A 112,579-nucleotide genomic window follows, 5' to 3' on the forward strand; every position below is an offset into this window, starting at 1 on the left:
CAAGAGATCACCGTTGAACAGCGCTATTGGTGGCGTATCGCCCTGGAACGTCGGCTGCGGCAAAGCGGAGGCGACGCCTTCCAGCGCTTCTTCTCTGAAGTGATGCGCCTGCGGCATGGCGAAGACTTCGTTCAGGTTCGTCCATTCGGCAAGCGGGGCGACAAAGGCTGCGATGGCTACCTTCGCTCGACGGGTCAGCTGTTCCAGTGCTTCGGCGCCTTGAACGGCCAAACGAATCAAGTCGCGAAGCTGGTCCGCAAGATCAACGATGACTTCATTGCCGCCATGACCAAGGTTCCGGATCTCTTGAGGGAGTGGCACTTCGTCCACAACCTGATTGATGGCATGCCCATCGAGGCGGTGGTCAAGTTGAAGGAGATCGAGCGCGCGCATCCTGCGCTCAAATTCGGCTTCTTCGGGCTTGAATCCTTCGCCGAGGCCGTCTTCGCGCTCGGTCTGGATGGCTTGGCCACATTGCTTGGGCCCGCAGCTTCGCGGGAGGACGTTGAGAGCATCGATGTCACGGTGCTGCGATCGCTGATCCGCGATCTTGAAATGGCCGCGGAGGCCATCGACTTCCGCCCTCTCGACCTTCGTCCGGCGCCGATGGACAAGCTCAACTACAACCACCTTCCCAATCATTGGAAGATGCTGATCACCGGAGGATGGATGAACACTTCGCTGCTCATCGAGCGTTTCGCGCAGCCTGACCCGCCCTTGCTCGGAGACCGCATCGCGAAGCTATTCAGTGCCAAGTACGAGTACTTCAAAGCGCAGGGCCTTGCCCCTGGAGCCATCATGGCCGCGCTCTTTGATTTCGTGACCGGCATCGGCCACGTTCCGCCGCAACAGCAGGTCGCGGCCCAAGCGCTGCTGGCTTACTGTTTCGAGAACTGCCATATCTTCGAGCGCGAGCCAGACGGAGTCGCCCCATGATCCTTCCCACCAAATCCCTGAGGCCTGAAATGGCCCTGTTGGCGATCGGCGCGGACATCCTTGGTCAGTTGCATCACGCCATGCCCGTGTCCGAGGTCTGGAACCGAGTCCTCGCGGCCGACAAAGAGCGCACCCCCTCTCGGATTCAGTCGTTCGACTGGTTCGTCTCTGCCTTGACCCTGCTGTATGCAATCTCGGCGATCAGCTACAGCGACGGATTGATTCGCCGAGGAGCATAGAAATGAGCATGGAACCGCAAATGCCTGTTGATGCCAATGATGCGATGGCCGCCGCATGCTCGCCGGCTGCGCTGGGACACGCCACGCAGCGGGCCGCCGATCTGAAGGCCCGCTTCCAGACGGCTGTGCACCGATCGGTCGCCCTGAGGGATCGTCTCGCCCGGCTGCAAGCGGCGATGGTGTCCGATCGACCTCCGCAGCGCACCGATCTCCAACAGCTCTATTCAGCCGCTGGCGTCGAATTGCCCGGGGTCGCGCTACGCCGCTTCGAGGACGTCGAGGTCTTCTACGACTCCGTGGTGGCCAACCGGCGTGCGCATCTGGCGACCGAGCTCCGGCTGCTCATGGCAGAGGCGGAGGAAGTGGAGCACCAGGCGGTCGAAGCGGATCAGGCCCGGCGCGAAATTCTCAAGATGCTGGATGCCAACTGACGAAGCAACGCCTCGCCCGGCTCATGCCTCGCCCCCGCTCAACAGCGGGTCGATGCGCTTCTCATGCTGCCCAGGTCGGGTCGATGTCCGTGTCTGTGCGCAGCACCGTGCCGAGGATGTGCGGCTTGAGGCGGCGAGGCATCAGTGCGCTGCCTGCCGTTCGGCCTCGAGCCGCCTGAGCACCTCACGGATGGCGGCGCCTTCGCTGATCTGCGGATTGGAGTAGCCATCCTTCTTTCCGGCCTCCTTCTCGCGGACCTCGATCAGCTGGCGAGCCTTCGCATGCGCTTCGGAGAAGGACCTGCTGTCCTTGAGCGCGTCGACGTACATCGCCTGCCCGAAGAAGGTCAGCGGCGAGCGGGATCCGCAGCCGAAGGAGGTGTGATCCGCGTCGGCCGCCGTCATCACCAGCGTGCCATCGCCAGCCAGCGGCGCGATCCAGCTTCCCGAATAGCAGGCCGAGACCGAGATCACGCGCCAGCGGATGCCCGCCTCGTCGAGCCACTGCTTGATCAGCGCCGGCGTCACCGGATCGATCTTCAGCGGCCAGGACATCGTCGCCAGGCTCGCGTCCTTGCCGCCATGCGAGGTCAGATGAAGGAACAGCACGTCCTTCTCGCGATCCATCAGCGACGCCATCCGGTCGATGGTCCGTCGCAGGTTCGCCTGGGTGGCCCAGGGCAGCGTCTTCGAGGTCTTCTTGTTCAGCACGAGCTGGACCGTGCGGCCACCAGCGCCGAAGCGCTCGGCCATGGTCCGCGCGACGACCTCGCTCTCGTTCATGAAGACGTCCTCGCTCTCGTACGGCGCGTAGGTGACCGCGTACACGTTGACCCGGTCCGGCTGCGACGCCGGCAGCGACTTCAGCGCGTCGTCGATCACGCGGGGCTGGATCGCGAGGACGGTCTCGTCCACGACGAGGCCGGGGCCGGCATCGTCATCGGCCGCGCTGTCCTCATCCGCGCCGTCCTTTGATGCCGCCGCGGTGCGGTCCGGCCACCACACGATCATGGGCTGCGCCCAATCGGCGATCGCCAACGAGATCAGCGCCACCAGCACAGCGCCAGCGCGGACCCGCCATGCACCCGTGATCCGCCACAGCAGACGCAGGCTGCTCAGTCCACCCCAGACCGCCGGCAGCAGCCATGTCGCCCACCGCAGCGCAAGTGGCCATGCCATCGGATCGCCGAAGGCGAAGCGCAGCGCCAGGAAGGCCACGCCATCGATCACCGTGAGCGCGAAAGTGGCCGCGATCTGGAGGGTCACCAGCGTGCCGACGTCGGAAGCTTGCGCCTCGCCCGGCGCCGACCGGACCACGATCCAGGACATCCAGATCGACAGCAGCGACGCGAGCCAGCCGTTCAGCAGTCCGGTCCAATAGAACGTAGCCGGTCCGACGATGGCGATCCGCTGCAACGCGACTCCGTAGAGCACCGCCAGCATCGTCATCATGGCGGCCGCGAACGGCGTGCCGTTCAAGCCCTCCCATCGCGGCGCCCGGAACGCCAGCACCCGCGCGCCTTCGCGCGGCCAGTTTTTCGCAGCCATCGATCACCTTCCCTCAGCCCGCGCTCAAGCGCGGGTCGTTATCGGAAGCGAATCGTAGCGGCGCGTCAATGACACGCCGATGCGGGACCGCCGCGCGGTTGCAACCGCGCGTTGCGCGCGGGCTATCTCCGCGATCCGGCCGCCGCCAGCAAGGACCCCGCCGCGACCATCGCCGCGCCGATCCAGAACACGCCGGGCAGCGGCGCGCTCAGCAGCACGGACGCGAACAGCGCCGACAGCAGTGGCGTCGCGTTGGCCGCCAGGCCGAGCAGATGGATGTTCCCGCGCAGCACGCCGATGTTCCACAGCGTGTAGGCCAGCGTCACCGCCGCGCTCGCCAGCACGACCTGGATGACGACATGCGCGGACCAGGTCATCGGCGGCCGGTCGCCGTCGAGCGCATGGCAGATCCAGAACGCCGCGGCGCTCAAGGCCATGAAGAACCAGAGGCCGTTCCTGCCTTGGGCCATGAACTTCGTGCAGGTGCTGTACAGGGCCCACACGATCGCACCGATGAAGGCGAGGCCATAGGACAGCGGATTCGCCGCGGCGTTGTGGAAGAAGCGGCTCAGCGACAGGCCTTCCGGCGGTGACGACGCCGTCACCACGCCGGCCAGCGCCAGCGCCAGGCCACCGAGCATCAACGCGTTGAGCCGCGTGCGGCCGGCGACGGCGGAGCACAGCACCGTGAGGCTGGGCCACAGGTAGTTCACCATGCCGACCTCGATCGCCTCGTGCCGCGTGCGCGCCAGTCCGAGCGCGAGGACGAAGCACAGCTCGTAGGCGACGAACAGCGTGGCACCGATCCACAGGTAGCGGCGCGGCAGCTCGCGCAAGGAAGTACGCGTGGGCAGCAGGAGCAGCGCCGCGGCGGTGAACAGCACCGCCGGCGCGCCGGTCCGGCCGAGGAACTCGATCGTGCTGCGGTTGACGCCGACGGAGGTGCTCCAGAACAGGATGGCGATCAGGCCCAGCGCGGTGGCGGCCTTGGAGACTTCAGACTTCGACATCCAGTGGATCAACCTTCGCAAATCTTCCCGGCGGCATGCCCACCTGCCGCGTGAACGCCACCCCGAACGGACCGACCGCGCTGTAGCCGACGCGCTCGGCGATCTCCGCGATCGACAGCTCGCGCTGCCGCAGCCATTGTTTCGCGAGCGCCATGCGCCAGGCGAGCAGATATGCCATCGGCGCGACGCCGACCGCACGGCTGAAACGCTCGAAGAACGCGGAACGCGACATCGCCGCCTCCTTCGCGAGCTCGGCCACCGTCCAGGGATGCGCCGGTGAACCGTGCATGCGGCGCAGCGCCAGCGCCAGCTTCGGGTCAGTCAGCCCCTGCACCAGGCCCGGCGTCGCGGCGGTGCTCGAGGTCGCACGGAAAGCTTCGATCAGCAGCACCTCCAGCAGGCGGGACATCACGATGTCGCGCGCGGGCCGGGCCGCGCGGGATTCATCGCCGACAAGCTGCACCAGCGTCGACAGGCGGCTCTCGCCGCGCACGTGCACCCACTGCGGCAACAGCGAGACCAGCAGCGCCGCGTCCGGCGAGCCGAGCACGCAGTTGCCCACGAGCATGCGGACGTCCACCGCGCCCGCCGGATCACCGACTCGCGCGCCGCCGGGGATCGCCGCGATCGGCGTGGTCACGCGCTCGCCCTCGCGCGGCGGCTGTCGGTCGAGGCTGGACGTCGCAAAGCCGCGAGCGGCGGGGATCAACGCGAAGTCACCCGCGCGCAGCGTCATCGTCTCGCCCTGCGCCGGGCCGTCGACGGTCAGATGGCAGGCGCCTTCGAGCACGGCGAAGTAGAACGGCCGGCCGGTTTCGCTGCGCCGCACGGCCCAGGGCGCCGATGCGACGACAAGCTTGGAGAACGGCGCTTGTGGCCGCAGCAGGGCAACCACTTCGGCCAACGGGTCGACCATCTGGACGATCTCGACAAAGGAATGGACTTCGCAGTGTAGTCAGTCCTGTCCTTGCTCCCTATCGTCTGGGCATCGTCAATCCGAAGGAGTTCCTCGATGCCCATGACTTCCACGCCTCAGACCGTTCTGATCACCGGCTGCTCTTCCGGCTTCGGCCTGGAGACAGCGCGCTTCTTCCTCGATCAGGGATGGCGCGTCGTGGCAACGATGCGCGCGCCGCGCCAGGACCTGCTGCCGGGTTCGGATCGTCTGCGCGTGCTGCCGCTCGACGTGACCGATGGCGAGAGCATCCGTCGCTGCGTCGAGACTGCCGGCCCGATCGGCGCGCTCGTCAACAACGCAGGCGTTGGCCTGCTCGCGCCGCTGGAAGGCGTCGACATGGAGAGCGCCCGCGCGCTTTACGACACGAACGTGCTGGGCACCATCGCGATGACGCAGGCGGTGCTGCCGCAGTTCCGGGAGCGGCACGCGGGCGTGGTGGTGAACGTCACGTCGAGCGTGACCCTGAAGCCGCTGCCGCTGCTGTCCGTCTACACGGGCAGCAAGGCCGCGGTGAATGCGTTCACCGAATCGCTCGCGTTGGAGCTGGCACCGTTCGATGTCCGCGTGCGGCTCGTGCTGCCGGGCCGGTCGCCCAGCACGAGCTTCGGTGAGAACGCGCGCAAGCTGATGCCCGTCGACGTGCCCGAACCCTACAGGGCGTTCCGCGATCGGGTCTTCGCCGCGGTGCGCGATGCGTCGACACCGGTCACGCACGCGCGGGACGTGGCCGAGGCCGTCTGGCGCGCGGTGACGGATCCGCAAGCGCCGATGCGGATTCCGGCGGGAGCCGACGCCGTGGCGCTCGCCGCGTGAGCGGCATCACCTGCTCGGCTGATAGACCCTCACATACTCGACCTCGTACCCGATCGGAAAGATCCCGTCGTCGATCTCCCCACCGAGGTCCCCGCCGATCGCGAGGTTGAGGATCAGGAACTGCGGCTTGTCGAACGGCCATTGCGCCGTTCCCTGCGCCAGGTTCGGATACGCCGCGTGCACCTGGCCATCGATGCCGAATCGGATCTCCTTCGGCGTCCACAGCATCTGGTAGTTGTGGAACGCGTCGCACGCCGTCGCGAGCTTGCGCCCCTGCCCGACCCCATGTCCGCCATGGCCTGAGCTCGTGTGCACCGTGCTGAAGACCCAGTCCGGCTTGCGTCCCATGTGCTCCAGGATGTCGAGCTCGCCCGCCGCCGGCCAGTCCCCCTGGCTGCCGAGCATCCAGATCGCCGGCCAGGTGCCCTTGCCGCAGGGCAGCTTCGCGCGGATCTCGAAGTAGCCGTAGGTCCACTCCGCCTTGCCCTTCGTGATCAGCCGTGTCGACGTGTACTGCTGGCCGCCCCAATCCGGCCGCGAGGACAGCGCCTCCTTCCTCGCCGTGATCACGAGCCGGCCGTCCTTCACCGCCGCGTTCTCCGCGCGCGGCCCGGCGTAGTACTGCTTCTCGCGGTTGTGCCAGCCCTGCTTGTTCATGCCGGTGTCGTAGCTCCACCGGCCCTCGTCGGGCAGCCCGGCCTGGTCGAATTCATCCGACCACACCAGCGAGTAACCCGACGGCACGCCGATCGGGCCGGACGCCGCCCCGCCCTTCCCCGTCGCCGTCTGCGCGATCGCGCCGCCACCGTCGATCGTGAGCGCCGCCAACAGCGGCACGGCAGCCAGGTGCCGTGTCAATCGTTGCTTCATGAAGTCCCTTCCCATGCCTCACCGCTTCGCGCGGCGCTCCAGCAGCTGCGCGGCGTCGGCAAGCGCCGCCTTGATCGTCTTCTGCCCGCGCAGCACCTTGTCGAGCTCGGTCTGCACGACCTCCTCCGCGAACTTGTTCTGCTTGTGGACCGGCAAGGCCGTGATCTTCAGCGCGTCGTCGCGCCAGAGCAGACGCGCCCGCTGTCCGCCGAGGAAGTCCACTGGCTCGCTGAAGAACGGGTCCTCGTGCACGTCCCTCAAGGCGGGGAAGGCGTCGTAGCTCTTGAACGCCTGCAGCTGCCGTTTCGGATCCAGCGTCATCAGCTGGATGAAGCGCCACGCCAGCGCCTTGCGCGACGGCGAGGACTTGCGCGCGATCGCGTAGAAGGTCCCGCCATACGGCACATGCGCGCCGCCCGGCAGCGACGACGCGCGCCACAAGCCCTTGGTCTCCGGCGCGATGAACGCGTTGAGCTGTCCGACCAGCCAGGCCCCCGACAGCTCCGTCGCCAGGCGCCCCTGCTTGAAGCCGGCGCCCCAGTCGTTGGACCACGCCGGCACCTTTGCGTCCAGCCCCTTCTGCCGCGCGCGCAGCGCGACCTCGAAGGCGCGCTCGAAGCGCGGCGAATCCACCAGCACCCGCGAATCGCCGTCGAAGTAGATGCCCTCGCCGGGCCGCAGGCCATCGGCGATCAGGATGTCCTTGATCTCCTGCACGTTGGCGATCAGGTACGCGCCCGTGCCCGCCTTGATGCGCTCGCCCGCGGTGACGTAGCCGTCCCAGCTGCGCGTGAGCTCTTGCGCCGCGACGCCCGCGCGCTCGAGGACGTCCTTGCGATACAGCATCGTGCCGGGCCCGATATCGGCCGGCACGGCGACCACCGCGCCATTGCGCGCGATCGCCTGGTCATAGGCATAGGGCACCAGCCGCGGGCGGAACGCCTCGATCCCGAAGGGCGCCTGCCGCAGGTCCTCGAGCCCGCCGCCCTGCGCGAAGCGGCCGACGAAGCTCGACTCCAGCGCCATCACGTCCGGCAGGCCGACCGCCGTCGACAGCGCCGTCGTCATCGCCGTGTGGTGGTCGCTGTACTGCCGCATCAGGATGCGCAGCTCCACGTCCGGATGCATCACCTGCCAGGCCGGGATCGCCGCCTTGGCGATCTCGTCCATCAGCGGGAACGCCGCGATGGTCAGCACCTCGCGCGGGCCCGCCAGCGCCGGCACGACCAGCGTGCCCGACCACGCCGGCGCGGTCAGCGCCGCGAGCATCGCCCGCCGGCTCGGTCCCGTTCGCGCAACTCGCGGATCGTCCTTCGCGCCTTTCGCGCCGTTCGCGCTCGACTCGGACATCCGGCTCTCAGCGCGGCAGCACGTAGGTGGCGATGCTGCGCGGCGGCAGCGACACGACGCCCGCCACCCCGTCGATGCGCAGCGTGAAGCGATGTGCCCGGTCGCTGCGGTTCATCACGACCGTGGCGACGCTGCCGTCCTCGTTCACCGCCGCCGTGCACTCGAGGTCCTGGCTGCTGGCCGAGCACAGCACCCGCCGCGCCCCGGGCTTGATGAAGCGGCTGAAGTGGCCGAGGTAGTCGTACGAGCTCTGCGGCATCAGCCGGTTGTGCTCGCGGTCCGCGAGCATCGGCGCGCTGCACAGGTTGCCGACGTGGTTCGGCCCGCCGGTCTCGTCGAGCAGCAGGTTCCAGTCGATCCAGCCCACCGTCCAGCGGTTGAGGTCGTTGATGATGCTGCGCGCGTAGCGCTCGCCGGTGAGCCACGAGCCGATGTGCGGCCCGCCCTCCTGGCAGCCCTCGGTGAACAGCAGCTGCTTGTCCGGGTAGGCGTCGTGCAGCAGGCCGACGTGGTCGAAATGGTCCTCGACATACCAGTGGAAGCCGCAGCCCCACACGTACTTCGATGCCTCGGGATCCGAGTACACGACATCCGCGCGCTGCACCATCTGGTCGCGGTTGTGATCCCAGACGACGATGCGGATGCGCTGCAGGCCCGCCGCATGCAGCGCGGGGCCGAGGTGGTCGCGGACGAAGTCGCGCTCCTCCTCCGCGCTGTAGACGCAGGAGTCCCAGCGCTGTACCGCGTCCGGCTCGTTCTGCACCGACACGCCCCAGATGGGCACGCCTTCGGCCTCGTAGGCCTGGATGAAGCGCACGAAGCACTGCGCCCATGCCTTCGCGTACCGAGGCAGCAGCTTGCCGCCGTTGTTCATCTCGCCGTTGGACTTCATCCAGGCCGGCGGGCTCCACGGCGAGACCAGCAGCTTCATCGGCCCCGGCGCGACCTTCATCGCCGCCTGGATCATCGGCAGCAGCGCGCGGCGGTCGCGATCGATGTTGAAGTGCTCGAGCGCCTCGTCGCCGGGCACTTCGGCATGCGCGTAGTTGCCGAGCGAGAAGTCGCAGCTGTTCATGTGCACGCGGTTGAACGTGTAGCCGTGGCCGGCGTTGACGTCGAAGTAGGCATGCAGCAGCGCGTTGGCCTCGGCCGGCGGGAGCTTCTGCCACGTGGTCGCGGCCGCCTCGGTGAACGCGCCGCCGAAGCCCTCGATCCGCTGGAAGCGCTTGGCGCTGTTGACCACCACCTTGGACATGCCCGCCACCGCGGCATCGGCCATCAGCCGGGCCACCGGCTGCAACGCCAGCTCGGGCTGCGCCGCCAGGCGGGTGGCGTCGGCCAGGCTCGCGCCCTTCGCGGACAGCGTCCATTGCAGCGGCACGGACGCGCCGGCCGAAGTTGTCTCCGTCATGGGAATGCCTCTCGTGCTTGTCGAATCAGCGCGCTTGAAAGCGCTTTCAATCGGCGAGCATAGAGGCAGTTGGCAAGGCGGTCAAATCCCTCGGCCGTGCCACAGCACCATCAGCCGCTGCAGTCCGCAGAACAGCCCCAGCAGGGCGCCGATGACGATGCGCGTCCACCAGGAACTCAAGCTGCCGTCGAACAGGATCAGCGTCTGGATCAGGCCGAGCATCAGCACGCCGGTGAGCGCGCCCAGCACATGGCCCGTGCCGCCGCTGAGCAGCGCGCCGCCGATCACGACGGCGGCGATCGCGTCCAGCTCCAGTCCCTGCGCATGCAGGCCGTAGCCGGACAGCGTGTAGACGCCGAAGAGCACGCCGCCGAGCGCCGCGCACAGGCCGCTGAGCGCGTAGACGCCGATGCGCGTCGCGGCCACCGGCAGGCCCATCAGCCGCGCCGAGCCCTCCTGCCCGCCGATCGCGAACACGGCGCGGCCGAAGGGCGTCGCGCGCGACACGGCCACCGCCAGCGCGAGCACCACCAGCGCGCAGACGGCGCCGGGCGTGATCTCGCCGAACGGGCCCAGCGGCCAGCGCGCCTGCGACCAGGCGGTGAGCGCCGGATCGGCGATCGGGATCGAATCCAGGCTCAGCAGGTAGCACAGACCGCGCGCGAGGAACAGGCCCGCCAGCGTCACGATGAAGGGCGGGATCGCGAAGACATGGATCACCGCGCCCATCAACCCGCCGAAGGCCGCGCCGCCGAGCAGCAGCAGCGGCACCAGCAGCGCGGGAGGCAACCGCGCGCGCTCGACGCCGAGTGCGAGCAGCATCGTCGTCAGCGCGACGACCGAGCCCACCGACAGGTCGATGCCGCCGGACAGGATCACGAAGCTCATGCCCACCGCGACCACCAGCAGGAAGGCGTTGTCGATCAGCAGGTTCAGCAGCACCTGGCTGCCCAGCAGACCGGGATAGGCCGCCGCGCCGCCCAGCGTCGCCACGACCAGCAGCGCGACCGAGGCCCAGCTCGGCAGGTCGCGCGCATGCACGAGAGCGCGCGCGTTCATGCCGAGGCTCCGTGGCGGCGGTCGCCCGCGGATCGCCGTGTCCGAGGGCCACGGCGCTCGCGCCAGTCGCGCCACACCGGCGCCTGGCTGATCGACACGGCGAAGACCACGGCCGCCTTGACCACCAGCGTCACCTCGGGCGCGATGCCCAGCGCGTAGATGCTGGTGGTCAGCGTCTGGATGATCAGCGCGCCCAGCAGGCTGCCGCGCAGGCTGAAACGCCCGCCCAGCAGCGAGCTGCCGCCCAGCGCGACCGCCAGGATCGCGTCGAGTTCCAGCAGCAGGCCGGCGTTGTTGGCGTCGGCGCTCTTGATGTTGGCGCTGATCATCAGGCCCGCCAGGCCGGCGCACAGCGCGCAGGCGATGTACAGCGCCAGCAGCAGTCCGGCGGCCTGCACGCCGGCCAGGCGGGCGGCGGCCGGGTTGGCGCCGCTGGCCTGCACGAACAGGCCCAGCGCGGTCCGGTGCTTCAGCAGCCCGAACAGCGCCGCCACGCCCAGTGCCAGCCAGGGCGCGAACGGCAGGCCGAGCAGGAAGCCGCCGCCGAGGAAGAAATAGGGCGCGTGATAGATCGTGATGATCTGGCCGTCGGTGATGAGCTGTGCGATGCCGCGGCCGGCCACCATGAGGATCAGCGTCGCGATGATCGGCTGGATGCCGCCCGCGACCACCAGCAGGCCGTTGAACAGGCCGCAGAGGGCGGCGGCGCCGAGCGCGCCCAGGAGGGCCGCCGTCATCGGCATCGCCGCGCCGTCGCGCGTGACCAGCGACGCCGCGACCGCCGCCGCGATCGCCACGACGGCGCCGACCGAGATGTCGATCCCACGCACGGCGATGACCAGCGTCATGCCCATCGAGACCACCATCAGCGGCGCCGCGCGATTCAGGATGTCGATCAGCGGCCCGTAGGCATGGCCGTCCTGCCAGCGCAGGCTCAGGAACTGCGGGTTCAGCACCGCGTTCAGCGCCCACAGCGCGAGCAGCACGCAGGCCGCGTGGCGCGCGCCGGCGTGGTGATCGGCACGATGTCGGGCGGCGCTCATGCGGAGTGCTCCGCGCCGGCCATCACGCGCAGCAGCCGTTCCTCGGTCAGGCCGCGCGCGTCGAACTCAGCGACCTGGCGGCGCTCGCGCAGCACGGTCACCCGGTGGCTGGCGCGCAGCATTTCGGGCAGTTCGGAGGAAATGAAGATCAGGGCCATGCCCTGCCGGCACAGCGTCAGCACGTCGTTCATCAGGTCCTGCTTGGCGGCGATGTCGATGCCGCGCGTGGGTTCGTCGAGGATCAGCAAGCGCGGCGCCGTCGCGAGCCAGCGCGCGAGGATGGCCTTCTGCTGGTTGCCGCCGGAGAGCAGCCCGATGGGCGTCTCGACGTCGGCGGTCTTGATGCCGAGCTGGGTGATGAAGCGCTGGGCCAGCTCGCGCTGGGCGGCGGCGGACAGCGTGCGGAAGATGCCGCGGCGGGCCTGGAGCGCGAGGAGGATGTTCTCGCGCACGGAGAGCTCGGCGACGATGCCGTCGACCTTGCGCTCCTCGGGGCAGAAGGCGATGCCGGCGCGAACGGCGTCGCGCGGGCTGCGCAGGCGCAGCGGGCGGCCATCGACGCGGATTTCGCCGGCATCGGCGCGATCGGCGCCGAAGAGCAGACGCGCGGTTTCGGTCCGGCCGGCGCCGAGCAGTCCGGCGAGGCCCAGTACTTCGCCGGCGGACACTTGGAGGGTGATGTCCTCGACCGCGCCGCGGCGGCCCAGCCCCAGGGCGGCGAGGATCGACGGCCGCTGGCCCTCGCCCGCAGGCGGGCTTTGGGGCGAGAAGAGTGCTGCACCGCCATCGCCGCTGGCCCTCTCCCCCGCCCTCTCCCGCAAGCGGGCGAGGGGGTCAGACGATCGGGCGCCGCCCGTATTACCCCCTCGCCCCAGCGGGGAGAGGGAGGGGAGAGGGGGCTCGTGCCACAGCGCTGCTGCCCTTCGAAGCACCCCCTCTCCCCTGCCCTCTCCCCCCTCGCGGGGGGCGAGGGAGTTGGTAAGCAGCAGCGTTTGCGGGAGAGGGTGGGGGTGAGGGCCAGCGGCGGTGGAAGTACTCAACGCCCGCCCCAGCATCAGCGTGACGAGTTCCATCCTTGGCAGCTCCGCCGCCAGCCGCTCGCCGACGAACTCCCCATTGCGCAGCACCGTGAACCGATCCGCCACCGCGTACGCCTGATCGAGGAAGTGCGTCACCATCAACACGGCAACCCCTTCCTCGCGCAGTTGCCTGATCTTCCCGAGCAACCTCACCGTCTCCGCCTCATCGAGCGATGACGTCGGCTCATCAAGCACCAGCACCCGCGCCCGCTGATGCAGCGCCCGCGCGATCGCGATCATCTGCTGCACCGCCACCGGATGGTCGCCAAGCGGCCGCCGCACATCGGCCTCGATGCCCAGCCGCGCCAACGCCGCGCCTGCCTCCTCTCGCACCCGCCGCCAATCGATCGCCACCCCTCCCCAGCGCTTCGGAAACCGTCCCGCCAGCACGTTCTCCGCGACCGACAGGTTCGGACACAGCTGCACCTCCTGATGCACGACCGCGATCCCCGCCCGCTGCGCCTCCAGCGGCGATCGCGCCACAAACGCCGCGCCGTCGAGCACGATCTCCCCCGCGTCCCGGTCCTGCACGCCCGTGAGGACCTTGATCAGCGTGGACTTCCCCGCGCCGTTCTGCCCCATCAGCACCTGCACCTCGCCGGCGCGCAGCGTCAGCGCCGCGTCCACCAGCGCCGGCACGCCGCGAAAGGCCTTGGCGACGCCGCGCGCCTGCAGCACCGGCGTCATCAGTACTTCCGCTTGGGCAGTTCCCTGGCCGCGACCTCGGCCGGGAACACGCCCTCCTCGGTCACGATGCGGCGCGGCACGGTCTTGCCCGCCTTCAGGTCCTTCACCGTCTGCATCAGCTGCGGCCCCAGCAGCGGGCTGCACTCGACCGTCACGTTGAGCTTGCCCGCGACCATCGCCTGGAACGCGCCCTTCACGCCGTCGATCGAGATGATCAGGATGTCCTGGGCCGGCTTCAGCCCGGCCTCCTCGATCGCCTGGATCGCGCCGATCGCCATGTCGTCGTTATGCGCGTACAGCACGTCGATGTCGCGGCCCTCGGCCTTCAGGAAGGCCTCCATGACCTCCTTGCCCTTGGCCCGGCTGAAGTCCCCTGTCTGCGAGCGCACGATCTTCAACCGCGGGTCGGTCCTGATGCCCTGCTCGAAGCCCTTCTTGCGATCCAGCGCCGGCGCCGCGCCCACCGTGCCCTGCAGCTCGACGATGCGGATGTCCTGGTCCGCCGGCCGGTCCTTCACGCGATCCACCAGCCAGCGCGCCGCGCGCCGGCCTTCCTCGACGAAGTCCGAGCCCATGAAGGTGACCCACAGGCTCTGGTCCGTCTCCTGCACCGTGCGGTCGGTCAGGATCACCGGGATGCCGGCCGCCCTGGCTTCTCTCAGCACCGTGCCCCAGCCCGTCTCCACGACCGGCGACAACGCGATCACGTCGACCTTCTGCGCGATGAAGGCGCGCAGCGCCTTGATCTGGTTCTCCTGCTTCTGCTGCGCGTCGGCGAACTTCAGCTCGATGCCGGCCTCCTTGGCCGCCGACTTGATCGACGCCGAGTTGGCGGTGCGCCATTCCGACTCCGCGCCGATCTGGGAGAAGCCCAGGACCAGCTTCTTCTCCGCGGCCAGCGCGCCAGGCATGGCGTCCCGGCCGCCGAGCGCCGCGATCGCGGCAGTCGACAAGGCACCGAGGACGAGACGGCGGCGCGAAGCCGGACGAGCGTGACGCATGGGAACTCCTTCGTGGTCAATGCGCGGGGATGGCGGGCGGGAGGCCGCTGGCCCTCACCCCTGCCCTCTCCCGCAAGCGGGAGAGGGAGTTGAAGAGAGAGCACGAGCGCGCTCAACCGGCCCGGCAGGCGCAGTGGGCCCGCCCGCGCCGTTGGTGCGGCGGGGCGGCCGAAGTGGTCCTCAGTCCTTCGCGTTGGAACTCAGCGGCGGCGCTTGTCGTCCGACGGAATCAGCTTGCGTTCAGGCAAGCGGCCGCTTCACGCGAGCACCCCGGCGCCGTCGGAGGCGGCGCAGACATGCACCTCGGCGGCCCGGCCATCGGGCGAGCGGTAACCGCGTTCAACCGCGGCGCGGATCTCGCCGACCATCGCGCGCGGCGCGAGCGCGATGACGCAGCCGCCGAAGCCGCCGCCTGTCATGCGCGCCCCGCCGTGGTCGCCGATCACCTCCTGCATCAGCGCGGCCAGCGCGTCGATGGCGGGCACCGTGATCTCGAAGTCATCGCGCATCGACCAGTGCGACTCGCGCATCAGGTGGCCGATCGCGGCGAGATCGCCGCGGCCCAGCGCGTCGGCCAGGCCGGCGCAGCGGCGGCTGTCCGAGATGATGTGGCGCGCGCGCCGGCGCACCACCAGGTCCAGCGTGCCGCCCAGGCGCGACCACAGCGCGTCGTTGACGTCGCGCAGCGCCTTCACGCCGAGCCCGCGCGCGGCCGCCTCGCATTGCTGGCGGCGCAGGTTGTACTCGCTGTCGACCAGGCCGCGCTGGATCTTGGAATCGACGACCAGCACGGCCAGGTCCGCCGGCATCGGGATCGCGCGCACCGCCAGCGAGCGGCAGTCCATGAGCAGCGCATGGTCCTTGACGCCGAGCGAGGACGACAGCTGGTCCAGCACGCCGCAGCGGCAGCCGGCGTAGACGTTCTCGGCGCGCTGGCCCGCGAGCGCCATCGCGGCCGGCGCCAGCGTCCAGCCGTTGAGCGCCGACAGCGCCTGGCCGACCGCCATCTCCAGCGAGGCGGACGAGCTCAATCCCGCGCCCTGCGGCACGTTGCCGGCGATCGCCAGCGTCGCGCCGCCGACGGCATGGCCCTGCTCGCGCAGCACGGCGACCATGCCCTGCACGTAGCGCAGCCATTGCGGGCTGGAGGCCACGTCGGCGGCCTCGCCGATGCGGAAGCGGCCCAGCGCGCCGCCGCCCGCGCCGGCCCCATCCGGCAGGTCGCAGGCCAGCACCTCCACCACGTCGTCCTCGCGCGCCGCCGCGGCGACGACCGTGTCGCGGTCGATCGCGCAAGGCATCGCGAAGCCCTCGTTGTAATCGGTGTGCTCGCCGATGAGGTTCACGCGCGCGGGCGCGCGGCTCATGCGCTCGGCGGCGCGGCCGAAGGCACGCCGGAATCCCTCCGCCGCGCGATCGCGCGGCGGGGTCGAGGACATCTGGCTCATGCGCCCTCCGATGCGGCGGCGCGGCGCGCCTGCCGGTAATGCACGGTGTCGCTGACCTCGCGCAGCCGCTGCGCGGCGGTCTCGGGCGTGAGGTCGCGCTGCGCCTCGCCGAGCATCTCGAAACCGACCATGAACTTGCGCACCGTCGCCGAGCGCAGCAGCGGCGGATAGAAGTGCGCGTGCAGCTGCCAGTGGGCATGGGCCGCGTCGTCCGGACGGCCGGCGCCATGCGGCGCGCCATGCCAGCCCATCGAGTACGGGAACGAGCACTGGAACAGGTTGTCGTAGCGCGTCGTCAGCCGGCGCACGGCCTCGGCGAGGTCGTCGGCCTGCGCCGGCGTCATCGCATCCAGGCGCAGCGTGTGCGCCTTGGGCAGCAGCAGCGTCTCGAAGGGCCAGGCGGCCCAGTACGGCACGACGGCCACCCAGTGCGCGGTCTCGACGACGAGGCGCTCCTTCGCCGCCAGCTCGTCGCGGACATAGCGCACCAGCAGCGGCTCGCCGTGGCGGGCGAGGTAGTCGCGCTGATGGACGTCGGCCCGCAGCGCCTCGTCCGGCAACTGGTCCAGGCCCCAGACCTGCCCATGCGGGTGGGGATTGGAGCAGCCCATCGCCGCGCCCTTGTTCTCGAACACCTGCACCCAGCGGTGACGCGCGCCCATGTCCGCGGATTGTTCGATCCAGGCCGTCACCACGGCGCGCAATTCGGGCAGCGTGAGTTCCGGCAGCGTGCGCGCATGGTCCGGCGAGAAGCACAGCACGCGGCATTCGCCGGCCACCGGCAGCGACTGCATCAAGTCGGCGCCGTCGACATCCGGCAAGGCGATGCGATCCTCGTCGCCCTGCGCCGGCTGCAGCGCCGCGAAGTCGTTCGTGAAGACGAAGGGGCCGGTGTAGTCCGGGTTGCGCTGGCCGTTCGCGCGGGTGTTCCCGGCGCAGAGATAGCAATCCGGGTCATGGGCCGGCAGCGGCGCGTCGTCGAGCGCCTCCTGCGCGCCCTGCCAGGGGCGCTGGGTGCGATGCGGGGAGACCAGCACATGGCCGCCGGTCAGCGGGTTGCGGCGGCGGTGGACGCGGCCGGGACGGTCGGCGCGTTCGCCTCGTCCGTCGTGGGATGCGGAGTTCATGCCGGGCATTATCGCGAATTCAATTGTTAGTAATGATCGGACCTTCCCCCATGACCTCGGAGGACGGAGATGCTCCGCATAAACTCGCGAATCTTTTCGGGGGAACGCGCGATGGTGGAGGTCTCGGGCAGCCGGATCCTGATGGTGGAGGGCGATGCGGCGCTCGCGGTGGCGAAGGCGCTGGCCTCGGACACGCGGCAGGCCCTGCTGGGCCTGCTGACGCACCAGGTGCTGAACGTGTCGGAGCTGGCGTCGGCGATGAACCTGCCGCATTCCACGGTCAGCTTCAACATCAACCAGCTGCAGGCGGTGGGACTGGTGTCGGTGGAGGTCGAGCCCGGCACGCGCGGCCAGCAGAAGCTCTGCTCCAAGCGCTACGACGAGGTCCGGCTGCGGCTGCCCGGCGCGGCGATCGAGTCGCAGCCCAACGTCATCTCCATCAGCATGCCGATCGGCAGCTACCGCCACGTCGAGGCCAAGCCCACCTGCGGCCTGGTCAGCGAGACCAAGATCATCGGCATGCTGGACGACTCGCGCTCCTTCTTCGAGCCGGAACACGTCTACGCGCAGTTGCTGTGGTTCGGCGGCTCGGGCTACGTCGACTATGCCTTCCCGAACAACCTGCCTTATGGCGCGGTGCCCAGCCATCTGGAACTGTCGATGGAGATCTGCTCCGAGGCGCCGCAGTTCAACGAGGACTGGCCGTCGGACATCACGCTGTGGATCAACGACCAGGAGATCGGCACCTGGACCAGCCCTGGCGACTACGGCGGCAAGCCGTCGCTGCTGATGCCGAGCTGGTGGCAGGTGGACCGCACGACCCATGGGCTGCTCAAGCAATGGAGCGTGGGGGAGACGGGCTCGATGATCGACGGCGTCGCGCTGGGCGCGGTGAAGATCGCCGACCTGGACCTGCCACAGACCAACCACATCAAGGTCAGGCTGGGCGTCAAGGACGACGCGCGCAATCGAGGCGGCCTCAACCTGTTCGGCCGCAAGTTCGGCAACTACCCGCAGGACATCGTGATGCGGATCGCGTTCGACTTCCCTCGCGGCCATGGCCCGGATGCGCTGGACAACAGCAAGACGGCATCGGCCTGCGCGGCGCGCCGGCCGCCGCGCGAGGTCCGCTGAGGCGTCCAGGCGCAGAGGCGTCGCGGCCGGAACCCTGGCCTAGACCGCGATCGCGTCGAACGGAGTCGCCGGCTTGGTCTCCGGCCACAGCGCCAGTCCGCCGGCCAGGCTGAAGGCCTGTCCATGGCCGAGGCGGCGCAGCGCCCGCGCCGCCTGCGCGCTGCGGTTGCCGCTGCGGCAGAAGAAGACCACCGGCGTGCCGGCCGGCAGTGCTCTCCAGCGTGGCAGCGCATTGACCAGCGTCGACAGCGGCACCGACTCCGGCGCCAGCTCCTCGGTCGGGCTCAGTCTCGCCTCGTAGGCCTCGCGGACGTCCACCAGCACCGGCTTCGGGCCCACGCCGTCGCACAGCAGCGCCTGCAGGCCGGCGACGTCGAGCTCGACGCGCTCCGCTGCCCGCGCGCAGTCCACGCGCGCGCCGCAGGCCATGGTTTGGTATTCGGTGGGCGCGAGGTCGCGCTCCAGCGCGGCCTTCTCCATCGCGAAGGCCTCGACGCTGAGCCGGCCCTTGAGCACGCCCTCCAGCAGCGGCTGCGCGCCGCACTCCACGCCCAGCGTCGTCGCGAAGCGGTCGTCGTAATCGTGGCCCGGCAGCAGCAGGCCGTCGGCGCCGACATGGCGCTCCAGCGTCTTCAGCGACGCGCCAAAGGCGCTCGGCGCGCTCTGCGCGAAATCGCTGCGGCCCAGCGCGCCCGGCATCACCGTATCGCCGACGAACGCCGCGACCAGCGCGTCGCCGGTGTGCAGCAGGTAGGCGGTCGAATCCTCGGTGTGGCCCGGCAGCGCGAGCCGTGTCAGCCGGTGGCCGCCGAGCACGATGGCCTCGGCCCCCGTCGGCCAGCCCAGCCCATCGACGCGATCCGCCGTCGCTGCGCCATCGAGCAGGCCCAGCATCGCGTCGCGCAGCGCCTGCGCCGACGAGGCGTGATCGCCGTGGCTGTGCGTATCCAGGATCGCCGCCAGCGTCAGCCCGCGACATCGCATCCATTGCGCCAGCGTGCCGGTGAGCTCCGGCAGCGGATCGACCACCACGCAGCGTTGGCTGCCGGCATCGGCGACGACGTAGCAGCAGGCGCCATCGACGACGAAGCGCGTCACCCGCTCCGGCGCCTGGGGCGTCTCGCCGGACGCCGGCACCTGGCAGGTCGCGCGCAGCGACGCGCCGCAGGCGCGCAGGCGGCGGCAGGCTTCGTCGATGGTGGCCTGGGCATCGGCGGCACCGAAGGACAGCCGCACCGCCGAGGCCGCTCTGGCCGCCGGCACGCCCATCGCCTGCAGCACATAGCTCGGCTGCGCCTTGGATGCGCCGCAGGCGGAGCCGCCGCTGACGCGCAGGCCGGCGGCGTCGAACAGGTCGAGCAGCAGCTTCGCGCTCAGTCCCGGCACCGACACGTTGAGCGTCGTCGGCAGGCTGATGTCGAAGGGAGCGTTGAAGACGACGCCGGGGAAGGCCTCAGTGAGCGCATCGGCCAGGCGCTGGCGGCGGTCCAGCAGTTCGCCCAGCGAGGCGAAGGTGCCGCCCTGTTCGAGCGCGTCCAGCACCGCGCCCAGCGCGGCGATGCCGGCCATGTTCTCGGTGCCGGAGCGCAGCGCGCCTTCCTGTCCGCCGCCGGCCAGCAGCGGGGTGAAGGGCGCGCCGTCGCGCACGTAGAGCATGCCGACGCCCTTTGGCGCGTAGAGCTTGTGACCGGAGAACGGCGCGTAATCGATCGCCCGCTCGCCGAGCAGCAACGGCAGCTTGCCCAGCGCCTGCACGCCGTCGACCAGCCACAGGGCGCCGGTGCCGCGCAGCGCGTCGGCGATGCTGTCGAGGTCGCTGATCACGCCGGTCTCGTTGTTGGCGGCCATCGTGCAGACCAGGCCCGCCGTGCTCGCCTGCGCGCGCAGCCAGCGCAGGTCGTGGCGGCCGTCGAGACCGACGGGGATGGCGGCGATCTCCAGGTCCAGGCCCAGCAGCGCGTTCCAGTGCTTGAGGGCCTCGGGAACGGCCTTGTGCTCGGTGGCGCCGTACAGCAGGCGCGGCGGGATGGCCTCGCCCGCCTCGCGGCGCTGGCGCAGCGCCGTCAGCGCGGACAGGACGGCGGTCTGGATGCCCTCGGTGGCGCCGCTGGTGAAGAGCAGCCGGCCGCTGGGCGCGCCCAGCACGCGGCGCGCGGTGGCGCGCACCTCATCGAGCCGGGCGCGCGCCTTGAGGCCGCTGCCGTGGATGCTGCTCGGATTCCCGAAGGCCTGCGCCATCACGGACAGCGCGGCGTCGCGGGCCTGCGGCAGGACAGGGGTGGTGGCGTTGGCGTCGAGATAGATTTCCATGGCCAGCGATTGTCGGAACCCACCCGTGGAATCCGCATGCAAAATCCGCCTTTGCATAGCCGATTTCGGCAATTGGATACCAAGGACTGATGAAATGGCGAAACTGGATTCCATCGACCGGAAGATCCTGGCGGCCTTGCAGCAGGACGCCTCGATCCAGGTCAGCGACCTGGCCGCCGAGGTGGGGCTGTCGACGACGCCCTGCTGGCGCCGGGTGCAGCGCCTCAAGGAAGCCGGGGTCATCACGCGCAACGTGATGCTGGTGGATCCGCGGAAGGTGAATGTGGGCGTGACGGTGTTCGTGTCGGTGCGGACCAGCATGCATTCGCAGGGCTGGTTCGAGCAGTTCCGGGCGGCGGTCGAGGCGATTCCCGAGGTCGTCGAGTTCTACCGGATGAGCGGCGACGTGGATTACCTGCTGCGCGTGGTGGTGCCCGACATCGCGGCCTACGACCAGGTCTACAAGCGGCTCATCGCGGGGACGCAGCTGTCGGACGTCAGCTCCAGCTTCGCGATGGAGGAGCTGAAGTTCACGACGGCGCTGCCGCTGTCCTACATCGACTGAGCGCCTGTGGGGCCGTCGCGACGACGGCCGTCGATTCCTTCGTTTTCTCCCTGCCGCCGTGAATGCAAGCATGAGCGGGAACTAGCAAACGCTGCTCAGTTCATCGGGCCGGCGGCCTGACTCCCATTCAGGATCCGGGATCCTCCACCCGGATCGATCGACGCGCAGGTGCCATTCATTGGTGCCATTCCGGCTCGGTACGGCAAGCCGGGTTGCACGACGCGCGCCGGAAAGTCCATCCCGCTTCGCCCTTGCTGGCGACAACCCGAGCGCTGCGCAGACTGGCTGCATACCCGTCGGGTATCGCGCAGTCGGACTGGGCGCGTCGCACACCAGACCGTGTTGATCTGAAAGAGAGACTTTTCATGTCGATGCAAGAACTGACCCTGGAAGAAATGGACTTGGTCTACGGCGGCAAGGGCTCCGTGGGGAAGATGGCGAATGGATGCACCACCACCGGGCAGGCGGCGTATGGCGCCGCGGCCCAAGGCTACGGCTTGCTTGCCGCCACCGCCGGCTGCATGGTCGGCGCTTCGCTGGGCTATGCGGGCGTCGGCAGCGCCGGCCTGACCGTCGCTGGGCTCGCCATTGGTGCTGGATTCGGCGCCTATGGCGGCTCGTCCAACAACCCGACGGCGGCCAACTATGAGAACTCGTTCGATCGGCTGGACTCTGCACGCCGCATGAGCGCCACGTGATCGCTGGACGTTGAGCTCACCCCGCCGGCGGGCCAGCCATTGGCCGGGCCGCCGGCATCCCCTCTCCGCATTTGAAATTCCCATGAAGCCACAGTTGAATACCTTGCGCTTGTCCGCCTGGCTGCTCCTGCTCATCTGCCCGCTGCAGTTCGCGTGGGCCCAGCCCGTCTGGGAACTCCGTTTGGGCGATCGCACCGTGTCGCTGATCGGTGCGTTGCCGGTGGGCGGCCCCGACGAGGTCCTTTCGCCCGCCGCTCAACGCGCGACGGCGGGTGCCGACGTGCTGTTGCTGGAACTCATCTCCAACGCCGTCATCGCACGGACCGAGCCGACGTACCGGCCCACGTCGACGAACGCCCCTCTCCCAGCCTCCCCGGTGCAACCCGAACTGCTCGAGGACTGCGCGACGCGCGAACCCGATGTCACGCTCGGGCGAGAGTCCTGGGACATCCACCTTCAACGCACGGTGTGCGCGCAGGCGGCCGCGAGTGCGCTCGGTCAGTCCCTCGGCAAGGGCACCGAGGCCCTGGTCCTCACGCACTTCGGCGCGCCCGGGCGTCGGCCGATCTTCGGCTTGGCGTCCTATGTCGAGTGGCTCGACTCCCTGCAACGAGTGCCGCCGGCCGACATGGCGAGCGACTATCGACGAGACATGCCCACCGTGGCGGGCATCGACAAGCTCTTGCGAGCCCATCGGCTCGCAGCCCGACAACCCGATGACGAGGCGCTCTCAGCCCTCCTGCATGACGAGCAGTACGGCCCCGAAGCCACGCCGTCGATCACGAAGGCCACCGTCGAGGAATGGAACGACCTCCTCTTCAACCGCCTCGAGGCCCGCCTGCGGCAGACCCCGGGCTGGCAGCGGCAGATCACCGTCGTTCTCTCGCCAGATCACATCCTCGGGCCGACTGGCTTGCTGGCACGGTTCGCCGCTCAAGGGCACCCGCATCGTCGCCTCGCCGACTGATCACCATCTCAACCAGCGCCGCCCGGCGATCGCGCCCAGCGCTGCCGTCAGCCCCATGCCCAGCACGTACCAGATCGCGACGAAGGGGGCGGCCATCTCGGGGCAGTGCAGCGAGTAGACGCAAGCCCCCACAGCGCCCGCGAGCCAGCCCGCCGCCGCACCCGTCAACGCGGGCCGCGTCGGCGCCAGGCCCCGCAGCGCCCACAGCAAGGCCACGCCGATCGGCAGCGCGGTCGCCGTGACGTTGAACACGCAGGTGCGCCAGGTCGCGCCCAGCACCAGCGGCGCGCGCGCCGCCGGCTCCGCCATCCACAACACCGCCGCCGCCCAGATCCACAGCAGCGACACCGGCAGCCACACGCCCAGCCACCAGCCGCCCATGCGCACGCCCGGATGCCCGAGCCGGAACACCACGATCAGCCCCGTCGCCGCGACCGTCAGCGGCATTGCCACCTTCTGCCAGAACGCCGCCGTGCCCATCACCGCCGCCAGGTCGGCGCGGATCCCGTAGGCGCCCTGCACCCACGCCAGCGCGAGCGCCACGCCGACCATCAGCGCGAGCGCGAAGCGCCGTTCGCCGGCGTGCGCCGGCACCGGGCCGGCCTCGCGGGCCAGCAGGCCGATCAGCTCGTCCGTCTTCATGTCATGTCCTTCCATAGCCGCGCCAGCACCTTGAGCCCGCGGTGCACGCCCACCTTCACCGCCGACTCGCTCATGCCGGTCAACCGCGCCGTCTCCTGCACCGACAGCCCTTCCAGCTTCGTGTGCAGGATCGGCAGCCGCTGATTCGTCGGCAACTGCTCCAGCATCCGGCCCAGATCCCTCCGCGCCTCGCCCGCCTCGTGATCGGCGCTCGCGAAGACCGCCAGGTCGTCGTCCAGCGGATCGTTCAAGGCGTCGTGGCGCTCACGCCGGCGCCACAGGTCGACGAGCTTGTAGCGCGCCACCGCATGCACCCACGCCGTCAGCGGCTCGCCGCGCCGGTAACTCTGGCGCTGCGTGTGCACCGCCATCAGCGTCTCCTGCACCAGGTCCTCGACCTCGTCCGGCAGCTGCTGCAGCCGGCGGCGGAAGTACCCGCGCAGCAGGGCTCCCAGGCGTTGCAGGAAGCGGTGGTAGGCCGCCGCATCCCCGTCCAGCCCGGCGACGAAAAGGTCGTGCAGCTCATGCTCGGTCGCGATCACGGGATCTATTCGTGTCATGGGGTCGGAAGGTTACAGCGGCCCTTCAAAAAATATTTGATGTGTTTTCTCGTGCCGCTGTAACCCCGGGCGGATCCGCCGCGAACTAGCTTCCGGATCGCACCAGGAATCGCCTGGAACGTCCCTGGCATCACGCCATTCATTCAACCGCACAAGGAGTGCCCCATGAAGACGACCACCCTGAGCCTCGCCCTCGTCACGCTAACCGCCCTGTCCGCCTCCGCGATGGCGCAGGACACCAAGCCCGCCGCGCCGGAGAAGGAGCGCTGCTTCGGCGTCGCGATGGCCGGCAAGAACGACTGCGCCGCCGGCCCCGGCACGACCTGCGCCGGCACCGCGAAGGCGGACTATCAGGCCAACGCCTGGAAGTACGTGCCGGCCGGCACCTGCACCGCGATCAAGACGCCCAAGGGCATGGGCTCGCTGGCGCCGGTGAAGTCCTGACCGGATCCGCGCCATGACACACGCGCTGGGTGCGGGCCTGGGCTTCAAGCCGGACTTCGCGGAGGACGCGCTCGGCGCGCGCCAGGCGGGTCTCTGGTTTGAAGTCCATCCCGAGAACTACCTCGTCGCGGGCGGCCCGCGCCTGGCGCTGCTCGAGGCCCTGCGCGCGGCGCATCCGCTGTCGCTGCATGGCGTCTCGGCGTCGCTGGGCGGGCCCGGCCCGCTGGACGCCGAACACCTGCGGCGCTTCGCCGCGCTGGCGGACCGGTTGCAGCCGGCGCTGGTCTCGGAGCACCTGGCCTGGAGCCGCTTCGGCGGCGCCTACGCGCCGGACCTGCTGCCGGTGCCACGATCGACCGAGGCGCTGCACCGCGTCGCCGCCAACATCGACCGCCTGCAGGACGCGCTGCGCCGGCGGGTGGCCATCGAGAACCCCTCCCACTACCTGCGCCTCGCGCATGACTGGGACGAGGTCGACTTCCTGCATGAGCTGGTCCGCCGCACCGGCTGCGGCCTGCTCGTGGACGTGAACAACGTCGCCGTGTCCGCGGCCAATGTCGGCGTCGACGCGGCGGCATGGGTGGATGCGCTCGACGGCGCGGCGGTGATGGAGATCCACATCGCCGGCCATCGTGCCGATGCCGACCCGGCCAGCGGCCTGCTGATCGACAGCCATGACGCGCCCGTCGCCGCATCGGTATGGGCCCTGCTCGAGCGCCTGGCCGCGCGCATCGGCCCGAAGCCGACGCTGCTCGAGCGCGACGGCGACCTGCCGCCTTTCAGTGAGTTGCTCGCGGAACGCGAGCGCGCCCAGGGCGTGTTCGAGGCGGCACGCCTCGCGCAGGAGGTGCCGGCATGACGCTCGCCGAATTCCAGGAGAACTTCTGGCGCGACTTGTGGGCGCCCGCTGGCGCCGACAGACCGGCCGCCGGCTTCTCCGTGTACCGCAACACCGTGCTCAAGGGCTGCGCCGACGCGCTGAGATCGCTGTATCCGGCAGTTCATCGACTGACGGGCGACGCCTGGATGGAAGCCGCCGTGCTCGACTTCGTCCGCGCCGATCCGCCGGCCGGCGGCGACCTCCAGCACTACGGCGAGCGCTTTCCCGCCTTCCTCGACCAATCGCTCCCCGACGGCGAACTGCCCTGGCTGAGCGCCGTCGCCCGCCTGGACCGGCTCTGGAGCGACAGCCATGTCGCGGCGGATGCGCCGGTGCTCGGCGTGACGGCGCTGACGCGGCTCGACGCGGACCGGCTCGCCCGTGCCCGGCTCGCGCCTCATCCCGCGGCGCGCTGGCACTGGAGCCCGGATTGGCCGGTCTTCAGCCTGTGGCAAGCCGCCCGCGCCGCCGCCGCCGATCCCAATCCGCCGCACTGGAATGGACAGGGCGCGCTACTCAGCCGGCCTGAAGACGCGGTCCTCGCGCTCGAGATCGACGCCGCCGATTGCGCGCTGCTCGACGCTTGCGCCGCCGGCCAGCCGCTGGGGAGCGCGCTGGACGGCGTCCTGGCCCGGTTCCCCGCCTTCGACCCCGGCGCGTCGCTGGGTCGATTGCTCCAGCACGGCGCTTTCGCCAACCTCACCGAGACCACGCCATGAACACGACTTCCTCCACCGTCCCGGCCGCCGCGCCGGCCTCCCGCTCCCTGGGCGCGCTGCTCGCCGCCGCGCGGGAGCGGCTCGAGCGATGGATCTCCTTCGACCTGATCGCCCTGGCCTGCCGTTTCAGCATCGCGGGCGTGTTCTGGCTCTCCGGCCGGACCAAGGTGGAGGGCCTTTTCACCCTGACCGACACCACCTTCCTGCTGTTCCGCGAGGATTACGCCCTGCCGCTGATCCCGCCCGGGATCGCCGCCTACCTCGCCACCGGCGCGGAGCATCTGCTGCCGATCCTGCTCGTACTGGGCCTGGGCACGCGGCTGGCGGCGCTCGGCGTGCTGGGGATGACGGCGGTGATCCAGACCTTCGTCTACCCGGCGGCCTGGCCCACCCACCTCAGCTGGGCCGCGCCGATGCTGTTGCTGCTGGGCCGCGGCCCCGGCCGGTGGTCGCTGGACCATGTCATCGGATGGGGTTCCACGCGCCGCCCTTGAAACGTCAAGACCCGTCCATATAATCCTTGCTGCTAGCACTCGCGATCGTCGAGTGCTAACAAGCCCCGAGCCGCGAGACCCGGGGCTTACTTCTTGTGATGGGCTGGCCGGGGCGATGAGCGCCCGGCGGGCCCAGGAATCAAGTCTGAACAGTCAAGGAGATCTGATGAAACTGCGTCCTCTGCACGATCGCGTGATCGTTAAGCGCCTGGAAAACGAAACCAAGACGGCCTCCGGCATCGTCATTCCCGACAACGCCGCCGAGAAGCCCGACCAGGGCGAGGTGCTGGCCGTCGGCCCGGGCAAGCGCAATGACAAGGGCGAGTTCATCGCCCTGAACGTCGCCGTCGGCGACCGCGTGCTGTTCGGCAAGTACAGCGGCCAGACCGTCAAGGTCGACGGCGAAGAACTGCTCGTCATGCGCGAGGAAGATCTGTTTGCGGTCGTCGCCAAGTAATCGGCGCGACGCACAGACCTGAATTCATACAGATAGCGATTTCGGAGAAATACACATGGCAGCAAAAGACGTGGTCTTCGGCGGCGAAGCCCGTGCCCGCATGGTCGAAGGCGTGAACATCCTGGCCAACGCGGTCAAGGTCACGCTGGGTCCCAAGGGCCGCAACGTGGTGCTGGAGCGCTCGTTCGGCGCCCCCACCGTCACCAAGGACGGTGTCTCGGTCGCCAAGGAGATCGAGCTCAAGGACAAGCTGCAGAACATGGGCGCCCAGATGGTCAAGGAAGTCGCTTCCAAGACCTCGGACAACGCCGGTGACGGCACCACCACCGCCACCGTGCTGGCCCAGGCCATCGTGCGCGAAGGCATGAAGTACGTGGCCGCCGGCATGAACCCGATGGACCTGAAGCGCGGCATCGACAAGGCCGTCACCGCCCTGGTCGAGCAGCTGAAGAAGGCCTCCAAGGCCACCACGACGTCCAAGGAAATCGCCCAGGTCGGCACGATCTCGGCCAACTCCGACGACTCGATCGGCCAGATCATCGCCGAGGCGATGGACAAGGTCGGCAAGGAAGGCGTCATCACCGTCGAGGACGGCAAGTCGCTGAACAACGAGCTGGACGTCGTCGAAGGCATGCAGTTCGACCGCGGCTACCTGTCGCCGTACTTCATCAACAACCCGGAGAAGCAGTCGGCGATCCTGGACAACCCGTTCGTCCTGCTCTACGACAAGAAGATCTCCAACATCCGCGACCTGCTGCCGACGCTGGAAGCCGTCGCCAAGGCCGGCCGTCCGCTGCTGATCATCGCGGAAGAAGTCGACGGCGAAGCGCTGGCGACCCTGGTGGTCAACACCATCCGCGGCATCCTGAAGGTCGTGGCCGTGAAGGCGCCGGGCTTCGGCGACCGCCGCAAGGCCATGCTGGAAGACATCGCCATCCTGACCGGCGGCAAGGTGATCGCCGAGGAAGTGGGCCTGTCGCTCGAGAAGGTCACGCTGGCTGACCTGGGCCAGGCCAAGCGCGTCGAAGTGGGCAAGGAAAACACCACCATCATCGACGGCAACGGCGCCGGCGGCGACATCGAATCGCGCGTCAAGCAGATCCGCGCCCAGATCGAGGAAGCCACCAGCGACTACGACCGCGAGAAGCTGCAGGAACGCGTGGCCAAGCTGGCCGGCGGCGTCGCCGTCATCAAGGTCGGTGCCGCCACCGAAGTCGAGATGAAGGAGAAGAAGGCCCGTGTCGAAGACGCGCTGCACGCCACCCGTGCCGCCGTCGAGGAAGGCATCGTGGCCGGTGGCGGTGTCGCGCTGCTGCGCGCCCGTCAGGCTGCTGGCGAGATCAAGGGCGACAACGCCGACCAGGACGCCGGCGTCAAGCTGATCCTGAAGGCCATCGAAGCCCCGCTGCGCGAGATCGTCTACAACGCCGGCGAGGAAAGCTCGGTCGTCGTCAACAACGTGCTGGCCGGCAAGGGCAACCACGGCTACAACGCCGCCAACGGCACCTACGGCGACATGATCGAGATGGGCATCCTGGACCCGACCAAGGTGACCCGCACCGCGCTGCAGAACGCCGCGTCCGTGGCCTCGCTGATGCTGACGACCGAGTGCATGGTCGCCGAAGCGCCGAAGGACGAGTCCGCGGCTCCGGCCATGCCTGGCGGCATGGGCGGCATGGGCATGGACATGTGATGTCCGCCTGAGCCGGACGGTCGGCGCCTCGCGCCGCCCGTCACCGCTCTCGAAAGGGGTCGCTTCGGCGACCCCTTTTTTCTTTTGGACGGCGAAGCGGATGAAGCCCATCCTGTTGCGCCTGGATACGCTTCGGGCGCCGGGCTTGCCGCGCCGCATGCCGCGGTTCGCCCAGAATCGCCTGACACCGCTGGCCACAACGGCGGGTCACCATCGGGCTTTCCCCAGCTCGCACGGCCCCACGGGCCTGGGGGATGTCACATGAATCGGGGGCGACCATAATGCGCTGACAACTTGTCACAAAAGATGGCCCAAGCATCTTCGCCCTCCCTCCAGACGCTCGTCGACGAGACCCTCTCGCACGTGCCAGGGCTTGCCCATGCGGTCTACAACGGCTTGCAGGACGAGCTCAAGAGCCGGCTCGAGCACCATCAGCTGCTCGCCGGCTGGTCCAAGCGGCGCGCGCATTTCGCGTCCGACTTCGAGGCCTCGCTGACCCGGCTGCTCACGCTGGCCCGCGAGGGCGGCGATCCGCTGCAGAAGGACCGGCAGAAGACCCAGGCGCGCGGCGGGCCGTTCGACGACCTCGCGCTGAGCCTGGTCGACGAGGGGCAGGCGCTCAAGGATGTGGCGCTGGCGCATGTGATCTCGGCGATCGAGGACCAGTCCAAGGCCGAGCTGCATCAGCTGGGCAATTTCTTCGCGGCGCTGCGCGGCATCGCCCGGCCGCTGAAGAACGACAACCCGCTGCGCGCGGCGCTGTTCGCGCAGGCGCTGGCGCGCGCGATCGAGGGCGTGGACCTCGACGCCGAGCGGCGCTACGCGCTGATGCGTCTGGCGGCGCACCCGCTCGCGACCAAGCTGCAACCGATCTACGCCCGGCTCTGCCAGGGTCTGCGCCAGGCGCATCTGGCCGGCATGCTGACGAGCCACGGCGCCGCGCTGAAGGAATCGGACCTGCGCCTGCGCCAGTTCAAGAGCGTGACCGAGGCGCCGAGCACGCAGAACGCGACGCTCGACCAGGTCGCGATGAAGCTGGACCTGATGAACACGCGCAATGCCGAACTCGCGCCGGCCGTCGCGCGCCCGGTCAACGGCGCTGCACCCGCGCCCGGCCCGGCGCCGAGACTGGGACCGGGTGTCGGCGCCCCGGGGACCGACCTGCTTTCGCGCCTGTACGACCAGATCCTGGCCGACGACAGCCTGCAGCCGCCGCTGAAGGTGCTGATGGGCCGGCTGCAGGTGGCGATCGTGCGGCTGTCCCGCGCGGACGCCACGCTGCTGCGCCGGCAGGATCACCCGACCTGGCAGCTGCTGAACCGCATCGCGGCCCATGGCGCCGGCTTCCAGCGCGCGGACGACAGCGAGCTGAAGGCCTTCCTCCAGTTCCTGGAACGCGTGATCCAGCCGCTGCTGGACAGCGCGCATCCGTCGGCCTTGCAGTTCCAGCAGGCGCTGAGCGAGGTCGACGCCCACATCCGGGCGCAGGCCGAGGCCCGCGGCCAGCGCAGCGCGCTGGCGCTGGAACGGCTGGACCGCGAACAGCGCCGCCAGGAATGGCAGCGCATGCTGCGCGACCAGCTGCAGCACCAGCTCGACGACGCCCATGCCGGCAAGCTGATGCGCCGCTTCCTGCTCGGCCCCTGGGTCGAGGTCATCGCGCAGGCGATGGTGCAGCATGGCCGCGACGCGGTCGAGGCGCAGACCTACATCGAACTCGTCGACGCGCTGCTGAACAGCGTCTCGCCGCAGCCCGACGAGGCCGCGCGCCAGCGGCTGCGCGGCCAGCTGCCGGACCTGATCCGCGCGCTGGAACAGGGCATGGATGCGATCGCGCTGCCGCAAATGCAGCGCCAGGCCTTCCTGGACGAACTGATGCGCCAGCACGGCCGCGTGCTGCGTGGGCTGCCGGCGGTCGAGCACGCGGCGCCGGCCGCGCCCGCGCCGCGCCGCCCGGCGCAGACGCCCGAGGAACTGCTGCAGCAGCTGCTCGATGAGCGCGAGTCGCAGCTCCCCTCTCGCTGGGCCTTCGAACGCGTCGACCGCGGCCAGTTGCCGACAGTGCCGGTCGCGCTCTACAGCGAGGAGCATTCGCCGCATGCGCGCGCCGCGCTGCAGGACTGGATCGCCGGCGTGCACATCGGCGGCTGGTATCACCTGTTCCTGCAGAGCGAATGGATCACCGCGCAGGTGGCGTGGATCAGCGACAGCCGGCAGATGTTCCTGTTCATCGGACAGGTGTCCGACGAGCGCCATTCGCTGACGCGCGGCGCGCTGGAACAGCTGGTCGCCAACGGCCTGATCACGCAGCTCGAGAACGAGCCGCTGCTGCAGCGCGCGATCGGCACGCTGATGCAGGACCTGGACCGCGCGCCGGGTCACTGACGGACAGGCGCGGACGCGGGACCGGCGGGCCGGTTCAGGTCACAATGCGCCCGCCTCGCGCCGTCGCCGCGGGGCCGTCCCCTGCCCGATGCCTGCCGTGTCCCGAGATTCCCGCGCCCTTCCCCCTTCCTCCGGCCTGTCGACCGGCCCGCGCCGCGTGCGTGGTCCTCGCGGTCTTCGTGGCCTGATGCTGATCGCCACGATCGCCGCCTCGGCCGCCTCGTCCCCATGGGCCGCCCCGGCCGGATCCGGGCAGACGGTGCCGCCCAATCCCCCCGCCGGCCAGCAGGCGCCGACGCCCGCGGCCGACCAGGCCCAGCGGCCCCGCCTCGGACTGGTGCTGTCCGGCGGCGGCGCGCGCGGGCTGGCGCATGTCGGCGTGCTGAAGGTGCTCGAGCGCGAGCACATCCCGGTCGACATCATCACCGGCACCTCGATGGGCGCGATCATCGGCGGGCTCTACGCCAGCGGCATGTCCGCCGACGACCTCGACCGGGAGCTGACGAAGATCGCCTGGGACCGGCTGTTCGCCAGCCGCGTCGACCGGCAGGACCTCTCGCAGCGCCGCAAGGAGGAGGACTTCGAGTTCTCCGCCACGATCGAGTTCGGGCTGCGCGACGGCGAGATCCGCGTGCCCACCGGCACGCTGTCCAGCCGCGGCCTGGAGGCGCTGCTGCGGCGCCTGACGCTGCCGGTGCGCAACGTGCGCCAGTTCGACCGGCTGCCGACGCCGTTCCGGGCCGTCGCCACCGACATGGAGAACGGCCACGAGCGCATCCTCGCCGAGGGTGACCTCGCGCTGGCGCTGCGCTCCAGCATGAGCGTGCCGGGCGTGTTCGCGCCGGTCGAGTGGGAGGACCGCATCCTGGGCGACGGCGGCCTCGTGAACAACCTACCGGTGGACGTCGCGCGCGAGATGGGCGCGACGCGGCTGATCGCGATCAACGTCGGCACGCCGGTGGGCGGGCGCGAGACGCTGAACTCGCTGATCGGGCTGACGGCCCAGATGATCAACATCCTCACCGAGCAGAACGTGCAGCGCTCGATCGCCAGCATGAGCGCCGGCGAGGACCTGCTGATCACGCCGCAACTGGGCGCGCTCAGCTCGGGCGACTTCGACAAGGTGCAGGCCTTCATCCGCGCCGGCGAGGAGGCCGCCGAGCGCGCGCTGCCGCAGTTGCGCGCGTATGCCGTCGACGACCGGACCTACGCCGACTGGCAGATCGCGCGCACCGGCCTGAAGCCGCCGGCGGTGATGCTCGCGGCGGTGAAGCTGGAAGGCTCCGACAACACCAATCCCGAGCGCTTCCGCAGCCAGCTGGAGTCCAAGCCCGGCCAGGCCTTCAACAACGAGAACGCCGAGCGCGACATGCGCTTCCTCTCTTCCAGCGGCGACTACAACCGCGTCGATTACCACGTCGAGCAGCGCGCCGAGGGCGAGACGCTGGTCTTCAACATGGAGGACAAACCTTGGGGGCCGAACTACTTCCGGGTCGGGATGGACCTGTCGACCGACTCGGGCGGCGACAGCTTCTTCAACCTGCGGGTGAGCCACAACCGCCACTGGCTGACCGACAAGGGCACCGAGTGGCGCAACCAGGTCACGATCGGCGAGACGCCGCGGCTGTACACCGAGCTCTACCACCCGCTGGGGATCAGGCTGGGCATCTCCGATGACTGGTTCGCCAGCGTCTGGGCCGAGGCCAACCAGCGCAAGCAGATCGTCTATGGGAACAACGACCCGGACGACGCCAACCTCGGCCAGGCGCGGCTGGTGCGGCGCGATGCGTCGATCGGCCTGGACATCGGCCAGCCCTGGGGCCGGCTCGGCGAGGTGCGGCTGGGCGTGATCAGCCAGATCCGGCACGCGCGGCCCGACCTGATCACCGCCATCACGCCGGAGATGGGCAAGCTGCGCTGGACCAGCTATGAGCGGGGCTTCCGCTTCCGCACCGTCGTCGACCAGCTGGACTACGCGAACTTCCCGCAGCACGGCTACCGCTTCAACGTCGACGCGGAGGGCGGCCGGCAGGACAACCGCAACCTCAACAGCGGCCGCTTCCTGCGCCTGAAGATGGACGGGAACGTGGTGCGCAGCTTCGGCGGCCACACCTTCAGCCTGTACGCGCGCGGCGTCGCGTCGCAGCAGCCGGACGAGACCGGCCTGGGCGGCGACACGCTGGGCGGCTTCCACCAGCTGTCGGGCTACAACCCGAACCAGCTCAGCGGCAACTCGCTGCTGTTCACGCGGGCGACCTACTACCGGCGGCTGAACGACTCGCCGCTGTTCTCGCGCGGGTTCTTCGTCGGCGGCACGCTGGAGGCGGGCAACACCTGGCTCTCGCGCCACGACATCAGCCTCAAGGACATGCGCTACGCGAGCAGCCTGTTCCTGGGCTCGGACACGGGGCTGGGGCCGCTGTACGTGGGCGTGGGCTACGCGCCGCGCGGCGGCACCGCCTTCTACGTGTTCATCGGCCGCCCGTGACCTGAAGCGCGCCGGTCACTGGCCGGCGGGGCCGCCGTCTTCCTGGGCGCCGGCCGCGTCGAGGCCTCCGCCATCGTCGCCATCCTCGTCATCCTCGCGGTAAGGGTCGCGCGGCGGGCGATGCGCCCAGTCGTAGATCACCTCGGCGACGTCCTCCAGCCCCTGCTTGCTGAGCGCCGAGAACAGCGTGATCGCGATGTCCGAGTCCTCGGTCGCGAGCACGGCCAGGTCCTTCTGGACCTGCGCCACGATCGCGGCGCCTTCCTTGCGGTTGAGCTTGTCGGCCTTGGTCAGCACGACCAGCAGGCTGACCTCGCCGGCCGTCACGCGGTCGGAGACGAACTCCAGCAGCTGCTTGTCGAGGTCGGTCAGGCCCAGGCGCGAGTCCACCATCAGCACGACGCCGGACAGCGATTCGCGCTCGCTGAGGTAGTCGGCCATGACGCGCTGCCAGCGCAGCTTGGCGTCGCGCGCGACCGCCGCGTAGCCGTAGCCGGGCAGGTCCGCGAACAGCGCGTCCGGCGCGTCGCGCGGGCCGACGGCGAACAGGTTGATGTGCTGCGTGCGGCCCGGCGTCTTGGACGCGAAGGCCAGGCGCTTCTGCTGGGCCAGCGTGTTCACGGCGGTGGACTTGCCGGCGTTGGAGCGGCCGACGAAGGCGATCTCCGGCAGCTGGCGCGGCGCCAGGTCTTGCGCCAGCGCCTCGCCTTCGCCCGGGATCGCGGAGCCGGCATCGCCTTCGGGCGCGCCGACATCGGCATCGTCGAAGGGCTCGTCGTCGAGTTCGGCGGCCGCCTCGGCGGCTTCGCGCGCGGCGCGCGCGTCAGCGGGCAGCACGCCGTTGACCGGCAGGTGGCGGAGCTGGCTCGCGGTTGTCAGGAAGCGGGCGGTGTGGGTCCAGGCCAACGCGCGTTTGGCAGGGCTCAGCGGCTCGCTGCTGACGGGTCTGGCGGCGGGGGCCAGGCCTTGCTCGCGGGCCTTCGCGTCGGCCTTGGCCTTGGCGTTGGCCTTCGCGCGCATGCCGGTCTTGCCGGGCCCGTGCTTCTTTCTTGGTGCTCCCGGACGACCCGTGCCTCGGCCTGCGGGTTTCCCTGGGGCCGCCGAAGCGGGTTTCTTGTTGGAATCGGTCATCGCGCTGCGGGGCTCAAAAGAGGTGCCATTGTAAGATCCCGCGCTTGCGCTCACCCGACCCTCAACATTCATGAAGACTGCCGCTTTCTTGTTGTCGAGCATGGTTCTGATGTCCGGCGCCGCCATCGCCGCCGAACCGCAAGCAGCCGCCAAGCCGGATCTGACCAAGGGTCAGGCCATCAGCTCCCAGGTCTGCGCCGCCTGCCACACCGCCGACGGCTCCCGCGGCAGCCCCGCCAATCCCATCATCGCCGGCCAGCACGCCGACTACCTCGCCAAGCAGCTGCACGAGTTCAAGTCGGGCAAGCGCAAGAACGCGGTGATGTCCGGCATGGCCGCGCCGCTGTCGGACGACGACATCCGCAACGTCGCCGCGTTCTACGCCAGCAAGGGCAGCAAGCCCGGCTTCGCGAAGAACAAGGAGCTGATCACGCTGGGCGAGAAGATCTACCGCGGCGGCATCGCCGACAAGCAGGTGCCCGCCTGCGCCGGCTGTCACAGCCCGAACGGCGCCGGCATCCCGGCGCAGTACCCGCGCCTGGGCGGCCAGCACAGCGACTACACCGAGGCCCAGCTGACCGCGTTCCGCGCCGGCGGCCGTCCGAACAGCCCGCAGATGCTGGCAATCGCCGCCAAGATGAGCGATCGCGAGATCAAGGCGGTGTCGGATTACATCGCCGGACTGCGCTGAGGTCCATTGACGGTTGACGGCCTTCGCCCGGTTCGGCACGCCGGGCGACGAGAATGCCGCCCATGACCGAGAAGTCCCCCGACCGTCCCCTCCGGCCCGCGGCCCCCGCGATGGCCCGCGTCGCGCTCGACGACGCGCTCGAGCTGCTGGCGTCGATGCGCTTCGCGATCGCGCTGCTGACGGTGATCTGCATCGCCTCCGTGATCGGCACGGTGGTGCAGCAGCAGCAGCCGATGACGAACTACGTCAACCAGTTCGGGCCGTTCTGGTCGGAGCTGTTCGGCAGGCTCGATCTCTACACGGTCTACAGCGCCTGGTGGTTCCTGCTGATGCTGGGTTTCCTGGTGGTGTCGACCAGCCTGTGCATCGCGCGGCACACGCCCAAGATCCTGCGCGACCTGAAGACCTACAAGGAGACGATGCGCGAGCAGTCGCTCCAGGCCTTCCGGCACAAGGCGCTGGGCTACCTGCACATGAATCCGGAAGCGGCGCTGGCGCAGGTCAACGCCTGGCTGGCGGCCGAGGGCTGGAAGGCGCGCGCGCAGGTGCGCACCGGCGGCGTGATGATCGGCGCGCGCAAGGGCGCGGCGCACAAGATCGGCTACCTGGCGGCGCATTCGGCGATCGTGCTGATCTGCCTGGGCGGGCTGCTGGACGGCAACCTGATCGTGCGCGCGATCATGTGGGCGCAGGGCAAGCAGATCTACCAGGGCGCCGACCTGAACCAGATGACGGCGGTCAACCGGCTGGGCACGTCCAACCCGAGCTTCCGCGCCAACCTGTTCGTGCCCGAGGGCAGCCGCTCGTCGACGGCGCTGCTGTCCATGCCCAGCGGCGTGGTGGTGCAGGACCTGCCCTTCGATGTCGAGCTGAAGAAGTTCATCGTCGAGTACTACGCGACCGGCATGCCCAAGCTGTTCGCCAGCGACATCGTGCTGCACGACAAGCGCGACGGCACGTCGACCCAGGCGACGGTCAAGGTCAACGAGCCGGTCACCTTCCGCGGCGTGACGCTGTACCAGAGCAGCTTCGAGGACGGCGGCTCGCTGCTGAAGCTGAACCTGCGCTCGCTGCAGGCGGCGCATGACACGCCGATGGAGGGCCGCGTCGGCGCCAGCGCGACGCTGAGCGCCGATGGCGAGTCCTACGGGCTGGAGTTCACCGGGCTGCGGGTGATCAACGTCGAGAACTTCGCCAGCGACGGGAAGGACGGCAAGGGGACCGACGTGCGCAAGGTCGACCTGGTCGGTCGGCTGGAACAGCACCTGGGCTCGGGCGCGAACACCAGCGACAAGAAGACGCTGCGCAACGTGGGCCCGTCGTTCAGCTACAAGCTGCGCGACGCCAGCGGCCAGGCGCGCGAGTACAACAACTACATGCTGCCGCTGGAGCTGGACGGCCACCGGGTGTTCCTGCTGGGCGTGCGCGACACGCTGGCGGACAGCTTCCGCTACCTGCGCGTGCCGGTGGACAGCAAGGACAGCATCGAGGGCTGGCTGGCGCTGCGGCGCGTGCTGGCCGATCCGGCGCAGCGGCTGATGGCGGCCAAGCATTACGCGCTGGCGGCCAGCCCGCAGGACAAGCCGGGGATGCAGGCGCAGCTCGAGGCCACGGCGCTGCGGACGCTGACGCTGTTCGCCGGCGCCGAGGGCCTGAAGGCGGGCGCGCCCGCGCAGGGCGCGGCGGTGGGCGGCCTGCCGGCGCTGTCGCAGTTCATCGAGCGCGAGGTGCCGGAGGCCGAACGCGCGCGCGTGTCGGAGGTGCTGCTGCGCATCCTGAACGGCAGCCTGTTCGAGCTGCACAAGCAGGCCGAGGAACAGCTGGGCCGGCCCAGACCGGAGCCGGGCGAGGCGGCGCAGGCGTTCATGACGCAGGCGGTGCTGTCGCTGTCGGACGCGATGTTCTATCCGGCGCCGATCGTGGCGCAGCTGGACGATTTCAAGCAGGTGCAGGCGAGCGTGTTCCAGGTGACGCGCGCCCCTGGGCAGACGCTGGTCTATCTGGGCGCCGTGTTGCTGATCGTCGGCGTGTTTGCGATGCTCTACGTCAAGGAGCGGCGGCTGTGGCTGTGGCTGGAAGGAGCGCCGGGGCGCGCCGAACAGACGCGGGTGCGCATGGCGCTGTCCAGCAACCGCGACACTCCGGACCTGCCCGTCGAATTTGAAGCGCTCAAGCAGCGGCTGCTGCATGAGGAGGCCTGACATGACCAGCACATCCTCCACCGCGGACGCGTCCGCCCTGCCCTCGCCGCTGCCAGGCGCCGCCCAGACGCCGCCGGCGCGCTCGCTGGTGATCGGCAGGCGCGGCTACTTCCAGGGGCGCAACGCGTTCGACTGGATCTTCGCGGCGCTGGTGCTGATGGGCGCGGGCTTCGCGTTCAGCCGGTATCACGCGTCGATGGACGTGTATGAGAAGGGCATCCTGGCGGGCGCGGCGCCGGCGCTGATCGCGCTGGGCTGGTTCTGGCGGCCGCTGCGGCCGCTGTGTCTGATCGTCGGGGCGGCGAGCCTGATGGCGATCCAGCTCTACCTGCGCCAGACGGACGATTTCGGCGCCGATCTGGCGGCGGGCGAGAAGCTCTTCCTGCTGAAGTACCTGCTGTCGAGCCAGAGCGCGATCCTGTGGATGAGCGTGCTGGTGTGGATGAGCACGCTGTTCTATTGGCTGGGCTTCTTCCAGAAGGAGGCGGGGCACAGCGCGGCGGAGGCGATCGGTTCGCGTCTGGCGTGGGGCGCGGTGGGCATGGCGCTGATCGGCACGATGGTGCGCTGGTTCGAGAGCCACCAGATCGCGCCCGACATCGGTCACATCCCGGTGAGCAACCTCTACGAGGTGTTCGTGCTGTTCACGTGGCTGACGACGCTGATGTACCTGTACTACGAACAGCGTTTCGCGACGCGGGCGCTGGGCGCGTACGTGATGCTGGTGGTGAGTTCGGCGGTGGGTTTCCTGCTCTGGTACACGGTGGCGCGGGACGCGCACGAGATCCAGCCGCTGGTGCCGGCGCTGCAGAGCTGGTGGATGAAGATCCACGTGCCGGCGAATTTCATTGGCTACGGCAGTTTCGCGATGGCGGCGATGGTGGCGCTGGCGACGCTGCTGAAGACGGCGACGCCGCGGTCGCTGGTGATCGGCTTGATCGGCGTGCCGGCGGGGCTGGTGGCGGTGCTGCTGGCGTTCCGTTTCGGCGCGGGGCTGTCGCCTGAGTTGCAGGCGGGGCTGGATGGCTGGGCGGGGAAGATGGCCGGCGTGGCGGTGTTCCTGGCGGCGAGCGTGGCCTTGCGGGGCCCGCTGACGGCGCGGCTGCCGGCGCTGACGACGCTGGACGACCTGACCTACAAGGCGATCGCGCTGGGCTTCGCGTTCTTCACGATCGCGACCATCCTGGGCGCGTTCTGGGCGGCGGAAGCCTGGGGCGGGTACTGGAGCTGGGACCCGAAGGAGACCTGGGCGCTGATCGTGTGGCTGAACTACGCGGCCTGGCTGCACATGCGGCTGATGAAGGGCCTGCGCGGCGTGGTCTCGGCGTGGTGGGCGCTGATCGGGCTGCTGGTGACGACGTTCGCGTTCCTCGGGGTGAATATGTTCCTGTCGGGGTTGCACTCGTACGGGACCTTGTGAGCGCTTGACCTGATTCGGTGAGACTGGCACGCCTCCTCCGGTCAAGGGGGGACGGCCGGGGGCTTAAGCGCCTCTTCATGTCAACGCACGGCCACAGGCGTAAGGTTCGCTCCTCGCTCCCCCGAAGGTCCGCCATGCATTTCCACAAGCCCCGCGACGGTCAGCGCATCCCGTCCTCCGAGATCACCTCGCGCCCCGTCTACGACGCCCGCCGCGACTGGCTGAAGACGGCTGGCGCGCTCGGTCTCACCGGCCTGGGTTTGAGCAGCGCCGCCCAGGCCCAGACCGCCGGACCCGGCAAGCTCGCCAAGCTCCCCGGCGGCAAGAGTTCCGTGGCCGGCGCCAACGTGATGGAAAAGCTGACGGCCTACAAGGACGTCACCTCGTACAACAACTTCTACGAGTTCGGCACCGACAAGTCCGACCCCGCCGAGAACGCCCACACCCTCAAGCCGCGCCCCTGGTCCGTCGTCATCGAGGGCGAATGCGCCAAGCCCGGCCGCTTCAGCCTGGACGACCTGCTCAAGGTCGCGCCGATGGAGGAGCGCATCTACCGCCTGCGCTGCGTCGAAGGCTGGTCGATGGTGATCCCGTGGGTGGGGTACTCGCTGGCGGAACTGCTCAAGAAGGCTGAGCCCACCAGCAAGGCCAAGTACGTCGAGTTCACGACGCTCGCCGACAAGGCGCAGATGCCCGGCGTGCGCTCGGGCGTGCTGGACTGGCCCTATGTCGAGGGCCTGCGCATCGACGAGGCCATGCACCCGCTCACGCTGATGGCCTTCGGCCTGTACGGCGAGGTGCTGCCCAACCAGAACGGCGCGCCGCTGCGCCTGGTCGTGCCCTGGAAGTACGGCTTCAAGTCGGCCAAGTCCATCGTCAAGATCCGCTTCGTCGAGAAGCAGCCCGTCAGCAGCTGGACCAAGGCCGCGCAGCAGGAGTACGGCTTCTATTCCAACGTCAACCCGCAGGTCGACCACCCGCGCTGGAGCCAGGCCACCGAGCGCCGCATCGGCGAGGACGGACTCTTCGCCAAGCGCCGCCAGACCCTGATGTTCAACGGCTACGAAGCGCAGGTCGGCCAGCTGTACGCCGGCATGGACCTGAAGAAGAACTACTGATCGCGACGAGCATCCCCCGATGAGCGCCACGCCCGCCTCGCCGTCCTCTCCCGCCGCGCCGCCCATCGCCGCGCGGCGCGCGCCCGCCAGGCGCCATCCGCTGCTGCATCCCGCGGCGAAGGCCGTGCTGTTCGTGCTGTGCCTGCTGCCGCTGAGCTGGTATGTCTTCGGCGCCTTCGCCGACCGGCTTGGCGCGAACCCGGCGGAGACGCTGATCCGCGGCCTGGGCGACTGGACGCTGCGATTCCTGTGGATCACGCTGGCCGTCACGCCGCTGCGCACCTGGACGAACCTGCCGGCGCTGGCGCGCTTCCGGCGCATGCTGGGGCTGTTCACGTTCTTCTACGCGAGCCTGCACCTGCTCGCCTACGGCTGGCTCGACAAGAGCCTGGATCTGCACGACATCCTGCGCGACATCGCCAAGCGCCCCTTCGTCCTGATGGGCTTCACCGCCTGGCTGCTGCTGGTGCCGCTGGCGGCGACCTCGTTCAACCGCGCGATCAAGGCGCTCGGCGCGCCGCGCTGGCAGCTGCTGCACAAGCTGGTCTACGCGATCGCCGTGATCGGGCTGATGCACTTCATCTGGATGCGGGCCGGGAAGAACAACTTCGCCGAGCCGGCGGTCTACGCGGCGATCCTGGCCGTGCTGCTGGGATGGCGGGTGTGGAAGCGGGTGAAGCGCTGACCTCCGCCATGGGCGGGCGCCGCCGCTATGCTCGCCCTCCATGCTGAGCCTGCATCCCGTGTCCGATCGCGATCTCGAGGACCTGCGCCGCTTCGAGTTCGACAACCGCGCCTTCTTTGAATCGCGCATCAACGCGCGGCCCGCCTCGTTCTACGAGGAAGGCGGCATCGAAGCGTCGATCGCCGCCGCGCAGCGCGAGGCCGCCGCCGACACCGGCCATCAGTTCCTGATGCGCGATTCCGCCGGCAGGCTGGTCGGCCGCATCAACCTGATCCAGGTCAAGCGCAAGCACTACCACTCGTGCGAACTGGGCTACCGGATCGCCGAGTCCGAGAACGGCAAGGGCTACGCGAAGACCGCCGTGAAGCGGATGCTCGACATGGCCTTCCGCGAGTTCGGCCTGCTCCGCGTCGAGGCCAAGGCCCACGCCGGCAATACGGGCTCGATCAAGGTCCTGGCGCGCAACGGCTTCAGCCAGTTTGGCCGATCCACGCGCAGCTTCGAGATCAACGGCCAATGGCTGGACATGCTGCACTTCGAGTGCCACGCGCCTTGACGCACGCAAGCTCGAGTTCCACCCGCTGCTGGACGAGTGCTTCTGAGCGGCGCCGGGCCGTGACGCCCGTCACCCGGACGGACCTGTCCAGGCCCGCGCCAAGGCCCCGGATCCGCGCTCCAGGCGCCCATCCGGGATAATCCGCGGTTTGCTGCGGCCCTCCCGGCCGCCTGCCGCCGCGCCTGCCCATGTCCCAGACCTCGCCCGACCGACTGCCCGCCAGCCTGCCCGCGCTCGTCGATGCCGCCATCGTCGGTGGCGGGCCGGCCGGCTGCAGCGCCGCCAGCTGGCTGACGCAGTTGGGCCTGAGCGTCGCGCTGATCGAGCGCGCCCCGCGCCTGTGCGACAGCCTGCGCCCCCTCGAGTACCGGCAGGACTGGCTGCTCGGCGCGCCCGGCGAGTCGCTCGCCGACCTGGGCGAGCGCTACGCGGCCCACATCGCCGCGCAGCCCGGCGTGCACACGCTGACCGGCCAGACGGTCCATCACCTCGACTGGCAGGCCGAACAGGGCTGGACGCTCTACTTCGACGGCGGCCCGGCCTTCGCCGTCAACGCGCCCGATGCCGCCGACGCGCCCCAGGCGCGCGACGCGGCCGGCCTGCGCCCGCTGCGCGCCCGCGCGCTGCTGCTCGCCACCGGCCTCACGCCGCGCCACCCCTTCCCGCTCTATCCCGACCAGGACCGCCATGGCCGCGTGCTGGACGCGATCGAGCTCACCGCGCTGCGCGACCAGTTGCCGCCCGGCAAGGTGCTGCTGCTCGGCGGCGGCGACAACGCGATCGAGAACGCGCTCCACCTGGCCGGCCGCGGCCATGCCGTGACGCTCTGGTCCCGTTCCGAATGGCGCGCCCAGACCCACCTGGTCCAGCAGCTCGACGGCGCCCCCGGCCTGCGGCGCCGGCCCGCGCAGGCGCTGCCCACCGCCATCGCCGCCGACGCGGCCGGCGTGAACGTCAGTTCCAAGGCCTACGGCGAGGAGCGCTTCGACCATGTCGCCGTGCTGCTCGGCTACGAGCCCGAGGCCTCCGCCTGGCTGAAGGTCGCCGACGCGCTGCAGCGCGCCGGCGTCACCGCGCCGTCGCAGCCCTTCCGCGACGAGCCGCGCTTCGGCGTGCTGGGCCTGTTCGTGGCCGGCGACGCCAGCGGCCGCCAGCATCCCTGCGTGCAGACCGCGCTGGGCGACGGCGTCGTCGCCGCCAAGCAGATCGAGGCCTTCCTGCGCCCGCTGCGCGAATCACAGCCGCCGCCCGCGCTGCGCCGCAACAACCGCCAGGTCATCCACATCAACGGGCTGCGCTTCGGCGCCAACCTCGGCGTGCTCGACTTCGAGCGCGAAGGCCCGCAGCCCATCCAGGTCGACGCCGAAGTGAACCTCGGCGCCCAGACCATCGTCTCGCGCGATGCCGACATCGGCCATGTGCTGGACTACCGCCGCGTGCGCACCATCATCATCGACGAGTGCACCGCCGAACACACCGACCTGCTCGAGGCCCTGCTGGGCAAGCTCTGCGTCCGGCTGATGAAGCTGGCCGGCGTCGTGGGCGTGCGCATCAAGGTGACCAAGCTCGAAATCTTCCCCGACTGCCAAGTCGCGATCTCCGCCGAATGCGGCACCTGGTAGCCCCACCCCCTACGCGCTGACGCGCGCCCCCTCAAGGGGGCGGGCCTGGCGGCCCGGCAGAGCCGGTTCCGCGGGCCCCGCTTGACGAATACATTGAGGACAGAACATGACCGACTCGACCACCACCATTGAAGGCCTCGACCTGGCCGCCGCGGACGCCGCGGCCAAGAAGCACGCGCACGAGATGAACAAGCTCTCCAAGCGCCTGCATCGCCAGGTCGGCCAGGCGATCGCCGACTTCAACATGATCGAGGACGGCGACAAGGTCATGGTCTGCGTCTCCGGCGGCAAGGACAGCTACTCGCTGCTGGACATCCTGATCAACCTGCGCGACCGCGCGCCGATCAAGTTCAGCATCGTGGCCGTCAACCTCGACCAGAAGCAGCCCGGCTTCCCCGAGGACGTGCTGCCCGCCTACCTGAAGTCGCGCGGCGTGGACTTCCACATCGAGGAGCAGGACACCTATTCCATCGTCAAGCGCCTGGTGCCGGAGGGCAAGACGACCTGCTCGCTGTGCTCGCGGCTGCGCCGCGGCATCCTGTACCGGGTGGCGGGGGAACTCGGCGCGACCAAGATCGCGCTGGGCCACCACCGCGACGACATCGTCACCACGCTGATGCTGAACATGTTCTTCGGCAGCCGCATGAAGGGCATGCCGCCCAAGCTGGTCAGCGACGACGGGAAGAACGTCGTGATCCGGCCGCTGGCGTATGTGAAGGAATCGGACCTGGAGCGCTGGGCCGAGCACCGCGAGTTCCCGATCATTCCGTGCAACCTGTGCGGCAGCCAGCCCAACCTGCAGCGCGCGACCGTCAAGGCGATGCTGCAGGACTGGGACCGCCGCTTCCCCGGTCGAGTCGACAACATGTTCACCGCGATGGGGAACATCGTGACCTCGCACATGATGGATCGGGAGCTGTTCCCGTTCCAGACGATCAAGGCCACCGGCGCGCCGGTCGCCAACGGGGACATCGCGTTCGATGAGGACGAGCAGTGCGGCACGGCCGCGCCGGCCACGGGCGTCGTCAAGCTGGTCCGGCCGGGGCAGGTCCCGGCTCCGGTGGATGACGCGGGCGAGGCCTACTCGGCAGCGGACGACTGACCGCCGCGCCGCGCCGCGGTCGTCTTCCCCCTCGCCCCAGCGGGGAGAGGGAGGGGAGAGGGGGCTCGTGCCACAGCGCTGCTGCCCTTCGAAGCACCCCCTCTCCCCTGCCCTCTCCCCCCTCGCGGGGGGCGAGGGAGTTCATGCCGTCAGCGGCGGAAGCAAGCCGGCTCGCGCCCGCCTTCGCGCTTCCATACGAAGAGATACCCCGCGTTGACCGCGCCGTCACGCGGCTTCCACACACGGGTCAACCGGTCGGGGCCACAATCGTTGCACTGTCACGCCGCGCAACGGCGTCCCCCGGGCGCGGCGCCCGCCCCGGGCGACGGCCCCAAGCGGCTTCCGACCTGGAGGACCCCATGTTCACCCTGAATCGTCGAATGGCCCTGTTGAGCCTGGGCGCGGCGGCCGCGATGTCGCTGACGGCCTGCGCCGCCCTGAATACCGTCTCCGCCGACGCGCAGACCTTCGGCAGCTGGCCCGCCGGCCGCCAGCCCGGCAGCTACACCTTCGAGCGCCTGCCCTCCCAGCAGCGCAACGAAGCCAGCCAGGCCGCGCTCGAGGATGCCGCCCGCGGCGCGCTGACCAAGGCCGGCTTCAGCGAGGCCGCCGACCCGAAGCAGGCCGACGTCGTCGTCTCCCTGGGCGCGCGCGTCAGCCGCTCCGGCCCCGCCCCCTGGGACGACCCGCTGTGGTGGCGCTGGAACGGCAGCTACTGGGGCTGGCGCTACGGCCCCGCCTGGCGCCCCTACTACAGCCGCTGGGGCTACGCCTACCCGATGGATCCGATGATGGAGCGCCGCTATGACCGCGAGGTCGCCATGCTGCTGCGCGACCGCAAGTCCAACGAGCCGCTCTACGAGGCGCGCGCCTCCAACGACGGCCTGACCGAAGGCGGCAAGGAGCTCTTCGGCGCGCTGTTCGAGGCCTCGATGGCGGACTTCCCGCAGACCCGCCCCGAGCCGCATCGCGTCAGCATCACGCTGACCCCGGCGAAGTAGCCGCACGGCGCTCACCCGCGCCCACAAGCAGCGACAACCGGTCACCGCGGCGCCCTCCAGCGCGTCGCGGGCGGCCCCGATAATCGCGGTTTCTCCACGGGAACCGCGATTCTTCTTATGTCGCTGAACATCGTCGTCATGGCCGCGGGCAAAGGCACCCGCATGAAGTCCAGCCTGCCCAAGGTGCTGCACAAGCTGGCCGGCCGCGCGCTGCTGCGGCATGTGCTGGGCAACACCGCCGCGCTGGACGCCGATGCCCGCATCGTCATCACCGGCCATGGCGCGGAGCAGGTCGAGGCCGCCGTCGGCGGCGACGGCGTGCGCTTCGTGCGCCAGGAGCCGCAGCTGGGCACCGGCCACGCGATCCAGCAGACCGTGCCCGCGCTGACGGCCGGCGGCACCACGCTGATCCTCAGCGGCGACACCCCGCTGATCAGCACCGCCACGACCCGCGCGCTGGTCCAGGCCTGCGGCGGCGAGCGTCTCGTGCTGCTGACCATCGAGTACGCGGACCCGACCGGCTACGGCCGCATCGTCCGCGACGGCGATCAGGTCAAGGCCATCGTCGAGCACAAGGACGCCAGCGACGAGCAGCGCCGCATCCGCGAGTGCTACACCGGCATCATGGCCGCCCCCACCGAGGCGCTGAAGCGCTGGGTCGGCCAGCTCGACAACAACAATGCCCAGGGCGAGTACTACCTGACCGACATCGTCGCAATGGCGGTCGCGGAGGGCGTCGCCGTCACCGGCGTGAAGACGGCCGACGAGACCGAGGTGCTGGGCGTCAACAGCCCGTCGCAGCTGGCGCAGCTGGAGCGCCGCTTCCAGCTCGCGCAGGCCGAGGCGCTGATGACCGCCGGCGTGCGCCTGGCCGATCCGTCCCGCTTCGACCTGCGCGGCACGCTGCACTGCGGCAAGGACGTCGAGATCGACGTCAACTGCGTCTTCGAAGGCGAGGTGACACTCGGCGACGGCGTGCGCATCGGCGCCCACTGCGTCATCCGCAACGCGGTCATCGGCGCCAACGCGCGCATCCATGAGTTCACCCACATCGATGGCGAAAGCGCCGGCGCCAGCGTCGGCGAGGGCGCGCTGGTCGGCCCGTTCGCGCGGCTGCGCCCGGGCGCGCAACTGGGCGCGGAAGTCCACGTCGGCAACTTCGTCGAGGTGAAGAATTCGACGCTGGCCAAGGGCGCCAAGGCCAACCACCTGGCCTACCTCGGCGACGCCACCGTCGGCGAGCGCGTCAACTACGGCGCCGGCAGCATCACCGCCAACTACGACGGCGCCAACAAGTTCCGCACGACCATCGGCGCCGACGTGCACGTGGGCTCGAACTGCGTGCTGGTCGCGCCGGTGACGCTGGGCGACGGCGCCACCATCGGCGGCGGTTCGACCATCACCAAGGACGTCGCTCCCGGCCAGTTGGCTGTGGCGCGAGGCCGACAAACCGTGATTTCCGGCTGGACCCGCCCCAAGAAGGTGAAGTGATTCACCCAGATCGGTGGGAAACGCCGTAAGCTCCGGCCCATTCGTGTCACGAATCGTGACAAGTTCAACGAAGACCGCACCGGGGTCACCGAACCGGCCGATGTTCCCCCCGACCCGTGGGAGGCGCATTTGCCGCGGGATCCCTAGCATCCGTCCCGTTGATCGGATGACCCGCTGTTCTCCAGCTGAACCCCTATGGCGCACACCAAGACCGCTGCTCCGCTGCCGACCCAGGACGACGACCTGATCGCCGGGCCGCCGTCGTCCGCCACGCTGGACGCGCTCACGGATCGCTCGGACGATCCGGCCGCCCAGGCGGCCCGGGCCGAGGCGCTGGAGCAGCTGGCCCTGTCGCACGCGATGTGCGATCAGGCCGCCGACGCCTGTTTCTACCTGTGCCGCAGCCTCGGCCTGGCGCGCCAGCAGCAGACGCCCGACGCGGCGCCCGATCTGGAACTGCTGTTCCAACTGCTGGGTGCGCTGGCGGATCTGCCGAGCGAAGTCTCCGCGCTGCCGCTGCCCGAGGGTGAGGCCGATGGCCTGGGAGTCGCCGAGCTCTGCCATCAACTGGGCGCCGCCCGCGAACTGACCACCGCCGCCTGGAACGAGGCCGCCGAGCAGGATCTCGCGCTGGCCCCATGCCCCGCGGCGCCAGCCCGGGCGCTGCACTGAGCCTGAGCCCAGGCCCGAGCGCTAACGCTGGCGCTCGTGACCGGCGATGAGCCGGCTCACCCGCGAGACCGACAACCCCAACTCCCGCGCGAGTTCGGTCATCGATTGACCGCCCTCGGTGTGCGCGCGGTAGAGCGCCTCCTCGCGGCTGCCGCTGGCCTTGAGCCAGTCGCCCCAGCGCCGGGGACGCGGCGAGCGGGCGGGACGCTCGCTCTGGCGGACGGTGCGTTGCACGAAGGCCGCGTCGCCCAGGAAGATCTGCTGGCGGAGCTGGCCCCAGATGTCGAGATCGGGTTCCGACTCGACGATCGCCTGATAGCGCTGCGCCGCCTTGCGGCGATCCGCCGCGTTCTGCGGCATGCGGCCGAGCACGTTCGTCCACAGGCCTTCCACTTCCAGCCAGGACGGCGCCGGCACCAGCCCGGCGTGCGCCTGCAGACTGCTCCAGCGCCAGGCCGTCGGAGACGGCGCCAGGCCGGAGCGCCGCCCGATCAGGTCGACGTAGCGGCAGGCGTCCAGCAGCAGGTGCTCGCGGTCCACCAGCACCGCCTTGAAGCGGCCCTGGAACACATGACCGATCTGCCCGTGACGCCGGTTGTGCGCCTGCGTGTAGACGCCATTCAGATGGCGCATCAGGCGGGAGAGGTTGGCCTGCCGGGTGAACAGCAGCAACTCGTAATGCTCGCGGCCCAGGCCGTAGGCCAGCACCTGCGCGTCGAAGCGCTCCGCGGCCTGCTGGATCAGCGCCAGCATCACCTGGCGATCCTCGTCGTCGGCAAACACCGACGCGTCGCCGCGCGTCGCGACGTGATAGACGGCGCCGGGGAATTCGATGCGAAGCGGCCTGGCCATGCCCAGTAATTAGGCGATGGCCGCCCAAAAGACAAGCGCCCGCAGCCGCTTTCGGCGACGGGCGCAAGACTTGACCCCTGATCGCGGGGGAGGCTGCGGGGGCCGGGAACGCGGCGATAGCGGCAGCGCTATCGGGGGTCAGTCCTCAACAGCAAAACCTGGAACCTCGCGCCCCGGGAATCCGTGCCTACGCATGGATTCGCCAGGTCGCGACGCCGGCATCAGCTCTTGCCGAGCGAGGCCAGCACCTGCATCACGGCGTCCTCGCCCATGCTGCGCGCGTCCGCCAGTTCACCGCCCTTGGTGGTGCCCAGCACCTGGCCGTCGGTGCCCAGCACGGCGACGGTCGGAATGCCCTTCTTCAGCGTGACGCCCATCTGGTTGGCGACGTCGACGTTCTTGTCGAAGCGGCCGACATTGACCTTCACCGTCACGAAGCGCTTGTCGACGGCGCTGCCCAGGTGGCCCTGGCCGAAACCGCGGTTCAGCGCCAGGCAGTCCTTGCACCAGTTGGCGCCGTAGACCACCAGCACCTGCTTGCCTTCCTTGGCGGCGCGGGCGACGGCGTTGTTGATGTCGGCGCGGGCATCGGCCTGCTCGTCGTACGGGCCGGTCCCGGGCGCGGCGTCGGCGGCGTGGGCGGAGGTCATGGACACCGCGGCGAGCGCGGCGGCGAGCAGGAGGGAGGCGGTGCGGCGTTTCATGAGGCGAAAGTGTGCCACCGGGCGCCAATCCCTGCCGGGAAGGAGGGTCGGCTTCGGGTACAAAGGCGGGCTCCGCACAAATCATCACCTTCAGGGAACGGACTCTCTCGCCATGGCCTCCAGCCTGCTCGCACTGCTCGACGACATCACCACCGTCCTGGACGACGTGGCCCTGCTCTCCAAGCTGGCCGCCAAGAAGACCACCGGGGTGCTCGGCGACGACCTGGCGCTGAACGCGCAGCAGGTCACCGGCGTCAGCGCCGACCGCGAACTGCCGGTCGTGTGGGGCGTGTTCAAGGGCTCGATGGTCAACAAGGCCATCCTGGTGCCGGCCGCGCTGGCGATCAGCGCCTGGGCGCCGTGGCTGGTCACGCCGCTGCTGATGGTGGGCGGCGCCTACCTCTGCTTCGAGGGCGTCGAGAAACTCGCCCACCAGTGGCTGCATGGGCCCGAGGACGACGCCCACGAGGCCGCGCTGTCCGAGGCGCTGAAGGACCCCTCGGTGGACCTGGCCGCGCTGGAGCGCGACAAGGTCAAGGGCGCGATCCGGACCGACTTCATCCTCTCCGCCGAGATCATCGCGATCACGCTGGGCACCGTCGCGGACGCGCCGTTCACGACGCGGCTGCTGGTGCTGTCGGGCATCGCGGTGCTGATGACGATCGGCGTGTACGGCCTGGTCGCCGGCATCGTGAAGCTGGACGACGCCGGCCTGTGGCTCAGCCGCAAGGCCGCGGCCTGGCAGCAGTCGCTGGGCCGCGGCCTGCTGTGGCTGGCGCCCTGGCTGATGAAGGCGCTCTCGGTGGCGGGCACGGCGGCGATGTTCCTGGTGGGCGGCGGCATCCTGACGCATGGCGCGCCCTTCCTGCATCACGCCATCGAGCACGCCGTGCAGGCGCTGGGCGTGAGCGGCCTGGCCGCGACGCTGGTCCAGCTGCTGGGCGACGCGGTCGTCGGCATCCTGGCGGGCGCCGTCGTCGTGGCGGTGGTGACCGGTATCCAGCGCCTGCGTCATCGCCGAGAATGACGCCCCATGAAGACGCATCACATCGAAGTCCAGAAGTTCAAGGCCGCCTCCAATTCGAGCACCAGCGGCCTGATGACCTTCAAGGTGGACGCCCTCGTCAAGGAACGCGAGCCGGTCGACGGCATCGAGCCCAGCACGCTGCTCGTGATGACCGAGGCCAACGCCCGCGTGCTGATGGCGCTGCTCAAGACGCAGCTGTCCGAGATGGACACCCGCAAGCCCAAGAGCCGCCACGGCCGGCACGGCTGAGCGGGCTGACGCCGCTCCCCCGCCGCCGCTCTCCCGACCCCCGCCCCCATTCCCAGGACCCGACATGGACTTCCCGCAGTACCAGCCCGACAAGGCGCAATACACCCCGCTGACCGACGACGAGCTGTCGGACCTGGACGACTTCCTGTCCGAGCTCGACAACGACGCCGCGATGAACATCGAGGCGATCGACGGCTACCTCAGCGCCCAGCTGCTGAGCCCGGTTCCGCTGAGCGGCAAGCCCGGCGCCGAGTGGATGAGCCCGGTGTGGGGCGGGGGCGACCCGTTCACCAGCGGCAAGCAGCGCAAGAAGATCGCGCTGCTGCTGCTGCGCCACGTGCACAGCCTGTCGGTGCAGTGGACGTCCAAGCAGGATGAGTGGGAACCGATCTTCAGCGTCGCCGAGGACGGCGAGCAGCAGCTGGTCGATGCCGAGGACTGGTGCACCGGCTTCATGATCGGCGTGGACCAGGATGGCGAGGCGTGGTCGCCGCTGTTCGAGCATGTGAAGACCGCGGCGGCGCTGGCGCCGATCGCGCTGCTGGGCGGCGACGAGAGCCAGCTCAGCGCCGAGGACCAGGAGAAGCTGACCGACCTGCACTGGCGCGACGCGCTCAGCCGCGAGGTGCCGGAAGGCGTCCTGACGCTGTGGACGCTGCGCCAGCAGGCCGACCCAGCCCCCCTCTGAACGCTCGCGCCCTTCCGATGAAACGCAAGTTCCCGCTGGCGGCCCTGGCCGCCGCCACGCTGCTGGCGCTGGCCGGCTGCGGCACCAACGTCGTCAACCCGGTCACCGGCCGCGCCGAGCGCAGCGCGATGAGCCTGCAGCAGGAGGTCGAGGCCGGCCGCCAGGCGCATCAGGACGTGCTCAAGGAGTACGCCGTCGTCGACGATCCGAAGCTGCAGGCCTACGTCACGGCGCTGGGCAGCAAGCTGGCGGCGCAGTCGCACCGGGCCGAGCTCGAATGGCATTTCACGGTGCTGGACAGCCCGGAGGTGAACGCCTTCGCGCTGCCGGGCGGCTATGTCTACGTCACGCGCGGCATCCTGGCGTACATGGAAAGCGAGGCCGACCTGGCCGGCGTGATGGGCCACGAGATCGGCCACGTCACCGCCCGGCACGGCGCGCAGCGCGCGACGCGCCAGCAGACCGCCGGCCTGGGCGTGCTGGCGGCGACGGTGCTGGGCGCGGTGCTGGAATCGCGCGGCGTCAGCGGCGCGACGGACATCGCGGGCCAGGTCTCGCAGAACGCCGCGGCGGGCTACATCGCGTCGTACAGCCGCGAGCAGGAATTGCAGGCCGACCAGCTCGGCGCCGAATACCTGGCGCGCAACCGCTACGACCCCAAGCACATGGTGGACGTGATCCAGGTGCTGAAGGACCAGGAGCAGTTCGCCGCCGACCAGGCGCGCGCGCAGGGCCGTCAGGCGCCCAGCGGCAACAACTGGCTGGCCTCGCACCCGAGCAACGAGCAGCGGCTGCAGCGCATCCGCGACGAGGCGGCGCAGCTCACCGGCGGGCAGCCGGTCGACGAAAACCGCGCGGCCTTCCTGCAGGCGATCGACGGGATGGGCTTCGGCGACAGTCCGGCGCAAGGGCTGGTGCGCGGACAGCAGTTCGTGCATCCGGGCCTGGACTTCGCGCTGACGGCGCCGGCGGGCTGGGCGATCCAGAACGGCAATGACGCGGTGACGGTCATGAGCCCGCAGCGCGACGCCGCGCTGATCCTGCAGCAGATGCCGGCCAAGGCGGGCAACTCGCACGACGAGATCCTGCGCAACCTGGGCGCCGAGCAGGGCCGCACCGACGCGAGGACGATCAACGGGCTGAAGGCGACCCACTTCGCCGGCGTGCGGCGCAACGCGCAGGGTCAGCGCGGCAACGCCGAGCTGACGCTGGTGACGAGCTCGAAAGGGGCGGTCTACGCGCTGGTCTACGCCGCGAAGGACGGCCAGGCGCTGCAGGCGCGGCGCGAGAGCCTGTCGCAGGCGGAGGGCAGCTTCCGCGCGCTGAACGCGGACGATCGCAAGCTGGCCCGGCCGTGGAAGATCGCGCTGCGGCCTTATCCGGCCGGCGGCTTCGCCGAGATGGCGAAAGGCTCGGTGCTCAGCGAGGGGCAGCTGAAGCTGCTCAACGGCCGCTACGGCGGCGAGACACCGCCCAAGACCGGCGAACGCGTGAAGACGGTGGTCGCGGCGCCCTGATCACGCCAGGAGCGGCGGCGAGGCGGCATCGGCCGCGCCCGTTGCTCAGGCCACTTCCGCCAGGTGTGGCGCGCCGTCCATCACGGCGGGTTCGCCGCGCCGCACGGGCACGAAGCGCCCGCCTTCCAGCCGGAGGACCCGGTCCGCGATGGCGATCGTCTGCGGCCGGTGCGCGATCATGATCCGCGTGATGTCCAGGCCCATCAGGGCCTGGGCGATCGCGCCCTCGTTCTCCAGGTCCAGGTGGCTCGTGGCCTCGTCCAGGAACAGGATCCGGGGGCGCTTGTACAGCGCCCGCGCCAGCAGGATCCGCTGCTTCTGGCCGCCGGACAGCGCTGTGCCCATGTCCCCGACCAGCGTGTGATAGCCCATCGGCATCGCGCGCACCTCGTCGTCGATGCGGGCCACGCGGGCGCAGGCCATCGCGAAATCGACGTCCGGCTTCGCGTCGTGGAAGCAGATGTTGTCCAGCAGGGTGCCGGCGAACAGGTGGTCGTCCTGCAGCACGGTCGCCACGAGCTCGCGATAGCCTTGGACCGACAGCCGGTCCAGCGGCCGCCCTCCGACCAGGACCGTGCCGCTCGCGGGCTTGAGCAGCCCCAGCATCAGCTTCAGGCAGGTGGTCTTGCCGGCGCCCGAGGCCCCGGTCAGCGCCACGCATTCGCCGGGCGCCACCCGCAGCGAGGCCTGCGACAGCACCGGCGCCTCGTCGCTGCCATAGCGGAAGGTCACCCGGTCCAGGGCGACCGAGGTGTCGGCCGGCGGCTCGGATTCGAACGGCCGCGTCTCCTCGGGCGTCGCCAGCACGATGTCGGCCAGGCGCTCCGTCTGCACGGCCGTGAGCTTCCATTCGGCCACGCGGTCGATCAGCAGATTGGCGCGCGAGGTGAACTGCTCGGCGAAGGAGATGAAGGCCAGCAGCATGCCCAGCGACATGCGGTGGCTCAAGACAAGGCTCGCGCCCAGCCACAGCAGGCCGACCCGCTCGGCCGTCTGCAGCGCGGACCAGCCCGACCCGAACCAGAGATTGAGCCGCAGCATCTTCACGTGCGCGTTGGTCGCCGCCATCCACAGCCGCAGCCAGGCGGTGCGGCGCTCGTTCTCGCGGTTGAAGAGCTTGATCGTGCGCACGCCGCGGATGGTCTCGAAGAAGTGGGACTGCTCCTTGGCCTGCTTCGCGTAGTAGCTGGCGGACCACAGCCGCATCGAGGCATAGCGGCTCCACCGGACCAGGACGTACAGCAGCGCCGTGCCCACCGGCACCAGCGCCAGCGCCGGGGAATACAGCAGCATCATGGCCAGGCTGCCGCACACCATCACCAGGTCCAGGGCCAGTTCCACGGCGGTGCGGGTCACGGTGTCGGCGAGCGGCGCCACCGCGCCGAAGCGGGACACGACGTCGCCCAGGTGCCGGCGTTCGAAGAAGGCGACCGGCAGCCGCAGCAGCCGCGTCATGACCTGCCCCATCCACTGCGCCGTGAACGAGGTGGTGACGTACAGGCCCATCCACGACCGCATCGCCCCGATCGCCACCGAGATCAGCCCGACCGTCAGCGCCGACAGCGCCAGCACGTTCAGCAGGCTCGCGTCTCCGGCGAGGATGGCCTCGTCGGTGATCCACTGCGTGAGCACCGGCGTGAGCAGCGCGAAGGCCTCCAGCACCAGCGCCAGCAGGAACAGCTGCAGCAGCGACCGCGCCACGCCGCGCGTCTTCCCCACGAGCTGGGCCAGCGCGACCGGCGGCGCCGGCGGCTTGCGCCCGAATTCCAGGCCCGGGCTGAGTTCCATCGCCACGCCGGTGAAGTGCGGCGACGCCTGGGCCAGCGTGAGCGTCACGGCGCCGGCGGCCGGGTCGTGCAGGTGCAGCACCTCGCCGCGGACCTCGCGCAGCACGACGAAGTGCTGCAGATCCCAGTGCAGCACGGCCGGCGTCTGCAGCGCCGCCAGCTCGTGCATCTCGAGCCGCAGCGCGCGCGGGACCATGCCGGTCGCCTCGGCGATGCAGGCCAGCGTCTCCAGCGTCGTGCCCTTGAGCGAGGCGGGGAAGCGCATCCGCAGTTCCGCGAGGCTGACGTGATGCCCGTGGGCCGACAGCACCATCGCCATGCAGGCCAGTCCGCACTCCGAGGCTTCGGCCTGGAGCACCACCGGCAGCCGCGGGCCGCCGCCGAAACCGAGCAGGGTCATGTCCATGTCAGATCCCGAAATGTCCGTTCTCGCGCAGCGGCTCGAAGACCCACTCGTACAGCCGGCGCTCGTCCAGCGCGACGGTGGCGCTGACCTGCATGCCGGGCCGCAGCGGCGCGGCGCGGCCATAGGCCGGGATCGCCTGCGCCGCCAGCTGCGCGGTCACGGTGTAGGAAGGTTCCTGAGACTGCTGCGCCTCGGGCATCAGCACCGCGAGGTGGGAGGCAGACGACAGCTCGCTCGCCGCCACCGGCGTGCGGGACACATGCTTCACCTGCCCGTCCAGCAGGCCGAACTTCTGGAAGGGGAAGGCGTCCACCTTCATGTGGACGGGCTCGCCCCCATTGAGGAAGCCGATGGTGCGGCTGGGCGCATAGAGCTTGGCCACCAGGGGCTGGCCACGCGGCGTGAGCGTGGCGGCCGGCGTGGAAGGGCCCACGGTCTGCCCCGGCGACAGTTCCAGTGAACTCACAACGCCATCGAAGGGCGCCGCGATCGACCAGCGGTGCGAGCCCTGCTGCTGGCGGAGTTCGCTCTGGGCGGTTTCCAGCGCCCGCTCCAATTGCGCCAGCGTGACCTGCTGCCGCGCGGGCATCGCGGCGATGTCGCGCTGCAGGCGTCCGATCTCCGCCAGGGTGGACTGCAGGTCGTGCTGCGCCGACTGCAGCCGCACCCGCTGATCGAGCAGCTCCGCGCGCTTGTTGTCGAGCATCTGCGCCGACGCATAGCCCTGCGCCTGCAAGCCGTGGTACCGATCGACCTCGGTCTGCGCGCTCTGGATGCGCTGCGCCAGGCCCTCGAGCTGGTCGCGCTGGATCTGCGCCAGCCCGCGCTGCTCGTTCAGGCTCTTGGCGGCGTTGTCGAGCTCGTCGCGATGCGACTGACGCGTCGCCGCGAGTTCCGCCTCCAGCGATGCCACCTTCGCCGCGGCCGACCGGTCGAGCCGCTCCTCCACGGCCCCGCCGTCACGGCCCAGGTGCTCGGTGCTGAAGACCAGCAGCACGTCGCCGCGGCGCACCTCGGTGCCCACCGGCGCCAGCACCTCGGCCAGCACGCCGTTCTGCGGCGCGTAGATCTTCGCGACGCCGGACTCGGGCTCCAGCACGCCTTGCAGCTCCACGTGGCGCGTGTACTTGATCAGCGTCATCGCCGCCACGAGCAGCGCCAGCAGCACGCCGGCCAAGGCCGCGAACGCGGTGTGCGACGGCGGCCGCGCGAGCAGGATGCCGCCGGGCTGCAGGTCGCCGGAAGGCAGCACCTCGCGTCTGAAGAATGAGTTCACGTCGGAGTCCGGGCTGGGCAGGCGGCCACGAACGGCGCGCCCGGCGGAAGGCGGAAAAGGAAGAGCGCCCGTGGGCGCCCTTCCTCAGCGGGGCATCAGTCCTGCGATTCTTCGTAGATCGGCTTGTCGCCGCCACCGCCGCCGCCACCGCCGCCGCCGGCATCCCCGCCGCCGCCAGCGTCGCCACCGCCGCTGTCACCGCCACCGGTGTCACCGCCACCGGTGTCGCCCGTGTCGCCGGTATCGCCAGCGCCACCGCTGCTGCCGGTGTCGCCGCTGCTGCCGTCACCGGTGTCTTCGACGGTGCCGTTCTCGGCGATCTGCACGTCGCCCTTGTCGACGTCGCTGGCGTCCGCGTTCTTCTGGTCGATGATCTTTCCATCCTTGTCGATGGTGGTGATCTTGCAGGAGGTGACGGTGGTGCCGAATCCGCCGTTCAGGTCGATCAGCTTCTTGCCCTGGAGCCCCAGGCTCAGGGAGACGGAGACCCCGGTGCAGGTCACGATCGCGATGGCCCCATTGCCGAGGTCGAACTTGTCCACCTGCACGCCATCCTTGATGGTGCTGGAGATGGGCTTCTGCACCGGTTCCGAGCCTCCCGCGCCGGAGACATGTCGGAACAGGGCACGATCAAGAACTTCCATTGTTTTCCTCACCTTGGTTTGCTTGAAGGGGCCGGCATCGCCGGCCGGGAGTCGTGGCATGCACGACATCGGCGGCTCAGGGCACGGGCGTGACCGCCACTCCCCTGCGCCGCAGATCCTGGAGCAGCCCGTCACAGCGGCGGGTGATGCCCTCGTAGGGGAAGAGATGCGCGGCCCCCAGGGCTTCGAAATGCGTCTTCCCGTCGTCGAGTTCGAGCAGGCGCGGCAGCCAGCGCTCATTTCTTGGACAGACGAACATGTCCATGAACGGATTCGGATCGGTATGCCCGTCCACGAACACCCGGCGGGCAGCGTCTTCGATCTGCCCCGCCGCATCGGCCGCCGTCGCCTGCGCGGGCGGATGCTCGGGATTGAAGTTCTCGATATGCCATTTCAGGATGTTGGCCCGCGCATTGCTGCCGCAATAGGCGGCCCATAAATCATCCCGCCCATCCACCGAACGAATATCGATATTCGGCCGGCGTTGCATGAGGGTCTTGACAACGGGCGTTGGCAAAAGGTCCGTCTGCGCTTGGGCGGGCACGCCCTTCAGAAATTGATATTGCAGCCGCAGCATCAGCAGGAGACCGAATTCGGAGACGTCCCGTACATACAAGGCGGCGTTGCTCTGGAGGATTTCCTCGCTGGGCGGGCCGCTCGGCAGATCGGCAAGCACGGTCCTGAAGTACGGCACCGCCCCGCGGCGAAGAACCTCCCGCGCCTGATCCACCACCTCGGCATCCTTCCCGGTCAAAGGGGTTGGACACTCCGGCATGTCGTTGACGAAGGTCCTCTCGCCACCTTCGATATGGAGCACCTCCGACTTGTCGAACGCGGGCAGCACCGTTCGATCGAAATAGCCGTCCTGTTCCAAACGGCTGCCAACATGCGAGATACCGAGAATGAAGACGGTGGTCCCGGGGTGCGGGGTAATTTTCCAGAGCCGGACCGGCTCTTCGTCTGAGGCAAATGCGCCATTTGATGCCACCAGCATCAGCAATATGCCAAGCAGTAGAAACCCTGCCCTCGCCTGCTTCGAAATCTCCGCGCCCAACCATCGCATCGAATATCTCCGGCCGCCCCGTTGATTCATTGAGATTGATTCTTTCCGACGAAAAAGGCGTTGCCAATACCCCTCGATGGGGGAATCTGGAAACGAATCGAAGCACAATTATCAAGATATCGTTGAGGCGATATGAATATTCCGTCAATCAGCCGAAAAAAAAGCCCGCGGGCTTTTCAGCCGCGGGCCTTTGATGGGGAGGTGCCTTACTTCTGCTGCGCCGGTCCGAGGTGCCTCAACCAGAACGCCTCGTACTTGCGATGCCAGCCCGCGGGCTTCACCGCGCCGCCGAGCGCGTGCTCGCCGTCCGGATCCAGGAACAGCTCGACCAGCCCTTCCTTGCCCGACTCCAACAGCGCCCGATACACGTTGACCGTGTCCTGGTACAGCACGTTCGGGTCCTGCATGCCGTGCACCAGCAGCAGCGGCTTCTTCAGCTGCTTGGCGAGCGGCAGCAGCGAGTACTTGCGCAGCACCGGCCGGGTCCGGTCCACCTTGCCGATGGTCCTGCCGCTGTACCAGCTGTTGTAGTTCTCCCATTCCGTCGGGCCCGCGCCAGCGATGCCCGCCGCGAACAGATCGGGCCTCGTGTACATCGTGTACTGGGTCTGGAAGCCACCGAAGCTCCAGCCGTTCAGTCCGATGCGCTGGCCGTCGACGCCCAGGTTGGCTTTCATGTAGTCGACCAGGTCCTCGAGGTCCTCCGTCTGCGGCGCGCCCGGCTTCTCCCAGTTGGCATCGGCGAACTTCTCGCCGTAGTTGGAATGCCCGCGCGGATCCACCGTCACCGTGACGTAGCCATGCTTGGCCGCCATGTACATCGCGAAGACATAGCCGGTGGGCTGGAAGCTGTCGGTCTCGACCGAGTGGCGGTCGTTCAGCGGCCCGCCATAGGTGTAGACGACGGCAGCGCGCCGGTCGCTCGGCGCCCAGCCCAGCGGCTTGAACACGTAGGCCGGAATCATGTCGCCATGACGGTTGCGGAAGCTGAAGCGCTCCGGGCGCAGCACGTCGACCTTGGCCCAGGCCGGGTCATGGCTTTGCGTCAGCAGCCTGCCGGGCTCTGCGCCCGAGGCGGCGGCCTGGCCCTTCAGCAGCTTCAGCTCGGGACGCTCGGCCCAGTTGCCGGCCACCGCCGCGGCCCATTGGCCGCCCCGCGCCACCGCCGCGTTGCGGTGATAGTCCGGCGAGCGGCCCAGCGCCGTCATGCGGCCGTCCTTGAGCTCGACGCGCCAGACATTCATCGCCGCCAGGTCGTCCTTGTTGGCCACGACGAACATCGTCTTCGCATCCGGCGTGAAGCCCAGCACCTGGAAGGCCTCGAACTCGCCCTTGACCAGCGGCGTCACCGAACGGCCGGCGCCCGCGGCCAGGCTCATCGCATAGGGCTGGCGCCAGCCGTTGTCGGCCAGGATCAGCACCAGCTGCTTCGAGTCCGGCGTGAACGACGGCGTCATCACGTTGACCAGCTCGTGATGGATGGGCGCGCGGCGCTCGAGCACCATCTCCGGCTTCGCCTCGCCGGGCTTGCCGAGGTAGACGCGCAGCAGGTCCTTCTCGCGCTCGAAGGTGGTGAAGGCGTAGCGGCTGCCGTCGCGCGCCCACACGACCGGCGAGATCTCGAACCACGCGTCGCCGCCCGGGTGCGTGAACACCGGCTCGGGCTGGCGCTCCGGCGCGGCGCCGGCGGCCGGCACCTGGCGGATGTAGATCGCCATCGCGGGCAGGCCGCGCTTGTCGTCGGAGACCTCGCGGTCGACCTTCTTCGCGGTGGCGAAGCGGTCGCTGTAATTCATGATCTCGACCTGCCGGCCCGGCTTGGGCTGCGGCTTGCCGTCCGCGTTCACCAGCGGCGCATTCGCGACCAGCGCCATCCAGCGGCCGTCCTCGCTCACCACGGTCTGGGCAATGCGGAACTTGCGGTCCTCGTCGTCCGGGTTGAACAGCTCGCGGTTGATCACCTCGATGCCGGCCGTGGACAGGCGCACGCGCAGCACGCGGGTCTCGTCCTGCACGATCAGCGACTGGTCGTCCGGCGCGTAGGCGACCGGCTTGAGCGTGCGGCCGGTCGACAGCAGCGGCTCGGCGCGATCGGCGCCCGCCTTCCAGCGCAGCAGCTGGCCGCGATAGGCCAGGACCAGTTCATCGCCCTTGGACGCCCACACGAACTGCGAAACGCCGGGATACAGGTCCTCGGGCTTGAGCTTCTCGCGCTCGCGCTTCTTCTTCAGCTCGTCGCGCAACTCCCAGAGCGCCATTTCCTTGGGATCCTTGGCCGGTTTCTTCGCCTCCGGCGCGGACGCGCCCGGAGCCGGCGCCGAGGCAGCGGCCGGCGCCTCGCCCCAGGCGGCCTTCTCGGCCGCCTTGCGGGCGTCCTCGCGGGCCTTGCGCTCGGCCAGCTCCACCTTCAGGTCGGCGATCGCCTGGCGCTCCCATTGATCCAGATCCACCGGCTCGCCGCGCAGGTAGGCGGCCTGCGCCTCTTCGCGGGCCTGGCGCTCGGCCAGTTCGTCGCGCTTCTGCTTGAGCTTGCGGGCGTAGCGGTCCAGGTTCTCCGGCGTTTCCACCACGGCCATCAGTGCCGGCGACGTCACGCGGACCGTCCTGCCGGTCTGGGTGTCATGGACGTAGAGGTCGCTGCCGGGCTCGCCGAACGGGTTCCAGAGGTAAGCGACGTAACGGCCGCTCGCGCTGAACTTCAGGTCCTTGGCGGACTCGCCGCGATAGGACTCGGCACGGAACAGCTGTTCCAGGGTCAGCGGCCGGTTGGCCACCGCGACGGGGGCCGCCGCCGTCGTCTGCGCCAGCGAGGGCTCGCCGGCGCCCAGCCCCGTCGCCAGGGTCGCCAGCGCCAGGGAAGTCAGGATCCATTGCTTCAAATCATTGCTCCACGCCCCGCAGGTCGGCGGGGACGCGGAATTCTAGGAACGCGGTCAACAACTGCTTACCGCTGCGCTGTGCACCGGATCCGTCAAGCGCGCGTTAACTGTCCATACTTTCCCTAGGCAGGCTGTTTCCGGACGCGCCGCCCATGACCTCCGACAGGGGGTCGGATCGCGAACCGGACCGCCGGCACCGAAGAGAGGCACTCGATGAAGCATCTGATCCACCGCATCCTGGGCGCCCTGGCGCTGACAGCCGGCGCGCTGACCGCGCCAGCGGCCTTCGCCGGCGACGTGGGCGTGTCCATCAGCGTCGGCCAGCCGGGCTTCTATGGCCGGATCGACGTCGGCAACACGCGTCCGGACGTGATCTATGCGCAGCCGATGGTCATCGAGCGGGTCTACGACCCCGCGCCGCCGCTCTATCTGCGCGTGCCGCCCGACCATTACCGTTACTGGGCCCGTCACTGCGGCTACTACCGCGCCTGCGGCCGGCCGGTGTACTTCGTCCGCGAGGACTGGTATTCGCGGACCTACGCGCCGGCGTACTACGGCCGCCCGCACGTGCATCCGATGCCGGTGTACGCGCCGCCGCCACCGCGCTGGGATCCGCCGCGCCGCGACCACTGGGATGGCCGCTGGGACGGCCGCCGCGACTGGGACGGCCGGCGCTGGGAAGAGCGCCGCGACGACCACCGGGGCTGGGATCGCGGCGGCGACCGTGGCGGCTGGGACCGGGGCGATCGTGGTGACCGCGGAGATCGCGGCGACCGTGGCGACCGCGGCCATGGGCATGGTCATCACCGCGACTGAGCCAGCCGGGGCTCGCGTATAGTCGGCGGCTTGCACGCCAGCATGGCGTGATTCACAGCGCCGACGTATGTTCGCCAAAGTCATCGCCGCTCTCGGTCTGTTGGTCTGCGTCTGCCTCGCGATCGACATGGCCTTGCCGCTACGACATCGGATGGCGTGGCGGTCCTGGTTCAAGCGGACGGGCGCCCTGTCCGGCGGCATCGGCCTGAAGGGCCGCTTCAACTCCCGCGATCGACGCCGCGCGGCGCATGACGCGGCGCTCGATGCGATCGCCCGCGCGAAGCATCGCTCGGGCACCTGGGACGGCAACGTCTATCACGGCGACGACTTCGAGCAACGGCAGCGGCGCAAGCCGCATTGAGCCGGACAGCGCGGGATCGACCGGGAGATGCCGCGATGGCTGTCCTCGATCACCTGATCCTGAAGGTCAACGACCTGGCGGCGAGCGTCGCGTTCTACACCGGCATCCTCGGCTTCACGAACGAAGGCCCGTCGGGTCCGTTCACGGTGATCCGCGTCGCGCCCGATTGCCAGCTCCAACTGGCGCCCTGGGGCACACCGGGGATGGAGCATTACGCGTTCTCGGTGTCTCCCGAGGAGTTCGATCGCATCTTCGAGCGGGTGAAGGCGGCGGGGCTCGGCCATGGGCCGAGCTTCCACGCCGTCGGCACGAACACCGGCCCCGGCGAGGAAATCGGCGCGCGAGGCGCCGCGCCGACGCTGTACTTCAACGACCCGAACAGGCATCTGATCGAGATCAGAGCGTATCCGGTGGTGTGACTCACCAGCCGCGGCGTTCCGCTCGCTCAATCGCATCTTGAACGATCGCCTCGTACGCAGGCATTCCCGGCTTCAGCCTCGAATCCGAGGGCGCGTCCAGGAGCCTTCGTTTTGGGTTCCTCTCCGGCCAGATCAGCACCGCCCCGGAGGGGGCTTTCGGATGAGGGCACGGGCGGCAAGTGTCTGCCTTCCCGTCCCTCGGGAAGAGTTGAACGACCATCGCATTCCTCTCAGCCATTGCGTGCTCCCGACGTGGGCGCCTGCGCGATTCGCACTTCCCGGAACACCTTTCGAAAATGCTGCATTGCGGCTTCCTCAAACTCGATGTAGTTGTCCATGTACTCGGGCAGCACTTTCCTCGATGACTCGAGTCGTAGCGCTATCAGACGGCCCGATCCCTCGTCCTTCCTCGTCGCTGACTTGAAGACAACGGCATAGAGGCGGGGAGCTACGCCTGAGAAATGCTGAAACCGGATCCTGGGCCCACTCCGCTGCATGCCTGCGGGCGAGCCTGCGTTCAGCTCGAACTCGATCGAGTCGCGATGAAGGTCTTGCGCCAAGCTCTTGTCGTAGGGCTCAATGTAGACCACTCGGTGAATGCCAGCAGCAACGATGTGGCGCGCGCAGCTGTGACAGGGGAAAGTCGTAGAGAACAAGGTTGCGCCCATCAATCCTTTCACGCCGTTCCGCGCGATGGCGAGGATCGCTTCCATCTCCGCGTGCACCGCACGCGAAAACTCGGTCAGGCTCCCGACGCGAGTTTCCCTATAGACAGCTTCCAGCGCACGACGCCGTACTTCCTGAGGCAAACGGATCTGCATTTCGGCGAGAGATGCATCCAGCACTTCGCCGATGCGCGCTTGCAATTTTCGTTTGTGCAGGTCATTGAAGCACTGCCTTCCCGGCAGATGCACGCATCGCTGATCTCCGACGCAGCCCGAGGAATAGAGACCGCCCATTGCCGTCGGAACATCGTTGCAACCAGTGGCCATGACATCCCCATGAGCATTCACGATGGCTGCGCCAACCTGCCGTGACAAACAAGCAGAACGAAGACTGGCCGCGTGCGCGGCATACATGCCGGCTTCGTCAGCGCTCGGAGACAGTGTCCTGTCGCCATGCACCAGGCGGATGAAGCGATCCACCATCAAGCCAGCACCTGCTTCGGCTTCGTTGCAAACGAACATGTCCGCAAGATGGAGTGTCTTGTCCAGGCGCTGCCCAGCGGAAGAGTCTTCATGCCGATCGATGTCGATGAGCCGCTCCGCTTCGCTCCGCGACAGCCCCAGAGAGATCAAGTGACGCAAGCGTTGCTCATGCGGTCGCGTGACCCCTATCAGATAGAAGAGATTCCGGTAGAGCGCTCGAAGGAGTTCGACCTCCTCCGGACGCTTCAGTTGGTCAAGTAGATAGGCCACACGCCTGGGCACGGCGGTGGCGCCGGACGCCAAGGTCTGCTCGCGCTCCTGGCGGCGGACAAAGATGCTCTGCACCCCGAACTCCGCAAGGATATGAAGATCGCCCGTGCTCTGACGAAGCTGCCTGGCGACGTATTGAAGGAGCGTGTGCCGCTCGAGATAGTCCGAGTTGCCGCACGGGACCGCAAGGTCATTGCTGCCGGTCCTCGAATGGGCCAGTTCAACGAGGCAATCGCTGAGTTTCACTAACTCGACCCCATAGCCGAGCTGAAGAAGAGAACGCCGCGTCGCTTCAATCACCTCGTCGATGCCGCACCCAACCGGCCCCGCGAACGCGATGACGATTTCCTCCGACTGCCTCGATGTCAACCGCTCGAGCAAGGTCTTCGACGTCGAACGACCTTCGTTGCCGGCCGGACACTCGTTCTCGAACGCCGGCCTCGCCTGCTGTGCCTGTCCCATCCGCCACCCCCGCATGCCTGCTGCGAAAGACGGCCAGTTTGCGACCGCGCGCGCCATCGCGGAACGCGTTGCCGGAAGAACCTTGACCAATGGAGAAAAGGGCCGGAAGCCGCGTTGCCACGCAGCCACCAGCCCCTCTTAGGTGGGAACGTGTCAGCCCCGCGCCAGCACCGGCTCCAAGGCCCGCCCCGTGTGCGTCCCCTGCTCCACCAGCGTCTCCGGCCGGCCCTGCGCGACCACGCGCCCGCCCGCCGAGCCGCCTTCCGGTCCGAGGTCCAGCACCCAGTCCGCCTCGGCGATCACATCCAGGTCGTGCTCGATCACGACCACGCTGTGCCCGCCATCCACCAGCCGGTGCAGCACGCGGATCAGCTTCTCCACGTCCGCCATGTGCAGGCCCACCGTCGGCTCGTCCAGCACGTACAGCGTGTGCGGCGCCTTCTGCCCGCGACGCGTGACGTCGTCGCGCACCTTGACCAGCTCCGACACCAGCTTGATCCGCTGCGCCTCGCCCCCCGACAGCGTCGGGCTCGGCTGCCCCAGCGTCAGATAGCCCAGCCCCACGTCCTGCAGCAGCTTCAGCGGATGCGCGATCGACGTCATCGCGGCGAAGAATTCCACCGCCTCGTCGACCTCCATCTGCAGCACCTCGCCAATGCTCTTGCCACGCCAGCTCACCGCCAGCGTCTCCGGATTGAAGCGCTGACCATGGCACTGGTCGCACAGCACCTTCACATCCGGCAGGAAGCTCATCGCGATCGTGCGCATGCCCTGGCCCTCGCAGGCCGGGCAGCGGCCCTCGCCGGTGTTGAAGCTGAAGCGGCCCGGCGCGTAGCCGCGCGCCTTGGCCTCCAGCGTCTCGGCGAACAGCTTGCGGATCGCGTCCCAGAAGCCGATGTAGGTCGCGGGGCAACTGCGCGGCGTCTTGCCGATCGGCGTCTGGTCGACCTCGAGCACCCGGTCCACCTGCTGATGGCCCTCGATCGCGTCGCAGCCGATCCACTTCGGCGGCGCGCGGCGCAGCGGCACCGCCGCCGCCATGTTGGCCAGCAGCACGTCGCGCGCCAGCGTCGACTTGCCCGAGCCCGACACCCCGGTGATGCCCACCAGCCGGTGCAGCGGCACGTCCACCGTCACGCCGCGCAGGTTGTGCAGCGTCGCGCCCAGCACCGTCAGCTTCGGCGCGTCCGCCGCCATCGCCCGCCGCGGCTGCAGCGGATGCACCAGCGGCCTGGAGAGGAAGCGGCCCGTCAGCGATTCCGGGTTCCTGGCGATCTCCGCCGCCGTGCCCTCCGCGATCACGCGGCCGCCGCGCTTGCCCGCGCTCGGACCGATGTCGATGATGTGGTCGGCGCGCCGGATCGTGTCCTCGTCGTGCTCGACGACGACCAGCGTGTTGCCCTTGTCTCCGAGTGTCGAGAGCGCCTTCAGCAGGATCTGGTTGTCGCGCGGATGCAGGCCGATCGTCGGCTCGTCCAGCACGTAGCACACGCCCTGCAGGTTGCTGCCGAGCTGCGCCGCCAGGCGGATGCGCTGCGCCTCGCCGCCCGAGAGCGTCGGCGCCGCGCGGTCCAGCGTCAGGTAGCCCAGCCCGACCTCTTCGAGGAACTCCAGCCGGCCCTTGATCTCGCTGACGACGTCGCGCGCGATCTCCGCGTCGCGGCCGGTCAGCATCAGGCCGGCGACCCACTCGCGCGCCTCGGTCACGCTCCATGAGGCCACCGCCGCGATGGTCTCGTGCTCGAAGGTCACCGCGCGCGCCACCGGGTTCAGGCGCGAGCCGTGGCAATCGGGACACGGCGCATCGCTCAGGTCCTCGATCTCCGCCTCCTCGGCGGGGAAGCTCTGCTCACGGCCGCGGTTGTCCTTGTCCTGCTGGCTGTCGTCCAGCGCCTTGCGCTGCTCGCGCGTCAGCGCCAGACCCGTGCCGACGCAGGTCGTGCACCAGCCGTGCTTGGAGTTGTAGCTGAACAGCCGCGGATCGAGCTCCGGATAGCTGGTCCCGCATTGCGGGCAGGCGCGCTTGGTCGAGAACACCCGCAGCTCGCCGACGCCGCGCGTGGGCTTGGCGTTGCGCAGCGCGTCGTCCAGGCCGTCCAGCGGCGACAGCACGTGCACCACGCCCTTGCCGTGATCGAGCGCCTTGGCCAGCAGCTCGCGCAGCGCGGCCTCGCTCTCCGGCGCCACCACCATGTCGCCCACCGGCAGCTCGATGCTGTGCTCCTTGAAGCGGTCCAGCCGCGGCCAGGGGCTGGTGGGCAGGAACTCGCCATCCACGCGCAGGTGCGTGTGGCCGCGCTGCTTGGCCCACTTCGCGAGGTCGGTGTAGACGCCCTTGCGGTTGACCACCAGCGGCGCCAGCAGGCCGATGTGCCGGCCCTTGTAGTCGCGCAGCAGCTGCGCGGCGATGGCCTCGACGCTTTGCGGCTTCACCGGCGTGCCATCGTTGGCGCAGTGCTGCACGCCCAGCTTCACGTACAGCAGGCGCAGGAAGTGCCAGACCTCGGTCGTCGTCGCGACCGTGCTCTTGCGGCCGCCGCGCGACAGCCGCTGCTCGATCGCCACCGTCGGCGGAATGCCCCACACCGCGTCGACCTCGGGCCGGCCCGCCGGCTGCACGATCGAGCGCGCATACGCGTTCAGCGATTCGAGATAGCGGCGCTGGCCCTCGTTGAACAGGATGTCGAAGGCCAGCGTGCTCTTGCCCGAGCCCGACACGCCGGTCACCACGTTGAACTTGCCGCGCGGGATGCTGACGTCGACCGACTTGAGGTTGTGCTCGCGCGCGTTGACGATGCGGATCGCCTCGTCGGCCTTGCGGCGCTGGCGCACCAGCGTCTGCAGCGGACGGCCTTCCGCGACCTTCACCGGCGCGCGGTCCATCTCCAGCGCGTACTCGCGCAGCGCCTGCGCGGTGTGCGAGGTCGGATGCTCCTTGAGCTGCTCCGGCGTGCCCGTGGCGACGATCAGTCCGCCGTCCTCGCCGCCCTCGGGACCGAGGTCGATGACCCAGTCCGACGCGCGGATCACGTCCAGGTTGTGCTCGATCAGGATCAGCGAGTGCCCCGCCGCCAGCAGCTTGCGCATCGCGCGCATCAGCTTGGCGATGTCATCGAAGTGCAGGCCGGTGGTCGGCTCGTCGAACAGGAACAGCGTGCCCTTGGTCGCCGTCGCCTGGCGCGGCTTGGAGGCCGCCTCGGCCAGGTAGCCGGCGAGCTTCAGGCGCTGCGCCTCGCCGCCCGACAGCGTCGGCACCGGCTGACCCAGCGTCAGGTAGTCCAGGCCCACGTCCGACAGCGGCTGCAGCTTGTTGAGCACCTCGCGGTCGGCGCTGAAGACGCCGAGCGCCTCGGCCACCGTCAGGTCCAGCACGTCGGACACGCTCAACTGGCGGCCGGCGCGCTCGAGCTTGACCTCGAGGATCTCGGCGCGGAAGCGCTTGCCGTCGCAGTCCGGGCAGCGCAGGTAGACGTCGGACAGGAACTGCATCTCGACGTGCTCGAAGCCCGAGCCGCCGCAGGTCGGGCAGCGCCCATCGCCGGCGTTGAAGCTGAACATGCCGGCGCCGTAGCTGCGCTCCCTGGCCATCGGCGTGTCGGCGAAGCGCTTGCGGATCTCGTCGAACACGCCGACATAGCTGGCCGGGTTGGACCGCGCCGTCTTGCCGATCGGCGACTGGTCGACGAAGACCGCGTCGGCGAGCCAGTCCGCGCCCAGCAGCCGGTCGTGCGCGCCAGGCGCCTCGGTGGCCTGGCCGAACCAGCGCGCCAGCGCCGGATAGAGCACGTCCTGCATCAGCGTGCTCTTGCCCGAGCCGGAGACGCCCGTCACCGCCACCATGCGCTGCAGCGGGAACTCGACGCTGACGTTCTTCAGGTTGTGCTCGCGCGCGCCCTCCAGGATCAGGCGCGGGGTGCTCTCCTCGACGATGCGCTTGAGGCCCATGCCGACATGCTTGCGCGCGCCCAGGTAGGCGCCGGTCAGCGTGTCCGCGGCGCGGATCTGCTCCGGCGTGCCGTCGAAGACGATCTGCCCGCCCTGCTGGCCCGGACCGGGACCCATGTCGATCAGCCGGTCGGCGGCCAGCATCACCGCCGGGTCGTGCTCGACCACCACCAGCGTGTTGCCCGCGTCGCGCAGCCGCTGCATCGCCTGGACGATGCGGTTCATGTCGCGCGGATGCAGGCCGATGCTGGGCTCGTCCAGCACGAACAGCGTGTTGACCAGCGAGGTCCCGAGCGCCGTCGTCAGGTTGATGCGCTGCACCTCGCCGCCGGACAGCGTGCGGCTCTGGCGGTCCAGCGTCAGGTAGCCGATGCCGACGTCGACCAGGTACTTGAGCCGGTTGCGGATCTCGTCGAGCAGCAGCTTCAGCGCCTCGTCGAGCATCGAGCCGGGCAACTGCAGCTCGTCCATGAAGCGGCGCAGCCGGTGGATCGGCAGCTGCATCAGGTCATGGACCGACAGGCCCGGCAGCGCCTCGAGCTGCGCACGCGTCCACTTCACGCCTTCCGGCAGGAAACGCTGCGCGGCCGGCAGCGCCGCGTCCGCGAGCGCCTTGGAGCCGATGCGCCACAGCAGCGCCTCGGTCTTGAGGCGCGCGCCGCGGCAGGCGGGGCATTCGGTGTAGCTGCGGTACTTGGACAGCAGCACCCGGATGTGCATCTTGTAGGCCTTGCTCTCCAGGTAGTCGAAGAACCGGCGCACGCCGTACCACTGCTTGTTCCAGTTGCCGTTCCAGTTGGGGCTGCCCTCGATGACCCAGTCGCGCTGCGCCTGCGTCATCTGGCTCCAGGCGGTGTCGCGGGGGATGCCGGCATCGCCGGCGTACTTCAGCAGGTCGTCCTGGCATTCCTTCCAGGCCGGCGTCTGCATCGGCTTGATCGCGCCGCCGCGCAGCGTCTTGCGCTCGTCGGGGATCACCAGCCCCAGGTCCACGCCGATCACCCGGCCGAAGCCGCGGCAGGTCTCGCACGCGCCCATCGCCGAGTTGAACGAGAACAGCGCCGGCTGCGGGTCGGCGTAGCGGATGTCGCTCTCCGGGCAATGCAGGCCGGTCGAGTAGCGCCAGAGCACCGGCCCGGCGCCCTCCTCCGCCGGCAGCACGTAGACCGTCATGCGGCCGCTGCCGCGCTTGAGCGCCAGTTCGATCGCCTCCATCGCGCGCGCCTGCTCGACGCCCTGCATGCGGAAGCGGTCCGCCACCACGTCCAGCACCTTGCGGCCGTTGACGACGCGCTCCGACTGCACCCGCGTGAAGCCGGAGGCGGAGAGCCATTGCTCGACCTCGCCGGCGCTGACGGTTTCCGGCAGCTCGACCGGGAAGGTCAGCACCAGGCGCGGGTCGCCGTCGGCCGTGCGCGCCAGCAGCTCGGCATGGATGGTCTGCGGCGTGTCGTGGCGCACCGGCAGCGCGGTGTCGCGGTCGAAGAGGTCCGCGCCGCGCGCGAACAGCAGTTTCAGGTGGTCGTTGAGCTCCGTCATCGTGCCGACGGTGGAGCGGCTGGTGCGGACCGGGTTGGTCTGATCGATCGCGATCGCCGGCGGCACCCCGTCCACCTTGTCCACGGCCGGCCGGTCCATCCGGTCCAGGAACTGGCGCGCGTAGGCGGAGAAGGTTTCGACGTAGCGGCGCTGGCCCTCGGCATAGAGGGTGTCGAACACCAGGCTGGACTTGCCCGACCCGCTGGGGCCGGTCACCACGGTCAGCTCGCCGGTATGGAGATCCAGATCGAGGTTCTTGAGGTTGTGCTGGCGGGCCCCGCGGATGCGGATATCGGCGTCGGACATGGGCGGTGTCGGCTGGGCAGCCTGGAAAAGGCAGTGGGCGGTCATTCTAGGGAGCGCCGGCGTCACCGATTGGCAGCAGCGGCCCGGACGGTGTGGCCTGCGTCCGGGACGACAAAGTGGTAAGCAATTGAAAGCAGGAGACCGCTCAGGAAGCGTTCGCATACCTCCTGTCAAGGCCTCTGAACGATGACTTCCGCACACTTGCTAGTCTTGGAGGGCTGCGGCAACAATGGACCCCGTCGTCGCCGAGCAACACCAACCCGGTTCGACCCGAACGGCGGGCGGCATTTTTAGGGATTACCCGGACTCCGATCGGAGCCGGGACGACAAGCGACATGGACAGAAACGACGGCCATCCCCATTCCGAGACCCCTGTGGTCTTGATGACGTCGGACGCGTCCGCGAAGCCGCCGCAGTCGTCTGCCTTCGCCGATCCCTCGGTCTCCGGCCAGCGCCCGGCGCCGGGCGAGCCCTTCGTGCTGCTGGTCGAGGACAACCCGATCAACCAGGTCGTGGCGCTGGAATTCCTGGCGCTGATGGGCCTGAAGACCCAACTGGCCCGCAACGGGCAGGAAGCGCTGGACCAATGCGAGCGCGCCGCGCCCAGCCTGGTGCTGATGGACATCCAGATGCCGGGCATGGACGGCCTGGAATGCGCGCGCCGGCTGCGCGAGCAGCAGGCGCAAGGCCGGCTGCCGCGCTTCCCCATCCTGGCGCTGACCGCGCACGCGCTGGACAGCGACGTGGCCGACAGCCTGAAGGCGGGGATGGACGAGCACCTGACCAAGCCGCTGGACTTCCTGACGCTGCGCCGCCGGCTGGCGCGCTGGCTGGACCTGCCCCAGCTCAACGACTGACCCCCGCGGCGCCAGGCCGCGAGGACAAGCCGTCGCCGCGACATCCGCGCGACGGCTTTTTTGCTTGGGGTTGACCTTGCGCAGAACTGACGCGAATCCCCCTTCGCGGTACTGGCCTTCCGCAAGGCCCGCGTGCTTCACTGCCAGCCTGCGCCCGATATCCGGGTGCCTGACTTGCAAGGAGCTTGAACATGCCTGTCGAACTTCACGCACAAATGGCCGACTCGCTGTATGCGGACATCTGCTGGGCCGCTCGAGAGGATCGCCGCACGGACATCGAAGTGATTCAGCGCGCACTGACCACCTACCTCTGGATCCGCAAGGAGGTGCGCGGCGGCAAGATCCTAGGGTTCTCCGCGCCGGATCAGCAGGAGTCCATGCACACCCGCATCGACGACATCTGACATGCAGGTCGTCACTTCCGGAACCGGTCAGGCCGTCCTGCTGAGCGGCACCGTCGGCATCCCCGAGTCCCCTGCAGACGGCCGCGCCCGTCGAATCAAGGACCTCGGCCTGTTCTTCGTCAGCATCGGCATCCTGCTGGCACTGGTGGGGTTCAGTCTCTGGATGCTTCAGGATCGATGCGCCGCAGAAGAGAACCGACAGTGGGCCTTGTCCACCCTCACCGCCGTCTTCGGCGGCATCCTCGGCTGGCTGATCAAGCGATGACACTCCCGCTCGCTCACCCGCCCTCGAGAAAGCGCTCGACGATGGCGAAGTGCTCCGGCACGTTCAGCGCCGGCGCGTGCCCGCAACCGGGGATGGTGACGACCACCGCCCGCGGCCCTCGCACCCGCATCGCGTCCGCCGTTTCGGGCAGGAGAAGATCGGATGACTCGCCGCGCAGGCACAGCACCGGCAGGCTCAGCGAATCCCATTCGGTCCAGCGCTTGTAGTCGTCCGGATGGACGAAGAACTGCCGCACCATCGCCGGGTCGTAGTGCGGCGTCACGCGCCCGTCAGGCAATCGCCGCATCGAGGTCTCCGTGAGCCGGCGCCATTGCGCGTCGCTCATCCAGCCGTAGGGCTGATAGACCTGCCGGAAGTACTGCTCCAGCTCGAGCACCGAGCCGAACGCCGGCGGAGTGCCGGCGTAGCCGCGGATGCGCTGGATCGCGGGCTCCGCGAGCTCGGGGCCGATGTCGTTGAGCACCAGCCGCGTGATCCGTCCGCGCAGCGAGGTCGCCGCCCCCAGCAGCCCGATCGCACCGCCCATCGATGTGCCAACCCAGTGGCAGGTCTTCAGCCCGAGCTGATCGACCAGCGCCACCGCCAGCTTCACGTAGAACGCCAGGCAGTACTCGTTGTCGGGATCCGCGCTCCATTGCGACAGCCCGCGCCCGATCGTGTCCGGGCAGATGACGAAGTAGCGCCCCGACCGCGCCAGATGCGCCGCCAGCTCGTCCATGTCGCGGCCGGTGCGCGCCAAGCCGTGCCAGGCGATGACCGGCTCGGCGGCCGGATCGCCCCAGGCCATGAAGTGGATCTCGCGCCCTTCGCAGCGCAGGTAGTTCGACGTCGACGTCACGATCCCCTCCTCGCCTGCCGCAGGCGCCCGACCAGCCCGTTCGGGAAGTGATACACGGCCAGCACGAACAGCACCCCCAGCCACAGCAGCCAGCGCTCCGGCGCGATCAGCTGCGACAGCACCGGCACGCCCTCCACCGCCGCGGCGCCGACGCGCATCAGGTCCTGCAGGTAGCTCTGCGCGAGCACGAACAGCGCGCTGCCGATCACCGCGCCATAGATCGTCCCCATGCCGCCGATGACGACGATCAGCAGGATGTCCAGCATGATCTCGAACGACAGCGAGGTCTCCGGCCCGTTGTAGCGCAGCCAGATCGCCAGCAGCGCGCCCGCCAGCGTCGCGAACACCGCGGCCAGCAGCGTCGACAGCGTGCGGTAGGTCACCAGCCGGTAGCCGATCGCCTCGGCGCGGAAGTCGTTGTCGCGGATTGCCTGCAGCACCCGCCCGAAGGGGGAGTTGACGATGCGCAGCAGCGCCAGCACCAGCGCCACCGCCGCCACGAACAGCAGGTAGTAGCTCAGCAGCCGGCCGTCGACGCTGACGCCGAGGACCGGCTCCGCGAGGAACTCGGTGGACGGCGACAGCAGCTCGGGCAGGCGGAAGTTCAGGCCGTCCTCGCCACCGGTGACATCGGACAGCTGCGAAGCCAGCCCCTGGAAGGCCGCCGCGACGGCGAGCGTGATCATCGCGAAGAAGATGGCCTTGACCCGCAGCGAGAAGAGCCCGATGACCAGCGCCAGCACCAGCGACAGCGCCAGCGCGCCGGCCATGCCGATGGCGAGCGCGCCGAATCCCGGCGTCAGCCGCGAACCGGCGATGGCGACACCATAGGCGCCGATGCCGAAGAACATCGTGTGGGCGAAGCTCACGATGCCGGTGTAGCCGAGCAGCAGGTCGTAGCTGCCCACGAGCACGATGAACACGAGGATCTTGGCCGCCACGTTGAGCGCGCGCGTGCCGGGGAAGACGAAGGGTGTCAGCGCCAGCGCGGCGACGATCAGGATCAGCAGCGCGGCCAGCAGGCGGCTGCGCGGCAGGTCGTGGGACAGCAGGGCGCGCAGCGCGTTCATGGCCGGCTCCTCACCGCTGGCTCACCGGATAGAGGCCCTGCGGCCGCCACAGCAGCACGGCCACCATCAGCGCGATGTTGGAGAACAGCGCCGCCTTGGGCGCGATGAAGCCGCAGTAGTTGGCCATCAGTCCCACCAGCAGGGCGCCGGCGAAGCAGCCCAGCGTCGAGCCCAGCCCGCCGATGATGATGACGATGAACAGCAGCGTGTTGACCTGCGCGCCGATCTGCGGGATCACGCTCTGCTGGTAGAGCCCCCACAGCACGCCGCCCAGGCCCGCCAGCGCGGAGCCCGCGACGAAGACCGCGACGAACAGGCGGCGGATGCGGTAGCCCAGGCTCTCGACCATCTCGCGATCCTGCACGCCGGCGCGGATCAGCAGTCCCAGCTTGGTCCGGTTCAGCAGCCACAGCAGCGCGGCGAAAACCACCAGGCCGACGGCCACCGCCAGCAGCCGGAATTTCTCGATCGCGACGTCCCAGATCAGCAGCGCGCCGCGCAGCGATTCGGGCGGCTGCAGCGGGATCATCTGCGCGCCCCAGACCAGCTTGATCAGCTCCTCGCCGATGATCATCCCGCCCATCGTGATGAGGATCTGCTTGAGGTGCATGCCGTAGACCGGCCGCACCAGCACGCGCTCGAAGAGCAGGCCCAGCGCCGCGGCCGCCACCATGCCGGCCAGCGCGGCGGCACCGACCGCCACGAGATTGGCGGCGAGCGAAGCGCTCGCCACGAAGCCGCCCATCGCGCCCATCACCGTGGTGGCGACGAAGGCGCCCAGCGCGATGAACACGCCATGGCCGAAGTTCAGCACGTCCATCAGGCCGAAGACCAGGGTCAGGCCCGAGGCGATGACGAAGATGATCAGGCCCATCGCCAGGCCGGCCAGCGTCAGCGTCGCCCAGCTCGTCGCCGAGCCCACCAGCGGCAGCGCCACCAGCGCGACGGCGGCGATCAGCCACAGCGGGACGACATCGAAGCGTGTCGCCGGCACGGCGTCCGGGGTGCCCGGGTCGGTCATGACGGCCTTGTTCATTGATGCGCCACCAGCGAGAGCCCGAGCAGGCGCTGCTGCAGCGCCTCGTCGCCGGCCAGTTCGGCCATGCGGCCCGCATGCGCGACACGGCCGTCGTCCATCACGGCCACGCTGTCGCCGAGCGCCCGCGCCACCATGAAGTTCTGCTCGACCAGCAGCACCGTCGCGCGCGCGCCATCGCGGCCGCGCTTGATCTCCTGCAAGGCCTCGATGAGGTTGCGGATGATGACCGGCGCCAGGCCCTTGGTCGGCTCGTCGATCAGCAGCAGCCGGCGCGGCTCGACCATGGCCCGCGCGATGGCCAGCATCTGCTTCTGCCCGCCGCTCAGCTTGCCCGCCGGGTGCAGCCAGAACTTGCGCAGCGCCGGGAACAGCCCGAACAGCCAGTCCAGCCGCGCCGTGTCCAGGTCGTCCAGCGAGCGCGCGCGCCGCGCCGCCAGCAACAGGTTCTCACGCACCGTGAGGTCGCCGAAGATGCCCATGTTCTCGGGCACGTAGGCGATGTCGGCGCGCGCGATCTCGGGCGTGGGCAGCGCCTGGACCGGGCGCCCCTCCAGCAGCACGCGGCCGGCGCTGGCCCGCCACAGGCCCATCACCGTGCGCAGCGTGGTGGTCTTGCCGGCGCCATTGCGGCCCAGCAGCATCGTGACTTCACCCTCCGGCACGGCGAGATCCACCCCATGCAGGATGTGATACGCCCCGATGTGGGTGTGGACGCCCTCCAGTCGCAACAGCGGGCGGCTCATGCGGCCTCCGGCATCGCCAGGCCGAGGTAGGCGTTCTGCACGATCGGCGAAGCGATCACCGCCGCCGGCTCGCCGTCCGCGACGAGCTGCCCCTGATGCAGCACCACGATGCGGTCGGCCAGCTCGCGCACCACGTCCATCTTGTGCTCGACCAGCAGGAGGGTGTGCGTCCCCTGCGCCTTCAGCGCGCGGATCAGGTCCAGGATCACCGGCACCTCGTCGACGCTCATGCCGGCGGTGGGCTCGTCGAAGAGATAGACCTTGGGCCGCAGCGCCATCAGCATCGCGACCTCGAGCTTGCGCTGGTCGCCATGCGGCAGGCTCGCGGCGGGCACGTCCGCGCGGGCGCCAAGCCGCACCTGCTCGACGATCGCGTGCGCCTCGTCGAGCAGCTCGCGATGGTTGAGCCAGACCGACAGCATCCGCAGCCCTTCGCCGCGCCGCGACTGCACGGCGAGCCGCACGTTCTCCAGCACGCTGAGCGAAGGGAACAGCTGCGTCAGCTGGAACGCGCGGCCGAGGCCGCGCCGCGTGCGCAGCGGCGCGGCCATCCGCGTCAGGTCCTCGCCGTCGAGCAGCACGCGCCCGGCGGTGGCGCCCAGCTGGCCCGAGATCAGGTTGAAGTAGGTCGTCTTGCCGGCGCCATTGGGTCCGACGATGGCGGTCAGCGTGCCTGGATGGAAGGCGCAGCTGACGCGGTCCACCGCCGTGTGGCCGCCGAATCGGACGCTGAGGTCGCGGGTCTCGAGCATGCGAAGGGGCTCCCGGTCCTCGGCCCGCTCAGGGGCAGGACCCGATCACGTAGTAGTTGGGCGCCGTCTGCTTCAGCGTCGTGCTGATGTAGATGTTCCACAGGCCCATGCTGTCGTTGGAGCCATTGGCATAGGTCAGGCCCCACAGCGCATAGGCGCGGCCCGCCATCGTGTGGGCGTAGTTGGACGCGGTGAAGCAGGTGCCCGGTGTGCCGGGATCGCTGGCGCCCGACACCTTGTCGACCATCGCCTTGATCGCCGCGGCCTGCGTGCCGGCCTTCTGCGCGAAGTTCGAGCCGTACCAGCCGATCCAGTCCCAGCATCCATTCGGATTGGGCAGCAGGCCGCTGGCGGCGGTGGAGCGCGCGGTGTTGTCGACCTGGGTCTGCGGGAACAGCACGACGATGCGGTTGGTGTCGGCCCAGCGCGCGTAGCCGGTGTTCTTCACGAAGCGGTCGCCGATGGTGGCGTAGTTCTGCTGGCAGCCATGCAGCGCCACATGCAGCTTGCAGACCTGGCCGGCGGCGCAGTCGGCCGGCACGTAGGCCCAGCCGGTCGAGGCCATGCCGGGATTGGCGCCGAAGGCGGTCTGGTCGAACTCGATGAAGCGCGACGCCGGCGGACTGTCGTTGCGCGGATTGAGCGCGCCGTAGAAGTGCGTCAGCACCGCCTTCGCGCCGTCGTAGCCGCAGTTGGCGATGTAGGGCGACGCGCTGGTGCCGCAGCTGTTGTTGCCGGACGCGTCGAAGTCGGTCGGCAGCACGTGGGCCGTGCCGGTCTGCTGGAAGTACTGCAGGTTGGCCGCCGTGACGCCGTTGTTCTGGTACTGCGTGTACACGGCGTTCACCGGATTGGGGCCGACGGTCGCGTCGCTGGTGCCGACGAACAGGAAGACCTTCTGCGCGGCCACGTTGGACTTCGCGTCGATGGCGGTGCCGCTCCAGTTGTTGAGGTCGGCCTGCATCGTACTCAGCATCGACGCGGAGATCGTCGCGTTGTACATGCAGCTGGTGTAGCTGCTGTGGCCGGCGCACATGTAGGGCCCGGCCGCGAACACGCCGACGCCCTTGAACGTCGATGAATACGCGTATCCCAGCTGATTGGCCATGAAACCGCCGGACGACAGGCCGGACACGGTGATGCGGCTCTTGTCGATGTTGAGCGACGGCAGCGGCGCGGCGGCCTGGGCGGCGCCCGCCAGCGCGAGCGCGGCCGCGGCCAGCAGGCGGAGGGAGCACGCGCGGACAACGGAAGACTTCATCGGAAACCTCCAGGGGTTCGAACGACCTTCAACGCTTGTTCCGGATCGGGATGGCCATCTCTTCTGGCTTGATCTCGCGGACCAGTTCCGGCACGCCCCAGGCGAAGGCGGGGTCGACCTTGATCTTGAAGTGGTACATCGACTGCATCGCCTGATGGTCCTCGGGCCTGAAGGTCATGCGGCCCTTGGGGGTCTCGAAGCTCAGGCCCTCCATGGCCTGGATGAGCTTGCTGGTGGCGGTGTCGCCGCCGGTCTTCTTGAGCGCCTCGACGATCGCGATCGCCGCGCTCATGCCGCCGGCGGTGAAGAAGTCGGGCGGCGTCTTGAACTGCTTGTAGTGGTTGGAGACCAGCCACTCGTTGACCGGGTTCTTCGGGATGCCGAAGTAGTAGTAGGTCGCGCCTTCCATGCCGGGCAGGGCCTTGTAGGCGGCCATCGCGGGCAGGATGTTGCCGCCGGTGGCGATCTCGATGCCATGGCGCCTGAGGTCGAGGTCGGCGATCTTGAACGGGTTCCCCGCGCCGGCCCAGATGATGAAGATCACCTTGCGGCCGGGCTGGTCCTTGAGCTTGTCGATGAGCCGCTGCGCGCCGGCGGTGAAATCGGTGGTGGTCGTCGGCAGGTACTCCTCATGGACGACCTTCGCCTTCCTGATGGCGTCCTTGAAGGCCTTCACGCCGTCGCGGCCGAATGCGTAGTCCTGCGCCAGCGTGGCGATGACGGTGCCCGGCTTGTCGAGCGCGACCGCGTTGGAGATCGCGTCCTGCGAGCTGTTGCGGCCGGTGCGGAAGATGTATTTGTTCCACTTGTCGCCGGTGATCGAATCGGCGACGGCCGGCTCGACCAGCAGGATCTTCCTGTACTCCTCGGCCACCGGCAGCAGCGCGAGCGCCACGCCCGATGACGACGGCCCGACCGCGATGTCCGCCTTGTCGTCGCCGTACGCGGTGGCCAGCAGGCTCTTGCCGACGTCGGGCTTGCCCTGGTCGTCCTTCTCGATCACGACCAGCTTGCGGCCCGCCACCGTCATCGTGCCGCCGGTCGCGTAGTCCAGGCCCATCAGCAGGCCGCTCTGCGTCTGCCGGCCATAGGCCTCCAGCGGGCCGGTGCGGCTGTAGACATGGGCGATGCGGATCTCCTTGCCCTGCGCCAGCGCGGGGGCGCCGGCGCCGAACGCGGCGGAGAGCGCCAGCGCCGCGCCGGCCGCGGCGCGGAAGAAACCATGGGTCATGGGTCGTGTCTCCTGTCGTGGACGGACCGGTCGCGCGCCGGTCTCGGGCAGGGGCTTCGCAAGGCCCGTGCCGTCCGGGAGAACCCGGAGAAAGGACGCCGCCCGGGCCGGAAACGGCAACGCCGCTGTCCGGCTTCCAGACAGCGGCGTGCAAAGGCGGCCGGCGCGTTGTCCGGAATCCAGTCAATGTCTGGAGTCCGGACAGCAAGGCCCCGATCAGGTGCGGAAGGTCGCGACCTGATCGTTGAGCAGGCGGGCCTGCTGCTGCAGCGACTCGGCGGCGGCGGCGGTCTGCTCGACCAGCGCGGCGTTCTGCTGGGTCATGTCGTCCAGGTGCGCCACCGCCTGGTTGATCTGCGCCAGGCCATCGGACTGGCCGGCGCTGGACTGGCTGATCTCGGCGACGGTGCCGCTGACCTGCTGCACGGACTGCAGGATCTGCCCCATCGCCTCGCCGGCGCGGCCGACCTGCGCGCTGCCCGCGTCGACGCGCGAGACCGAGTCGCTGATCAGCGCCTTGATCTCCTTGGCCGCGTTGGCACTGCGCTGCGCGAGCGCGCGCACCTCGCTGGCGACGACCGCGAAGCCGCGGCCCTGCTCGCCGGCGCGGGCGGCCTCGACCGCCGCGTTCAGCGCCAGGATGTTGGTCTGGAAGGCCACGCCATCGATGACCGAGATGATGTCGGCGATCTTGCGGCTGGCGCCGGCGATGCCGTCCATGGTCTGCACCACTTCACCCATCACGTCGGCGCCGAGCCGGGCCCGGTCCGCCGCGCCGATGGCGAGCTGGTTGGTCTGGTGCGCGGCCTGCGCGGAATGCGTGACCTGCTGCGTCAGCTCCTGCATCGACGCGGCCGTCTGCTGCAGGCTGGACGCCGCCTGCTCGCTGCGCTGCGACAGATCCTGGCTCCCCATCGCGACCTCGCGCGACGCATGCTGGATCGAGTCGGTCGCGTCACGGATCGCGCGCACCAGCTCGCTGAGCCGCCCCTGCATCGCGGACACCTGCGTCAGCACCTCGCCGATCTCATCGCCGCCGGCACCCTGCCCGCCCACCACCTGCGCGCGCAGATCACCGTTGGCGACCGCCTCGACCACCTCGCGCATCTGGGCCAGACGGCGCTTCAACCCGCGCGCGAACCACTCGACCGCGAGCAGCGCACCGATGCCCACGGCAATCACCAGCCCCAGCGCAACCGCGCCATCGCGCCGCGCGATCGCCGAGACATCGTCGATGTAGACGCCCGATCCGATCACCCAGCCCCACGGCTTGAAGCCCGCGACATAGGAACGCTTGGGTTCCGGATCCTTGGCGCCCGGCTTGGGCCAGAGGTAGTCGACAAAACCGCTGCCGCTCGCCTTGACCGTGTCGACGAAGGCGACGAACAGCGCCAGGCCATTCGGATCCTTGTTGCCGGACAGGTCCTTGTCCACGAGCTCCGGCTTGATCGGATGCATGACCATCTTCGGCGTCATGTCGTTGATCCACAGATACTCGTTGCCCGAATACCGGATCTTTCCAATCTCGGCAGCAGCCTGCTTCTTGGCCTCGGCCTCGGTCAAGCCCCCCGAGCCGACACGGTCGAAGTAGCGCTTGACGATCTGCTCCGCATTCTTCACCTGCTCGACCGTCGTGATCATCTTCACGTCCAGCAGACTGGCCGCCGAACGATGACTCAACCACATCACCAGCACCACGAAACCCACCACCGCCGCCAGCACCGCCACCCGCAGCTTGGTCGCGAGCGTCCATGCACGGCCATGGGCGGACCGCCCCAAGGCAGCTTGCGGCGCGGCGGCCGGGCGCGCGGCGGAATAGACATCGCCGGCGGTCGAGGTGAGCGTATTCATGGTGTCTCCTGCGCGGGCCGGTCCATTCCGGCCCATCATGGTGTCGGTCCCTGACCACCAATATGCGCACGCACCCCACAACCCGGCAAGCCCCCCGAACCCTCGATGTGACCCATGAATACAGGCCAGTCGTGACGATGTGACGCAGGAGCCGCCCGCCGTATGGCCACCTCGGTGTCAGCCCGAAGTCAATTCAGGGTACTTCGCCAGCTTCTCGTACAGCGTCGCGCGAGAGATCGCCAACAACCTCGCGGCAGCGACACGGTTGCCGTTGGTGCGCAGCAGCGCCTGGGCAATCGCACTGCGCTCAAGCTCGGCCTTGCGGGCAGGGAGCGTGGGAGTGGAAGGCAATACCAATGCCGGCGGGAGAGCAGGGACACGCCGAGAGGGCCGGAGCCCCTCCTCGCTCCCACGCCTGCGCCCGCTCGGCAGGTCGCTCGGAGGGGCTCCGGCCCTCTCGGCGTCAGCGGCACTTGGGGGGATCATCGGGTGCCCGTCGTTTGCGTCGGGAGGAGCGATGTCGAAATGATGCGGCGCGAGCTCGTCGTCATCCGTCATCAGGAAGGCCTGCTCCAGCGTGTTGCGCAGCTCGCGCACGTTGCCCGGCCAGCGGCAGCTGCCAAGCACATGCAACGCGGCCGGCGTCAGCGTCTTTGGCGGCAAGCCGCCTCGGCGCGCGATGTCCTCGAGCAACACCTCGACCAGCGCCTCGATGTCCTCGCGCCGCTCGCGCAGCGCGGGCAGCCGGATCGGCAGCACGTGAAGACGGTAGAAGAGATCCGCGCGGAACTCGCCGCGCTCGACCATCGCCGCCAGGTCACGGCTCGTGGCCGCGATCACGCGCACATCCACCTTCAGCACCTCGTTGCTGCCCAGCGGCTCCAGCTCCTGTTCCTGCAGCACGCGCAGCAGCTTGGCCTGCAGCGCCAGCGGCATGTCACCGATCTCGTCGAGGAACAAGGTGCCCCCGTCCGCCAACCTGAACTTGCCGTCACGGCCCTTGCGCTCCGCACCGGTGTAGGCGCCCGGCGCCACGCCGAAGAACTCCGCCTCGAGCAGCGTCTCCGGCACGGCGGCAATGTTCACCGAAACCAGCGGCCGCGCCGCCCGCCGCGAGGCCGCATGGATCGCATGCGCGAGCAGCTCCTTGCCGGTGCCGGTCTCGCCCAGCAGCAGCACCGTCGCATCGGTCTGCGCGACGCGGCGGGCCTGGCGCTTGACCTCCACCGCCGCCGGACTGTTGCCGACGAAGTCGAGGATCCGGTGCTTGGCGCGTCGATTGCGCGTCTGCTCAGCGGCCAGCTGGCGGCGCGTCTCGTCGAGCTCCGCCTGCAGGCACGCGAACTTGTTCATCAACGGCTGCATCGTCGTCTCGGGATGATCCAGCAGCACCATGCCCATCGCGCCGATGACGTCGCCGCCCGGGCCGCGCAAGGGCAGCCGGCTGACCAGGAAGGTGCCCGCCTTGTTGGTGAGCAGATCCACCAGGATGGGCTGGCCGGTGTCGATGACCTGCGCCATCAGCGTGTTGGGAACGACCTCCTCGACGCGGCGGCCGACGAACTCGGACTCGTCCCGAAAACCCAGCGCCGGGAGGAAGCGCTTGTAGCCCTCGCTGATCCAGACGACGCGATGCTCGCGGTTCACGACCATCGCGCCCTGCGCCGTGCTGGCGAGCACGTCGAACATCGACTGCGCCGCCAGCCGCAGCACGGCCTCGGCATCCTGCGGAATGTCGTTCATGTCTCGTCTCCTGAGCCATCGCGGCGGGGAACCCGCGCGCCGTCCGGGTCGGCATGCCGCCTCGGATCTGATCCGGCCCAATGTAGCAGCCGGACCGGTGTGCGAGCGCCGTCTCCATGACGCCGCCGCCCTGGGGATTCCCTGGGGCGGCCGTCACGCCGCGGCGGCCCTGATCCGGCTATAAACCGCCGACACCAACGACGCCGGCCCCGCGGGCCACGAGGAGAGACGCATGCACAAGACTTCCACGGCCCGCCGCCGCCTGCTCGCGAGCGGCGCCGCCCTGCTCGCCACCGCCGCCGCCGCGCCCGCCGCCTTCGCGGAATCGGCGTGGCCGAGCCGGCCGGTGACCCTCATCGTGCCCTTCCCCGCCGGCGGCGGCACCGACGCCTTCGCCCGCCCGCTGACCGCGGTGCTGACGAAACAGACGGGCAAGCAGTTCATCATCGACAACAAGGGCGGCGCCGGCGGGACGGTCGGCGCGACGATGGCCTCCAAGGCCGCGCCCGACGGCTACACCTTCTTCATGGGCGCGGTGCACCACGCGATCGCGCCGGCGATGTACCCCAAGCTCGACTACCGGCTCGAGGAGGACTTCATCCCCGTGGGCCTGGTGTCCAGCGTGCCGCAGGTGATCGTGATCAATCCGTCCAAGGTGCCGGTCACCGACGTGAAGGGGCTGCTGGAGCTGATGCGGCGCAACCCCGGCAAGCTGAACTACGGCTCGGCCGGCAACGGCACCTCGCACCACCTGGCGGGCGAGCTGTTCAAGCTGCAGACCCAGACCTTCATCACGCACATCCCCTATCGCGGCGCCGGCCCCGCGCTGCAGGACCTGATGGCGGGCCAGGTGGAAGTGATGTTCGACGGCCTGGGCTCGTCCGCCTCGCACATCCGCGGCGGCCGCATCAAGGCGCTGGCGGTGGCCTCGGCCAAGCGCGCGCCGGGATTCCCGGACATTCCCAGCGCCGTCGAGGCCGGCATCCCGCAGTACCAGGTCGCGACCTGGTACGGGCTGTGGGCGCCCAAGGGCACGCCCAAGGAGGTGATCGCGGCGATGCAGGCGGAACTGCGCAAGGCCTTCGCGACCGAGGAGCTCAAGACGCTGTGGACCGGCCTGGGCACCGAGATGCCCAACCTGTACGGCGACGCCTTCGGCAAGTTCGTGCATGGCGAGGTGCTGCGCTGGGCCGAGGTGGTCAAGCGCAGCGGTGCGAAACTGGACTGATCGCTTCGACCCGACGCCCATGACCCCGACTCCGAACGTCCACACGAACGCCAATCTCTTCGCCGCGCTGCGGGCGAACTTCGCCGACGACCTCGACGCCTGCGCGATCGAGCTGGCCGACGGCCCCGATGCCGGCCGCGGCTACAGCTGGCGCGACCTGGATCGCGCCACCGCGATGATCGCCAACCTGCTGGCCTCGCTGGACCTGCCGGCCGGCAGCCGCATCGCGGTGCAGACCGAGAAGAGCGTGGAGGCGCTGCTGCTGTACCTGGCCGTGCTGCGCGCGGGCTACGTCTACCTGCCGCTGAACACGGCCTACCAGGCGGCCGAGCTCGAGTACTTCATCGGCAACGCGGAACCGGCCGTGGTGGTGTGCGCCGGCCGGCACTTCGGCTGGGTGAGCAAGCTGGCCTTCCAGGCCGGCGTGCCGTGGGTGTTCACGCTGAACGAGGACCGGAGCGGCACGCTGCTGGATCGCGCGGTGCAGATGCCCGACACGCATCAGGCCGCGGTGAAGGCACCCGGCGACCTGGCCGCGATCCTCTACACCAGCGGCACCACCGGACGCAGCAAGGGCGCGATGCTGAGCCACGGCAACCTGCTGTCCAACGCCGAGGTGCTCAAGCACTACTGGGGCTGGTCGGCCGACGACGTGCTGATCCACGCGCTGCCGATCTTCCACGTCCACGGCCTGTTCGTCGCGTCGCACGGGGCGCTGCTGGCCGGCGCGAAGATGCTGTGGTTCAACCGCTTCGATCCGCGCGCCGTGATCGCGCGGCTGCCCGACGCGACGCTGTTCATGGGCGTGCCGACGCTGTACGTCCGGCTGCTGGAGCAGGCGACGCTGACGCGGGACCAGTGCGCGCGGATGCGGCTGTTCATCAGCGGTTCCGCGCCGCTGCTGATCGAGACCTTCAACGCGTGGCGCCGCCGCACCGGCCACACCATCCTCGAGCGCTACGGCATGAGCGAGACCATCATGCTGACCTCCAACCCGTACAAGGCGGAGGACGGCGAGCGCCGCGGCGGCACGGTCGGGTTCCCGCTGCCGGGCGTGGGCGTGCGCATCGTCGGCGACGACGGCGCGCCCTGCCCCAGCACCGGCGACGGCGAGATCGGCCACATCCAGGTGAGTGGGCCCAACGTGTTCGCCGGCTACTGGCGCATGCCGGAGAAGACGAAGGAGGAGTTCAGCGCCGATGGCTGGTTCAAGACCGGCGACGTGGGCCGCCGCGACGAGCGCGGCTACGTGACCATCGTGGGCCGCAGCAAGGACCTGATCATCACCGGCGGCTACAACGTGTACCCGGCGGAGATCGAGGGCTGGCTCAACGAGCTGCCCGGCGTGGCCGAGTCGGCGGTGATCGGCGTGCCGCACCCCGACTTCGGCGAGGGCGTGATCGCCGTGGTGGTGCCACGGGCGGGCGCCGCGCTGGACGGCGCCACGCTGGTCGCGGCGTTGAAGGACCGCATCGCCGGCTTCAAGGTGCCGAAGCAGGTCTTCGTCGAGCCCGAGCTGCCGCGCAATGCCATGGGCAAGGTGCAGAAGAACCTGCTGCGCGAGCGGCACGGGACCCTTTTCGGCTGACGGGTGTCCGCCTAGAACAGGAAGCAGGTCAGGAGCAGCTGAGGCCAGTACATGGCAGCGTCCGGGAAGAGTGGATGGGCCCGGTCAGTGCCCCGCCCCGCGCCGGGGTTCTGAGCGGCTACAGTGGCGGGATCGCCACTACGCCCCGTCCGCCGTGACCGCGCCCATGACTCCCGAGCCGGCCGACAACACCGCCTGCCCGCGCTGCGGCGGCGGTTTCCATTGCGGCGTCAGCGAGGGCTGGTGCGCCTGCTTCGGCATGCGGCTCGGCGAGGACCTCCAGCGCGAGCTCGCCGCGCGCTGGCCCGGCCAGTGCCTGTGCCTGCGCTGCCTGGCGGAACTGGCCCGCGACGATCCCGGCAGCCATGTGCCGGAGCGCCCGAACAGCCCGCCCCGCCCGCCGCTGATGGACGCTTGAACGCGCGCACCGTCCAGCCACAATCCTGCGGATGCCGCCATCGTCCGTCTTCAGCCAGTCCTTCGCGGAGCGCCTGAAGGTCCGCCGCCTGCTGGTCTATGGGCCGTTCCTGGCGCTGGGACTGGTGCTGGTGGTGCTGTGGGCGCTGGTGCTGTGGTTCGCGCTGGTCTATCCGCGCTCGCTGGTGCAGGACTTGCAGGAGGACCTGCATGGCATCGCGCTCAACGCCTCGCAGGACACCGAGCAGCTGATGCGCGAGACCGAAGGCAGCCTGCGCACGCTGGACCTGCTGCTGCTGACGCGCAAGAACGAGCGCCAGGACCTGGACGCGACGGTGTCGCTGCTGGTGGACTCGCTGCGCGACAACTCCCGCGGCCTGACCGACCTGATGCTGGCCAGCGCCGACGGCCGGCTGTGGCGCATCCCGTCGGTGACGGGCGAGCCCTACATCGACCTGGGCCGCAAGAGCTTCCTGTCCGAGCTCGGCCGGCCCGGCGGTCCCAGCATCGTCATCGGCAGCCCGCTGCGGCTGCGGCCGGGGGCCCATCTCGTCGTGCCGATGGCCACGCGGCTGAGCGCGCCGGCCGGGCCGTTCACCGCGACGGTGGGCTTCATCGATGTCGACGCGCTGCTGCGCCTCTACCGGGCCCGGACGGTGCGCGCCGGCATGGCGATCCTGCTCGAGCGCGACGACGGCATCGCGATGGCGCGCTGGCCCGAGGTGGCCGGCCTGGTCGGCAGCAACCTGCGCGCGCTGCCCGGCGGCGCCCAGGTGCCGCCCGATCCGCCGGCGAGCGGCGAGTTCGTCGTCGCGAGCAGTCCCGCCGACGGGCTCGAGCGCATCGTGTCGTACCGCGTGCTGCAGGACTATCCGATGCGGCTGTACGTGTCCTTCGAGCGCGACCGCATCCTGGGCGGCTACCTGCAGCAGCGGCGCGCGGTGCTGGGGTTCTCGGTGCTGGTGAGCGCGATCGCGCTCGGGCTGACGGCCTGGTTCACGCGGCTGCACCAGCGCGACCGGCGGCGCGAGGTCGAGCGCCAGGTCCTGGAGCAGGAGACGCGCCGCGAGCGCGAACGCCACCAGGCGGTGATGAGCGCGATGGCGCAGAGCGTGAACGTGCTGATGCTGGCCCTGGACACCGACGAGCGGGTGCTGTTCTGCAACAAGGCCTTCGAGCGCCGCTTCGATCTTCCGGACCGGTCCTGGCAGGGACGCCACGCCTCGGAGCTGTTCGACCGCCTCTATCCGGCGGTGCGGCCGCTGATCCAGCGCGCCTTCGCCGGCGAGACCAGCGTCGTGGAGATGCGTGACGACGAAGGCATCAGCCGTCCGATGCCGCTGGATGGCGACGACCGCGGCGAGTCGCGCTACGTGGAGCTGACCTACGCGCCGCTGGTGGCCGAGGACGGCGCGATCATCGGCGCCTACGGCGTCGCGCGCGACGTCACCGACGCGAAGCAGGAGCAGCTGCGGCTGCTGCGCGCGTCCACCACCGATCCGCTGACCGAGCTGCTGAACCGCGCCGGCTTCGCGTCGGAGGCCGGCGCCGCGGTGCGCCGCGCCAGCGAGCGCGACGAGCTGGTCGCGCTGCTCTACCTGGACCTCGACCGCTTCAAGCCGGTCAACGACGAGCACGGCCACCCGGTCGGCGACGCGCTGTTGCAGGCGGTGGCGGGGCGGCTGCGGCACGCGCTGCGGCCGCAGGACCTGGTGGCGCGCGTGGGCGGCGACGAGTTCGCGGTCCTCCTTGCCCACGTCACCCGGCCGGAGGATGCGCAGGTCGTCGCGGACAAGCTGGTGCACGCGCTGACGATGCCGTTCCGGATCGGCGCGCTGGAACTGCACATCGGCACCAGCGTCGGGTTCTGCGTCCGATGGGCGCGCGAGGCCCGGCTCGACGAACTCATCGAGCAGGCCGACGACCAGCTCTACCGCGCCAAGCGCGCCGGCAAGGGCCGCTCCAGCGGCAGCCTCTGCGCGCAGCGGCCCGGCAGGCCGGACGCCGGCCGCTCCTAGACACCCCTAGACACCCCTAGACACCCCTAGGCGCCCCTAGCCGCAGCGGCCGAAGTCGTCCGGATCGCTGCCGCCCAGCGTCGCCGCCGGCGCGCCGGCACCATGCTTGAGCCGCATCAGCGTCATCTGCAGGACCTTCGCGTCGGCGCTGGCGCGGTGGCGCCGCAGGTGCGCCTCCTCGCGCACCTGCTGCTGCACGCCGCTCCAGCGGCGGGCCTCGTCCTCGCTGAGCAGGCGGCGCAGGTCTTCCAGGCGGAAGCGCGGCAGCCGGCCGGCGCTGTCGAACAGCCGGCTCAGCCAGCTGTAGTCATGGCCCCAGCTGTCGGAATAGACCGTCTGCCCGGCCAGGCGGCGATTGAGCTCGTCGGCGATCCACTCGCGCGGACGGCCGTGACGCTGCAGCACCTCGCGCGAGATGCCGTGCAGCGCTTCGGCCTGCTCGTCCCAGTGCTGCCAGTCGGGCGCGGGCTGGATCAAGGAGCAGAACGGCAGGCCGCCCGCCTCGACGAAGCCGATCTCGATCGGGTAGCTGCCGCGGCCGAAGCCGGAGGCCTCCAGATCGAGGATGGTCGGCGCGAGGACCGGGGAAGCGGCGGGCAGTGCGGCAACGGTCATGGCGGCGAGTATGCAAGCGCCGGGCCAGCCGCGGTGGCCACCCCTCCTCAGTTCAGGGGACGGCGGGCGTGGCCGAGGGCGTCGCGCCCGGACCGCCCGGACCGCGCGCGGGGCTGGCGGTGGACGGCGGATCGACCGCGTCGCCGTCGCCGCTGTCGCCGCGATCCCGGTCGCGGCGGCGCTGCAACGCATGCCAGGCGTCCAGGCCGCCGTCCAGCGCCAGCACGCGCGCATGGCCGCGCTGGATCAGCTCGTTGGCGCCCTGGATCGCGGAGACCTCGTTCGGGCAGCTGCAATACAGAACCAGCAGGCGGTCATCGGGCAACTGGGCGGCGTATTCGGGGATACGCGTCAGCGGGATGTTCAGCGCGCCGGGCAGCGTGCGCGGATCGACGGCGCGGCCGGCATCGCTGCGCACGTCGATGAACAGCGGCGCCATGTCCTGCTCGACCAGCGCGGCGGCGTCCTCGGCGCTGATGCGCTCGACCTGGCCCTGCAGCCGCGCCATCTTGCGGCGCCGGCGCCAGCGGTTGCCCACCACCAGCAGCAGCGCCGCGCCGATGGCGGCCAGCGCCATCAGGCCGGCGTTGGAGAGGGTGTCCAGCACGTCCTGGATCTGGTCGCTGAAGACCAGGCCCAGGCCGAGGAAGCACAGCGTCCAGACCAGGCCGGCGATCGCGTCGTAGGCGATGAAGCGCCGCCAGCCCATGCCGAGCGCGCCGGCCATCGGCGCGGCGACGACCGAGATGCCGGGCAGGAACTTGGCCGCCAGCAGCGAGCTGCCGCCCCAGCGCGCGATCAGGCTTTCGCTCTGGCGCACGCAGACGTCGGGCGAGAGCGAGACGCGGCACAGCAGTCTGAGCACGCGGTGGCCGTAGCTGCGGCCGGCGACGTACCAGATGGCGTCGCCCAGCACGTTGGCCAGCACCGCCGCGACGACCAGCGACAGCGCCGAGAGCCGTCCCGCCGCCGCCAGGCCGCCCGCCACCACCAACAGCGGCGCCGCGGGCACCGGCGCGCCGACGCGCGCCGCCAGCGTCACGAGGAAGACGAGCACGAAGTCGTGTTGGATCAGCAGGTCGATCAGGGCGCGCATGGGGGCCATTGTCGCGGCAGCCCGTGACACCCACCGGCGGTGGGGCGATTCCCGGCGTCAGTCCGACAGCCGGGGCCGCGGGCCGGGACGCACGACGAAGGCGTACTGGACGTACTTGGTCTCCTCGAGCTGCCGGGCGAACAGGCGGTAGACCAGGCGCCGCGGGATGGAGCGGGTGTACCACTGCTCGTTGATGCCCTGGACACTGAGCACCTCGTAGCCGCATTCCTCGAACATCCGCAGCGCGCTGGTGCGGGTGAAGAAGCGCAGGTGGGTGCGGTCGCGGACGCCACTGGCCTCGTAGCGGAAATCGCGGTGGCGCACCAGCGGCCAGAGAGTGTCCAGATGCAGCAGGTTGGGCAGCGAGACCACGACGATGCCGCCGGAGGCCAGCAGCGGCGCGGCCTGGTGCAGCGCCGCCCAGGGATCGGGCATGTGCTCGAGCACGTCGTTGAAGACGATGACGTCGAAGTGGCCGGGGGGCAGCGGCAGGCGGTCGCCGAAATAGCCCTGCATCACCCGGTCCAGGAGCCGGCCGGCGCGCTCGGCGGCGCCAGGGTCGGGCTCGATGCCCCAGACCTCGGTGCCGGGGCGCGCGGCCTTGACGGCCTCGCCGAAGGCGCCGGTGTTGCAGCCGACGTCCAGCAGCCGGCGGCATTCCCGGGGGAGGAAGGCGAGCATCTCGCGGCGGGCGAGATGGGGATAGTCGATGCGGACCAGGGGACTGACAGCCGGCATGGGGAGACCTCCTCCGCCACGGCCATCAGGCTCCGTGGGCGGTCTGGGAGCATAGTCACCCGGAAGGACCGGGCGGAAGCCTCCGCATCCGGGACAGGGAAATCCCGTTCGCCCCCCTGCCAGCCGGGTCGGGCCCCGGCGGCGCGCCTCGGAGCTTCGGAGCTTCGAAGCCCCGGAGGCCCCGGGCCACAGAACCTAAGAACCTAAGAACCTAAGAACCTAAGAACCTCGGGGGCCTCAGGGCCTCAGAACGAGGTCCAGTCGTCGTCGCCGGCCGTCGCGAGCGCGGGTTCCGCCTTCGGCGCGGGGGCCGGCGAGGGACGCACGACGCGCAGGGCGGGAGCGGGTGCCGGGCGGCGCGCCGGCGCGGCGGAACTCGACACCACGCGGACCGCCGGGGCGGCCAGGGGGCGCGGCGCGGCGGCGGACGGGCCGTGCGCCGCGGGAGCGCCCTTGGAGAAGGACGCTGCGGGGGCCGGCGAACTGGAGGCCGCCGGACGCGCGGCGGGGGCTTGCGCGCTCGCGCTGGTGCGGAACACCGCGACGGCGCCCACCATGTCGCCGGCCTGGCGCTTGAGGCTGTCGGCCGCGGCGGCGCTTTCCTCGACCAGCGCGGCGTTCTGCTGGGTGGCGCGGTCCATCTGGGTGATGGCCTCGCCGACCTGGGAGACGCCGGCGCTCTGCTCGGTGCTGGCGGCGCTGATCTCGCCGACGATGTCGGAGACGCGCTTGATCGCGCCGACCACGTCGGTCATGGTGGCGCCGGCCTGGTCGACGAGCTGGCTGCCCTGCTCGACGCGGGCGACGCTCTCGCCGATGAGGGCCTTGATCTCCTTGGCGGCGCCGGCCGAGCGGCTGGCGAGGCTGCGGACCTCGGAGGCCACGACGGCGAAGCCGCGGCCCTGCTCGCCGGCGCGGGCGGCCTCGACGGCGGCGTTGAGGGCCAGGATGTTGGTCTGGAAGGCGATGCCGTCGATCACGCCGATGATGTCGGCGATGCGGCGGCTGCTGTCGTTGATGCCGCGCATGGTCTCGACGACCTGGCTCACCACCTCGCCGCCGCGCACGGCGACGCCGCTGGCGTCGCGCGCCAGTTCATTGGCCTGGCGGGCGTTGTCGGCGTTCTGGCGCACGGTGGCGCTGAGTTCCTCCATCGAGGCGGCGGTCTCCTCGATGGCGGCGGCCTGCTCCTCGGTGCGGGCGGACAGGTCGCGGTTGCCCAGCGCGATCTGGCTGCTGGCCTGGGCGATCTGCTCGGCGGAGCCGCGCACCTGGCCGATCAGCGCGAGCAGTTGCTGCTGCATCTGGCCCATCGACGCGAGCACGCTGTTGGCGGGGGCCTGGCTGGCGCCCTCGACGGCGCTGAGGTCGCCGCCGGCGATGCGGTGGGCGGCGTCGGCGAGCTGGGCGGGTTCGGTGCCGAGCGCCTTCATCAGGCGCCGCACGATCAGCCAGCCGAGCCCGGCGGCCAGCACCGCGGCGGCCACGCCGATCGCGATCAGCCAGGTGAGCTGGCGGCCGTAGGCGGCATGGGATTCCTCGGCCAGCGCGTCACCTTGCGCGCGGGTGTAGTCGACGTATTCGCGAGTTGCCTTGAGCAGTGCGGCGAGCAGCGGGCGGCAGTCGCGGGTCATGGCCTCCATCGCTTCGTCGCGCTTGCCGGCGGCGGCCATGTCGACGATGGCGGCGGCGACCGGTCCGTACTTGGCCTCGATGTCTCCGACGCGGCCGAGGAGCTCGCGTTCGCGCGGGGCGACGCCGGGCGCGGCGGCGGCGGTCTTCAATTCGTTCAGGCTCTTGCCCAGGGCCGCATGAGCCTCGAGCGCCATTGCCTTGGCGGTGTCGACGTCGACCGGCGTCTTGACGACGACCATGTCGCGCACGCCGATCGCGCGGCGGTTGGCGGCGATGCGCAGATCGACGGCGAGTGCCTCGCGGGAATTGATGCCGTCGAGATAGCCCGAGAAGCGCTGGTCCGCGGCGCTGAGCGCCTGCAGGGCGAAGGCGCTGACCCCCGCCACCACGGCGACCAGGAGGGCGAAGGCGAGCATCAGCTGCTTCTTGATCGAGAGTCCGTTCATGTCCTGTCCCTTGAGAGCTGCGCCGCACGGGTGGCGCAAGGAGAAGGAAGCGGCGGGCTGGTGGTCCACGAACCGGCTTCGGATGGACGAAATGCTACTTTTGAAATCTCATGCCGGTTTTGCCGTTTTCACGGACGCGTGATGAAGTCAATGATTCACGGGCCTATCCCCCGCGTTTCGGGGGAGGTGGTTGTGATGGGGGTCACGTTTGGCGGCCATGCCTGGAGGGACGTGGGGTTTCTGCGCTTGGAGAAAGGCGACCCTGTTCGACGCGTCTCATTCGACACGCAGCCAGTGCTGATTGCGGAAGAACGGTCCCAGGTAGCCGCGCACCTCCAGCACCTTGCCGTGGTCGAGCGGCTTCAGCCTCACCCGATAGACCTTGCCGTTGTTGGGATCGAGGATCTCACCGCCTTCCCAAATGCCGTCATCAGCGGCCTTGACGTTGCGCATGATCGTCATGCCCAGCATCGGTTGGTTCTTGCGCGCGTCGGTGCACTTGTCGCACTTCGCGTCCTGCCGCGATGGGTCGAGCAGCTTCTCCATCCTGCCGCTCAGTACGCCTCCCGCGTCGCCGATGCGCACATGAGACAGCGGCTGCTTCGTCTCCTCGTCGATCACTTTCCACAACCCTATCGGGGTGGCCTGCGCCAACGCGCCACCGCTGGCCAGCATGAGCGCCAGCGTCAGGACCGTCATTGCGTGCTTGTTCACCATGTCTGCTCTCCAGCGCCTCGCGATCAGGCTGCGGCAAGCCGCAGGTTCTTGCGAATGCCGGCGTCCACCATGCCTGCCGGCGCGAAGGTGCGAAGCAGTTGCAGGCGGCTGGCGCGACCGCCGGCCGTGTATCGCAGCTTCGGGTGGGCCGCGATCGAGGCTTTCAGCACGGTCTCGGCCACGATGCCCGGGTCATCCGCCTCCTCGATCAGCTCGGTCATCCGCTTGCCGACGGTCGCACGGACGTCGCGGTATTCATCGAGCTTGGCGTCGGGTTCGAGCAAGTTCGCGTCGAATTGCGTCCTGGTGTTTGCGGGCTCGATCACCGAGACCCGGATGCCCATCGTTCGCAGCTCGTGGTCGAGTGATTCCGAATAGCCTTCGACCGCGTGCTTGGTCGCGGCATAGAACGCCATGTACGGCATCGGCAGGAAGCCGAAGATCGAGCCGATGTTGATGATGCGACCGCCGCCTTGATGGCGCATGTGAGGCACGACCGCACGGGTCATTCGGGCAATTCCGAAGAAGTTGGTGTCGAAGATCGAGCGGGCCTGCTCCATCGAGCTCTCTTCCGCTCCGGCGGGGGCAGTGCTGAACCCCGCGTTGTTCACGAGCAGGTCGATGCGTCCCTCTCTGCGCAGCATCTCCGCGACAACAGTCTCGACGGACTCGTCGCTGGTCACGTCCAGGGACAGCATCTCGAACGATCGCTGGTCCACGCCGGCCCCACGCCGGCTGGTACCGTAGACCTTGAAGCCTGCCCTCGAGAGCCGCTCGGCGCAGGCTTTGCCGATGCCCGAGGAGGCGCCTGTCACGAGCGCCGTCTTGCCATTCATCTCCATGATGTTTCCTTGCTATGGTGCGAGCGTTAGAAGACTGACGGTCTCCAATTTAGCAGACCATCGGTCTCTTGTGCAAGTCCCTGTTCACGACATTGCCGATGAGCCATCCATCACCGTATCTACGCGCACGCTCTCCCGAACAGAAGGAGGAGCGCCGCCGCCACCTGCTCGACACCGCGAAGTCTCTGCTGCTGGACATGCCGGACGTGCACGACCTGGGCATCAACGAACTGGCGCGGGGCGCGCAGATGACCAAGTCAAACGTCTACCGGTACTTCGAGAGCAGCGAAGCCGTCCTGCTGGATGTCCTGGTCGAGGAGTTCGTCCTGTGGCGCACCGAGCTGCGCACGGCACTGAGCCGAGATCGCAAGCGCGGCGGCGGAACCATCGAGCACATCGCGCGAACGTTCGCGGCCAGCGTGGCGGCGCGCCCGCTGTTGTGCCGACTCACCAGCATCTTTCCCTCGATCCTTGAGCACAACATTTCGGCTGAGCGGATGGTCGCGTTCAAGCATGGTCTGCTGACCGTGCGCAAGGAGACGGCGCTCGACTTTCACGCCTGTGTGCCGTCGATCTCGGCGGCCAGTTTCGAACGCTGCATCCACGTTGCCCTGCCGATGCTCATCGGGCTCTGGCCGCTCAGCCAACCGGCCAAGATCGCGGCCGAAGTGATCGAGCTTCCCGAACTGGCGGCCCTGCGCTACCGCTTTCAGCACGATCTGGAAGAGGGACTGTTGATGCTCTTGCGCAGCCTGCCGAGTGAGCAGGGCATATGACCAAGGTCCAAGGAGAACGGCGCGTCAATGACTAGACTGCCTCCCATTCTTCCTTCGAGGTTCGCATGGGACGTGCCGCCATTCCGGGTCCGCTCGGGACAGAGAGTCGCCAGACGATGTTCGCCCCCGAGGCGGTGCAGCCCGGCATTTCGCTGCTGGCGGAGCCGGCCGTCTGGGACAGCCCCACGCCCCTGCGAGACCGGCTGGAGCGCGCCGACCTGTCCCACCTGCCGGACGCCCTGACGCCGCCCCCGCCGCAGGCCGGCACGCCGGTGGACGGCAAGCGGCGCCTGACGATGGGCGAGATCGCGCTCTGCGAAAAGATCTTCCGCAACTCCGTCGACTACACCACCGTGTGGGTCCACCGCGAGGAGTTCCTCCCCTTCGGACTGCAGCCGGACAACTGCGCGATGACCCCCAACGGGGAGCTCTACTTCAATCCGGGCAAGTTCAAGGAGGACTTCTCCAAGGAGCCGGCCGACCAGCAATGGTGGTTCATGCACGAGATGGTCCACGTCTGGCAGCACCAGCTCGGCTACTGGGTGATGCTGCGCGGCGCGATCCGGATCGGCCTCAGCTACGAGTACGAGTTGAAGAGCGGCAAGAAGCTCGGCGACTACAACATGGAAGCGCAAGGCAACCTGGTCGCCGACTACTTCGCCGTGAAGTATCTGAAGGGCGACCCGAACGTCGTGGCGATGAAGCAGTACGTCAATTCGCTGGCGCTCTATGAAGACGTGCTCTCGGACTTCCTGAAGAACCCGGCCGATCATGCGAACCTTCCTTAAGCAACTCCTGACCCTGGCGCTGTGCTCGATGGTCGGCGCCTGCAGCGCGACCTCCCGCATGGGAGACGCCGAAGTGCAGCTGCGCGACGGACAGCCCTGCTTCTTCCTGTCCGAGAAGGACGTGAAACGCGACCCGGCGGCGAAGCTGCAGGGGATCTCGGTGTCGGACCTGTCGACGCAGCCGGTGGGGGTGGTCTGGTGGGTCATGTACGACGCCGACCCGGCGGTGCCGCAGTCGGCGGCGGCCTGTCACCTGTATGGCGAGGTGCCGCCCGCGGCGAAGTCCAGCGACCTGGGCAAGCTGGAGAACGGCAAGGTCTATTCGGCCTTCCTCAACGTGCGCCCGTCCGACAAGTCGGATCCGACGCGCGGCTACTCGGTGCGGTTCTGCATGGCGGGCGACGGCGCGAACCGGCGCTTCGTGCCCGCGGAGACCTGGCGCAACGGCACCTGCCGCTGAGCGCGAAGCTCCCGAGGGCACTCGCAAGGTGCTTCTTTTAGTGAGCTTGTGCGCGTTGCTGCCCGCATCGGCATGCGCCGTTGGAAATCGGTGCTGACTCGCGATGGGGGGTCTGGGATCCTCCGCCGCCTATGCCCACGTCCCGACTGGCCTCCTTCAGAGGCGTCGCCTTGCTCACGGCGCCCTTGCGCCGCGTGGCCCGGCTCCTTTCCATCGACGTCCGCCTGGAGCGCAAAGGCCGGCGTCTCGGCATTCGCGTAGCAGCTCCTCCGTCCGAGACCCCGCCGCCGGACAACAACGCCCTCGAGGCGCAGAAGTCCACCGGCATCGCCCTCAAGCAACTGCTCGACACGCATCGCCAGACGCGGCGGGTGATGCGCCATCTGGGCTACTTCGAACGCGTGCTGGCGGCCAAGGGCCAGCAGGCACTGACAGAGCTGCCGGTGGACGTGCTCGCCAAGGCGCTGAAGCAGTTCGAGACCCTCGTCATCAACTGGTCCGATCCCCTGCTTGCGACTCTGCGTTCCCAGATGGCGGTGGCGGTCCTGCACCGGTCAGGCGATCCCTTCCATGGCGAGGCGCCCGATCGGCGCTCCGAGTTCCACACGGAGTCGCGCCTGGAAGTGCTGGATGACTCGCCATCCGCGTTCATGGAGTTCGAGCGCGCGTTCCACGGCAAGGATCTGCGCTCCTGAGGGCGCGGGCATTGGCGCCTCACGGCGTCGAGACGCGGTCCAGCAGCGCCTGAGGCGGCGCTCCATCCGGCTGGGCCAGCCAGTTCACGCGGTTGCCGCCGGCGCAGCCCGCGCCGTCCTGGAACGAGGCCAGCACATTGGCCGCCGTGACCACGCCGCGCTGGTAGCAACTGCCCAGGCTGTCCGTGTAGGTCACGGTCTGGCTGCCCTCCTCGCCCACGCGCTGGGTGGGGCCCCCGGTGCTGCTGAAGAGGAGCGCCGACTTGACGGAGAGCGTGTTCTTGAACGCGCTGTGGAACACGTCGCCACCGTTGACCGAGCGGGACACCTCCGTGCGGAAGTCCTGCGCGGCGCTGGCGTCCTGGCGGTTCTTGTCGCCGTCATAGGTGTAGTCCATGTCCAGCGGATAGCTCAACGCCGTCTTGTCGATGAAGCGGCGGCCACTGCCCTCCGTCGTGACGATGGCCGTGCTCGTGGTCCTCTGCGCCAGCGTCTGGCGATAGAGAGCTCCGGCGATCTTGAAGTTCTGCTGATTGCTGAACGTGAGGTCGTGCTGCACGGTCGTGGTCACGCGGCCGTTGGCGGTGTTGACGTAGCCCGTGACCGTATAGCTGTGAGCCGCCGTGACACCGAGCGTGCCGCCAACGCTGCCGTCGGCGGCCGTGGTGATGCCGTTGCTCGTGACGGGGGCCGTCGGCGCGGTGCTCGCCAGCGTGTTGCTGCTGAGGGCGCCGCCGGTCTGACTCGCCGCGGCATCCCGGTAGACCAGCAGGCTGCCGACGACGGCGAAGTGATCCTGCGCGCCCTGCACCGAGATGGCCACCGTGTGTGGCGCGCCATCGCTCAGCGCGCCGGCGAACGGCGTGAGGTCCACGCGCGAGGGCACGAAGGACAGCGTCTCCACGCCTGGCGTGGGCCGCCACAGGCCGGGATCGACGCCGCCGGTATAGACCCGCGGCACCACCGGCGCCAGGCCGGCAGGCTGCCCGTCGATGCGGACCAGCACCTCGCGGAAGCTGCCGCCGCCGCAACTCTGCAGGACCTGGGTCTGGTCGTCGGGCACGCAGGTGTACCAGAACTCGTCGCCCCCCTGGCTCTCCGCCTGAACGTCCAGGTAGAGGCGCACCATGTTCGTGGGCAGTGACACCGTGCGCTGCAGCGCATCGGCCGCGGACTTGAGATTGGCCGGGTCGCCCGTCTGGAGGTCGCCCGCCAGCGGGATCACGAGATCCGCCGCCCGGGTGCTGGCCGCATCGGCCGAGGTGGCCGCCGGATAGAAGACCAGCCGCGCCGACCCCGTCAGCAAGCCGGTGTAGGTGCCGTCGACGACGTTGTCCAGGCGCACATGGCCGCCGGCCGCGGCCGTGAGGGCCTTGGCGTAGTCGGTGACATCGCGCTCGACATGCCAGCTCGGCGCCACGCTGGCCGAGGGCTCCTGCGTGGTGCCGGTGTACAGGTTGATGCCGCCGATGGAGATCAGCGCGGTACGGTCGAACTGGCGGCCGGCGTTGACGGAGAAGTCCGCCTCCAGCACCACCTTGGCCCAGGGACCGGGGCAGGCGCCCGCGCCGGCATAGGCGAAGGGGTGGACGTCGAACCCCTGGAAGGTCATGTTGTCGTACAGCTTGACGGTGCAGGCCGGACTCGTCGGCCGGGGCAGCGGCGCATCGGCGACGACGACGCCGGCAGCACTCGCGGCCGGCGCGAACACCGGCACGGCCACCAGTTCACCCGGCGTCGGGGTGGCGTCGCGGCTTCCGCCGCAGGCGCTGAGCAGGCACAAGGGCGCGCACACGGCGAGTGCGCTCAGGAACCGGCGCTGCCGGGGCGCTGGGAGCGTTCGAAGCGCCGCAAGGGATTGGGTGAAGAGGGACATCGGAGCCAATCAAGGTGAGTGACGAAGGGAGTCGCTCATCAAGCGACCGAAGCGAGGCCGCAAGACTTGTGCCACGCCGGAATGCTCACTGTGCGTTTCTCCAAAAGCCGCGACTCCGCTCCTACGAGGGAGCCTTGGGAGCGCACCATAAGGCGCGACTTCATCCGGCCGTAAATCGCGACTTTCAAAGCCAATGCACGCATAACCTGCGACCGCCCATCTGCGGCGTGTTGCGGTCGCGCCGTGAAGGGGAGTTCAATCGCGAACAAGCGAACGTTGCTGCGGCTATCGAGCAAGGCAGGCTCCTGCAACGGGACATGTTCCGGGAAGCCGAACAGCAACACTCTCGAGTGGTGGAGAAAATGCGTCCGCTCCTCGACGCAGTTAGGGCCGAACTCAACGCCACGCCGCTCGACGAATCCTTCTATCAAGCCGCCGGCCTGGACCAAAAATGGAGCGATGAGCAACTGGACAAGTGGATGGGCCTGCCCGCAACGAACACTGCAACACCTCCGCCCCTTGGGTGAGCGGAAGCAACGCAAGCCTGGTCCGAATCCAGGATAACGGCGTGACTGGCAATGGTCACTTGAAGCGCTCGAGGTACCGCGAGAACACCCAACCCTGCAGCTCGGCCTTCCCGTCCTCACCGGTCCACGCAATCAATGTGAAGTCGCGCTCCTTCTCAATGACCCGAACAACCTGCCCGAACCGCAACTGCCCCACGACGGCGCCACGGGCCTTTGCAGTCGCCATTACCTGCAGACGCTGAGCTCCGACAAAGCGGAAGTCCTTGAGCATGCGGATATCCGGGACTGCATCTCGTCCGGCCTCCTTCATGTTCTTGTTCGCTTCCTGCTTCGATGAAGCCTCGAGCGCCCGTTTCACGTAGACATCCCCCACCGGATTCAGAAGGACTCCGAGTAGCAGGACGACGAGCGGGTAGATGACGAGCAAGAGAACTCGTTGAAGCCGCGGTTCCTTGGCCGCCTCAAGGAGCTCAACGATGTGATTGACCGCGTCCTGGATGGTCCGCTGCCTCGCAACCTCCGCGACCAGTTCTGTGACCGCTTGGTCGCCACGCTCGAGCGCCCCGTCGTCCTCCGTGGAACTCTCGCCTTCGACGCCGGTGAAAGCTTGCCCAAGACCCACGGAGCTCGATGCGTTCGCAATCTTCTCGAGGAACCCTCGCGCTGATGACCGCTCGAAGGAACCTTGGAACGGATGCAGGCTCCTCGCCAGTTCCTCATACGGAGCGCGCCAACGCTTGGCTTGCTCCTCAAGCTGCTTGAACATGCTCTCGCCGGCCAAGTCTTGGAGGAACTTTTGGACTTGGTGCCCAGCTGTCAGTTGGGCCGGATCAAAACCAGTGGCTGATTTAACGAACGCTGCCTTCAAGGCTTCAACGTCGCCGAAGCTGCTGACCATCGAGTCCGCAAGCCGGCGAAAGCTTTCAGCGGCCGATTGCTCCGAGAGGCGAACGGCGTGCAATCCAAGGTCTAGGCCTGTGGTCCTGGCTAGCGACTCTTTGATGTCCTGCATCGGGTCCCGATAGGCGAGCTGCTTCCACCACGACTCAGGAAGGCCGCCGTAGTGCTTTATCCCGGCAGCCTCCACCGCCAACTGCATCGTCCGCGCAACTGGCAACGACGAGCCCATCGCTGCTTCAACGGCGCGCCTGCGCTCAAGCTCAAACGTGGACGGGGTTGTCTTGAGGGTGGGCCTGTCGGTCATGGCTGATTTTCACCTGCGAAGGCCGACGTATTGCCACCGAATGAGGGGCCTCCCAGCCTGCCTCTGAAAGATGCTGGGCTGAAGCACGACGACTTCTGATGCCTGCGCCGCTTGAGATGTTCGACCTGAGCAACGCCAAAGCCATGGACAGATTGCTCCACGAGCAAGAGCTACGGCCGAGCCCCATGGAACGGCAAGGTTCATGAGGAGCATTGCCTCCGCGCCGGCCGTGGCTGACGGCCCCCACGAGACAGTCCGCCCGCACGACTGGCCCTCCGGCAGTTCTCCATATCGGATAAATCACCGATCTTGCCCCTGCGGGCCCGCTCTCCATCGCCGCCTCGCGTTTCCTGCTACGCCCTTGCTACGAAGCGCGCGAAAGCGTCTTCTAAGTCATGCGCGGAATGCTCGTTGCTCAGCATTTATTCCCCGTGCAATCCAGAACTGGAGCACAGCGTCACCCGCGTTCGACCGACGACCAAAGGTGCACCCACGCTGAGTCAGCTGATTCGACAGAGGCACTCTCCGTCAAGTCCATATTGGGCGGCGACGTCGTTGTGGTAATCAGCAAGCCATCGATACTTCTGAGCCACGCGTTCTTGACCCGCTCGAGCATGCGCGTCTTCCACACTGCGGGCATGGTGCGCAAACCATCGCCGGCGCAGGGCCTGGTCTCCCTCGACATGCAATTCGTCCCTTCGTTCGGGAGATGCCGCGAGGTATTGGCTCCTCTCCTCCGCCGTGGCAGGCGTCCACTCAAGGTTTCTCGCGAACGTTGCGATGTAGTCGATGAACCAGAACTCGTGACCTCGACCGTCACGCCCCACTTCTGAGTACCGCCGGAACATGCGCGCAATGGGCTTAATTTCGGGGGCGTAGTGCGTCCGGTCCGGATGGTCACGGAAGTAGCCGTAGAGGTCTTCCGTGAGTGCTATGACGGGGACATTGGCCAGTCCCTCAGTTCGGTATGCCCTCGCGAGCCCTTGACTGACAAGCACGTCATCGCTGCGATACCACCATCCCATATCGAGGCCGCCCCGAAGGAATAGACCTTCGGTCACGCACTCCGCTTGGGCCATGGCTAGGTCGAACACTTCGACCATGAGTGGGTCGAATGTCCCACGAAATTCAGTCGCATCCGATTCCAACGGAACATGAACTATCACAGAGTCGGAAAAGGCCAGAACGGTCTTTCGAGCGCGGGCATGAACCTCGTCCTGCCACTCCTCTCTGCCGCTGAACTCAAACACACGCTGGATTCGCTCTACGTCTTGTGCGATGCGTGCGACGTCATCTGCAGTTTCGGCCGACGCTACGCGGTCGCCAAAGCCTAGGATGTCCAGGAACGCCGTCATGCCCTGGGTAATTTTCTGCTCGATAGCTATCGTGTCCGTCATCTTGCTTACGGGCGGCTTATGGGGCATCGAACACTCACCCGCACTGCCCCACGAACCCGCACGCCGTGCAGAACTCGCACCCATCCCGGTGGATCAGCGTCGAGTTGCCGCACTCGGGGCACTTCTTGCCGGCCATCGCGACGATGCCGCCGGCCTCCGACGCCGAGCGCGCCACCGCGCCCGCCTTGCCCGCTTTTCCCGGCTTCAGCGGCGCCTGCTCCATCAGCCCCATGTCGACGAGCGGATAGCCGTTCTCGTCGAGCACGCCCAGCATCGCGTAACGGTGGATCACCAGCCGCGCGACGTAGGCCACCGTCGACGGCCACACCTGCTGTCTGCGCTCGCCCGACAGCGTCGGCACCGGCGCCATGAAGTGGCCGAGCGGCTCGCCCACGTTCAGCAGCTTGCGCAGCTTCATGCCGATCCATCCCGGGTCGAGCACGCGCATGTCCAGCGACAGCAGCCGCGCCAATCCATCCAGCGCCTTCGGATAGTTCCCCGAGAACCCCATCGCGCACGGCCGCGTGACGCTGCCACCGTCGGGCGTGGGCAGGCTGACCTCCTTCAGCGTCAGCGTGAACAGCTCGCCGGTGGCCGGGTTGTCGACGTCGACCGCCCACGCGAGCGTCCCGGCCGTGCCGGTGCGCGGCTCCTCGCGCGAGAACATCGCGTCGAGCACCGGCGTCGGGCCGCCTTCCTGGAGCGCGCCGAGCTGCTCGCAGCGCCAGCGGATCACCGCCGCCGTCGCCGCCACCACGCCCGGGAACAGGCGCGGCTCACCGAGCGGCGGCATCGGCATCTCGAAGGCGCGCTCCTCGGCGACGGTGGCCAGCGCGTCGAGCTTCAGACGCAGCCATGCGGCGTCGTTGGCGCGCAGGTCCATCGACAAGGTCTTGGCCATCGCGCCGAGGCCGCGCGGCTGCTCCGCGCCGTTGACCCAGACCTCGAAGGGCAGCGTGCGGCCGAACAGGCCCGCGTCGGGCCCCTCCGCCGGCAGCTCGCCGACGAACAGCGCGAAGTCGCCATGCGGGTGGCGGATCATCGTCGACCACGCCGGATTGCCGCCCGGCATCTCGGGCCGGCTCGGCCAGCGCAGCGAGGCCAGCACCGGCTTGGGCAGGCGCTCGACGCGCAGGCGCTGGTTGGGCCCGGTGTCCGCCTTGAGCGGCTCGGGCTTGGCGATCGGCTCGACGCTCAGCACCGCGCCGAGCACGCTGTTGGGCCGGTAGGTCGCGAGGCCCTTCAGGCCGCTCTGCCAGGCCCAGCGGTAGAGGTCCTGGAAGTCGGCGTAGGGATAGTCCGCCGGCACGTTGACCGTCTTGGAGATCGAGGTGTCGATGCACGGCGCGACGGCCGCGACCATCGATTCGTGATCGGCGGCCTGCAGCTCGAGCGCGGTGACGAAGGCGTCGGTCAGCGGCGCGTCGGGGCCGTGGAGATGGCGGTAGAGCCGCCAGGCATGGTCCTCGACGGCGTACTCCTTGAAGCTGTTGTCCGGCATCCGCTTCTTGCGGGTGTAGCTCCAGGAGAACGCGGGCTCGATGCCGTTGCTCGCGTTGTCGGCGAAGGCCAGCGAGATGGTGCCGGTCGGCGCGATCGACAGCAGGTGCGAGTTGCGCAGGCCCTGCGCGCGGATCTTGTCCTTCAGCCACGGCGGCAGCCGCGAGGCGAAGCTGCCGCCCGAGAGATAGAGATCCGCGTTGAACAGCGGGAAGGCGCCGCGCTCGAGCGCGAGGTCGGAGGAGGCCTCGTAGGCGGCGTCGCGCATGACCTCGCTGATGCGGCGCGCCATCGCGCGGGCGGGCTCGCCGTCGTAGCGCAGGCCGAGCATCACCAGCGCATCGCCGAGCCCGGTGAAGCCCAGGCCGACGCGGCGCTTGTTGGCGGCCTCGCGGGCCTGCTGGGGCAGGGGCCACGGCGTCACGTCGAGCACGTTGTCGAGCATGCGGGTGGCGACCTTGCAGACCTCGGTGAACTCGGCCTCGTCGAAGGCGGCCTTCGACGTGAAGGCGTCCTTCACGAAGATCGCCAGATTGATCGAGCCCAGACAGCAGCAGCCGTAGGAAGGGAGGGGTTGCTCGGCGCAGTTGTGGACCATCAGGCCGTTCGCGTCGAAGGCATGAACATGCTCGACGGTCACGTCGTAGACGGGCTCGACGCCATCGGCCTCGATGGATGCGACGGTCGCGACGAAGCGCTCGCGATTGAGGCGCCGCTTCTGGCCCGCAAGGCGGTCGGCCAGGCGCCTCGCCTTGCCCGTGTCCGAGAAGCCGATGCGATCGGCGAAGCGTTGGAGGTTGTCGAGAGCGATCACCAGATCGTGAATCGCTTGATGCGGATAGTCCCGCTTCCCGCCGCGCCCGTCGGGAAACTCACGGACGCCCGCCTCTCGCCGATTGGCGTAGATGGTGCTGGCGATGCCGAATCGCAGCAGCATCCGCTGCACGGCTTGCAGGGTGGCAAGGTCGACCTGCGTCAAACGTACGCTGACGCCCTTCTCCTGCGTGCCCTGGACCGAGCCATCCGCATCGAAGAGGCCTTGCAGCAGTCCGGCCTGGAAGTCGGACGACGCGCGTTCCATTGAGGGCGTGATCGCCTTGCCTCCAACGCCGCGGCGCATGCCAAGTTGCAGTGCGAGATCCCTAAGGGATGCGGACGCCAACCGCATCTCCCCAACGGATGCAATCGGACGTTGCCATCCGCGGAAGTCCGCGCGATGGGGCAAGGTGGCAATTGCCTTCGAGATCGCCGCCACGATTCCTTCTGCTGAATGCGAAACCGGGACGCCATTCGCGGCCACTCGCAGTTCGGGGGCCCATACGGAGAGCACGGCTTTCTCGTTCTTGAGATGCCCATCGCCCAACAGCGCGCCAATGAGATATCCCTCCTCTGCCGTATGGGCCCCTGGCCATCCAACAAACGATCGGTGCTCGTGCAGCACGACTTCATCTCCGGGCTGCAAGGCTCCCGCGGCGACCCAGTCCGTCTCGGTCAAGTAGCGCGTGCGCTTCAGCACTCTCCTCACCAGGTGGTTCGCCGTCAGCCGCAGCGCGTGGCCCTCGCGGGTCTTGAGCGCCAGCACCGGCTTCGTCCCGGTCGGGAAGAAGCCCGCCGATTCCGTCCGATACGCCTTCCCATCGACCACCGCCAGGAACGGCGTCCCGATCAGGTCCGCCACCTGCCGCGGCCCGTCCCCTGTCAGCACCCATGTCTCCGCGGTCACGCACGGATTCGTCGCGCTGATCGACTCGCAGTAGTGCAGGTTGTTGTCCGCGTTGATCCGGTCCAGGAACAGCACCCCCGGCTCCGCGTGGTCGTAGGTGGAGCGCATGACCTGGTCCCACAGCTTGCGCGCCCGCATCCTCCGGTACACCCACAGCCCGTCCGCCCGCTGCGTCGCGCCCGCCGCGCGCAGCTTCGGCCCCGGCGCCGCCTTGTGCACCAGCTCGATGTCCGCATCCGCCTCCACCGCCTCCATGAACGCGTCCGTCACGCCCACCGAGATGTTGAAGTTCTTCAGGTCCCCCTGGTCCTTCGCGTGGATGAACTCCTCGATGTCCGGGTGATCGCACCGCAGCACGCCCATCTGCGCGCCGCGCCGCGAGCCCGCCGACTCCACCGTCTCGCAGCTGCGGTCGAACACCCGCATGTAGCTCACCGGCCCCGACGCGTTCGACTGCGTCGACTTCACGTACGCGCCCTTGGGACGGATCCTCGAGAAGTCGTATCCCACCCCGCCGCCGCGCCGCATCGTCTCCGCCGCCTCCGTCAGCGCCGTGTAGATGCCGGGATACCCGTCCTCCTCCTCGGCGATCGCGTCGCCCACCGGCTGCACGAAGCAGTTGATCAGCGTCGCCGACAAGGCCGTCCCCGCCGCCGAGGCGATCCGCCCCGCCGGCACGAAACCGCGCCGCTGCGCCTCCAGGAAGCGCTGCTCCCAGTGCGCGCGCTGCTCCGGCGACTCCGCCGCCGCCAGCGCCCGCGCCACCCGCGCCCGCACTTCCTCCAGCGAGCGCTCGCCATCCTTCGCGTATTTCTCCAGCAGCACCTCGGCGCTGATGTCCTGAGGCGGCAGGCTCTCGGCGCTCGCCTGCGCGGACAAGGCCGCCGGGGCCGGGTTCTGAGGAACGGTCTGCTGGCTCATGCGGGTCTCCATCGAACGACGCGGCCCATCCTAGTCCCGCCCCGTCCGCCCCGCCGTCCCTCATCCACGCATCCGTCATCGCGCCTTCGACGCCGCGTCACCGAACCGTGACCCGCGTGTCCTCCCGTAAGCGCGCCCTGGAGGCGCGGACACGGTTTGATGCGTCTTCACCGCCTTCTCCGCTGGTTAGCCCCCATGGGATGGTCGGATATCGACCGTTATTCTTTGGTGATATGACTCCCGAGAAGGTCTTGCGATCCAGTCCCGGCACCCTGGGCGACTTGGAACAAGGCTGCGCCGATGCCCGCCGTCTCATCCTCGACGGCCAGTTCGACGCGGCCCGCTCGCGCCTGGACGAGCTGCGCAAGCAGCATGGCGACGACCACGCGCCGGTGCAGGAGGCCTTCAGCGCCCTCGCCGAAGCCCATGGCGACTTCGGCATCGCCCTCGCCCACTTCAAGCGCTTCCATGCGCTGGCCGTCCAGGCCGGCGCGTCGTCGCCGCTGGCGTCGCGCGATCAATTGCTGGCGCGGCTCGTCGAGCGCCAGCAGCAGAACGCCCCCGACATGACCTGGTGCCTCGTCGCGCTGGCCGCGGCGCGCGCGCCCGCCGGCGCGCTGCCGCACATGCTGCGCCAGCAGTGCCGCGCGCAGGACGTGCTCGCGCTCGGCCAGGGCGAGGCCATGCTGATGCTGCTGCATGACGTGGACCTGCCCACCGGCCGCAAGGTCTGCGAGCGCTTCCGCGCCGTGTGGATGCAGCAGCAGCCCGCCGCCGGTCCGCTCAGCATGGGCCTGACCGCCTGGCGCGGCGCCGGCGACACCGGCAGCGGCCTGCTCGGCCGCGCCGAACACGCGCTCGCGCGCAGCCAGCGCGAGGGCGCCCCGCTGCGCACCGGCTGACCGTCCGCGCGACGCGGACGGCCCCTCACCGTCTTCCGCCGGAACCGGCGGTCAGAACGGGTTGATCGTCTTCTCGCGCCGGTAGTGGATGTAGCCGACGCTCGCCCCCGCGCGCAGGCCCACGCCCAGCCGGATCGGCGCCAGCGTGATGCCGTCGGCGCGCTGATAGTTGATGCCCGCGCCGCCGATGTAGTACAGGCTGCCGTCCACGCCCGGGAAGCGGCGGTAGATCGCGCTCGCCTTGGGCAGCTTGTAGACCAGCGTGAACACCTTGGACGCGTTGGCGCCCAGGTCGAAGCCGACCGACGGCCCCGCCCAGTACACCTTGGCCTCGCCGCCGCGCTTCATCAGCAGCTCGCCATCGCCGTAACGCAGGCCCACCGTGATCGCCCCGCCGGCCTCCTGGCCCTTGATGTAGGCATTCGGGCGGCCCTGCTCCTTGAAGGCCTTCTCGATCACCTTGGCCAGGCCCTCGGTGGTCTCGCCGAAGAAATCGGTCGCCGCCTTCACCACCGAATCCTGGTCGTAGGTGTCGTCCTCGCTCTCGGCGGCCAGCGCCGGCAGCGCCGCCAGCCCCGGCGGCAGGATCAGGCCGGCGGCGGCATAGCGCCCCAGCCATCCCAGCGCCTCGCGCCGCGCCAGCGCCGCCGGGTCGTTCAGGTCCAGCGGACCCGCGGTCTCATCCGAAATGTCGTGCCGATTCATGCGTCTCTCCGGGTAAGTCAGGATGGCGTCAGGCACTCGCTGGCCCGCGCGGCTTGCCGACGGGCAGGCAAACGGGATGCCCGCTCTACGAACTCGATGGATGCTACCCGCCGGCGTGACAAACGGCGTGCGCATCGCGTCAGGGCCCCGATACACTCCGCCTCACGCCGTCGAGAGGGACTCCATTTCCACACAAGAAGGAGCGGCGGTGCATGCAAACAGCAGTCGTGACAAGAGTGCATCAAGGAGGACATGCAGTGAGCAGTGACCTGCCCCGTCTGGCCCGCGCGCTGGAATACCTGGACATGGCGTCCGCGCTCTACCTGGCCGGAGGCGCGGATCATTCCGCGCAGCTGCTGGCCGCCGCCGGTGAACGCCTGCTTGGCGACCTCGCCCGCCTGATCCAGTCGCCCGAGCATGGGCACGAGGTCCAGCAGCTGCTGGCCCGCCTGACGCAGCAGCACGTGCCGGCGCAGGTGCCCGAGGTCGCGGGCCACAACCAGTCGCGGCAGCTGCAGGCGATGCTCTCCCGCCAGGAGACGCCTGAATCGAGCGAGCTGCGCCAGGCCACGTCCGCGCTGCTGCGCGCGTCCTGGTACCTGCTGGAAACGATGGGCCTGGAACCGCTGGCGCCCTCGCGTTTGCACCAGGCCATCGAGAAGAGCACGATCTACGCCGAGCTCTGAACCCCGAGCCCTCCACTTCCCATCCGCGCCATGACCGAGGAACGCCGCCATTTCTCCCGCATCGCGTTCGCCGGCCCGGCGCAACTGGTGACGGTCGACCAGCGACTGCCGGTGCAGGTGCTGGACCTGTCGCTCAAGGGCGCGCTGCTGCTGCTGCCGGAAGCGTCCGACGTCGAGCCCGGCGCGCTGTGCCTGCTCGACCTGCCGCTCGCGCCGCATGACGGCCACATCACGATGGCGGCCCAGCTCGCCCATGTCGGCGACGGCCGCGCCGGGCTGCTGTGCCTGGGCATCGACATCGAGAGCATCACCCACCTGCGCCGCGTCATCGAGCTGAACCTCGGCGACGCGTCGCTGGCCGAGCGCGATCTCAAGGCGCTCGCGGCGTCCTGACGGACGAAGACAAGCGGGACTTCGCCGGCACTCGCTCCTTCTTACACCCTCGCCCCCGCGGGGAGAGGGAGTGGGGGGCTCGTGCCACAGCGCTGCTGCCCTTCGAAACACCCCCTCTCCCCTGCCCTCTCCCCCCTCGCGGGGGGCGAGGGAGTTCTTGCGCAGACCGCGGTTCACTCGGCGATGAACTTCCTCAGCACCGCGAAGGCGGCGGCGGGATCGTCGCGCCACGCGCCGTGGCCCACGCCGGGAAAGCGCGCCAGCTGACGCCACTGCGCGGGCAGCGCGTCGTGGATCTCCAGCGCGTCCTCGAGCGGGCACACCGGATCCTCCTCACCGACCATCACCAGCACCGGGCACTGCGCCTTCTCCAGGCCGCGGAGCAGGCCGAGGTCCTGCTTCTCGCCGCTGACGAAGTGCAGCAGGATGTCCAGGTTCACCAGCGTGCGGCCGCCCGCCTCGGGATCGGCCGCCGGCTGCGTGTTGTAGAGGTGGCGCACGCCCGCCCAGTAGGCCTCGAAGGTCTCGCGCGACGGACGGCTCCAGAAGGCCTCGGCCAGCGCGCGCGCCGCGGGACCGCCGCGGCGCTCGAAGGCCGCCAGCTTGCGGTCCAGGCCCATGTGGTGCGAGGTGCTCGAGAGGATCACCTTGGACGCATGCCCCGGATGGCGCGCGATGTAGCGCTGCGCGACGAAGCCGCCGAAGGACTGGCCCAGCACGATGGGCTTGTCGATGCCCAGCGCATCGCACAGGCGCACGATGTCGTCGGCCCAGGTGTCCAGCGTCCATTCCGAGGCCGGACGCGGATCGCTGCGGCCGTGGCCGCGGTGGTCGTAGTAGACGATCTGCGCCAGGTCGGCCAGCGCGCTGAATGCCGGCTTGAACGCCGCGTGGTCGAAGCCCGGCCCGCCATGCATGCAGATCAGCGTCGGCTTCTCGCGCATCCGCGCCCCGTCGGGCACCAGGCCCGCGCCCTCGACGTCCACGAAGAGACGCGCACCGTTTCCGATATGGATCTTCATGGGGCGCGAGTATCGCCTGCGGCGCCCGGTCCCTCGCGGAGCGGACTCGTCCCGCCCTGGACGGCTTCGTCGCAGCCCCATGGCGGCGCCCGGACGCCGCGGCCAGAATGCCGTCCATGTCCGATGCGCCCCCCTTCCCGCCCGCCGCCGAGCCGCGCCGCTCCGCGCGCGACGCAGCGCTGCAGCTCTTCAACCTGCGGATGATCGCGGCGGCCTTCTACTTCTGCCTGGCGATGGCCGGCGCGCGCTCCCTGACCTGGCTCACCCAGGACGACACCGTCGGCAGCTGGCTGCTGGAGTGGATCCGCTTCACGCGCCAGACGCTGCTGACCGCGCTGAGCGTGCTGGCCGCGCTGGCGCTGGCCGAGGCGCTGCTGGCGCGCACCCGCATGCGCTGGCCGGTGGCCGTGCGCGCGGTCGCGATCGCGCTGGGCGCCGCCCTGGGCACGCTGCTGCGCTACAAGGTCGCGAACCTGGGCTCCGAGGACCATGAGCCGCTGAGCTGGACCTGGCTGACGTCCACGACCGGGCTGTGGCTGGTGCTGGGCGGCTTCTTCGCCGCGCTGCTGCACGGCCTGCGCGAGGAACGCAGCGCCCAGGCCCGCCTGGCCGAGCTGTCCCGCCAGCACGACCGCCTGCAGGCGCAGCAGCTGGAGGCGCAGTTCTCGGCGCTGAACGCGCAGATCGAGCCGCACTTCCTGTTCAACACGCTGGCCAACGTGAAGCGCCTGTACGAGACCGCGCCCGAGCGCGGCCGCGACATGATGGGCAGCCTGATCGCCTACCTGCGCGCCGCGCTGCCCAGCATGCGCCAGGGCATGTCGACGCTGGGCCAGGAGCTGGAGCTGGCGCGCAGCTACCTGACCATCCTGCAGATGCGCATGGGCGAGCGGCTGCGCTTCGACATCGAGGCCGACGCCGCGCTGTTCGCGACACCGCTGCCGCCGATGGTGCTGCCGACGCTGGTGGAGAACGCGATCAAGCACGGCCTGTCGCCGCTGCCCGAGGGCGGCCGCATCGACATCTCCGCACGGCGCGAGCCGGACGGCCACGGCCTGCTGCTGGAGGTGCGCGACACCGGCCAGGGCTTCGCCGCCAGCGGCGGCAGCGGCGTCGGGCTGGCCAACACGCGGGCGCGGCTGACGGCGATGTTCGGGTCCAAGGCCTGGCTGGAACTCGAGGCCGCCGAACCGCGCGGCGTGATCGCGCGGGTGCGCGTGCCGCTGACCGGCGCGGCGCGCGGCGCGGCCGCGGCCACCGCCGGGGCGCTGCCATGAGCGCGCGCGGCGCTGGCGCGCACCTCTGGGCGGCGTGGCGCTCGCTGCGCCGCGAGGAGCTGTCCTGGTTCCTGCTGATCGGCGTCTTCTACGGGCTGGTGGATGCGCCGTCGATCTTCTATGTGATGGACGACGCGCGCTGGCCGTCGGCGCTGGCCAACCAGATGCTGACGCCGCTGCTGGTGGCGCTGGTGATCCTGCTGACCTGGCTGCCGGCCACGCGCAGCGGACTGCGCGGCGGCTGGCGGATCGCGGCGCTGGCGCTCGCGGTGTTGGGCGGCGCGGTGCTGGCCAAGCTGCTGTACGACCAGTTGATGCCGATGCTGCATCTGCCGTCGATCGCCGACCTGGCGCGCAGCCGCAAGGGCGAGCATCCGTTCCGGCCGATCCAGTGGGTGAACTTCATCGGCGAGTGCCTGTCGATCTGCGTCACGGCCAGCCTGTCGGTCGCCTGGTACGAGATGGCGGTGCAACGCCGCCGCACGCGGCTGCGGCTGGAGACGCTGCTGCGCGAGCAGAGCGCGATGACGCGCGAGGCCGCGGCCTCGCGGCTGGCGGCGCTGCAGGCCCAGGTGGAGCCGCAGTTCCTGTTCGACACGCTGGTGGACATCGAGCGCGCCTACGACGCCGGGGACGGCGCGGCGCCCGACCAGATGGAACGGCTGATCCGTCATCTGCGCGTGGCGCTGCCGCGCTTGCGCGAGCGCGGCGTGACGCTGGAATCCGAAGCCGCGCTGCTGGACAGCTATCTCGCGGTGGTGGCCGGCCGTCAGCGCGGCGTGTTGCCGCTGGCGACCGAGTGGTCCGCCTGGCTGGCCGCGCGGCCGGTGCCGCCGATGCTGCTGCTGCCGCTGGCGCAGCTGATGCTGCGCGACGCCGCGCGGCTGCCGACGCAGGCGCGGCTGAGCGCGCAGGAGTTCGCCGGCGGCGGACTGCGGCTGCGGCTGTCCTTCGATCGCGGCGGCCTGTGCGGCGAGGAGACCGCGCTGCGGGCGCTCGGCGAGCGGCTCGAGCGCCTGGACCGCGCGCCGGACGCGGCGCCGCCGCGGCTGCGCTGCCGCAGCAATGCCGAGGACACTGAATTCACGTTGGAGCTGCCCGCATGAGCCTGTCCCCCACCGCCGTCGTCGCCGAGGACGAGGAGACGCTGCGTCACGAGCTCGTCGAGCGCCTGTCGCAGCTGTGGCCCGAACTGACCGTGGTCGGCGAGGCCGCCGATGGCGTGCAGGCGCTGCGCCTGCTGCACGAGACCCGGCCCGATGTGCTGTTCCTGGACATCCAGATGCCGGGCGCGACCGGGCTGGAGGTCGCGCGCCAGGTGCAGGGGCGCTCGCATGTCGTGTTCGTCACGGCGTATGACCAGTACGCGGTGTCGGCCTTCGACGAAGGGGCCGTCGACTACCTGCTCAAGCCGCTCGAGCCGGCCCGGCTGTTCACCGCGATCCAGCGGGTGAAACAGCGGCTGGCGGGGCCGCCGGCGGATCTGAGCGCGGTGCTCAGCCAGCTGGGCGCGCAGGCGGCGCACTCGCCGCAGCGACAGTTCCTGCGCTGGATCAACGCGTCGGTGGGGCAGACGCTGAAGCTGATCACGGTCGATGAGGTGCTGTACTTCCAGTCCGACAACAAGTACACCCGCGTCGCCACGCGCCAGGGCGAGGCGCTGATCAGGAAGCCGCTGAAGGAACTGGTGGAGGAGCTGGATCCGCAGCAGTTCTGGCAGATCCACCGCTCGACGCTGGTCAACGCGGCGGCGGTGGCGGGCGTCAGCCGCGACTTCCGCGGGCGCATGCAGGTCAAGCTCAAGGAGAGCGAGGACGCGCTGATCGTCGCGGAAAGCTATACCCACCTGTTCCGGCAGATGTGAATCGGGGACTCCTCAACACCCCGCCAGTGTTGAAGACTGCGCGCTGCCGGCACGAACTCCCTCGCCCCCCGCGAGGGGGGAGAGGGAAGGGGAGAGGGGGTGCTTCGAAGGGCAGCGGCGGTGTGGCACGAGCCCCCTCTCCCCTCCCTCTCCCCGCTGGGGCGAGGGGGTAAGAAGGAGCGAGTGCCGCTGGGGCGAGGGGGTAAGAAGGAGCGAGTGCCGCGGGGGCGAGGGGGTAAGAAGGAGCGAGTGCCGCCGGGGCGAGGGCCAGCGGCCGTCGCCGTGCTGTGGACCTGTCGCGTACATGACCGCGGGGCCAAACCGCCGCTCCCACAATCGCCGGCATACGACGGGAGACACGCCATGGCCCAGGAAGCCACCGACCAGACCCACTACCGCATCTGCCCGCTGTGCGAAGCCGCCTGCGGCCTCGAGATCCGCACCCGCGCCACCGGCAGCGGCCGCACGATCGTGTCGATCCGCGGCGACGACGCGGACCCGTTCAGCCATGGCTACCTGTGCCCCAAGGGCGTCGCGCTGAAGGACCTCCACGAGGACCCCGACCGCCTGCGCCAGCCGATGCGCCGCCGCGCCGACCGCTCGGGCTTCGAGCCCATCACCTGGGACGAGGCCTTCGCCGAGGTCGCCCGCCGTCTCCCCCCGCTGCGCGAGCGCCATGGCCCCGACACCGTCGCGCTGTCCATCGGCAATCCCGCCTCGCACAAGATCGGCCTGTTCAGCTACTTCCCGCATCTGGCGCGGGCGCTGGGCACGCGCAACCTGTTCTCGGCCTCGACGCTGGACCAGATGCCCAAGCAGCTCGCCTGCGGCCTGATGTACGGCCACTGGCTGAGCGTGCCGGTCCCCGACCTGCCCCGCACCGACCTGTTCATCTGCCTGGGCGCCAACCCGATGGTCAGCAACGGCTCGCTGTGGACCAGCCCCGACTACCGC

99 protein-coding genes and 1 pseudogene (2 of these 100 running past the window's edge) are annotated in these 112,579 nt (G+C 69.4%); 54 read left to right on the forward strand and 46 right to left on the reverse strand.

Annotation, left to right across the window (positions count from 1 at the left end; genetic code table 11):
• The 3 genes in view from ACEN96_RS24315 to ACEN96_RS24325 are tightly spaced (at most 2 nt apart) and all read left to right on the forward strand, a layout consistent with a single transcriptional unit that may run on beyond the window.
• Positions 1–936: the 3' portion of an ABC-three component system protein gene (locus ACEN96_RS24315; RefSeq protein WP_495585594.1), read on the forward strand. It extends 12 nt beyond the left edge of the window; 936 of the gene's 948 nt are visible here — the last part of the coding sequence; its start codon lies beyond the left edge, outside the window; the stop codon is at positions 934–936.
• Positions 933–1,175, forward strand: coding sequence for an ABC-three component system middle component 6 (locus ACEN96_RS24320; RefSeq protein WP_495585595.1), 243 nt, complete (start codon positions 933–935; stop codon positions 1,173–1,175). Before ACEN96_RS24315 ends, ACEN96_RS24320 begins: the two co-directional genes overlap by 4 nt.
• 2 nt (positions 1,176–1,177) lie before the next feature.
• Positions 1,178–1,606: a hypothetical protein gene (locus ACEN96_RS24325; RefSeq protein WP_495585596.1), complete on the forward strand. Its 429-nt coding sequence runs from the start codon at positions 1,178–1,180 to the stop codon at positions 1,604–1,606.
• Between the two features lie 141 nt (positions 1,607–1,747).
• Here the strand turns inward: ACEN96_RS24325 and ACEN96_RS24330 are convergent, their stop codons facing one another.
• The 3 genes from ACEN96_RS24330 to ACEN96_RS24340 form a co-directional block, all read right to left on the reverse strand.
• On the reverse strand, positions 1,748–3,154 hold the full coding sequence (locus tag ACEN96_RS24330; protein ID WP_495585597.1) for a C13 family peptidase: 1,407 nt from the start codon (positions 3,152–3,154) through the stop codon (positions 1,748–1,750).
• A gap of 122 nt (positions 3,155–3,276) precedes the next feature.
• On the reverse strand, positions 3,277–4,164 hold the full coding sequence (yddG, locus tag ACEN96_RS24335) for an aromatic amino acid DMT transporter YddG (RefSeq protein WP_495585598.1): 888 nt from the start codon (positions 4,162–4,164) through the stop codon (positions 3,277–3,279).
• Positions 4,151–5,080, reverse strand: coding sequence for an AraC family transcriptional regulator (locus ACEN96_RS24340; RefSeq protein WP_495585599.1), 930 nt, complete (start codon positions 5,078–5,080; stop codon positions 4,151–4,153). The genes yddG and ACEN96_RS24340 overlap by 14 nt, the downstream gene beginning before the upstream one ends.
• A gap of 102 nt (positions 5,081–5,182) precedes the next feature.
• On the opposite strand from ACEN96_RS24340, the gene ACEN96_RS24345 reads away from it, so the two are divergent.
• Positions 5,183–5,935, forward strand: coding sequence for an SDR family oxidoreductase (locus ACEN96_RS24345; protein WP_495588677.1), 753 nt, complete (start codon positions 5,183–5,185; stop codon positions 5,933–5,935).
• A gap of 6 nt (positions 5,936–5,941) precedes the next feature.
• On the opposite strand, the gene ACEN96_RS24350 is transcribed toward ACEN96_RS24345, so the two are convergent.
• The 9 genes from ACEN96_RS24350 to ACEN96_RS24390 all read right to left on the reverse strand — a co-directional run bounded on the left by ACEN96_RS24350 (position 5,942) and on the right by ACEN96_RS24390 (position 17,010).
• The gene (locus tag ACEN96_RS24350; RefSeq protein ID WP_495585600.1) at positions 5,942–6,805 is read right to left on the reverse strand and encodes a glycoside hydrolase family 16 protein; all 864 of its coding nucleotides are present in this window, start codon (positions 6,803–6,805) and stop codon (positions 5,942–5,944) included.
• Between the two features lie 18 nt (positions 6,806–6,823).
• The gene (locus ACEN96_RS24355; RefSeq protein ID WP_495585601.1) at positions 6,824–8,074 is read right to left on the reverse strand and encodes an ABC transporter substrate-binding protein; all 1,251 of its coding nucleotides are present in this window, start codon (positions 8,072–8,074) and stop codon (positions 6,824–6,826) included.
• Between the two features lie 88 nt (positions 8,075–8,162).
• Positions 8,163–9,566, reverse strand: a complete 1,404-nt coding sequence (locus tag ACEN96_RS24360) for a glycoside hydrolase family 30 protein (protein ID WP_495585602.1) — start codon at positions 9,564–9,566, stop codon at positions 8,163–8,165.
• Positions 9,567–9,647: 81 nt separating this feature from the next.
• On the reverse strand, positions 9,648–10,625 hold the full coding sequence (yjfF, locus tag ACEN96_RS24365; protein ID WP_495585603.1) for a galactofuranose ABC transporter, permease protein YjfF: 978 nt from the start codon (positions 10,623–10,625) through the stop codon (positions 9,648–9,650).
• A complete protein-coding gene (locus ACEN96_RS24370; protein WP_495585604.1) occupies positions 10,622–11,668 on the reverse strand; it encodes an ABC transporter permease in 1,047 nt (348 codons plus the stop codon). The genes yjfF and ACEN96_RS24370 overlap by 4 nt, the downstream gene beginning before the upstream one ends.
• Complete coding sequence (locus ACEN96_RS24375) at positions 11,665–13,434, reverse strand: sugar ABC transporter ATP-binding protein (RefSeq protein ID WP_495585605.1); 1,770 nt, start codon at positions 13,432–13,434, stop codon at positions 11,665–11,667. Before ACEN96_RS24375 ends, ACEN96_RS24370 begins: the two co-directional genes overlap by 4 nt.
• Positions 13,434–14,435: an ABC transporter substrate-binding protein gene (locus tag ACEN96_RS24380; RefSeq protein ID WP_495585606.1), complete on the reverse strand. Its 1,002-nt coding sequence runs from the start codon at positions 14,433–14,435 to the stop codon at positions 13,434–13,436. Before ACEN96_RS24380 ends, ACEN96_RS24375 begins: the two co-directional genes overlap by 1 nt.
• Before the next feature lie 257 nt (positions 14,436–14,692).
• Positions 14,693–15,883, reverse strand: coding sequence for a galactokinase (gene galK, locus ACEN96_RS24385; protein WP_495585607.1), 1,191 nt, complete (start codon positions 15,881–15,883; stop codon positions 14,693–14,695).
• A complete protein-coding gene (locus ACEN96_RS24390) occupies positions 15,880–17,010 on the reverse strand; it encodes a UDP-glucose--hexose-1-phosphate uridylyltransferase (RefSeq protein WP_495585608.1) in 1,131 nt (376 codons plus the stop codon). Before ACEN96_RS24390 ends, galK begins: the two co-directional genes overlap by 4 nt.
• Positions 17,011–17,121: 111 nt before the next feature.
• Here ACEN96_RS24390 and ACEN96_RS24395 point away from each other — a divergent pair, with 111 nt between their 5' ends.
• Positions 17,122–18,144: an ArsR/SmtB family transcription factor gene (locus tag ACEN96_RS24395; protein WP_495585609.1), complete on the forward strand. Its 1,023-nt coding sequence runs from the start codon at positions 17,122–17,124 to the stop codon at positions 18,142–18,144.
• A 39-nt stretch (positions 18,145–18,183) separates the two neighbouring features.
• Here ACEN96_RS24395 and ACEN96_RS24400 read toward each other — a convergent pair whose 3' ends face one another.
• Positions 18,184–20,454: an aminotransferase class V-fold PLP-dependent enzyme gene (locus ACEN96_RS24400; RefSeq protein WP_495585610.1), complete on the reverse strand. Its 2,271-nt coding sequence runs from the start codon at positions 20,452–20,454 to the stop codon at positions 18,184–18,186.
• Between the two features lie 103 nt (positions 20,455–20,557).
• Between ACEN96_RS24400 and ACEN96_RS24405 the strand changes: the two genes are divergently transcribed.
• The 3 genes from ACEN96_RS24405 (at position 20,558) to ACEN96_RS24415 (ending at position 22,684) form a co-directional block, all read left to right on the forward strand.
• Positions 20,558–21,019, forward strand: a complete 462-nt coding sequence (locus tag ACEN96_RS24405) for an Lrp/AsnC family transcriptional regulator (RefSeq protein WP_495588678.1) — start codon at positions 20,558–20,560, stop codon at positions 21,017–21,019.
• A 365-nt stretch (positions 21,020–21,384) separates the two neighbouring features.
• A complete protein-coding gene (locus ACEN96_RS24410) occupies positions 21,385–21,717 on the forward strand; it encodes a hypothetical protein (RefSeq protein WP_495585611.1) in 333 nt (110 codons plus the stop codon).
• An 82-nt stretch (positions 21,718–21,799) separates the two neighbouring features.
• Positions 21,800–22,684, forward strand: coding sequence for a hypothetical protein (locus ACEN96_RS24415; RefSeq protein ID WP_495585612.1), 885 nt, complete (start codon positions 21,800–21,802; stop codon positions 22,682–22,684).
• Here the strand turns inward: ACEN96_RS24415 and ACEN96_RS24420 are convergent, their stop codons facing one another.
• Both ACEN96_RS24420 and ACEN96_RS24425 read right to left on the reverse strand, forming a co-directional pair.
• Positions 22,685–23,326, reverse strand: coding sequence for an NrsF family protein (locus ACEN96_RS24420; protein ID WP_495585613.1), 642 nt, complete (start codon positions 23,324–23,326; stop codon positions 22,685–22,687). It abuts the gene before it with no gap.
• The gene (locus tag ACEN96_RS24425) at positions 23,323–23,868 is read right to left on the reverse strand and encodes a sigma-70 family RNA polymerase sigma factor (protein ID WP_495585614.1); all 546 of its coding nucleotides are present in this window, start codon (positions 23,866–23,868) and stop codon (positions 23,323–23,325) included. The genes ACEN96_RS24420 and ACEN96_RS24425 overlap by 4 nt, the downstream gene beginning before the upstream one ends.
• Before the next feature lie 183 nt (positions 23,869–24,051).
• On the opposite strand from ACEN96_RS24425, the gene ACEN96_RS24430 reads away from it, so the two are divergent.
• The 8 genes from ACEN96_RS24430 (at position 24,052) to ACEN96_RS24465 (ending at position 33,446) form a co-directional block, all read left to right on the forward strand.
• A complete protein-coding gene (locus ACEN96_RS24430; RefSeq protein ID WP_495585615.1) occupies positions 24,052–24,330 on the forward strand; it encodes a BufA1 family periplasmic bufferin-type metallophore in 279 nt (92 codons plus the stop codon).
• Between the two features lie 13 nt (positions 24,331–24,343).
• Positions 24,344–25,189, forward strand: a complete 846-nt coding sequence (gene bufB, locus ACEN96_RS24435) for an MNIO family bufferin maturase (RefSeq protein WP_495585616.1) — start codon at positions 24,344–24,346, stop codon at positions 25,187–25,189.
• Positions 25,186–25,929: an HvfC/BufC N-terminal domain-containing protein gene (locus ACEN96_RS24440; RefSeq protein ID WP_495585617.1), complete on the forward strand. Its 744-nt coding sequence runs from the start codon at positions 25,186–25,188 to the stop codon at positions 25,927–25,929. The genes bufB and ACEN96_RS24440 overlap by 4 nt, the downstream gene beginning before the upstream one ends.
• Positions 25,926–26,423: a DoxX family protein gene (locus ACEN96_RS24445; RefSeq protein WP_495585618.1), complete on the forward strand. Its 498-nt coding sequence runs from the start codon at positions 25,926–25,928 to the stop codon at positions 26,421–26,423. The genes ACEN96_RS24440 and ACEN96_RS24445 overlap by 4 nt, the downstream gene beginning before the upstream one ends.
• 166 nt (positions 26,424–26,589) lie before the next feature.
• The gene (groES, locus tag ACEN96_RS24450) at positions 26,590–26,880 is read left to right on the forward strand and encodes a co-chaperone GroES (protein WP_088451343.1); all 291 of its coding nucleotides are present in this window, start codon (positions 26,590–26,592) and stop codon (positions 26,878–26,880) included.
• 55 nt (positions 26,881–26,935) lie between these two features.
• Positions 26,936–28,573, forward strand: a complete 1,638-nt coding sequence (gene groL, locus ACEN96_RS24455) for a chaperonin GroEL (protein WP_495585619.1) — start codon at positions 26,936–26,938, stop codon at positions 28,571–28,573.
• A 294-nt stretch (positions 28,574–28,867) separates the two neighbouring features.
• Entirely contained in the window at positions 28,868–30,958 is a 2,091-nt protein-coding gene (locus ACEN96_RS24460) for a DUF1631 family protein (protein ID WP_495585620.1), read from the forward strand.
• 187 nt (positions 30,959–31,145) lie between these two features.
• Positions 31,146–33,446 (forward strand): patatin-like phospholipase family protein, encoded by a 2,301-nt coding sequence (locus ACEN96_RS24465; protein WP_495585621.1) that lies wholly within the window; start codon positions 31,146–31,148, stop codon positions 33,444–33,446.
• A gap of 15 nt (positions 33,447–33,461) precedes the next feature.
• Here ACEN96_RS24465 and yihA read toward each other — a convergent pair whose 3' ends face one another.
• Positions 33,462–34,166 carry a ribosome biogenesis GTP-binding protein YihA/YsxC gene (yihA, locus tag ACEN96_RS24470; protein ID WP_495588679.1) on the reverse strand — a complete coding sequence of 235 codons (705 nt, stop codon included), beginning with the start codon at positions 34,164–34,166 and terminating at the stop codon, positions 33,462–33,464.
• Positions 34,167–34,686: 520 nt separating this feature from the next.
• Here yihA and ACEN96_RS24475 point away from each other — a divergent pair.
• The 12 genes and pseudogenes from ACEN96_RS24475 (at position 34,687) to ACEN96_RS24530 (ending at position 47,136) form a co-directional block, all read left to right on the forward strand.
• Positions 34,687–35,268: a c-type cytochrome gene (locus tag ACEN96_RS24475; protein WP_495585622.1), complete on the forward strand. Its 582-nt coding sequence runs from the start codon at positions 34,687–34,689 to the stop codon at positions 35,266–35,268.
• A gap of 62 nt (positions 35,269–35,330) precedes the next feature.
• Positions 35,331–37,469, forward strand: coding sequence for a cytochrome c biogenesis protein ResB (locus tag ACEN96_RS24480; RefSeq protein ID WP_495585623.1), 2,139 nt, complete (start codon positions 35,331–35,333; stop codon positions 37,467–37,469).
• 1 nt (position 37,470) lies between these two features.
• Positions 37,471–38,889: a c-type cytochrome biogenesis protein CcsB gene (gene ccsB, locus ACEN96_RS24485; RefSeq protein ID WP_495585624.1), complete on the forward strand. Its 1,419-nt coding sequence runs from the start codon at positions 37,471–37,473 to the stop codon at positions 38,887–38,889.
• Between the two features lie 134 nt (positions 38,890–39,023).
• A complete protein-coding gene (gene msrP, locus ACEN96_RS24490; RefSeq protein ID WP_495585625.1) occupies positions 39,024–40,007 on the forward strand; it encodes a protein-methionine-sulfoxide reductase catalytic subunit MsrP in 984 nt (327 codons plus the stop codon).
• A gap of 19 nt (positions 40,008–40,026) precedes the next feature.
• Positions 40,027–40,692, forward strand: coding sequence for a protein-methionine-sulfoxide reductase heme-binding subunit MsrQ (msrQ, locus tag ACEN96_RS24495; protein ID WP_495585626.1), 666 nt, complete (start codon positions 40,027–40,029; stop codon positions 40,690–40,692).
• Positions 40,693–40,732: 40 nt separating this feature from the next.
• Positions 40,733–41,248 (forward strand): GNAT family N-acetyltransferase, encoded by a 516-nt coding sequence (locus ACEN96_RS24500; protein WP_495585627.1) that lies wholly within the window; start codon positions 40,733–40,735, stop codon positions 41,246–41,248.
• A gap of 188 nt (positions 41,249–41,436) precedes the next feature.
• Positions 41,437–42,414, forward strand: a pseudogene (locus ACEN96_RS24505) (FAD-dependent oxidoreductase); the annotation flags it as partial.
• An 87-nt stretch (positions 42,415–42,501) separates the two neighbouring features.
• The gene (locus ACEN96_RS24510) at positions 42,502–42,870 is read left to right on the forward strand and encodes a dihydroneopterin aldolase (protein ID WP_343602724.1); all 369 of its coding nucleotides are present in this window, start codon (positions 42,502–42,504) and stop codon (positions 42,868–42,870) included.
• A 106-nt stretch (positions 42,871–42,976) separates the two neighbouring features.
• On the forward strand, positions 42,977–43,972 hold the full coding sequence (ttcA, locus tag ACEN96_RS24515) for a tRNA 2-thiocytidine(32) synthetase TtcA (protein ID WP_495585628.1): 996 nt from the start codon (positions 42,977–42,979) through the stop codon (positions 43,970–43,972).
• 380 nt (positions 43,973–44,352) lie between these two features.
• The gene (locus tag ACEN96_RS24520; RefSeq protein ID WP_495585629.1) at positions 44,353–44,973 is read left to right on the forward strand and encodes a DUF4136 domain-containing protein; all 621 of its coding nucleotides are present in this window, start codon (positions 44,353–44,355) and stop codon (positions 44,971–44,973) included.
• Positions 44,974–45,090: 117 nt separating this feature from the next.
• The gene (glmU, locus tag ACEN96_RS24525) at positions 45,091–46,464 is read left to right on the forward strand and encodes a bifunctional UDP-N-acetylglucosamine diphosphorylase/glucosamine-1-phosphate N-acetyltransferase GlmU (RefSeq protein WP_495585630.1); all 1,374 of its coding nucleotides are present in this window, start codon (positions 45,091–45,093) and stop codon (positions 46,462–46,464) included.
• A 195-nt stretch (positions 46,465–46,659) separates the two neighbouring features.
• Positions 46,660–47,136 (forward strand): hypothetical protein, encoded by a 477-nt coding sequence (locus ACEN96_RS24530; RefSeq protein ID WP_495585631.1) that lies wholly within the window; start codon positions 46,660–46,662, stop codon positions 47,134–47,136.
• Positions 47,137–47,157: 21 nt separating this feature from the next.
• On the opposite strand, the gene ACEN96_RS24535 is transcribed toward ACEN96_RS24530, so the two are convergent.
• Together ACEN96_RS24535 and ACEN96_RS24540 are read right to left on the reverse strand one after the other, a co-directional pair.
• Positions 47,158–47,988, reverse strand: coding sequence for a transposase (locus ACEN96_RS24535; RefSeq protein ID WP_495585632.1), 831 nt, complete (start codon positions 47,986–47,988; stop codon positions 47,158–47,160).
• Positions 47,989–48,209: 221 nt separating this feature from the next.
• A complete protein-coding gene (locus ACEN96_RS24540) occupies positions 48,210–48,692 on the reverse strand; it encodes a thioredoxin family protein (protein ID WP_495585633.1) in 483 nt (160 codons plus the stop codon).
• A gap of 112 nt (positions 48,693–48,804) precedes the next feature.
• Here ACEN96_RS24540 and ACEN96_RS24545 point away from each other — a divergent pair, with 112 nt between their 5' ends.
• The 4 genes from ACEN96_RS24545 to ACEN96_RS24560 all read left to right on the forward strand — a co-directional run bounded on the left by ACEN96_RS24545 (position 48,805) and on the right by ACEN96_RS24560 (position 52,173).
• Positions 48,805–49,719: a DUF808 domain-containing protein gene (locus ACEN96_RS24545; protein ID WP_495585634.1), complete on the forward strand. Its 915-nt coding sequence runs from the start codon at positions 48,805–48,807 to the stop codon at positions 49,717–49,719.
• Positions 49,720–49,725: 6 nt separating this feature from the next.
• Positions 49,726–49,968 (forward strand): hypothetical protein, encoded by a 243-nt coding sequence (locus tag ACEN96_RS24550; protein ID WP_495585635.1) that lies wholly within the window; start codon positions 49,726–49,728, stop codon positions 49,966–49,968.
• Between the two features lie 64 nt (positions 49,969–50,032).
• Positions 50,033–50,656: a UPF0149 family protein gene (locus ACEN96_RS24555; protein WP_495585636.1), complete on the forward strand. Its 624-nt coding sequence runs from the start codon at positions 50,033–50,035 to the stop codon at positions 50,654–50,656.
• A 17-nt stretch (positions 50,657–50,673) separates the two neighbouring features.
• Positions 50,674–52,173 carry a M48 family metalloprotease gene (locus tag ACEN96_RS24560; protein WP_495585637.1) on the forward strand — a complete coding sequence of 500 codons (1,500 nt, stop codon included), beginning with the start codon at positions 50,674–50,676 and terminating at the stop codon, positions 52,171–52,173.
• Positions 52,174–52,218: 45 nt separating this feature from the next.
• Here ACEN96_RS24560 and ACEN96_RS24565 read toward each other — a convergent pair whose 3' ends face one another.
• The 5 genes from ACEN96_RS24565 to ACEN96_RS24585 all read right to left on the reverse strand — a co-directional run bounded on the left by ACEN96_RS24565 (position 52,219) and on the right by ACEN96_RS24585 (position 60,228).
• Positions 52,219–54,366, reverse strand: a complete 2,148-nt coding sequence (locus ACEN96_RS24565) for a peptidase domain-containing ABC transporter (RefSeq protein ID WP_495585638.1) — start codon at positions 54,364–54,366, stop codon at positions 52,219–52,221.
• Between the two features lies 1 nt (position 54,367).
• Positions 54,368–55,642: an HlyD family secretion protein gene (locus ACEN96_RS24570; RefSeq protein WP_495585639.1), complete on the reverse strand. Its 1,275-nt coding sequence runs from the start codon at positions 55,640–55,642 to the stop codon at positions 54,368–54,370.
• Between the two features lie 95 nt (positions 55,643–55,737).
• Positions 55,738–56,346 (reverse strand): hypothetical protein, encoded by a 609-nt coding sequence (locus ACEN96_RS24575; protein WP_495585640.1) that lies wholly within the window; start codon positions 56,344–56,346, stop codon positions 55,738–55,740.
• A gap of 16 nt (positions 56,347–56,362) precedes the next feature.
• A complete protein-coding gene (locus ACEN96_RS24580; RefSeq protein ID WP_495585641.1) occupies positions 56,363–57,349 on the reverse strand; it encodes a TraB/GumN family protein in 987 nt (328 codons plus the stop codon).
• A 206-nt stretch (positions 57,350–57,555) separates the two neighbouring features.
• Complete coding sequence (locus ACEN96_RS24585) at positions 57,556–60,228, reverse strand: S9 family peptidase (protein WP_495585642.1); 2,673 nt, start codon at positions 60,226–60,228, stop codon at positions 57,556–57,558.
• Between the two features lie 213 nt (positions 60,229–60,441).
• Between ACEN96_RS24585 and ACEN96_RS24590 the strand changes: the two genes are divergently transcribed.
• The 3 genes from ACEN96_RS24590 to ACEN96_RS24600 all read left to right on the forward strand — a co-directional run bounded on the left by ACEN96_RS24590 (position 60,442) and on the right by ACEN96_RS24600 (position 61,824).
• Positions 60,442–61,044 carry a hypothetical protein gene (locus ACEN96_RS24590; RefSeq protein ID WP_495585643.1) on the forward strand — a complete coding sequence of 201 codons (603 nt, stop codon included), beginning with the start codon at positions 60,442–60,444 and terminating at the stop codon, positions 61,042–61,044.
• 67 nt (positions 61,045–61,111) lie between these two features.
• Positions 61,112–61,405: a hypothetical protein gene (locus tag ACEN96_RS24595; protein WP_495585644.1), complete on the forward strand. Its 294-nt coding sequence runs from the start codon at positions 61,112–61,114 to the stop codon at positions 61,403–61,405.
• A 35-nt stretch (positions 61,406–61,440) separates the two neighbouring features.
• Positions 61,441–61,824 (forward strand): VOC family protein, encoded by a 384-nt coding sequence (locus tag ACEN96_RS24600; RefSeq protein ID WP_495585645.1) that lies wholly within the window; start codon positions 61,441–61,443, stop codon positions 61,822–61,824.
• 230 nt (positions 61,825–62,054) lie between these two features.
• Here ACEN96_RS24600 and ACEN96_RS24605 read toward each other — a convergent pair whose 3' ends face one another.
• On the reverse strand, positions 62,055–63,833 hold the full coding sequence (locus tag ACEN96_RS24605) for an anti-phage dCTP deaminase (RefSeq protein WP_495585646.1): 1,779 nt from the start codon (positions 63,831–63,833) through the stop codon (positions 62,055–62,057).
• A 24-nt stretch (positions 63,834–63,857) separates the two neighbouring features.
• Complete coding sequence (gene uvrA, locus ACEN96_RS24610; protein ID WP_495585647.1) at positions 63,858–69,494, reverse strand: excinuclease ABC subunit UvrA; 5,637 nt, start codon at positions 69,492–69,494, stop codon at positions 63,858–63,860.
• Between the two features lie 335 nt (positions 69,495–69,829).
• Between uvrA and ACEN96_RS24615 the strand changes: the two genes are divergently transcribed.
• The 3 genes from ACEN96_RS24615 (at position 69,830) to ACEN96_RS24625 (ending at position 71,020) form a co-directional block, all read left to right on the forward strand.
• Positions 69,830–70,351: a response regulator gene (locus ACEN96_RS24615; RefSeq protein WP_495585648.1), complete on the forward strand. Its 522-nt coding sequence runs from the start codon at positions 69,830–69,832 to the stop codon at positions 70,349–70,351.
• A 191-nt stretch (positions 70,352–70,542) separates the two neighbouring features.
• Positions 70,543–70,755 (forward strand): hypothetical protein, encoded by a 213-nt coding sequence (locus ACEN96_RS24620; protein WP_495585649.1) that lies wholly within the window; start codon positions 70,543–70,545, stop codon positions 70,753–70,755.
• Between the two features lies 1 nt (position 70,756).
• Positions 70,757–71,020, forward strand: coding sequence for a hypothetical protein (locus ACEN96_RS24625; RefSeq protein WP_495585650.1), 264 nt, complete (start codon positions 70,757–70,759; stop codon positions 71,018–71,020).
• A gap of 13 nt (positions 71,021–71,033) precedes the next feature.
• On the opposite strand, the gene ACEN96_RS24630 is transcribed toward ACEN96_RS24625, so the two are convergent.
• The 9 genes from ACEN96_RS24630 to ACEN96_RS24670 form a co-directional block, all read right to left on the reverse strand.
• Positions 71,034–71,879 (reverse strand): alpha/beta fold hydrolase, encoded by an 846-nt coding sequence (locus tag ACEN96_RS24630; protein WP_495585651.1) that lies wholly within the window; start codon positions 71,877–71,879, stop codon positions 71,034–71,036.
• Positions 71,876–72,949, reverse strand: a complete 1,074-nt coding sequence (locus tag ACEN96_RS24635; RefSeq protein ID WP_495585652.1) for a branched-chain amino acid ABC transporter permease — start codon at positions 72,947–72,949, stop codon at positions 71,876–71,878. Before ACEN96_RS24635 ends, ACEN96_RS24630 begins: the two co-directional genes overlap by 4 nt.
• 10 nt (positions 72,950–72,959) lie before the next feature.
• Positions 72,960–73,985: a branched-chain amino acid ABC transporter permease gene (locus ACEN96_RS24640; RefSeq protein WP_495585653.1), complete on the reverse strand. Its 1,026-nt coding sequence runs from the start codon at positions 73,983–73,985 to the stop codon at positions 72,960–72,962.
• Complete coding sequence (locus tag ACEN96_RS24645) at positions 73,982–74,731, reverse strand: ABC transporter ATP-binding protein (RefSeq protein ID WP_495585654.1); 750 nt, start codon at positions 74,729–74,731, stop codon at positions 73,982–73,984. Before ACEN96_RS24645 ends, ACEN96_RS24640 begins: the two co-directional genes overlap by 4 nt.
• The gene (locus ACEN96_RS24650; protein ID WP_495585655.1) at positions 74,728–75,483 is read right to left on the reverse strand and encodes an ABC transporter ATP-binding protein; all 756 of its coding nucleotides are present in this window, start codon (positions 75,481–75,483) and stop codon (positions 74,728–74,730) included. The genes ACEN96_RS24645 and ACEN96_RS24650 overlap by 4 nt, the downstream gene beginning before the upstream one ends.
• A gap of 28 nt (positions 75,484–75,511) precedes the next feature.
• Positions 75,512–76,744 carry an extracellular catalytic domain type 2 short-chain-length polyhydroxyalkanoate depolymerase gene (locus ACEN96_RS24655; protein WP_495585656.1) on the reverse strand — a complete coding sequence of 411 codons (1,233 nt, stop codon included), beginning with the start codon at positions 76,742–76,744 and terminating at the stop codon, positions 75,512–75,514.
• A 28-nt stretch (positions 76,745–76,772) separates the two neighbouring features.
• A complete protein-coding gene (locus ACEN96_RS24660; protein WP_495585657.1) occupies positions 76,773–77,975 on the reverse strand; it encodes a substrate-binding domain-containing protein in 1,203 nt (400 codons plus the stop codon).
• Between the two features lie 216 nt (positions 77,976–78,191).
• Positions 78,192–79,826, reverse strand: a complete 1,635-nt coding sequence (locus tag ACEN96_RS24665) for a methyl-accepting chemotaxis protein (RefSeq protein ID WP_495585658.1) — start codon at positions 79,824–79,826, stop codon at positions 78,192–78,194.
• Positions 79,827–80,003: 177 nt separating this feature from the next.
• The gene (locus ACEN96_RS24670; protein WP_495585659.1) at positions 80,004–81,569 is read right to left on the reverse strand and encodes a sigma-54 interaction domain-containing protein; all 1,566 of its coding nucleotides are present in this window, start codon (positions 81,567–81,569) and stop codon (positions 80,004–80,006) included.
• A gap of 232 nt (positions 81,570–81,801) precedes the next feature.
• Here ACEN96_RS24670 and ACEN96_RS24675 point away from each other — a divergent pair, with 232 nt between their 5' ends.
• From ACEN96_RS24675 to ACEN96_RS24690, 4 genes are all read left to right on the forward strand, one after another.
• A complete protein-coding gene (locus tag ACEN96_RS24675; protein ID WP_495585660.1) occupies positions 81,802–82,797 on the forward strand; it encodes a Bug family tripartite tricarboxylate transporter substrate binding protein in 996 nt (331 codons plus the stop codon).
• Between the two features lie 19 nt (positions 82,798–82,816).
• A complete protein-coding gene (locus ACEN96_RS24680) occupies positions 82,817–84,385 on the forward strand; it encodes a malonate--CoA ligase (RefSeq protein ID WP_495585661.1) in 1,569 nt (522 codons plus the stop codon).
• A gap of 166 nt (positions 84,386–84,551) precedes the next feature.
• Complete coding sequence (locus ACEN96_RS24685; RefSeq protein WP_495585662.1) at positions 84,552–84,803, forward strand: cysteine-rich CWC family protein; 252 nt, start codon at positions 84,552–84,554, stop codon at positions 84,801–84,803.
• Between the two features lie 31 nt (positions 84,804–84,834).
• Positions 84,835–86,820 carry a diguanylate cyclase domain-containing protein gene (locus tag ACEN96_RS24690; protein WP_495585663.1) on the forward strand — a complete coding sequence of 662 codons (1,986 nt, stop codon included), beginning with the start codon at positions 84,835–84,837 and terminating at the stop codon, positions 86,818–86,820.
• Positions 86,821–86,856: 36 nt separating this feature from the next.
• On the opposite strand, the gene ACEN96_RS24695 is transcribed toward ACEN96_RS24690, so the two are convergent.
• The 6 genes from ACEN96_RS24695 to ACEN96_RS24720 form a co-directional block, all read right to left on the reverse strand.
• Positions 86,857–87,435: a 3'-5' exonuclease gene (locus tag ACEN96_RS24695; RefSeq protein WP_495585664.1), complete on the reverse strand. Its 579-nt coding sequence runs from the start codon at positions 87,433–87,435 to the stop codon at positions 86,857–86,859.
• Positions 87,436–87,487: 52 nt separating this feature from the next.
• Complete coding sequence (locus ACEN96_RS24700; RefSeq protein WP_495585665.1) at positions 87,488–88,531, reverse strand: VTT domain-containing protein; 1,044 nt, start codon at positions 88,529–88,531, stop codon at positions 87,488–87,490.
• Between the two features lie 57 nt (positions 88,532–88,588).
• A complete protein-coding gene (locus tag ACEN96_RS24705; protein WP_495585666.1) occupies positions 88,589–89,269 on the reverse strand; it encodes a class I SAM-dependent methyltransferase in 681 nt (226 codons plus the stop codon).
• Between the two features lie 245 nt (positions 89,270–89,514).
• Positions 89,515–91,350, reverse strand: coding sequence for a methyl-accepting chemotaxis protein (locus ACEN96_RS24710; protein WP_495585667.1), 1,836 nt, complete (start codon positions 91,348–91,350; stop codon positions 89,515–89,517).
• Positions 91,351–91,626: 276 nt separating this feature from the next.
• Positions 91,627–92,067, reverse strand: coding sequence for a DUF2147 domain-containing protein (locus tag ACEN96_RS24715; RefSeq protein WP_495585668.1), 441 nt, complete (start codon positions 92,065–92,067; stop codon positions 91,627–91,629).
• A gap of 23 nt (positions 92,068–92,090) precedes the next feature.
• Positions 92,091–92,903, reverse strand: coding sequence for an oxidoreductase (locus ACEN96_RS24720; RefSeq protein WP_495588680.1), 813 nt, complete (start codon positions 92,901–92,903; stop codon positions 92,091–92,093).
• 104 nt (positions 92,904–93,007) lie between these two features.
• On the opposite strand from ACEN96_RS24720, the gene ACEN96_RS24725 reads away from it, so the two are divergent.
• The 4 genes from ACEN96_RS24725 (at position 93,008) to ACEN96_RS24740 (ending at position 95,628) form a co-directional block, all read left to right on the forward strand.
• Positions 93,008–93,685 carry a TetR/AcrR family transcriptional regulator gene (locus ACEN96_RS24725; RefSeq protein ID WP_495585669.1) on the forward strand — a complete coding sequence of 226 codons (678 nt, stop codon included), beginning with the start codon at positions 93,008–93,010 and terminating at the stop codon, positions 93,683–93,685.
• Between the two features lie 116 nt (positions 93,686–93,801).
• A complete protein-coding gene (locus ACEN96_RS24730; RefSeq protein ID WP_495585670.1) occupies positions 93,802–94,473 on the forward strand; it encodes a Rhs element Vgr protein in 672 nt (223 codons plus the stop codon).
• Positions 94,457–94,933, forward strand: a complete 477-nt coding sequence (locus ACEN96_RS24735; protein WP_495585671.1) for a hypothetical protein — start codon at positions 94,457–94,459, stop codon at positions 94,931–94,933. The genes ACEN96_RS24730 and ACEN96_RS24735 overlap by 17 nt, the downstream gene beginning before the upstream one ends.
• Positions 94,934–95,103: 170 nt before the next feature.
• The gene (locus ACEN96_RS24740) at positions 95,104–95,628 is read left to right on the forward strand and encodes a hypothetical protein (RefSeq protein WP_495585672.1); all 525 of its coding nucleotides are present in this window, start codon (positions 95,104–95,106) and stop codon (positions 95,626–95,628) included.
• Positions 95,629–95,647: 19 nt separating this feature from the next.
• Here ACEN96_RS24740 and ACEN96_RS24745 read toward each other — a convergent pair whose 3' ends face one another.
• Entirely contained in the window at positions 95,648–97,423 is a 1,776-nt protein-coding gene (locus ACEN96_RS24745; protein WP_495585673.1) for a peptide-N4-asparagine amidase, read from the reverse strand.
• A gap of 215 nt (positions 97,424–97,638) precedes the next feature.
• On the opposite strand from ACEN96_RS24745, the gene ACEN96_RS24750 reads away from it, so the two are divergent.
• The gene (locus ACEN96_RS24750; protein WP_495585674.1) at positions 97,639–98,031 is read left to right on the forward strand and encodes a hypothetical protein; all 393 of its coding nucleotides are present in this window, start codon (positions 97,639–97,641) and stop codon (positions 98,029–98,031) included.
• 55 nt (positions 98,032–98,086) lie between these two features.
• Here the strand turns inward: ACEN96_RS24750 and ACEN96_RS24755 are convergent, their stop codons facing one another.
• The 3 genes from ACEN96_RS24755 to ACEN96_RS24765 all read right to left on the reverse strand — a co-directional run bounded on the left by ACEN96_RS24755 (position 98,087) and on the right by ACEN96_RS24765 (position 104,776).
• Positions 98,087–99,235: a hypothetical protein gene (locus ACEN96_RS24755; protein WP_495585675.1), complete on the reverse strand. Its 1,149-nt coding sequence runs from the start codon at positions 99,233–99,235 to the stop codon at positions 98,087–98,089.
• Positions 99,236–99,735: 500 nt separating this feature from the next.
• Complete coding sequence (locus tag ACEN96_RS24760) at positions 99,736–100,659, reverse strand: hypothetical protein (RefSeq protein ID WP_495585676.1); 924 nt, start codon at positions 100,657–100,659, stop codon at positions 99,736–99,738.
• A gap of 7 nt (positions 100,660–100,666) precedes the next feature.
• Positions 100,667–104,776, reverse strand: coding sequence for a ribonucleotide reductase barrel domain-containing protein (locus tag ACEN96_RS24765; protein WP_495585677.1), 4,110 nt, complete (start codon positions 104,774–104,776; stop codon positions 100,667–100,669).
• A 251-nt stretch (positions 104,777–105,027) separates the two neighbouring features.
• On the opposite strand from ACEN96_RS24765, the gene ACEN96_RS24770 reads away from it, so the two are divergent.
• Positions 105,028–105,678 (forward strand): hypothetical protein, encoded by a 651-nt coding sequence (locus ACEN96_RS24770; RefSeq protein WP_495585678.1) that lies wholly within the window; start codon positions 105,028–105,030, stop codon positions 105,676–105,678.
• 51 nt (positions 105,679–105,729) lie between these two features.
• Here the strand turns inward: ACEN96_RS24770 and ACEN96_RS24775 are convergent, their stop codons facing one another.
• Positions 105,730–106,383: a DUF1134 domain-containing protein gene (locus ACEN96_RS24775; RefSeq protein WP_495585679.1), complete on the reverse strand. Its 654-nt coding sequence runs from the start codon at positions 106,381–106,383 to the stop codon at positions 105,730–105,732.
• 257 nt (positions 106,384–106,640) lie between these two features.
• Here ACEN96_RS24775 and ACEN96_RS24780 point away from each other — a divergent pair, with 257 nt between their 5' ends.
• Together ACEN96_RS24780 and ACEN96_RS24785 are read left to right on the forward strand one after the other, a co-directional pair.
• Positions 106,641–107,069, forward strand: a complete 429-nt coding sequence (locus ACEN96_RS24780; RefSeq protein ID WP_343639835.1) for a hypothetical protein — start codon at positions 106,641–106,643, stop codon at positions 107,067–107,069.
• Positions 107,070–107,099: 30 nt separating this feature from the next.
• Positions 107,100–107,462: a PilZ domain-containing protein gene (locus ACEN96_RS24785; RefSeq protein WP_495585680.1), complete on the forward strand. Its 363-nt coding sequence runs from the start codon at positions 107,100–107,102 to the stop codon at positions 107,460–107,462.
• Positions 107,463–107,635: 173 nt separating this feature from the next.
• Here ACEN96_RS24785 and ACEN96_RS24790 read toward each other — a convergent pair whose 3' ends face one another.
• Positions 107,636–108,484, reverse strand: a complete 849-nt coding sequence (locus tag ACEN96_RS24790) for an alpha/beta fold hydrolase (RefSeq protein WP_495585681.1) — start codon at positions 108,482–108,484, stop codon at positions 107,636–107,638.
• A gap of 116 nt (positions 108,485–108,600) precedes the next feature.
• On the opposite strand from ACEN96_RS24790, the gene ACEN96_RS24795 reads away from it, so the two are divergent.
• From ACEN96_RS24795 to ACEN96_RS24810, 4 genes are all read left to right on the forward strand, one after another.
• The gene (locus tag ACEN96_RS24795; protein ID WP_495585682.1) at positions 108,601–109,761 is read left to right on the forward strand and encodes a sensor histidine kinase; all 1,161 of its coding nucleotides are present in this window, start codon (positions 108,601–108,603) and stop codon (positions 109,759–109,761) included.
• A complete protein-coding gene (locus ACEN96_RS24800; RefSeq protein ID WP_495585683.1) occupies positions 109,758–110,867 on the forward strand; it encodes a histidine kinase in 1,110 nt (369 codons plus the stop codon). The genes ACEN96_RS24795 and ACEN96_RS24800 overlap by 4 nt, the downstream gene beginning before the upstream one ends.
• Positions 110,864–111,625 carry a LytR/AlgR family response regulator transcription factor gene (locus ACEN96_RS24805; RefSeq protein ID WP_343639826.1) on the forward strand — a complete coding sequence of 254 codons (762 nt, stop codon included), beginning with the start codon at positions 110,864–110,866 and terminating at the stop codon, positions 111,623–111,625. Before ACEN96_RS24800 ends, ACEN96_RS24805 begins: the two co-directional genes overlap by 4 nt.
• A 363-nt stretch (positions 111,626–111,988) precedes the next feature.
• Positions 111,989–112,579, forward strand: the beginning of a protein-coding gene (locus ACEN96_RS24810) for a molybdopterin-dependent oxidoreductase (protein ID WP_495585684.1). Its footprint extends 1,671 nt past the window's final position; the window shows 591 of its 2,262 coding nt (coding positions 1–591); the start codon lies at positions 111,989–111,991; its stop codon lies off the right edge, out of view.

Source organism: Roseateles sp. Mitsp63 (genome assembly GCF_059491535.1).

What these genes read in the sequence shown, in the direction of transcription:
- ACEN96_RS24800 (WP_495585683.1), top strand. Translation starts at nt 109,758, where the DNA reads ATGAGCGCGCGCGGCGCTGGCGCGCACCTCTGGGCGGCGTGGCGCTCG.
- ACEN96_RS24465 (WP_495585621.1), top strand. Translation starts at nt 31,146, where the DNA reads ATGCTGATCGCCACGATCGCCGCCTCGGCCGCCTCGTCCCCATGGGCC.
- ACEN96_RS24330 (WP_495585597.1), bottom strand. Translation starts at nt 3,154, where the DNA reads ATGGCTGCGAAAAACTGGCCGCGCGAAGGCGCGCGGGTGCTGGCGTTC.
- ACEN96_RS24590 (WP_495585643.1), top strand. Translation starts at nt 60,442, where the DNA reads ATGAAGCATCTGATCCACCGCATCCTGGGCGCCCTGGCGCTGACAGCC.
- ACEN96_RS24785 (WP_495585680.1), top strand. Translation starts at nt 107,100, where the DNA reads ATGACCGAGGAACGCCGCCATTTCTCCCGCATCGCGTTCGCCGGCCCG.
- ACEN96_RS24395 (WP_495585609.1), top strand. Translation starts at nt 17,122, where the DNA reads ATGGTGGAGGTCTCGGGCAGCCGGATCCTGATGGTGGAGGGCGATGCG.
- ACEN96_RS24475 (WP_495585622.1), top strand. Translation starts at nt 34,687, where the DNA reads ATGTCCGGCGCCGCCATCGCCGCCGAACCGCAAGCAGCCGCCAAGCCG.
- ACEN96_RS24805 (WP_343639826.1), top strand. Translation starts at nt 110,864, where the DNA reads ATGAGCCTGTCCCCCACCGCCGTCGTCGCCGAGGACGAGGAGACGCTG.
- ACEN96_RS24390 (WP_495585608.1), bottom strand. Translation starts at nt 17,010, where the DNA reads ATGAACTCCGCATCCCACGACGGACGAGGCGAACGCGCCGACCGTCCC.
- ACEN96_RS24355 (WP_495585601.1), bottom strand. Translation starts at nt 8,074, where the DNA reads ATGCTCGCGGCGCTGACCGCGCCGGCGTGGTCGGGCACGCTGGTCGTG.
- ACEN96_RS24665 (WP_495585658.1), bottom strand. Translation starts at nt 79,826, where the DNA reads ATGAATACGCTCACCTCGACCGCCGGCGATGTCTATTCCGCCGCGCGC.
- ACEN96_RS24695 (WP_495585664.1), bottom strand. Translation starts at nt 87,435, where the DNA reads ATGACCGTTGCCGCACTGCCCGCCGCTTCCCCGGTCCTCGCGCCGACC.
- ACEN96_RS24705 (WP_495585666.1), bottom strand. Translation starts at nt 89,269, where the DNA reads ATGCCGGCTGTCAGTCCCCTGGTCCGCATCGACTATCCCCATCTCGCC.
- ACEN96_RS24670 (WP_495585659.1), bottom strand. Translation starts at nt 81,569, where the DNA reads ATGAACGACATTCCGCAGGATGCCGAGGCCGTGCTGCGGCTGGCGGCG.
- galK (WP_495585607.1), bottom strand. Translation starts at nt 15,883, where the DNA reads ATGAGCCAGATGTCCTCGACCCCGCCGCGCGATCGCGCGGCGGAGGGA.
- ACEN96_RS24715 (WP_495585668.1), bottom strand. Translation starts at nt 92,067, where the DNA reads ATGGTGAACAAGCACGCAATGACGGTCCTGACGCTGGCGCTCATGCTG.
- ACEN96_RS24410 (WP_495585611.1), top strand. Translation starts at nt 21,385, where the DNA reads ATGTCGATGCAAGAACTGACCCTGGAAGAAATGGACTTGGTCTACGGC.
- ACEN96_RS24765 (WP_495585677.1), bottom strand. Translation starts at nt 104,776, where the DNA reads ATGAGCCAGCAGACCGTTCCTCAGAACCCGGCCCCGGCGGCCTTGTCC.
- ACEN96_RS24795 (WP_495585682.1), top strand. Translation starts at nt 108,601, where the DNA reads ATGTCCGATGCGCCCCCCTTCCCGCCCGCCGCCGAGCCGCGCCGCTCC.
- ACEN96_RS24480 (WP_495585623.1), top strand. Translation starts at nt 35,331, where the DNA reads ATGACCGAGAAGTCCCCCGACCGTCCCCTCCGGCCCGCGGCCCCCGCG.
- ACEN96_RS24640 (WP_495585653.1), bottom strand. Translation starts at nt 73,985, where the DNA reads ATGAACAAGGCCGTCATGACCGACCCGGGCACCCCGGACGCCGTGCCG.
- ttcA (WP_495585628.1), top strand. Translation starts at nt 42,977, where the DNA reads ATGACCGACTCGACCACCACCATTGAAGGCCTCGACCTGGCCGCCGCG.
- ACEN96_RS24660 (WP_495585657.1), bottom strand. Translation starts at nt 77,975, where the DNA reads ATGACCCATGGTTTCTTCCGCGCCGCGGCCGGCGCGGCGCTGGCGCTC.
- ACEN96_RS24430 (WP_495585615.1), top strand. Translation starts at nt 24,052, where the DNA reads ATGAAGACGACCACCCTGAGCCTCGCCCTCGTCACGCTAACCGCCCTG.
- ACEN96_RS24730 (WP_495585670.1), top strand. Translation starts at nt 93,802, where the DNA reads ATGTTCGCCCCCGAGGCGGTGCAGCCCGGCATTTCGCTGCTGGCGGAG.
- groES (WP_088451343.1), top strand. Translation starts at nt 26,590, where the DNA reads ATGAAACTGCGTCCTCTGCACGATCGCGTGATCGTTAAGCGCCTGGAA.
- yjfF (WP_495585603.1), bottom strand. Translation starts at nt 10,625, where the DNA reads ATGAACGCGCGCGCTCTCGTGCATGCGCGCGACCTGCCGAGCTGGGCC.
- ACEN96_RS24690 (WP_495585663.1), top strand. Translation starts at nt 84,835, where the DNA reads ATGCCGCCATCGTCCGTCTTCAGCCAGTCCTTCGCGGAGCGCCTGAAG.
- ACEN96_RS24555 (WP_495585636.1), top strand. Translation starts at nt 50,033, where the DNA reads ATGGACTTCCCGCAGTACCAGCCCGACAAGGCGCAATACACCCCGCTG.
- ACEN96_RS24600 (WP_495585645.1), top strand. Translation starts at nt 61,441, where the DNA reads ATGGCTGTCCTCGATCACCTGATCCTGAAGGTCAACGACCTGGCGGCG.
- ACEN96_RS24650 (WP_495585655.1), bottom strand. Translation starts at nt 75,483, where the DNA reads ATGCTCGAGACCCGCGACCTCAGCGTCCGATTCGGCGGCCACACGGCG.
- ACEN96_RS24350 (WP_495585600.1), bottom strand. Translation starts at nt 6,805, where the DNA reads ATGAAGCAACGATTGACACGGCACCTGGCTGCCGTGCCGCTGTTGGCG.
- ACEN96_RS24775 (WP_495585679.1), bottom strand. Translation starts at nt 106,383, where the DNA reads ATGAATCGGCACGACATTTCGGATGAGACCGCGGGTCCGCTGGACCTG.
- msrQ (WP_495585626.1), top strand. Translation starts at nt 40,027, where the DNA reads ATGAGCGCCACGCCCGCCTCGCCGTCCTCTCCCGCCGCGCCGCCCATC.
- ACEN96_RS24645 (WP_495585654.1), bottom strand. Translation starts at nt 74,731, where the DNA reads ATGAGCCGCCCGCTGTTGCGACTGGAGGGCGTCCACACCCACATCGGG.
- ACEN96_RS24735 (WP_495585671.1), top strand. Translation starts at nt 94,457, where the DNA reads ATGCGAACCTTCCTTAAGCAACTCCTGACCCTGGCGCTGTGCTCGATG.
- ACEN96_RS24635 (WP_495585652.1), bottom strand. Translation starts at nt 72,949, where the DNA reads ATGAACGCGCTGCGCGCCCTGCTGTCCCACGACCTGCCGCGCAGCCGC.
- ACEN96_RS24580 (WP_495585641.1), bottom strand. Translation starts at nt 57,349, where the DNA reads ATGCGATGGTTGGGCGCGGAGATTTCGAAGCAGGCGAGGGCAGGGTTT.
- uvrA (WP_495585647.1), bottom strand. Translation starts at nt 69,494, where the DNA reads ATGTCCGACGCCGATATCCGCATCCGCGGGGCCCGCCAGCACAACCTC.
- groL (WP_495585619.1), top strand. Translation starts at nt 26,936, where the DNA reads ATGGCAGCAAAAGACGTGGTCTTCGGCGGCGAAGCCCGTGCCCGCATG.
- ACEN96_RS24380 (WP_495585606.1), bottom strand. Translation starts at nt 14,435, where the DNA reads ATGCGTCACGCTCGTCCGGCTTCGCGCCGCCGTCTCGTCCTCGGTGCC.
- ACEN96_RS24375 (WP_495585605.1), bottom strand. Translation starts at nt 13,434, where the DNA reads ATGACGCCGGTGCTGCAGGCGCGCGGCGTCGCCAAGGCCTTTCGCGGC.
- ACEN96_RS24700 (WP_495585665.1), bottom strand. Translation starts at nt 88,531, where the DNA reads ATGCGCGCCCTGATCGACCTGCTGATCCAACACGACTTCGTGCTCGTC.
- ACEN96_RS24710 (WP_495585667.1), bottom strand. Translation starts at nt 91,350, where the DNA reads ATGAACGGACTCTCGATCAAGAAGCAGCTGATGCTCGCCTTCGCCCTC.
- ACEN96_RS24720 (WP_495588680.1), bottom strand. Translation starts at nt 92,903, where the DNA reads ATGAATGGCAAGACGGCGCTCGTGACAGGCGCCTCCTCGGGCATCGGC.
- ACEN96_RS24550 (WP_495585635.1), top strand. Translation starts at nt 49,726, where the DNA reads ATGAAGACGCATCACATCGAAGTCCAGAAGTTCAAGGCCGCCTCCAAT.
- ACEN96_RS24420 (WP_495585613.1), bottom strand. Translation starts at nt 23,326, where the DNA reads ATGAAGACGGACGAGCTGATCGGCCTGCTGGCCCGCGAGGCCGGCCCG.
- ACEN96_RS24685 (WP_495585662.1), top strand. Translation starts at nt 84,552, where the DNA reads ATGACTCCCGAGCCGGCCGACAACACCGCCTGCCCGCGCTGCGGCGGC.
- ACEN96_RS24360 (WP_495585602.1), bottom strand. Translation starts at nt 9,566, where the DNA reads ATGACGGAGACAACTTCGGCCGGCGCGTCCGTGCCGCTGCAATGGACG.
- ACEN96_RS24760 (WP_495585676.1), bottom strand. Translation starts at nt 100,659, where the DNA reads ATGCCCCATAAGCCGCCCGTAAGCAAGATGACGGACACGATAGCTATC.
- ACEN96_RS24545 (WP_495585634.1), top strand. Translation starts at nt 48,805, where the DNA reads ATGGCCTCCAGCCTGCTCGCACTGCTCGACGACATCACCACCGTCCTG.
- ACEN96_RS24535 (WP_495585632.1), bottom strand. Translation starts at nt 47,988, where the DNA reads ATGGCCAGGCCGCTTCGCATCGAATTCCCCGGCGCCGTCTATCACGTC.
- ACEN96_RS24655 (WP_495585656.1), bottom strand. Translation starts at nt 76,744, where the DNA reads ATGAAGTCTTCCGTTGTCCGCGCGTGCTCCCTCCGCCTGCTGGCCGCG.
- ACEN96_RS24615 (WP_495585648.1), top strand. Translation starts at nt 69,830, where the DNA reads ATGGACAGAAACGACGGCCATCCCCATTCCGAGACCCCTGTGGTCTTG.
- ACEN96_RS24675 (WP_495585660.1), top strand. Translation starts at nt 81,802, where the DNA reads ATGCACAAGACTTCCACGGCCCGCCGCCGCCTGCTCGCGAGCGGCGCC.
- ACEN96_RS24595 (WP_495585644.1), top strand. Translation starts at nt 61,112, where the DNA reads ATGTTCGCCAAAGTCATCGCCGCTCTCGGTCTGTTGGTCTGCGTCTGC.
- ACEN96_RS24540 (WP_495585633.1), bottom strand. Translation starts at nt 48,692, where the DNA reads ATGAAACGCCGCACCGCCTCCCTCCTGCTCGCCGCCGCGCTCGCCGCG.
- ACEN96_RS24790 (WP_495585681.1), bottom strand. Translation starts at nt 108,484, where the DNA reads ATGAAGATCCATATCGGAAACGGTGCGCGTCTCTTCGTGGACGTCGAG.
- ACEN96_RS24340 (WP_495585599.1), bottom strand. Translation starts at nt 5,080, where the DNA reads ATGGTCGACCCGTTGGCCGAAGTGGTTGCCCTGCTGCGGCCACAAGCG.
- ACEN96_RS24415 (WP_495585612.1), top strand. Translation starts at nt 21,800, where the DNA reads ATGAAGCCACAGTTGAATACCTTGCGCTTGTCCGCCTGGCTGCTCCTG.
- ACEN96_RS24680 (WP_495585661.1), top strand. Translation starts at nt 82,817, where the DNA reads ATGACCCCGACTCCGAACGTCCACACGAACGCCAATCTCTTCGCCGCG.
- ccsB (WP_495585624.1), top strand. Translation starts at nt 37,471, where the DNA reads ATGACCAGCACATCCTCCACCGCGGACGCGTCCGCCCTGCCCTCGCCG.
- ACEN96_RS24440 (WP_495585617.1), top strand. Translation starts at nt 25,186, where the DNA reads ATGACGCTCGCCGAATTCCAGGAGAACTTCTGGCGCGACTTGTGGGCG.
- ACEN96_RS24560 (WP_495585637.1), top strand. Translation starts at nt 50,674, where the DNA reads ATGAAACGCAAGTTCCCGCTGGCGGCCCTGGCCGCCGCCACGCTGCTG.
- ACEN96_RS24530 (WP_495585631.1), top strand. Translation starts at nt 46,660, where the DNA reads ATGGCGCACACCAAGACCGCTGCTCCGCTGCCGACCCAGGACGACGAC.
- glmU (WP_495585630.1), top strand. Translation starts at nt 45,091, where the DNA reads ATGTCGCTGAACATCGTCGTCATGGCCGCGGGCAAAGGCACCCGCATG.
- ACEN96_RS24400 (WP_495585610.1), bottom strand. Translation starts at nt 20,454, where the DNA reads ATGGAAATCTATCTCGACGCCAACGCCACCACCCCTGTCCTGCCGCAG.
- ACEN96_RS24445 (WP_495585618.1), top strand. Translation starts at nt 25,926, where the DNA reads ATGAACACGACTTCCTCCACCGTCCCGGCCGCCGCGCCGGCCTCCCGC.
- ACEN96_RS24620 (WP_495585649.1), top strand. Translation starts at nt 70,543, where the DNA reads ATGCCTGTCGAACTTCACGCACAAATGGCCGACTCGCTGTATGCGGAC.
- ACEN96_RS24725 (WP_495585669.1), top strand. Translation starts at nt 93,008, where the DNA reads ATGAGCCATCCATCACCGTATCTACGCGCACGCTCTCCCGAACAGAAG.
- ACEN96_RS24565 (WP_495585638.1), bottom strand. Translation starts at nt 54,366, where the DNA reads ATGGACATGACCCTGCTCGGTTTCGGCGGCGGCCCGCGGCTGCCGGTG.
- ACEN96_RS24345 (WP_495588677.1), top strand. Translation starts at nt 5,183, where the DNA reads ATGACTTCCACGCCTCAGACCGTTCTGATCACCGGCTGCTCTTCCGGC.
- msrP (WP_495585625.1), top strand. Translation starts at nt 39,024, where the DNA reads ATGCATTTCCACAAGCCCCGCGACGGTCAGCGCATCCCGTCCTCCGAG.
- ACEN96_RS24370 (WP_495585604.1), bottom strand. Translation starts at nt 11,668, where the DNA reads ATGAGCGCCGCCCGACATCGTGCCGATCACCACGCCGGCGCGCGCCAC.
- ACEN96_RS24500 (WP_495585627.1), top strand. Translation starts at nt 40,733, where the DNA reads ATGCTGAGCCTGCATCCCGTGTCCGATCGCGATCTCGAGGACCTGCGC.
- bufB (WP_495585616.1), top strand. Translation starts at nt 24,344, where the DNA reads ATGACACACGCGCTGGGTGCGGGCCTGGGCTTCAAGCCGGACTTCGCG.
- ACEN96_RS24575 (WP_495585640.1), bottom strand. Translation starts at nt 56,346, where the DNA reads ATGCCACGACTCCCGGCCGGCGATGCCGGCCCCTTCAAGCAAACCAAG.
- ACEN96_RS24520 (WP_495585629.1), top strand. Translation starts at nt 44,353, where the DNA reads ATGGCCCTGTTGAGCCTGGGCGCGGCGGCCGCGATGTCGCTGACGGCC.
- ACEN96_RS24325 (WP_495585596.1), top strand. Translation starts at nt 1,178, where the DNA reads ATGAGCATGGAACCGCAAATGCCTGTTGATGCCAATGATGCGATGGCC.
- ACEN96_RS24625 (WP_495585650.1), top strand. Translation starts at nt 70,757, where the DNA reads ATGCAGGTCGTCACTTCCGGAACCGGTCAGGCCGTCCTGCTGAGCGGC.
- yddG (WP_495585598.1), bottom strand. Translation starts at nt 4,164, where the DNA reads ATGTCGAAGTCTGAAGTCTCCAAGGCCGCCACCGCGCTGGGCCTGATC.
- ACEN96_RS24755 (WP_495585675.1), bottom strand. Translation starts at nt 99,235, where the DNA reads ATGACCGACAGGCCCACCCTCAAGACAACCCCGTCCACGTTTGAGCTT.
- ACEN96_RS24320 (WP_495585595.1), top strand. Translation starts at nt 933, where the DNA reads ATGATCCTTCCCACCAAATCCCTGAGGCCTGAAATGGCCCTGTTGGCG.